We start from the raw sequence: 115,343 nt of genomic DNA, 5'->3' as shown, positions 1-115,343 counted from the left end.
ATGAACAATTGATGCTGCGCAGTCTCGACTGGCGCGCCATGATTCAATATGGTGTCAGCTTCTTCCTGTTGGAAAAACTGGGGGCCGTAGTGGGCGTATCTAACCTGCACATTTACTCGGCGATGCGCGGTGAAACGCTGGAGGAGTTCCAGAAAACGCGTAATCAGCAGGTTCTTTATTCAGTATCAGGAAAAGCCAAGGCATGAGCATTTTCGACCAGCCGAAGATCGACACACATCACCACGTTTTTGATCCGCTTAACTTTCCGTATATCCCGGAGACCGCTTATCGCCCCGAGGGGCATGAGATTGCCACGGTGGACTATTACCAAGCCGTGATGCAGGCCTATAACATTCGCCACTCGTTGATTGTTGGGCCAACCTCCGGTTACAACACCGACAGTCGCTGTCTGTTGGATGCGCTTGAAAAAGGTCACGGGCATTTTCGGGGGATAGCCGTAGTGCCTTTCGAGTGCAGCCTTGCGCGGCTGGCAGAACTGAAACAGGCCGGAGTAGTCGGTATCGCGCTCAACGTGGCGATGCTCGGCGTTGCCCCTTTTCTCGAGTTTGACGCCATGATGGGCAAACTGGCGGAGCTGGACATGTTTGCCGCCATTCAGGTGCAGAATGAGCAACTGCTGGCGCTAATGCCCATGCTCGCGCGCTGCAAAACGAAACTGCTGTTTGACCATTCAGGTCGTCCCGACGTCAGTGCCGGACTGCATCAACCCGCCTTTCAGGCCCTGCTGTCACTGGCGCAGAGCGAGCGCTGCTGGGTCAAACTCTCCGGCCTGTCGAAATTTAGTAAACAGCCTTTTCCCTACCCGGATGGCCATGCCTATCAGCATGCGCTCCTTGAGGCATTTGGCGCAGAGCGCTGTATGTGGGGGTCTGACTGGCCGTTTCTGCGCGCCGAACACCGTATGGATTTAGGCACATTATTAATGCTGGTTGAGCAGCTTTTCCCTGATGAAAAAACGCAGCAAAAAATCATGTGGGAAACGCCAAAATATCTGTTCGGATTTAGGGATTAAGGAAAAATATGCAACGCAAAATTGTGGTACTTAACGGCTGTAATCTCAACCTGCTGGGCACGCGTGAGCCGGAAACGTACGGCCGCGACACCCTCGCCGACGTGGAAGCGTTATGCCATAAAACCGGTAAAGAGTGCAACGTCGAGATCGCGTTTTTCCAGACCAATCATGAAGGAGAAATGATCGAGAGAATTCAGTCATGCCGTGGTGATGCCAGCGCACTGGTGCTCAATGCTGCCGCGTGGACACATACCTCAGTGGCAATACGTGACGCTGTCACAGCGATAAATGTGCCGTTATATGAGGTACATATCACCAACGTTCACCGACGTGACGCCTTCCGTCATCATTCATTCCTGTCTGATATTTCCGTGGGAGTAATTTGTGGATTTGGCATTCAGGGTTATGAATATGCGATTAGAAAAGCAGCACTTAGCCTGTAAACTTGGTTTAGATCAATAAACTGTTCATCTCTGTTAACAACATTTGAACAATTTTAACGAGGAGCGTAAACCTGAACTGAGCTCACGCAACGGCAACGAGCACACCAGCCCTATGCCTTGCGCGCAGCACCTGAAAAAAGACTCAACACATTAAGGGGATAGTGGTATGTCTAACAATGGAAAAGTGGCTTTAGTAACAGGTGCCGGTCAGGGTATCGGTCGTGCAATTGCACTGCGTTTGGCAAAGGAGGGTTTTGCCATCGCGGTTGTGGACTTTAACGCCGAGACGGCAAAAAAAGTGGCGGAAGAAATTAATCACGCGGGCGGTAAAGCTATCGCCCAAGTCGCGGATGTTTCTAACCGCGAACAGATATTCTCTGCCGTTGAGGCTGCGACCAAACAGCTCGGCGGATTCGACGTCATCGTTAACAACGCCGGTATTGCCCCTACAACGCTCATTGAAGACATTACGCCTGAAATAGTTGATAAAGTTTATAACATCAACGTCAAAGGCGTTATTTGGGGTATTCAGGCGGCGGTCAAAGCCTTCAAATCTCTCGGCCACGGCGGCAAAATAATTAATGCCTGCTCTCAGGCGGGCCACGTGGGTAACCCTGAGTTGGCCATTTACAGCTCCAGTAAATTTGCCGTTCGCGGTTTGACGCAAACTGCGGCGCGCGACCTGGCGCCACTAGGGATCACGGTCAATGGTTACTGCCCTGGGATTGTTAAAACGCCAATGTGGGAAGAGATCGACCGTCAAGTTTCTGCAGCAGCGGGTAAACCTGTAGGTTACGGCACCCAGGAATTCGCTAAAAACATCACGCTGAAACGCCTTTCGGAGCCGGAAGATGTGGCTGGCTGCGTTGCTTATCTGGCGAGCGCCGACTCAGACTACATGACCGGCCAGTCGCTGCTGATTGACGGTGGCATGGTGTTCAACTAATTACCTTTGGCTTATCCTTAGCCCAACGGGCCTGTATGCCGCAAGGGGTGTGCAGGTCCTCTTCACAGTAATCCGCGCGTTAACACTCTGCTGATGTCTCTACTAAACGAGAATAAGCATATACTTTTTGATTCGTTGCCATTTTTTTAGCCATCATAAAAACTCCGCTTATTCCAAGAACTGCAATCCTAAACTTTCAAGTCAATAAGGCGCGGCAATGACAGCTCACACTCTCCCCCAACCCGAGTACAGCCGCAATATGCGACTGATTGGTCACAGCAATCAGGGCGGTAAACCCGACGGCGTGCAGGTGATGGTCCATCGCGGTTATGCCTACATAGGGCACATGGTGTCGCAGGGATTTTCTATCGTTGACGTGCGAGACCCAAAAAATCCACGCGATGCCGGTTTTGTTGCTGCCCCTGCGGGAACCTGGAACGTGCATTTACAGGCGCATGACGATCTGCTGCTGGTGATAAATGCCCGCGATCTGTTTGCCGACGTGCGCTTTGCCGATGAAAAAGTCTATTACACCCGTTCAGTAAGCGAGACCGTACAGGGCAGCAACGCTCGCGGCTGGAGTGCCGGGGTGCGCATTTTCGACATTTCAACCCCCGACAAGCCAAGAGAAATAAGCTTTTTATCCCTTGACGGTATTGGCGTTCACCGTATTTGGTACGTAGGCGGACGCTGGGCCTATGTTTCAGCACTGCTGGACGGTTACAGTGACTACATATTTTTGACCCTGGATCTCGCAGACCCGTGTAATCCCCAGATTGCAGGCCGTTGGTGGCTGCCGGGAATGCACACCGCCGGTGGCGAAACGCCAAGCTGGCCAGAAGGTAAACGGTATGCGCTGCATCACGCCATTATCAGCGGCGATACGGCCTACGCCAGTTGGCGCGACGGTGGCCTTACACTTCTGGATATTAAAGACAAAAATGCACCGCAGTTAATTTCTCATCGTAACTGGAGTCCACCTTTTGGCGGTGGCACGCATACTGCACTCCCACTGCCGGATCGCGACCTGCTGGTAGTGCTTGATGAGGCAGTTCTTGATAATCAGGAAGATGGCGAAAAATTAATTTGGTTATTCGACATCCGTGAACCAGCAAATCCGGTGAGCATTGCCACCTTCCCGCAGCCAAATGAAAGAGATTACGTTAGCAAAGGTGCCCACTTTGGTCCGCACAATCTGCATGAAAATCGGCCGGGTAGTTTTGTTAGCTCAACGCTAATTTTCGCCACCTATCAAAATGCGGGTGTGCGGGCCTATGACATTAGCAATCCCTTTCAGCCAAAAGAGACCGGTGCACTGGTTCCCGCTGCGCCGACGGTAATGATGGACACGCGTCCAGGCCGTCCACAGATCATTCAATCCTGCGACGTTTTCGTTGATCCACAGGGCATTATTTACAGTACCGACTATAATGGCGGTCTTTCCATTATCGAATATCTTGGTTAATTAATTTAGCGGAGTGATAGTACGACGGTGGGAATTTTACGGGCATTTTTCCGTCGTCTATTTACCGTATCAATCGTTCTTCTCCCCCGCTCATTTGCCATCATTAAGAAAACATGACATTTCGTCTAGGTATCTGATTTAACAAAGTTGAACCTTGAAAAAGTGAGCACAATGAGGCTACACTGCCAAAGACAATTTTGTGACGGGGATCCTCTATTGCCCGCGATGACTGAAAGGACGAAACAGTCTCGTTTAGCGCTCTTGAGCCTAAGACAAATTTTTAGCAGGTTCTCATTTATTCGACAGGCGGGTAAGGTTATGAACAAGGAAAATGCAATGACCTGGCACTACGGCATAATGACCCAATTATTTTGGGAGTACCTCTTTAGTGAATAAAACCATGGTCAAAAATATATTGTCGCTCTTTATGATTCAGGGAGCTGGATATATTTTACCCCTTATCACGCTCCCTTATCTGGTCAGAGTGCTCGGCCCCAGCGAATACGGCGTATTAGGATTTTCACTGGCGTTCGTGCAATATTTTACCCTCCTCGTTCAGTACGGTTTTGACCTTTCAGCCACCAACAAAATAGCCATTCATAAAGACAATAAGACCTTGGTTAGTCAGGTTTTTTGGGGCGTGCTATTTTGTAAAACAATCTTGGTTGTGCTGGGTGCGCTAGTGATGATGGCAATAATATTGCTGGTTCCCAGTCTCAAAGAGTATTCGACCGTTATTATCGTCTCCTATACTTCCGTAATCGGTGCTGCTTACGTCCCTTCCTGGCTTTTCCAGGGAAAAGAAAAAATGGGCTGGATGGCGATATCCAATATTTTGGCCAAAATAGTCACTATCCCGTTTATTTTTATTCTGGTGAGTTCTCCCGCTGACACTTGGATTGTGGCACTGATTACCGGCATAGGATTTATTCTCGGTTCGCTGTTTAGCTTCTACATGATTTATCGTGAAAAGTGGATTGAATGGAGCCGTCCAAGTCTGGAACAGGTAAAAGAACTGATTCAGGACGGGAGATACATCTTCTTATCCAATATTGCGGGCAGCCTTTACGTAAACAGTATTCCGGTATTTCTCGGCCTTGCTGCCGGGCCGGTCACCGTGGGTTTTTACGTCGCCGCAGACCGCATCAGGCAAGCCATACAGGGACTGATGAGTCCGGTAACTAGCGTATTTTATCCGCGTATTAGCGCATTAATGTCGACCGATAAAGTGAAAGGCCTAAAAATGATCAGGATGCTACTGGTCGGGCAAAACGCGGTGGCATTGTTTATGACACTGTTCTTAATGATATTTTCATCCCAAATCATTCATCTTTTTTACGGCGAAACCTATCAGGAATCGGTATCCATTTTAGCGCTCCTCGCCCCGCTTATTTTCTTTATTAGCGTGAGTACGGTCTTGGGCGTGCAGGGGATGCTGATTATTGGGATGAGAAAAGAATTTAGCCAAATTCTCTGGCTTGGCGCTATTCTCAATACCGCGATCATCTTCCCGTTGATAGGGTTAGCCGGTGCCGATGGTGCAGCTATTTCAGTGCTGTTTACCGAGGCTCTTGTCGCTATTTTGATTGTTGCCAAAACCAAATCCATATGGAGACGTTCTTAAATGTCGATTGAACAAAATAACGATAAATCGACCCCTTTTGCAGGGGTTGTGGTTTGGTACAATCCGACGGAAAAAGAAGTCGAAAACATAAAAAGCTATCTCGGCTTTGTGAAAAAGCTCTATGTTGTCGATAATTCGGCTGGAAATAATTTGTCGTTATTGAGTGAGCTAACCCGTGATGACGACAAGGTAGAATATATCCCGAACCTTGATAATCTGGGTATTGCGACCGCCTTGAATAAAGGGTGCGAGCGTGCGCTGGAACAAGGCTATAACTGGATATTAACCATGGATCAAGACTCGAGTTTTGACCGTGCAGAGATGACTAAATTTATCGATGCCTTCGAAACCAAAAAACTCGAAGATCCGACGATTGCCGTGTTTACCCCGCTGACTAATGAATATCAGCCAGAAGGCTATGCCTCACGCGTTATCACTTCTGGCAATCTTCTGAGCCTGACAGCCTATAAACAAATCGGCGGTTTCGACGATACCTTATTCATTGACGAGGTAGATCACGACCTGTGTTACAAGCTAACTCAGCGTAACTACACTATTTACACCTTTAGCAACGTGCATATGGAACACAAAATTGGTGACGGAAAATCCCATCCATTCTTGTATCCACGCAGGCTATACGTTATGCATCACGGTGCGATAAGAAAATATTACATTATCCGAAACCGCTTCCTGATCCGCGACAGGTTCCCTTCTTTCACTCACGATTACGCTAAATTCAATTTTATCTTGCTGCTAGGCGTAATTTTTTTTGAAAAACAAAAATTGCTGAAACTGCGCTACATGCTGCGCGGCTACTGCGATTACAAAAAGAACCGCCTCGGTCGAATGAGATAATGCAGATATCAATACCGATTCAAGCCTGCACTTTGCGGCCTGAATCGGTGTAGTCACGCCCTATTCTAGCCCCGGTGAAACCATATTGAGCAGATGTTTGGCCGATTTACCCTGCGAAGTTCGTCGCCAAGCTAGCGCAACCTGGGTGGTGATTGTCTGACCGGCAATAGGCAAACAGCGAACGTTGTCGGCATTAATTTTACTCAACGATGCGGGCAACAGCGCGTAACCAAAACCGGTCGCAACCATACTTAGCGATGAGGCAATTTGCGGACACTGTTGTCCCAATTTCGGGGTAAATCCCGCCTCGACGCAGGCGGCAATCACCGCATCATATAAACCGGGCGACAGCTCGCGCGGGAAAGTAATTAACGTTTCATTGCGCAGCTCAGAAAGCGCAACGCTCTCCCCCCGACTCAGTGGATGCATCTTCGGCAGCGCAATCACCATCTCCTCGTTATCAATCACCCGCACGTTAAAGTCTTTACTGCGCTCGCAGGGTAATCGAATAAACGCTAAATCAATCACCCCCTCACTGAGGGCTGTCATCAATCCCGACATATCTTTTTCCTGCGGCTCAAGCTTCACGCCGGGATATTTGTCGCGGTAGTGATGCAACAGAGAAAATACCTGCGGATTAAATGCCGAAGAACTGGCAAAACCAATGCGTAAAAAACCGTTCATACCCCGCGCCACGCTGCGAGTACGCTCAAGAGCAGCATCCGACAACTTCAAGATAATCAGCGCATCTTCGTAAAGTACCTTACCCGCTTCGGTGAGCTCAACGCCGCGCGTCAGGCGCTTTAGCAGCGTGGTGCCCACTTCATGTTCAAGTCGTTGAATTTGCTGACTGAGCGGTGGCTGGGAAATACCGAGCCGTTCGGCGGCTCGGGTGAAGTTAGTTGTCTCTGCTACGGCAACAAAATAACGCAGATGACGAAGTTCCATATTAAAAACGTCTCAAAGTAAACACTTCTTCATATTGGAACTTCGGGCCGAATGGAGTCAACCTTTAGTTAATCTTGTTAATGAATTCCCGGAGCATCAGTATGAAAGACTTGGCAATTTCTCGTCCTAACGTCCTTTATCAGGCATCCCTGATGAGTGCCCTGCTCAGCGGCGTTTATGAAGGTGACGTCACCATGGCGCAGCTGCGCGAACACGGTGATTTTGGCCTCGGAACGTTTAATAAACTCGACGGTGAGCTAATAGCCTTTGACGGCAACATCTTTCAGCTGCGCGGCGACGGCACGGCACGACGCGCCAGTCCCGAGCAAAAAACCCCGTTTGCCACCATGACATTCTTTAACCCGACTAATGAATACCCCATTACCCGCCCTCACAGCCGTGAAGAGATTCATCAGGTGATTGACGAGGTCGTCGCCAGTCAAAACGCGTTCTGCGCCATGCGTATCGATGGCGATTTTAGCCGCGTAGATACCCGTACCGTTCCGGAGCAGCATCGTCCTTATAAACCGATGCTCGAGGCAGTGAAAGAGCAGCCGACGTTTCATATCAAGAACAGCCACGGGGTGCTGATTGGCTTTTTAACCCCTGAATATATGCAAGGGATTAATGTGGCGGGTTACCACGAGCACTTCATTGACCAGGCGCGCCACAGCGGCGGACACGTTCTGGATTATCAGGTTGAGCGCGGCACGCTGACCTTCGGGACCGTCGAAAAACTCACCATTGATTTCCCGCACGATAAAGATTTCCTCAACGCTAATTTGTCTCCTGAAAATTTGCAGGAAGCCATCCGTTCAGTAGAAAGCTAACAGCCGCAGCGAAAGGAGTTATACGATGAGTAATACAGACAATAAAGAAGAGTGGAAATGCGGCGCAGACTTGGTGGTCGCCCAGCTTGAGGCGCAGGGTGTCAAACACGTTTTTGGTATCCCCGGCGCCAAAATAGACCGCGTTTTTGACTCGCTGGTCGACTCAAAAATCGAAACCGTGGTGGTCCGTCACGAGGCCAATGCGGCATTCATGGCCGGTGCCGTGGGACGACTGACCGGTAAAGCAGGGGTCGCGCTGGTGACTTCCGGTCCGGGCTGTTCCAACCTTATTACCGGTGTGGCGACAGCCAACTCAGAAGGTGACCCAATGGTGGCATTGGGCGGTGCCGTGAAACGTGCCGACCATGCAAAACAGGTGCATCAGACCATGGACACGGTCTCGATGTTTCGTCCCGTGACTAAATACTCCGCCGAAGTGACGTCCTCTTCGGCGCTGGCGGAAGTGGTCTCAAACGGCTTCCGCGCCGCCGAATTTGGCCGTCCGGGTGCGTCATTTATCAGCCTGCCCATGGACCTTATCAATAAACCCACGCGCGGAAAACTGCTCACCTCCTATTCCCCCACCCTGGGCAGCGCCCCGCACGGTGCGATTGTCGAGGTAAGCCGTTTGCTCAAGCAGGCCAAGAATCCGGTGCTGCTGCTCGGCCTGATGGCCAGCCAACCGCGCAACGCCGAGGCCATTCGCCGCCTGCTGCATAAAAGCGATTTACCGGTAACCAGCACCTATCAGGCCGCAGGCGTCATCGATCAAAGCGCGTTCCACCGCTTCGCTGGACGCGTCGGCCTGTTCAACAATCAGGCCGGTGACAAACTGCTGCGCAATGCCGACTTGGTTATCACCATCGGCTACAGTCCGGTGGAATATGAGCCAGCACAGTGGAGCAACGGCTCTGCGCGACTGGTGCACATTGATGTCACGCCCGCCGAGCCTGACAGTGAATATCAGCCTGAGGTCGAATTGGTGGGCGATATTGCCGACACTATTGACTTGCTGACTCATGAGATACCGCAGCAGATAGCACTCAGCCCGCTGGCGGTGGATATTCTCGAGGAGCGCCGTCTACAGCGCCAGTTGCTCGACCAAAAAGGCCGCAGCCTGAATCAGTTTTCTATTCACCCTCTGCGGCTGGTGCGCGCGATGCAGGACATCGTCAACAGCGACGTCACACTGTGCGTTGACATGGGCAGTTTTCATATCTGGATTGCCCGCTATCTGTACAGCTTTCGCGCCCGTCAGGTGTTGATTTCCAACGGTCAACAGACGATGGGCGTTGCACTACCCTGGGCGATTGGCGCCGCGCTGGTCGATCCGGGCCGCAAAGTCGTCTCGGTTTCAGGCGATGGCGGCTTTATGCAGTCGAGCATGGAGCTGGAAACGGCGGTACGGTTGGGTGTAAACCTGCTGCACATCATCTGGGTCGATCAGGCCTATAATATGGTGGCAATTCAGGAAGAGAAAAAATATCAACGCACCTCCGGTATCCAGTTCGGCCCGATTGATTTTAAAGCCTATGCCGATTCGTTCGGTGCCAAGGGCTTCGCCGTGACCTCCGCCGATTCGCTGGAAAAAACGCTGCATGCGGCGATGGACGTCCAAGGTCCTGCCGTGGTGGCCATTCCCGTGGACTACAGCGACAACGCGCTGTTAATGAGTCAATTGAACATGGGTGAGATCTTCTAGGAAACGCCACCCTGTAGGCGTATCGCGTCAACCATTGCGCTGGCAGCCGGTGAGAGCAGGCTGCCAGCGCGCAGGGTGATACCAATTGCGCGTCGCGTGTCGGCTAGCTCGACGTTGAGACTGACCAACTCGCCGTTGTCCAACTCGTGCTGCAACTGTCTGGCGGATACCGCCGCCAGCATATCTGAATTGAGCAATAACCCCCGCACCATCGCCAGATCGCCACTTTCTACGACCGCATCCGGCGCAGGAATATTCATCGCCATAAAACTGCTTTCTAATAGACCGCGTGCTGGCGTTTCGGCGCGTGGCAATACCCAGCGTGCGCTGCGCAAAGCTTCAGGACTGAGTGCGGCTTGGCTCAGCGGATGACCGCGGCGTGCCACAATCACCATCTCTTCGATAAACAAGGTTTCAGTCACCATGTCTGCCGCATAGTCGCTGGTGCGCAGTGCACCGACGATAAAATCGATCTCTCCCGAACGCAGCTCCGAGGCCAAGGCGGCAAAGGCGCTTTCATTGGTAATAATTTTGATACCGCCATAGCGCGCAGTCACGGCCAGAATTGCCTGCGGCAGCAGTCGCGTGCGGCTCAGCGGCAGCGCCCCAATCTGTACCGTCCCCACCAGCACCCCTTGACGGGCGGCGATATCGGCGGGAATGTGCCGCAGTTCGTTCAACGCTCGTCGAATATTGGGCACAATTTCCTGACCAGCAAGGCTCGGTATCATTCCCTGCGGCGTTCGCTCCAGCAGCGAGGTGTTTGCGCCATTTTCGAGTACTTTAAGCGCAGCCGACACGGCAGGTTGACTCAGTCCGAGTAGCGTCGCAACGGTTTGCATATGCCGCGTTTTGCACAGGGACACAAAAATCTGCAATCGCCGTACGTTGAACAAATACAGCGGCTCGGTCGGCGCACGGCCCTGCGCCGTTTTACCCTGCAAACGCGCCAGTAGGTCGGCCGTTTCATGCAGCTCGGCAATGGCCCGACGCGCGCGCGGCAAAATACATTTGCCGAAATCGGTCAGCCGCATGCCGTTGGCGTGGCGCTCAAACAGCGGCACGGATAAATGCTCCTCTAGGTCACGAATGGCGCGGGTAATTGCCGACTGGGTGCGAAAAAGCTCGTCGGCGGCCCGCGAGACACTGCCTTGATCGACAACCTGACAAAATGCGCGGATCTGCATCAGGCTACATAACTCTTTCTCGTGCTTCATCCCCTTCTCCTGCCAAGGTTTTTTGCGTGAACTCAACCAGCAATATAAATAAAACGCATACCTGCTGCAATCAAATGAATTACCTCAAACACGCGGCGACTGACAGCATAGAAACCAGACCACGCGATGCGTTCGGTACCCTCAAACAGTGAAAAATAAGGATTATACACATGACTAACGTCACTCAGGATCAGGCCAACGGCAGCGCCAAAAGTGCCTTGGTTGTCAGCGCCCACTCGGCCGATTTTGTATGGCGTGCGGGCGGCGCTATCGCCCAGCACACCCAGCTGGGCTACAACGTGCACATCGTTTGCCTGTCGTTTGGCGAGCGCGGTGAGTCTGCAAAACTGTGGCGTAAAGGCGAAATGAGTGAAGAAAAAGTCAAAGCTTCGCGACGTGAAGAAGCCATGGCGGCAGCTGAAATCCTCGGTGCCAGCATCGAGTTTTTTGATATGGGTGACTATCCGCTGCGCGCCACGAAGGACGACCTATTTCGTTTGGCAGACGTCTACCGCCGTGTGCAGCCGCATTTTGTGCTGACTCATTCATTGAAAGATCCCTACAACTATGACCACCCGATGGCAACGCATCTGGCGCAGGAGGCGCGCATCATTGCTCAGGCTGAAGGCTATAAACCGGGCGAACCTATCGTGGCTGCGCCACCGGTTTACTGCTTTGAGCCACACCAGCCAGAGCAGTGCGACTGGAAACCTGACGTGCTGCTAGACATCACCGACGTCTGGGACAAGAAGTATCAGGCCATTCAGTGCATGGCCGGTCAGGAACACCTGTGGGAGTATTATACGCGCGTCGCGCAGCAGCGCGGTGTGCAGGCGAAACGCAACGTCGGCATCACCAGCGGCAAAAATATTGAATACGGCGAAGGCTATCAGAGCATCTTCCCACGCGTAACAGGAGAGCTGGCATGAACAGCAATGAAGGGGGGATTCTCGGCAAAAAAGGGGTCGTGGTGCGCAATATTCCACGCGCCGAACCGTTTCATGTGGCAGCGCTGGCCAACTTTGGCGTGGCGACCGTGCACGAAGCTCAGGGCCGTAAGGGACTACTTGATTCGGCTCTGCGCCCCATTTTACAAAATGTGGCGATTTCTGGCAGTGCCGTCACCGTATTGGTCGCGCCAGGCGATAACTGGATGTTTCACGTCGCGGTCGAGCAGTGTCAACCCGGTGATATTCTGGTGGTTGCCCCCACCTCGCCGTGCACGGATGGTTACTTTGGTGACCTGCTGGCCACCTCACTCAAGGCGCGCGGCGTGATAGGCCTGGTGGCAGACGTGGGCGTGCGCGACACCCGCACCCTGCGCGAGATGGGTTTTGCGGTTTGGTCCCGTGCCGTTTATGCCCAAGGCACGGTAAAAGAGACGCTGGGCTCGGTGAACATTCCTATCCTCTGTGCGGGTCAGATTATTTATCCCGGTGATGCCATTGTGGCCGACGATGACGGCATTGTGGTTGTCCGCCGTGAAGAGGTGCCCAAAGTGGCAGAGGCCAGCCGCCAACGCGAAGCGCTGGAAGAGAGTAAACGTGCGCGAATGGCCGAGGGCGAGCTGGGGCTGGATATTTATAATATGCGTCCGACCCTTGAACAAAAGGGCTTGACCTACTTTGACGACGCTGACGCGCTCAACAAATCACTGTAAGCCTGAGGAGGTTCGATGTTGCAAACCCGAATTCCCTGCATGTTAATGCGCGGCGGTACCTCGAAAGGCGCGTTCTTCTTGGCCGATGATTTACCGACAGACCCCACACTGCGCGACAGCGTGCTGCTGGCGGTGATGGGATCTCCGGACCCACGACAAATTGACGGCGTAGGCGGCGCGGATCCTTTAACCAGCAAAGTGGCCATTATTCGTCGCTCACAGCGTGATGACGCCGACATTGACTACCTCTTTGCCCAAGTCAACGTGGACAAGGCCGTGGTCGACTTCGGGCAAAACTGCGGCAATATTCTGGCCGCCGTCGGCCCTTATGCCATTGAGCAAGGTCTGATTGAGCCGCTGGATAAGCTCACACCGGTGAGAATTTTTATGGAAAATACCGGCCAAATAGCTATCGCTCACGTGCCCACGCCGCAGGGATATGTGGAATATGAGGGCAGTCTGCGTATCGACGGCGTTCCGAGAACAGCCGCTGAAATCCTGATTGAATTCGCCGATATTGCTGGGTCAAACTGCGGATCGCTGTTGCCAACCGGCAACGTCATCGACAGATTTGACGGCATTGAGGTGACCTGCATCGACAACGGTATGCCGGTGGTGCTGTTGCGCGCTGCCAGCCTCGGCCGAACGGGCTATGAAACCCGCCAGCAGCTTGATAACGATGCAGAGCTTAAAGCCAGACTGGAATCGATTCGCCTGCAGGCGGGCCCTAAAATGAACCTTGGGGATGTCGCGCAGCGAACTGTGCCGAAAATGACGCTTATTGCCGAGCCGCGTAACGGTGGTGCGCTGACCAGCCGGACTTTTATCCCTCACCGCTGCCATGCCTCAATCGGCGTTTTGGGCGCGGTGAGCGTTGCCACCGCCTGCCTGCTGCCAGAATCGGTAACGCAGGGGCTGGCCACGGTGCCACAAGGATTACATCCGCGCATCAGCGTTGAGCATCCGAGCGGTGAATTCAGCGTCGAACTTCAGATAAACCCCGCCGCCGTTGGCGAAGAAAGTGTGATCGGATGCGGGCTACTGCGCACTGCACGCCTGCTGTTTTCCGGCTACGTCGCGATCCCTGGCAGTCTTTGGGACGGACCTCATGCTGTTGTCGAGAAAGAGAAACGCTAAAGCCTAATCGCTGAATACCGCCTCCCCCATCGTTTTACCCTACATTCGCTGCATTAAAATATGCAGCGAATGTTTGGCGTATTCATCCCCCCCTTATTTCCCTTGCTTGACCCTACCCGACAAATCCTACAGCGGAAAAATTAGCGCCCGGCTTAGTCGCGGTAGTCATCAGGCACAGACAGAGATTGCCCAGACCACGGGCAACACCATAAATGATTTATTAAGCGAAGGTGAGGATTTAGCCTTGGAAAAATAGGCTTATTAACCGGCTACAGGTTAAGGCCGAATTAAGCCGTCTGCCCCTCTGGCACTTTTTCTTGCAACAGCGCTAAAGCACTTTCGGCAAGCTTGGCGAAATAGTTCGCCGCAGGGGCGATGAGCGCCTCATCGGGATTAAATCCTTCATGATGTAGCCCAAACTCGCTGGCACTGCCGATACTGACAAAGGCACCCGGCACGTTTTGCAGATAGATGGCAAAATCTTCTCCGCCGAGATGTAAATCGGCCGTGCGAACTTTGTAACCCTGTTCTTTAGCAACGCCGGCGCTGAACGTCGCCCAATTTTCGTCGTTGACCAGCACTGGAGGTCCGGCAGTCCAGTTTACGTCTGCCTTTGCGCCGCTGGCCTCGACCAGACTTTTAACCAAGTGAATAACGCGTTGCTGCACCTGCGCACGCACGTTAACGTCGTGCGTGCGCAGCGTGCCGCCAAACATCACCTCTTCAGGCAACACGTTCCACGTTTTACCGGCATCAATACGCGTGACGCTAAGCACTAAGCTGTCGAGCGTATTAAAGCTGCGACTGGTCAAAGCCTGCAATGCCTGAATGACCTGACTGGCGAGCACAATAGTGTCATTACCCTGCTCAGGATGCGCCGCGTGCGCGCCTTTGCCACGAATTTTAATGATAAAACGGTCAGCGTTGGCATAAAACGCGCCACCGCGCGTGGCAAAAGTGCCCACCGGAAGACCGGGTTCATTGTGCATACCAAAAATTGCCTGCACGTCCTGCAACGCACCGGCCTTGATAAACTGTTTGGCACCGGTGCAGTTCTCTTCACCCGGTTGAAACAACAAACGAACTCTGCCCGGCAAAGAGGCTTCGCGCGCTTTTAACAACAAAGCCGCACCGAGAATAACCGAGGTGTGAATATCATGGCCGCAGGCGTGCATTACGCCGTCATTCTGCGAGGCATAGGCTAACTGTGTCTGCTCATGAATGGGCAACGCGTCAATATCGGCCCGCAGCGCAATCAGTGATTCGCCCTGCCCTATTTCAGCAATCACGCCGGTTTGAATTGGATAATTAAGAATGCGGATATCGGCCGACTTCAGCCAGTCGCGAATGCGTGAGGTGGTCGCCTGCTCCTGATTTGATAGCTCAGGCCACGTGTGTAAGGTCCTGCGCCAGTTAATCAGCTGTGCAGCAAAATTTTCGCTCATGCGTTTCTCCCTCCTTTATGTCTGCCTCATAGTGCAAGCACAACCGGTGTGAGTAAAAGAACAATTCTGCGCAAGGGAATGATAATTCTGGCAATAGGCATAGCACTTTTATGGAAAAGCTTATCGCAAATCCTTGGTTCACGCGCTTGTCACAACTTTGGATGATGGAGACCTGTCCGCTGAGGCGGTGAATCTGCGCCATCCCCCTGAAATTCCGCTCAGTCTTTTTATCTCGTTCAAACCCTGAGGATTTTATGACGGACTCATTAATCGAACAGCTGGTTTCCTGGCGGCGCGAGCTGCATCAGCATCCTGAACTCTCCAATCATGAATTTGCGACCACTGAGCGCATCACTGCATGGCTAAAAGAAGCCGATATTCGCGTTCTGCCGCTCAGGCTTAAAACGGGCGTGGTGGTTGAGATAGGTCAGGGTGAGCCGCTGATCGCCCTGCGTGCCGACATCGATGCATTGCCAATTGAAGAAGCCACGCATCGGCCTTTCGCCTCAAAAAATGCCGGCGTAATGCACGCCTGCGGCCACGACATTCATACTTCTGTCATGCTCGGAGTCGCCTATCGCCTGAAAGCGCAGGAAAAACAGCTAAAAGGCCGTGTGCGTATACTGTTTCAACCGGCGGAAGAAACGTTTAACGGCGCTCAGCAGCTTATCGACGCCGGTGCGCTTGAGGGTGTGCAGGCTATTTTCGGCATGCACAATGCGCCGGACTTACCGCTCGGCACTTTGAAAACACGCGGCGGTGCGTTTTATGCCAACGTTGATAGATTTTCAATCACTATCAACGGTAAAGGCGCGCATGCCGCACGTCCTCATGAAGGGATCGATTCCGTGGTCATTGGCAGTCAGATTGTGACCACGCTGCAAACTTTGGCCAGCCGTATTTATAGTGCGCAGGAATCGGTGGTCGTCAGCGTAACGCGCTTCACCGCTGGCAATACCTGGAATGTGCTGCCGCAAACGGTTGAACTGGAGGGGACGGTGCGCACGCATAATGACACTATTCGCGAAGCGATCCCTCAGCGTATTCGCTCACTGGTGGAGGGTATCGCCGGTGGTTTTGGTGCACGAGCAACGCTTGACTGGCAGCCGGGTCCTCCGGCACTGATTAACACGCCGCAGTGGGCAGACTTTGCCCTGTCGATTGCCAAAGAGAGCGGCTATAACGTTGAGGTGGCCACGCCGCAGATGGGCGGTGAAGACTTTGCTTTTTATCTGCACCACGTCCCCGGCGCTTTTGTCAGTATCGGCAGCGCCAGCGCCTTTGGCCTGCATCATCCAGAGTTTGACCCCAATGAAGCAGTAATCGAGCCCGCGGTAAACTATTTTACCGCGCTTGCCCAACGCGCGCTGCACACAGTGGCGGAGTAACAGTCGTCGGTTACTTTTGCTAACGGAAAACAGCGGGCAAATAGCCCGCCTTGACTGGAGCTGAGAGGCAGGATTTGCCACTATGGTTTAGTTAATAATTATCATTTAAGGGGATAGATCATGACGACGAACAAACCATTAAACGCTGCCCCGCTGCTCTGGGGTCACGGAAAAAACGTATTCGACGTTTTCCTGGAACCCACCTGCCCTTACTCTGTCCGTGCCTTTAATAAATTTGACGCACTGCTGGCCGAGGTAGGCGAAGATAATATGACGCTGAAAATCCACCTTCAGTCTCAGCCGTGGCATATGTATTCCGGCTTAATCGTGCGCTACATCCTTGCTGCCTCAACCCTGCCCGAGGGAAAAGAAGCGGCTAAAGCAGTGCTTAAAGCCGTCGGTGACCATCGTGAAGAGTTCGAATTTACCGATCACTGCACAGGCCCGAATCTGGACGCCACGCCTAACGACATTATCAACCGCCTTGAGCAATACAGCGGCATCAACGCACGTGAAGCCTTTGCCCGGCCGGACTTACAAAACGTCATTAAGTGGCACAGCAAATACTCACGCCAAAACGGGATTCACGTCTCACCTACTTTTATGGTTAACGGACTCGTTCAGGCTGATATCGGCAGCGGCGACGAGATTTCCTCCTGGGCCAAACGTATTCAGAGTTAACGCCTCTGTTGTCGTTTTATCCAGTTATGGGCGATAAACGCCGGTTTTGCCGATTTCTTCAACACTTAGACGACCTTATGAAGAAAGAGCTTTGACAAGCACGGCTCCCCCCGTTAATATTCGCCCCGTTCACACGATTCCTCTGTAGTTCAGTCGGTAGAACGGCGGACTGTTAATCCGTATGTCACTGGTTCGAGTCCAGTCAGAGGAGCCAAATTTAGAAAAGCCCGCACAAGGAAACTTGCGCGGGCTTTTTGCTTTTCAGCTCCCCATGCCTATCGAGAAGAAGGGTGGGTCTGATTGGGGGTCATTGAGGTCGATTAGGGTGTGTGCCGTCTTCTTTCCTGGCGATAGCGCAACCACTTATCGTCAACGAGTGCTAAAGGTGTAACGGCGGATTTTCTCTAAAATATTGCACTAAAAAATCAATGCATACCTTTAATCTGGCCGACCCGGATGGACGCGTCGAATAGACAGCTGAAATATTCGCATTTTGATACCACTGCGGTAGAACATGGATTAGCTCACCGGATGCAAGATGCTTTTGCACATCCCAGAGAGAACGCAGTGCAATCCCGTGCCCTTTCAATGCCCAGTTAAGCACCACGCCCCCGCTATTTGAGGACAGCTTGTTTTTCACGTGGACCTGCATAATATCGCTGCCGTTGGTTAATGACCAAAGCCCAAACGACGCGTTGCGCTCCTGAATAAAAAGACAGCGATGTTTATGTAAATCACTTATCGTTTCCGGCATACCGTAGGTAGCAATATACGCAGGTGACGCACAGACTATCCGTTTGTTTTCAAATAACAACTTAGCTATATAGAGATCCTTTATATCCTCCCCGATACGAATTTCTATATCAACATCCTCTTCTACCAAATCAACCTCACGATCTGACAGTGTCAGTTTAATATTTAATGCTGGATATATTTTTGACAATTCAGAAACTGCGTCAGAAATGTGAGACAATCCGAAACCGAAAGAGCAGCTTATGTTTATTGATCCGATAATAGAATCACGCCACTCTGCTAAATCAGAGACAAACTTATCCATGCTGCTGATGACACTCATCGCACCGGATAGTGCTTTTTCACCATCTGGCGTTAAACGCATCGTTCTATTATTTCTGAAAAACAGTCGTGTATCTAAATGTTTCTCCAGTATATTGATTCTTTTACTGATATAAGAAGGCGAAAGTCCGAGTTCAGATGCCGCGCGAGAAAAACTCTTATTTCTAGCGATAGTTAAAAAAACATGCAGATCTTCAATTAACGGCCAGTGGGTTATTTTATTTTCTTGCGCGCTCATAGTATTACTCATCTTATATCAAACCATGCTCGATTGATTTCAACGGAAAACCAGGATCAACGAGCGTCAGGCATTCAAAAACGGCAGGAGTGCGTCTAACATTTTATCAGGTATCTCTTCGTGCGGCGAATGCCCACAGGGTAAAGCCATTCCCTGGACGTTGTCAGCTTTGTCTTGCCAGGTACTTATTACGTCATACAGCTGCCCTACTGTCCCTTTTTGCCCCCATAACACTTGCAACGGACAGGAAATCCTCAGTTCACTGTCACTTGCGTCATCTTCCAGATCGATGGTTGCGGCTGCACGGTAATCTTCACATACCGCATGTAACATGGCCGGGTTGCTATAGCATCGTAAATACTCTGCCCTGATATGGGGTTCAGTGGCATCCGGTGTTTTAAGTTGGCCATCAAGATGCTTATAAAGGAAGAGTTTCGGGTCATATCCGATCATCGTTTCAGGCAGTGGCGCAGGCTGTATCAGAAAAAACCACCAAAAATATTGGGTCGCAAAGGTCTTTTCTGTCATGGCATACATTGTAGCCGTCGGCGCAATATCAATAAACACGCAACGATTGACCCGTTCAGGATAGTCCAGAGCCAAACGGTGACCCACGCGCCCGCCGCGATCGTGCCCGACAAATGAAAACGTATCAAAACCTAATATATCCATTAACAAAGCAATATCTTGGGCCATTACTTTCTTCGAGTAATTACGATGAATCTCATCTCCCGCCGGTTTATCACTGTCGCCATAGCCCCGCAGATCGGGAAGTATTACGGTGAAATCTTTTGCCAGCGTCGGGGCTATTTTTCTCCAGGTCACATGATTTTGAGGATGCCCATGCAGTAAAATCAACGGCGCCCCTTTTCCGCCAACTGCAACGCGTAGCACGATACCATTAGGTAATGTTACGTCTTGCAGAACAAAATCTGCAATAAATGGAGAGTTATCGACGATAACGATATTTTCTGATTTGTTCATAGGAATATTAATACCCTGTTCTCTCTTCGATGATAACTCATCAGGCGACTGTTTTAACTTCATCTATCAGTCTGACTTCACTGACCGTATTCGTTAACCTACCAATGCACTCAATTTCAACCTCAATGACGTCACCCGGCTGGAGAAATAATGGCGGTACGTGTTTTTTACCCACACCGCCGGGGGAACCGGTAAGAATTACGTCTCCGGCAGAAAGTGGGGTGAAGGTACTGATGTAAGCAATCAAATCCGCAACCCGATGGATCATGTTTGCCGTATTATCACTCTGCACAACGCGCCCATTAAGTAAAGTACGCAAATTGAGAACCTGAGGATCTGGGATTTCATCACACGTTGTCAGATTGGGGCCAAAAGCACCTGTCGAAGGCCAGTTTTTGCCTGCGGTATACCACGAATGTTGCCAGTCGCGTACCGAGCCATCCATATAACAGCTATAACCTGCGACATAATTTAGCGCATCGGCGGCACTGACGTGAAAACAGGGTCTACCCATAATAACCGCGAGTTCACCTTCATAATCAAACTCAGCAGTATTCTCAGGCTTTAAGACAGGATTATTATGCCCAGTCTGGCTATCAGCAAATCTTACAAAGAGCGTCGGTGCAGGATTTGACTCATTAAACTCAATGCGCTTATCCGCATAATTCATTCCCGCACAGATAATTTTTTTCGGGTTATTAATGACCGGAAGATAAATAATCTGATCCAAAGAAATATCAGTAGCATTATTTTGATAGTCCCGAGCAATTGAAAGCGCATTTCCTTGCAACAATGACAGTAAACTTGGGTATTCATCACCCATTAATTTTTTGAGATCAATAACGCCCGTAGGTTTTAAAATCCCATACTTTTCACTATTCTGATGGAGGAAATTAATTAGTTTCATTTCTTGACCTTAATCATGGCAATGAACAGTCAGCAGACTAGCCAAGGATTGTCAGACAGATGCTGGTGTTCAAAACTACGAATATCATTTTGATACTGCAACGTGTAATCAATGAAATCCAGCCCCTCTAATAGCATTTTTCTCTTTAATTCATCTATATTGAACTGAATTTCACTTGCTGCGCTAATAATACGCTGTTGTTCTAGATCTATCGTCAAACTGTTCTTTTGTGGGTCGACGGCAATCGCTTCAAGCTGACTGATGGAAGACACATCAAGTTCGATAGTGAGCACACCGTTTCTTTGGCAGTTATCGTTGAAAATACCGGCAAAGCTACTGCCGATTAATGCACGGACTCCCAACTGCTTAAGCCCCCACACCGCATGTTCACGACTGGAGCCGCAGCCAAAATTAGGCCCAACCAGTAGAAATGAGGCATTTTTCCACCCCATTTTATTCAATACAAAATTATTATCAGGTTCGCCGTCGGCTTTGAAACGCAGGTCAAAGAACACACCTCTGTCTAGACCCTGCCTGTCGATACCTTTCAGAAATTGTTTGGGCATGATGACATCGGTATCGATATTCGCGGACATCATGGGGGCAACCAGCCCATTGACGATTTTAAACGGTTCCATAATTAACACCCCTCTTTAATCAGCAGGCGAACGTCGGCAAGGTGGCCAGTGATAGCCGCTGCGGCCACCATTGCGGGGCTCATCAAGTGTGTTCTCGCGCCTGCGCCCTGACGCCCGGCAAAGTTGCGGTTGGTACTGGATGCACAACGATCGCCCAGGCTTAATACATCCTCATTCATAGCCAGACACATTGAACAACCAGACTGCCGCCATTCAAATCCTGCCTCAATAAAGATTTTCGCTAATCCTTCCTGCTCGGCTCTTTCCCGCACCTGAGTTGAACCAGGTACAATAATTCCCTGCACGTGTTCAGAAATTTTCTTATTCTTTAGCACATTCGCAACTTCACGAAGATCTTCAATGCGGCCATTGGTGCAGGAGCCGATAAAAGCATGAGTGATAGGAATTTGAGTAAATGGCGTCCCAGGTTTTAGGTCCATGTAGCGTAGCGCCATTTCCATATCACGCTTTTTAGACAGGTTCTTTTCATCTGCCGGATTGGGCACACGGTCTGTAATACTTCCCGCCTGGTCTGGACTAATTCCCCACGTCACCTTCGGCGCCATATCGGCACAGTTCAGCGTAATTTCTTTATCAAATATCGCGTCGTCGTCACTGCGTAGCTGCCGCCAGTGATCCACTGCCTGTTCCCATAGCGCGCCTTTTGGCACACGCGGCGCATCCTGAATATAGCTAAATACTTTCTCGTCTGGCGCCATAAACGCCCCTCTGGCACCGGCCTCCACCGCCATGTTGCATATCGTCATGCGTCCTTCAACGCTAAGATCGGCGATAGTCTGGCCAGAAAATTCAATCGCGTAACCTGTGGCACCATCGGCTCCAATCTGCTCAATCAACAACATGATGATATCTTTTGCTACGGTCGCGGCAGGCAGTTTTCCCTGAACCAACACGCGCATCGCTTTAAGCTTTTTATATACCAAGGTCTGTGTGGCCAGCATGTGCTCAATTTCAGACGTCCCAATGCCGAATCCCAGAGCGCCAAAAGCGCCGTAGGTTGTCGTATGACTATCTCCTGCGGCGATCACCATGCCCGGCATAACCAGTCCCTGTTCATGAGCAACAACATGTTCAATTCCCTGGCGTTTATCCATAACGTCGAAGAGTTCCATCTCAAAATCACGACTGTTTTCTTCAAAATATCTCACCTGAAGCTCCCCGCCGGGATCGGTCATTTCAGGCGTTCTTTCAGGCCGTGTGGGATTGACGTGATCAACGTTCAAAAGCGTAGCCGAAGGTTTCCATACCTTTCTGTTGGCTTCACGGAGTCCGCTAAAAGCCTGCGGACTGGTATATTCATTGAGGATCGAACGGTCGATATAAAGGAGGACACTCCCTTCATCATCCAACCGACGAACAATGTGGGAATCGACAATTTTATCGTAAAGCGTTTTAGCAGACATTGAAATTCACCTTGGTGCCGGTTTAAAGGGAAAGCACCTTGGCAGAGTGCTTTATTTTTAATAATACTCATGCTTTAAGAAAATGAAATATAAACCGTGGTGCACATACGTGGTTATAACAAACACGAATCGTGCATACTGCATCTCCATAGATAATAAGGCTTTTATTTTTAACTTTATTTACCTCCGCTTTTATTAAGATAAATGTGACTAACCTCTCTTGCCTTAATTATAATAATTCATGCAACCCCTGTTGTGATTGAAATTAACTGCACGGATCGTAATTCATTTAAACACGCATTAAATACAGACGTAAAAAAATATGTGATGAATATCAATAATAAAAAAATGGTTTTTTAATAGGCTTTGAAGATGTCAGGTTAAACCTCAGTGATTACCTTTATCATTAATCCTGAAACCCACGGGAGAAGTAAATGAACAAGTACTTAGCTAATAATAGCCTTTGGCGCTATATCCCATTACTGCTGATTTTACCCTTATCCGGCTTGGCAGAACTTGCTTCACTCTATTCCATTCAGGCTTTATTACCAAAATTGAGTGAAGTGTATAATATTCCTTTAAACCAAGTAGGTTTAATCTTATCGGCAGAAGTGGGTTTCCTGGCTTTCGCCATGCTGTTTAGCGGCAGTTTATCAGACCGTTTTGGACGGAAAAAGATCATTGTTTTTTCACTGCTCGCTGGGGGTATTCTGACGTTACTTTGCGCGACGACGTCATCATGGCACGTATTGGTATTTTATCGTGCTTTGTTGGGCATTGCCGTCAGTGGCATTACCGCTGCCGTTACAGTTTACATTACAGAAGAGGTTTCACCTGCATTAGCGGGGGTCGTCACCGGTTACTTCATCTTTGGAAATTCACTGGGAAGTATGTCTGGGCGTGTATTGGCAACGCTGATGATGGAGCATATTTCTGTAGGAAGTATTTTCTGCTTCTTCAGCGCTGTTTTGCTTCTGATGGCGTTGTTAGTATTTATCTTTCTCCCCGCATCCAAAAATTTTACCGCATCGCCTTCTCTTAACCTGACACAGATGTTAAAGGGTGGACGGGAACATTTTACTAATATTAAAATATCTGCCTGCTTTATTATTGGATTTATTATTTTTGGGTCTTTCACCTCTGCATTCAACTTTCTGGCCTTCCATCTTCATGGCAAACCTTACCACTTGCCTTATTCACTGATCGCTCTTATTCCGATCAGTTTTTCACTCACTTTTTTTGCGGCCCCCTTCTCAGCGAAAATGGCCATGCGTTATGGTTCAATGAATACATTAAGCCTGTTGTTGATAATGATGTTATGCGGCGCGTTGATGACGTTTATTTCCCCCACCCTGCCAATATTTATTTTAGGTATTATCTGCTTCTCTGTGGCCTTTTTCTCATCACATTCCACATTATTGACCTGGGTCAGCTCTCATGCTCCGCATGCTAAAGGGCAAGCCACCGCATTTTATCTCCTGTGTTACTACGCGGGTGGGGCAATTATAGGTTATCTGAATGGCTATGTTTTTGCTTCAATCGGCTGGAACGCTGTGGCGATTTCTATTATGGGCCTGCTGGTTATAGGTCTGTTATTAAGTCGCTACCTACATATTACCGAGAGGAAAGAGACCGAAGTGGGCATCATGGATATGTCATGATGGCTTGTATTCTCCCTCGTCGTTATAAACAGCTTAGGCAGCGCAGAGCGTCCCTTTTCGAGTGACGTCTTTTTAGCCGCGCAAGGAAACTTGCGCGGGCTTTTTACTTTCAACCGGTCGGATTTAATTGGCGCTAACGATCACTTCAATCAAATTTGGCCGTCCGCTGGCAATTGCCGCCTCAATAGCCGGCGCAATATCACCAGCGTGACGGATCTGCTGGGCCGGCAATCCCATAGACTGGGCCAAAGCCAAATAATCAATGCACGGGTTAACGATATCCATCGCGATAAAAGTATTGGTCTGCGCCGAAGAGTAGTGCGCCTGGTTGCGCATAAAATTTTTCAGAATATTGTATTCCTGATTATTCATGACCACGTAGGTAATCGGCAAATTCTCGTGCGCCGCCGTCCACATTGCCTGCGGAGAGTACAGAGCCGCGCCGTCTCCTACCAGGCAAACAACCGGCTGCTTGCCAAGCCCTAAAGAATAACCAATAGCAGCGGGCATGCCCCAACCCAATGCTCCACCGCGCATAAAGGCATACTGCCCTGAATTGTGGCTGGTTAAAAACTTACGTACCAGCGGTGAAACACACAGCGCTTCATCAACAATCGCCACATCGGGCCCAATCGCCCTCACCACCTCATGCGCGGCAACAATTGGCGCGATGGTCGGTAAAGAGAATTTTTCAGCCACGCTGATTTCCAACTGTTCGCGAGCATATTTTCGCTCATCCGCTGCCTGGCTGATTAAGGCGCGATACCGTTGACGATGGGCATCAGTCGCTTCTTTCAACGCTGGCAAAAAGGCAGTCAGCGAGGCCTTGATATCGCCAACGATGGAAAGCTTGGTGGCATACGATCGCCCTAAATCGTTCACATCGGCAGAAAGCTGGTAAACGCTGCAACCCTCCGGAACTGCTGGGCCTTCGCTATACAAAATCGTGATCAATGACTTGCCACCCAGCGCGAAAATTGCCTCGTAGTTCTTGAGGATCTCGGCTATTCCGGCCGCCGTGGTCGGCATATTGCCGCGCCAAAGCGCATGTGATGTGGGATAGGGAATGCGTGAGGGCCAGGATGACCCATAGACGTGGGCACCCAGCAGTTCGGCAACTTCGATAGTTTCAGCCGTCGCGTGGCTGGTGTGAATTTCATCTCCGGCGATAATCGCCAACTTGCCGGGCGTACACTGTGCTAAAACCTGAGCCAGCCGCGGTAAAGAACCGCCGATCGCTCGCCTGTCAATGTCAGAACCTTCGCCGATGCTGACGTCGGTCAGTTGATCCATAATATCCATCGGCAACGAGAGAAATACCGGGCCACTCGGTGCCGCGTTGGCATCGTGAAAAGCGCGGCGTAACAGCACTGGCAGCTGCGAGGCGTTTGAAACATCCTGCGCCCATTTTACCGCCGGTGAAGCAATGCTTATCAGATCATCATACAGCAGCGGATCACTGATTGAATGCCGCGTGTCCTGCTGCCCCGCCGTGACCACCAGCGGCGTTTGCGACACTTTGGCATTAAGCAAATTACCCATACCGTGCCCCAGGCCACCTGCGGTATGCAGATTCAAAAAGCCCGGTTTTCCCGAGGCTTGCGCGTAGCCATCCGCCATGGCAACGGCGCTTGCCTCTTGCAGTGCCAGAATATATTTCAGCGCTGGATTGCGTAAAAGCGCATCCATCAACGGCAGCTCCGTCGTGCCGGGATTGCCGAAAATGTACTCTACGCCCTCGCTGTGCAGCGTTTCTAAAAGAACGTCTGCACCCCGTCGATGACTCACGTTTGATGATTTATTCACTATCACGGTAAGTAGACTCCAATCAAGTGTTCTGCACTCATTTTGCAGCCGATGGTGCCTGCTTTAGACGCGGAAAATGGAAAATACGCCGACATCGACTACACTTAAACCTCAGGGTATTCACATTCAGGTTGTTGTTTTTATTTTAAAAAAATAAGTCGTTAGCGTGCTATTAACAGATTTATCTGACAGATATTTAATTAAAAGCCGCTGTATATTTTTAACCTATTTTTGCGGTGATTGCCGTCAGAATTTATTATTTCTTTGCTATTGGCTGTGGCGATGGTGAACGAGCCCCCCGTGATATTTCTTTCAGCAACCTGACTTGACGCGCCCTGAATGCTACTGCGGCCAACGCTCGCAGAAATTACTCACGTAACACGATTCGTTTTACGTAAACCATGCAGGCAGGAGAACTATTTTGACCACTGTTACACAGGATAATACGGCAGAAACACCGCCCCTTCCCGCGTTAGAAGGTGGCCGATATGCCTTCTTTTTTGATGTCGATGGCACTCTGGCAGAGTTGATACCGGAGCCTGACGATGTGACCATTCCTTCTCACGTACTTGATAACATGCAGACACTGTCCACAGCCTGTGAGGGTGCGGTGGCGCTGGTTTCTGGGCGTTCGATCGAACAGCTGGACCAGTTGGCTTCGCCGCTGTCACTGCCAATGGCGGGCGTTCACGGCGCCGAGATGCGCGATGCTCAAGGCCATCTTCAACGCACCACGTTGCCGGCTGAAATTGCTACCCCACTTCTGGCTATGCTGGAAAAGGAGATGTCCGCGATGCCCGGCACACTGCTGGAGGCAAAAGGTATGGCCTTTGCCCTGCACTATCGCCAGGCAATGGCCTATCAGCATCAGGTGTTAGCCCTGGCAGAATCTGCCATTGCACAGTTTCCTCAACTTACCCTCCAACCCGGTAAGTGTGTGGTTGAGATAAAACCGCTGGGAGCGGACAAAGGCGCGGCGATTAAGACATTTATGCAGCAGTCGCCGTTTATTGGCCGTACGCCCGTTTTTATAGGTGATGACCTCACCGATGAGAAAGGCTTTCAGGCTGTTAACGCAATGCAGGGAATTTCAGTGAAGGTTGGCGTAGGCAAGAGCCATGCCCGTTATCGCCTTAAACAGGTTGCGGATGTTTACACGTGGCTGGATGAAATATTGTCGTTACTTAAACAAAACATTGAACAAAGTACTAAGCAAAATACCGTGGGTAAGGGGTCAAGGTTATGAGTCGTTTAGTTGTAGTGTCTAACCGTATTGCCATTCCTAACAAGTCCAAAGCCAGCGCAGGCGGGCTTGCCGTAGGTATTCTAGATGCATTGAAAAATACGTCCGGCGTGTGGTTTGGCTGGAGCGGAGAGATAAGCGAAATCTCCGGTGAGGAAGAAGACGAACTGAGTCTGGTAGAAAACGATGGCATCACCTACGCCACCGTTCCCCTTAATCAGAACGATTATGATCTTTATTATCTACAGTTTTCCAACGCCGTTATCTGGCCCGCTTTCCATTATCGCATTGACCTGGTGCAGTTTCAGCGCGAGGCGTGGGACGGGTATTGCAGAGTCAACGACCTGTTTGCCAAACAGCTGCAGGCGCTGATTAAACCTGATGATATTCTGTGGATCCACGACTATCACCTGCTGCCGTTTGCGGCGGCGTTGCGTAAACTGGGCGTGACCAATCGTATCGGTTTCTTCCTGCATATTCCTTTCCCTACGCCAGAAATCTTTACTGCACTGCCCACGCACGAAGAGCTGTTAAAAATGATGTGCGAATATGATTTGCTTGGTTTCCAAACGGAAAGCGATCGCAGCGCATTTCTTGAAAACGTCAGCCAGCTCAGTGAGGTCGCGCAAACTGCCGGGCAGATCCATCAGGCCTTTGGCAATACTTTCAGGACCGAGGTCTATCCAATAGGCATTGCGCCCGACAGTATTAAAGAGATGGCCGAAGGGCCGCTGCCGCCTAAAATGGCCGAAATGAAGCGCGAGTTGGGTGACGTGCAAAATATTATCTCCTGCGAGCGGCTGGACTACACCAAGGGCTTGCCTGAGCGCTTTCTCGCATTCGAAGCCTTGCTCGAAAACTTTCCGCAGCATCGCGGCAAAGTTCGCTATTCGCAAATCGCCCCCACCTCGCGCGGTGACGTACTGGCCTATCAGGACCTGCGCCATCAGCTCGAAATGGAAGTTGGGCGCATTAACGGCAAATATGGCTCACTGAACAGCACGCCGTTGTTCTATCTCAATCAGCATTTCGACCGCCGTCTGTTGATGAAACTGTTCCGCTTGACCGATGTTGGCCTGGTCACGCCACTGCGCGACGGTATGAACCTGGTTGCGAAGGAGTACGTTGCGGCTCAGGACCCGGCCGATCCGGGCGTGCTCGTGCTGTCGCGCTTCGCCGGTGCAGCCAATGAGTTATCCGCCGCGCTTATCGTCAATCCTTACGACAGAGATGAAGTGGCGGCAGCGCTGGATCAGGCGCTAACCATGCCGCTTGAGGAACGCATTTCGCGCTATAACGAAATGATGGCGCTGCTGCGTGAAAATGACATTGAGCAGTGGGGTAAAAATTATGTCGATGATTTGCAGGCCATTGTGTTGAACAGTAAAGGTCATGATGCCTTAACGCACGAAGCATCCTGATAAAATTACCCCCCTAAAAATAGCCCGTTAACCCGGGCTATTAATAACTGGTTGCAAACCAAACGGATTTAAATAGAGTGCGGAAATTGATTGTAGTTAGCGCATTTTACCTATTACAAAGAGTAAGTTACCGAATTACCGAAATTTAGTACCGATGTAAACTCGTGTAAAAAACGTGACGTACAGCACGCTTTTGGCGTAATTGACGACGCAATTGTCTACAATTAAGGGATATAAGCACGGAATTCACTCCGTAAATTTAGAATACAATAAAGAGGTTTGTCGCTAATGCACAACTCTAAATTACTTGTTATTGAGCCAGTGGAATTTGAAATAGACCCAAACCACCCTGTCGATTTAGAGCCGCTTGAGCTGATTTTAGAAAGAATGATGGATGCAGAGCCTGAGCCAGAAATGATTGAAGGCCTGCCCAATTCGGATGCGTTAACGCCCGCAGACCGTTATTTAGAACTTTTTGAGGACGTACAGTCCGCACACATTTTTGAAGACAGCAAAACCTTTCCCGACTGCGCGCCCAAAATGGACCCGCTCGACATCCTTGTTCGCTATCGTAAGGTTAAAAAGCATCCCGGCTTTAGTCTGAAAAACTTCGTGGCGCAGCACTTTTGGCTGACTGCACACCGCAGCAGCGATTACGTCTCAAATCCTGGGGACACGCTGAAGGAACATATCGATAATCTCTGGCCTGTACTGACGCGAGAACCAGAAGATCATATTCCGTGGTCCTCACTGCTTACGCTGCCGCAGGCCTACGTGGTCCCCGGCGGACGTTTTGGTGAAACGTATTATTGGGATTCCTACTTCACCATGCTCGGTCTGGCCGAAAGCGGCAGGCACGACCTGTTACGAACCATGGCTGACAATTTCGCGTGGATGATCGAGATTTATGGACATATCCCTAACGGCAATCGTACCTACTACCTGAGCCGATCCCAGCCGCCCGTGTTTGCCCTTATGGTCGAGCTTTTTGAAGAAGACGGCGGACGCGGCGCGCACAGATATTATGATCATCTGATAAAAGAATACGAATTCTGGATGGATGGTTCTGAATCATTGGCACCCAATCAGGCCTATCGCCACGTGGTGAGAATGCCCGATGGGGCGTTTTTGAATCGCTACTGGGATGACAGGGATACGCCGCGTGATGAATCTTGGCGTGAAGACGTCGAGACGGCGAAACATTCTAGCCGTCCGGCAAATCAAGTCTATCGCGACCTGCGGGCTGGGGCTGCATCAGGATGGGACTATTCGTCTCGCTGGCTGCGCGATGCAGGTCGTCTTGCCAGCATCCGTACGACCAACTTTATACCCGTTGACCTCAACGCCTTCCTTTATAAACTTGAAAGTACCATTGCTAATATTGCGGCTCCGAAAGGCGAAAAAGACACTGAGGCACTGTTCCGTCAGCGAGCCGAGGCGAGAAGAATTGCAATGAACAGCTATCTTTGGGACGAAGATCAAGGCTGTTTCCGCGACTATGACTGGTATCGCCAGCGTATGGCGCTGTTTTCAGCGGCCAGTGTGGTGCCGCTTTACGTCGGCCTCGCGACGCACAGTCAGGCGGAAAGATTGGCCGACGCAGTGCGCACCCGCCTGCTTACGCCGGGTGGCGTGATGGCCACCGAATATGAGACAGGCGAACAGTGGGATAAACCTAACGGCTGGGCGCCCTTGCAATGGATGGCGATTCAGGGCTTTAAAATGTATGGCAATGACGCGCTGGGCGACCAGATTGCCCGCAGCTGGTTAAAAACGGTAAATCAGTTTTATCAGAAGCATAATAAGCTTATCGAGAAATACCACATTTTAGGCGATAACTCGCGCGCCGGTGGCGGCGGTGAATACCCGCTGCAGGACGGCTTTGGCTGGACCAACGGCGTTGTGCGAAGATTGATAGGACTGTACGGCGAGAATTTCGACTGATGTCGTCGATGAGGGGGAACGGAGTCCCCCTCTTTGAGCGTTTAAATCTCACCGGTCACAAACTGCGGCGGCTGGAAGGCTGTCACCTGCGGCAGTTCTTCACTCCACGCCGCAATTTCTACCCAACAGCTTTGTGCGCTGCACCCCTGCCCTAATCGCGAACTGCCGCTGTCTTCAGTCAATACGTTCGGATTACCGTGCTTGTCGAGGGAGCCATTTTTTTGCGGATCCTGGGGGTCATACCAGGCGCCGGTCGCCATCTGCACCACGCCCGGCCTGACGTCTTCACTTAGGTGGACACCCGCTAAAATAGCGCCACGGTGGTTAAACACCTTCACTACGCTGCCTTCGATAATGCCCCGCGCGGCGGCATCGTGCGGATGAAGCCACAGCGGCTCGCGATCCTGTACTTTACTGCTGCGACTCACGCTGCCGTGATCGTATTGACTATGCAAGCGGGTGCGCGGCTGGCTTGAAAGAAGATGCAAAGGCCAGTTGGCGGTGATTTCGCGCTGCTTTGCTTCCTCTTTTTCATACCAAAATGGGTGTCCCGGGCACTCCTCATAGCCAAAATCGGCCACTGTTTGCGAGAAGATTTCGATTTTTCCGGACGGTGTCGTCAGCGGCGAGGCCTCGGGGTTGTCACGAAACGCTTTCAGGAAAATCTGCGGCTCATCCGGCAAGGCGTATTCGAGTTTGCCGCGCTGCCAGAACTCGTCAAACGGCGGCAGCTCAATACCGTCGGCCTGCGCGCGCGGCATGGAACCTTCATACAGGTGGCGTATCCAGGCGGCAGCGTCGCGCCCCTCGGTAAAGCTTTCGCCAAAGCCGAGTCGCTCGGCCAGCGCGCTAAAAATGGCGTAGTCATCACGAGACTCCCCCTGCGGCGCAATGTGCTGGCGCATCGCTATCATGAAACCATCGTTGCTGGCGCTGCCGATGTCTTCGCGCTCAAGCGAGGTGGTCGCTGGAAACACGATATCGGCAAACTTCGCCTGCGAGGTCCAATACTGCTCATGAACAATAACCGTGTCAGGCTGACGCCACGCGTCAACCAGGCGATTTAAATCCTGATGATGATGAAAGGCATTACCGCCGGCCCAGTAAACCACGCGAATGTCTGGATAACGGCAATCCTGTCCGTCAAACTGGTAGTCACCGCCGGGGTTGAGCAGCATGTCGGACAGCCGTGCTACTGGGATTTTATCACTTATCGCATTGTGCCCCGCGGGGAAACGCGGGCCGGAGAAAGTACGTCGCTGAGCCCCCGCCAAATTGGTTGAAGCATAGGCAAACCCCAGACCGCCGCCATGCGTACCTATCTGGCCAATCAGCGCCGCCAGCGCAACCGTTGCCCAAAACGTCTGCTCACCCTGTCTTGCGCGCTGCAACGACCAGGCGATATTGATCATCGTGCGTTTGGTCGTCATTTTACGCGCCAATTGGCGAATAGTGTCTTCATCAACGCCGGTCAACGCCGCCGCCCACGCAGGCGTTTTTGCCACGCCGTCTTGTTGACCCAATAAGTAGGCTTTAAACGGGGAAAATCCTACGGTATGACTGTTCACAAAGGCGTCGTTGTACAGCGATTCTTCAATCAGCACATAGCTCAACGCCAGCAGCAGTGCCGTATCGCTGCCGGGTTTCAAAGAGAGCCATTCTGCATTCGTCACGCCAGAGAGGTCATTCTTGACCGGGCTGACGTTAATGAATTGGGTGCCATTTTGCTGCATCTGACCAAGCCAGTGCTTGAGCGAATGGTCGTTGGCACCGCCGCCGTTGACCTGCGCATTACGCAGCGGCAGCCCGCCAATCGCGACAAACAGCTCACAGTGTTCCGCCAATACTGGCCAGTGAGTATGCTGTTTTTGCAACACGTCAAGGTCGCCAATAATGTGCGGCAAAAGGCGCTCTGCGGCGGCCAGACTGTAAGTATTGGTGCTGCCGGTGTAGCCGCCCAGTTGGTTAAAGAAGCGATGCAGTTGACTCTGAGCATGGTGAAATCTACCCGCGCTTGACCACCCGTAGGACCCAGCATAAAACGCTTCATTGCCGTGGGCTTTCTTCACTCGCGTCAGCTCATCGGCAACCAGTTTAAGCGCGGTATCCCAGCTCACTTCAACAAACGGCTCTTTGCCGCGCCCATGACGCGAGTCGCGGCCGTGCTGCAAATATCCGAGACGTACGGCGGGGCGACGAATACGACTTGGCCCGTCAACTGCGCCAACCAGCGATTTACCAATGGCCGACGGATTGCGGTCCCACTCAACCGGGTCGATTGCGGTCAACGCCCCTTCAGTGGTAGTTACGCGATAGGTGCCCCAGTGCATCACGGCGAGATTGTGGTTTGTTGTCATGGCGATGGATTCTGAAATTTTTATGAATCACTGAGTTTACCGCAGTTGGCCACGTTACTTGTTCATCTATTTTTATAACGTTATTCACTCAGGAGAAATACGAAAAAACCGGTCGTTTTCAGGCGACCGGTTTAGGCGTTAAGACAAATTTTTAGAGAATAAAACCTCAGGCGTGGCGTTTATCGACCTTTGCCACGATGCGGTCACCAATCCACTGAATACCACAGACCATGATAATCAGCACCACAATAACCTGCACCATTACCGATGTTTCAAAGCGTTGATAACCATAGCGAATAGCCAAATCACCCAACCCACCGGCACCGATGGCTCCAGCCATCGCCGAGGCACCAATCAGCGCCACCAGAGTGACGACAAAACCGGATAAAATGCCCGGCAGCGCCTCGGGAATCAGCACGTCCCAGACGATGCGCAGCTTGCTGGCACCCATCGCGCGTACGGCATCAATCAGCCCGCGGTCAACGTCACGCAATGAAACCTCGGCCACGCGCGCAAAATAGGGCGTAGCGGTGATAGAAAGTGGCACCATCGCCGCCCAAGTGCCTAATGAGGTGCCAACCAGAAAACGGGTAACGGGGATCAATGCCACCAGCAAAATAATAAACGGCAACGAGCGAAAGCCGTTAATCACCAGCCCCAATGAACGGTTTATTAGACTATTTTCAGAAATTCCGCCGGGCGCGGTCATCACCAGAATCAGACCCAGCGGTAAACCAGCCACCAATGAAAATAGACCGGAAACTGCCGTCATCAACAGCGTTTCTTCAATCGCATTAATCAGTAAATCAAGCATTACGGGTGACATAGCCTATTAGCTCCACTTGCGCCTGGTGCTGCTGCAGCCAGTGTAAAATAGTCTGCTCTGCGTCGGTATTGTCTACCGGCACCGCAATGAAAAAACGCACTACGGCGTAGTGCTGAATATGGTCGACCCCGCCCTGAATCAGACGAAAATGACCAGCAAGCTCGGAGGCGAAACGGGTCAGGATCTCGCCCTGCTGCTCCTGTCCTGCACTGTCCTGAGCGGCATAATGCACACTATAAATGGCCTCGCCCGCGCGAGACTGCGTCAGGCGTTCGGACAGTGCTTCCGGCAGTTGCGGCAGCAGTCCGCTCAGCAACGTTCGGGTCAGTTCGGCCTGTGGGTGGGCAAAAACCTGCCACACCGGCCCCTGCTCGATGATTTCTCCCGCGTTAATCACCGCTACACGATGCGCGACCTTTTTAATGACTTCCATTTCATGAGTGATCAGTAAAACGGTGATACCGAGTTTCTGATTGAGGGACTGCAATAGCGCCAAAATCGAACGTGTTGTTTCTGGATCCAGTGCGGAAGTCGCTTCATCACACAGCAGCAGCGCAGGACTCGCCGCCAGCGCGCGAGCAATCCCTACGCGCTGCTTTTGTCCACCGGACAAGGCCGCAGGATAACTTTGTGCTTTATCCTCTAGACCGACCAGCGCCAGCAGCTCTGCCACTCGCGCCCGGCGTTTTGCCTTGTCATAACCGGCGATTTTTAGCGGCAGTGCCACGTTTTGCTCGACAGTTTTGGCCGATAACAGATTGAAATGCTGAAAAACCATGCCGACGCGACTGCGCACCGACTGCAGCTCTTTTTCATTCAGGCCCGTTATCGGACTGCCTTCAATTTCAATAGTGCCGTCGTCTGGACGTTCAAGTCCATTCAGGCAGCGGATCAGAGTCGATTTCCCTGCGCCGCTGCGGCCAATAATGCCGACTATCTCACCGCGTTTAACGGTCAATGACACATCCTTGAGTGCCTGCGTATTGCCAAACCGACGATTGACACGCAGCAGGCGTACCACGTCTTCGGACTCTGCGGATGAGGGCTCTCGGGCCACGCTACCGGCGCGGTGAGGTGCCGCCCCTGTTGAGAGTTTCTTATCCGAAGAGTTGGCGGTGAAATGCACCCCGGTCTCAGAGATTACTGTCATAGCTTTATTCCTTCACGGCCTTTAGTTGCCTACCACGTCGTTACGCCAGTGCCTTTATAGACATTGTTAAATACGACCTTCACCTTGTCGTTCTGATAGGCACCGACCAGCGTTTTCACCCAAGCCGCGTTCACATTCTCTTTCTTGACCGCAATAAAGTTGGTGTATGGGTTGTTCTTCACCGGCTCTTGCGCAATACGATCCTTGACGGTCAAACCGCTTTTCAGTGCCCAGTCGGTGTTAACAACCGCAGCATCAAGGTCAGGAACCGAGCGACCGATAATGCCCGAATCCAGCTCTTTGATTTTGAGATGACGCGGATTGTCGATAATGTCAGCCGTGGTAGCCGCAATACCGGCCCCTGGTTTGAGCTTGATAAGCCCTACTTCCTGGAGCAGAACTAGCCCACGCGCTTCGTTAGAGGGATCGTTTGGCACACCAATCACCGCACCGTCTTTGAAGTCTTTCGCCGATTTCACTTTCTTCGAATACAGGCCAATCGGCCACACGGCGGTGTCACCGACTCGTACGATGTCGTAGTGATTGACCTTAATTTGATTATTCAGGAACGGCTGGTGCTGGAAGGCATTGGCGTCAATTTCACCCTCCTGCAGGGCTTCATTTGGCTGGTTGTAATCGTTAAAGACCACGGTTTTTACTGTCAGGCCCTTGTCCGCCGCGATTTTAACCACTTCACGCCAGATGTCTTCGTCTTCCCCACTCATGATGCCAACTTTGATTGAGGTTTTATCCGCCGCATGTGCAACCGACAGAGGAGCCAGCGCGCCGCTGGTAATAAGTACGGCCGTGGTTGCCGCCAGCAGGAAAGCGCGATTCAAGTTTGTTTTGGTTTTTTTAATCATTTTGCGCATCGATGAACCCTTCAATAGGATGAAAACAAACAGTGTGTGGTGACTCTTATCGGCAGTATACCGATGCGCTTATGTCTTTATAATTTCATTTATTGGATATATATATCTTTTATGAATATATAACGCCAAAACAGGCAATGCTGCGCGATAAATTGGTGCAATTTATGAATGGCGCACCTTATTAATGAAATAATTTCTAACATTTACTCACGAAATTAATGATAATGCTTCCCATTAGCAGTAGATAATGATAATTATTACCACTCAAAATCAGCCCTCTGTCTAACAGACAGGGTTTCCATTCGGCCGACTTGTACGTCCAGAGAAACTCGAGACAGTTAGGGAAGCTTATTATTTTATGGAGAAAATGATGTCATCTCGTTTTGCACCGGCGAAAGCAGGAATCACCTCAGCACTGCTGCTGACCTCACTCCTTTTCTCATCCTCACTGCTGGCGAACAGTCAGATTTCAGTGGAGAGAAAAGCGGTCGGTAAAGGCGTTTATGAATTGGCCTACAGCGCCAGCCAAAATGCCCTGTTTGTCGCTTCTTCGCAGGGTCGCCAAGAGAAAGCCGGCGTGGTTTACCGCCTTGACCCCGTAAGTCTGGCGGTAAACCAGTCGATTACGACCACCTTAAAGCCCTTCGGCATGGCGCTAAATAACACAACCAATACCGTATTCTTGGGCAATACCACCAGCAGCGCGGTGACGTCGATTGATGCTAAAACCAATCAGGTCAAAAAAGAGTTAGTGCTGGATAGCCGTCCACGTACAGAGAAAGAGCGCCCTCTGGCGCCGCGCGAGCTGGTTGTTGATGAAGCGACGAATACGCTCTACGTCGGCGGTTTGGGCAAAGAAAGCGTGATTTGGGTGGTTGACGGTGAAAACCTGACCCTGCGCCACACCATTGAAGGCGTCGGCAAAATGGCCACCGGTCTGGCCATTGATACCAAAGCATCGCGACTTTACGTCACCAACGGCGATGGCGAATTCATCACTCTCGACACTAAAACCAATAAAGTAATATCGCGCGTCAAAATCGACAATCCGGGTGAGCACTTCTATCTAAACCTCAGCCTTGATACGGCCAAACATCGCGCATTTGTCACTGACTCTCAAGAAGCCAATGTTTTGGTGCTTGATACGCAAAGCGGCAAAGTGCTGCATAAAATCGCCGTGCCCGGATCCTTGGCGGTGCTGTTTAACCCCGCACGCAATGAAGTGTATGTGACCCATCGCGATGCAGGAAAAGTCAGCGTAATCGATGCCGAGAGCTACAAGGTACTGGAGACGCTGGATATGCCGACCCATCCGCAGAGCCTGGCCATTTCACCCGACGGCCAAACACTGTACGTCAGCGTGAAGCAGGAATCGAGCCGCAAGAAAGAGGCAACAAGCCCAGACGACGTAGTTCGCGTTACCTTTAAATAAGCATACCCCGTTCCCGCCAGCCAGCGAGTCAGCGCCGTTGGCGGGGCAACACGTTAGTGATTTGAAAATGTGAGCCCGCAATTATCCTCTTTATTGAGGAGAAATCGCTTCGCGCTGTAAAGGACCTGTCCCTATTAAGGCCAGCCGACGCAATAAATAATAATTATTAAAATTTTAAAAATGAGTTTTTTATTTTCAATCGGATAATTAAATGAATACCTCAATGGATCATAAAAAAACTGCCCTTGCTATTTTACTCATGGGCTTTATAAGCAGCACCAGCGCCGCCAATATAAATGAAGACAAAGATCGTGAAAAAGAGGGTGAAGACATCCTCGTTATTCGCGAGACCGCCGAGCAGGAGCTTAAACAACAGGCCGGTGCGTCAATTATTACCGCCGAGGATATAAAACGCACCCCGCCGGTTAACGATCTTTCGGATATCATCCGCAAAATGCCAGGCGTCAACCTCACCGGCAACAGCGCATCAGGCAGTCGTGGCAACAACCGCCAGATTGATATTCGTGGTATGGGTCCGGAAAATACGTTGATTCTGATCGACGGCAATCCGGTCAGGTCACGAGACAGCGTGCGTTACAGCTGGCGCGGCGAGCGCGACACCCGTGGCGATACTAACTGGGTGCCGCCTGAAATGGTTGAACGCATTGAAGTGCTGCGCGGCCCCGCTGCCGCTCACTACGGTTCAGGTGCGGCGGGCGGCGTGGTGAACATTATAACCAAACGTCCAACTAACGACTGGACCGGCTCTCTGTCGCTCTTTACCAACCAACCTGAAAGCGACAAAGAAGGTGCCACTAAACGAGCCAACTTTAGCCTCAGTGGCCCGCTGAGTGATGACGACAGCCTGACCATGCGTCTATACGGCAATATTAATAAAACCGATTCTGACAGCTGGAATATCAACACCGTTGAGAACGGATCGCAGGCGGCGGGACGCGAAGGCGTGCGCAACCGCGACATCAACAGCGTATTTTCCTGGAAAATGACCCCCAATCAAATCATCGATTTCGAAGCGGGCTACAGCCGGCAGGGCAATATTTATGCCGGGGACACGCAGTACAGCACCAGCAGCGCCACCACCAGCAATTTGGCTCAATCGGGTGCAGAAACCAACCGATTATATCGTCAAAACTACGGCATCACCCACAACGGTATTTGGGACTGGGGTCAGTCAAAGCTTAATTTCTCGTACGAGAAAACCAATAATACCCGTCTTGATGAAGGTATGGCGGGCAGCGGCGAGGGGCGTATTACCGATGCACAAAACTACTCCACCAGTCGACTGCAAAATTATCGCGCCAACGGTGAAGTGTATATTCCGTTCGATTTCTACGCCGATAATATGCTGACGCTCGGCACCGAGTGGACGCGTGAAGAGCTGGAGGATCCGGCGTCGACCAGCTTTACTACCTCCTCCGATACCCACGTCGGCGGGGTTTCCACCAAAGGTTCTGAACGCAAAAGTAAAAATAGCGCCAGCCTGGGCGCGCTCTATTTTGAAGACAACATGGACTTCGCAGGAGGAGCAACCAAGCTTATTCCAGGCCTGCGCTTTGACCACCATACCCAATTTGGCAACAACTTTAGCCCGAGTCTGAATATTCAGCAGGACCTGGGCGACAAGTTCAAACTGAAAGCTGGTATCGCCCGCGTATTTAAAGCGCCCAATCTCTATCAGTCAAATCCTAGCTACATGATGCAGACGCGCGGCAACGGCTGCCCGCTGTCAGTGCCTACGGGAAGCTGCTATCTGTTGGGTAATCAAGACTTGGACGCTGAAGTCAGCGTTAACAAAGAGGTTGGCATTCAGTTTAGCGACAGCGGCGTCAATGCGGGCCTGACCTATTTCCGCAATGATTATAAAAATAAAATCATCTCAGGCGAGAATGTGATAGGTAAAACGGCATCGGGTGCGAACGTGTTGCAGTGGCAAAATGGCGGCAAAGCGCTGATCGACGGGTTGGAAGCCAACGTGAAAATTCCGGTGGTGGAAGACCTGCTGACCTGGAATACCAACGCGACCTACATGTTCCGTTCCAAGCAAAAATCGACCGGCAACCCGCTGTCTATTATCCCTAAATACACCATCAATACCTCATTGGACTGGCAGGTTACCGACAAGTTGGCGCTCAATACCAACATGACGACCTACGGACGCCAGAAACCGCGAGGAACGCCTGAAAGTAGAACCGAAGCCGGTGGTTTGTCGAAAACCGTGGTCGGGGGATACTCGATTGTCGGCATTGGTGCCAACTACACCATCAATAAAAATCTGCGCATTAGCGGCGGTATCAACAACCTGTTCGACCGCTCGATTTATCGTGCAGATGACGGCGCATCAACCTACAACGAACCGGGCCGAGCCTACTACGCTGGCGTCACCACTTCGTTCTAACAGCATCACTCTACCCGCAAGCCCGCCTCAGTAATGAGCGGGCTTTAAACCAGAGGCGATGTTCAGGCGTGTTGTTTAGAAAACTCAACCTCCAGAGTTTTAATCACGGCTCGAATTCTGGCCGAGCGTTTCAGGTCCGGATGTAAAACCAGCCATATATCGACCCAGTCCCTGCTTTGCGGAAACACTCTAATGAGCTTAGGATCCTTATCTGCCATAAATGAAGACAGCAAACCAATGCCCAAACCGTGAGCCGTTGCCGAGCGCAGAAGTATTTGCGAATTTGACTGGAGCACCACATTAGGGCTAACGAGACTTTCTCCACAAAAATTGTCCCAATGCCTTGGAACTAAATCTCTGGGAAACATCAATAAATCATGCCCCTGAAGTTGAGTACCCTCAATAGGCATGCCTTTTTTTTGAATGTACTCCTCGGTGGTGTACAGCCCCATCTCAATGGTAGCTAATCGCTTGATAATCAGCGTTTTCTCTTCAGGCCTTGCGCCACGAATCGCCATATCTGCGCTTCGGTATGAAATATCCGAGATATTTACCGAGGTTAACAATGTCACGGTGATTTCAGGATACTGCTCTCGAAGTTTTTTCAACGCCGGGATAACGAAAACCTCAGCCATGCTGTCCGTCGTGGCGATGCTGACATTCCCGCCCATGCTGTCGTCGCCGTTGGAAGCTTTGCGACTAATGGCAAGCATCGCGTTTTCCATTTTAATCACATCGGGGAGTAATTCGTCACCTAAGGGGCTGAGGGAAAAATTCTTGGGCGTACGAATAAAAAGTTTCGACCCCAGAGTCTCCTCTAATGCAGTAATTCGTCGGCCAACCGTGGCTTGATCGACAAGTAACTGACCTGCCGCTTTACGCAAGGTGCCACATCGCGCAAGTGCAAGGAAAAAACGAGCGTCGTCCCAATTCATTTTTGAATGTCCTTTTCGAGAGCATTGATAAGGTTATTTATTGATAAGGCGCGCGTATCAACCCTGGCAAGCAAATTTTCGGCGTTATGATAGTGGGTTTGCTGTCAGGATGTAAAACCCTAATTGATGCAAAAATGCATCAATGTGATGCGATCATGCATCTTCATGCATTGGAACATTTTGTGGTTAGATATTCCGCACATTAGATTCAGAGATGCGTTATTTGCGCGTTTCTATCATGACGGGCATCTATGTCCGCTTTTGTTATTGATAATTTTTGATTTTTTATTTTGGAAATAAATCATGAAGACTCACGCAGAAAAACCGCTCTCTTCCGTTGCATTGTCTGCAGCTGAAAATGACAGTAATGCAATTATATTTATCGAACACCCCAAACCTGAAAGCAACAATTCTGAAGTTATTATTCAGGAATTGGTGTCACATAATATAAAGCACATATTTTTAGTGCCGGGCAAACTTATTTATCCGTTTATTAACGCGATTGATAGCTCTGAAATAAAAGGTATCGTTGGTGCACATGAAACGGCCTGCGGATTTATGGCCGATGGCTATGCGCGAGCCAGCCGAAAATTTGGCGTTTGTCTGGCAATCTCAGGTCCGGGAACCATGAACTTTATTCCCGCCATGGCCGCCGCACAGGCAGACCGAATCCCAGTCCTCTATCTGGCAGGCGGCATCTCAACCTATCATGAAGCGCAGGGAGCCTTTCAGGACGGAAGCAACAGTGGTTTAGACGAATTAACCATCGTGAAGCCCCTCTTGAACTCCGCAGTTGAGATCAAGAATGGCAGCACGCTTAAATATGAGTTAAGGCGCAGCTTAATAAGCTTAAATACTCAGCGTAAAGGCCGAGCGTATTTAAGTATGCCGGTAGATATTCAAAAAAAGAAAATGACCGAGCATCCCCAGCTAAAGCCGCTGAAACCCACTGACAGCTATGAATCTCCTATAGATATTAAAGCATTAGAGAAAGTCTTAAAGCTGCATATTCTAGGTAAATCTAAAGTCGCTATCTTAGCCGGTCACCGCGTAAACAACCGTAGCGATGCCATACTGCTGCATCACCTTGCCGAAAAATATCAAATCCCCGTCGCCACTACGCTGTCGGGAAAAGGTGCGTTCTCTGAAGAACACACCCTGTCATTGGGCGTTTATGGCTTCGCGGGACATACGCGTGCGGTAGAAACGATTAACGGTGAAGATGTCGACGTTCTGATCGTCTTTGGCTGTGATTTAAGCCAGCGGGACAGTCTAAACTGGACGCCAAAGCTGCATGGCAATAAAAGACTGATATTAATAGATGAAGACTTTGAAAAGTCCTGTTTGCACTATCAGCCGGATGTACAGGTTTTTTCGAATCTCAACGGTGCGCTGCAACACCTAGTGAACGCGGTTGATGAGCACGACACACGGCTGGAAGAGGTAAAAGAATGGCGTAAGGAATGGCTGCAAAAAATAAATAACTTGCCGCTTATCCTCAAGCGCAGCGAACTTCCCTCACAAAATATCAACGAGAAACAGTATATTTATCCAGGTGATGCGATTAAACACCTGCGTCAGCATATGTCGAGTAACACCAACGTTGTGGTCGATTCCGGCGCTCACCGAATTTTCATGGCGCATTATTGGCAGTCTAACGGCTGTGGCGACTATCATACGTCTAGCTCATTGGCGCCAATGGGTTGGGCGGTGTGCGCGGGTATTGGCATAAAATTGGCCGCGCCGGAAAACGACTGCCTGGTCGTCACCGGTGACGGCTGTATGCTGATGCACGGCATGGAGATTCAAACCGCAGCTCGCTATGGGATTAAGGTCATTTTTGTGGTGATGAACAACAGCGCCCACGGGGCAATGTATATTGATACTTTACACAACCGTGGCATATCCTCCGGCTATACGGCGCTTCCTAATCATGACTGGGTGGCTTTTGCCCACAGCCTTGGCGTGACGGCAGCACGAGCGTCCACGTTGGAAGATTTAGATGCGGCTCTCGACGTTGCCCACGACCACGACGGGCCTTTCCTGATTGAAATAGAAGTTGGAAACGATACGCCACCCAATAGATACTATGCCGACAGTACTTTTGAATTCGAACAACGAATTTCAAATTTATAAACCAGTCGCTATTTCATTGAGAATAAGCCCGAACTTCTGAACGGGCTTTTAATAAAAAACATAATAAGGGTAATGATAGCATGTACAAAATCGCGTCATTTTTAATTGCCTGCCTAATAATAGCGAATACTGCCACGGCGGCAGAGAACCATAATCAAGATATCACTAAAGAAACGCTGCTAAAAACGGACAGTTCGTGGGAAGGAACAAAATACGCCCCCTATCCCGTCGGGACGCCACAAATAACCATGCTGAGGGTGACAGTAAAACCCAATACTGTCCTGAAATGGCACACTCATCCGTGTATTAGTGCCGTTTACATGACTGAAGGAAACGTAACACTGGTATTAAAAAAGACAGGACAGAGAAAAACCTTCAATAAAGGTGATTCTTTCACTGATACCGTTGATATTGAGCATCAGGGGCAGTCTGGAACATCAGGTGCCGAGATGTTGGTATTCTTTGCCTGTGCAGATAAATTACCGTTAACCGTTAATTCAGCTCACTAAGCAGTCTACATGGAGTCACTATGTTTGCGTTTTGGATGCTGATTGCAAGCGCGTTCTTTGCCCTCATGGGCGTGAGCGTAAAGCTGGTTGCCAATCAGGTCGGCTTTATTGATATCATTTTTTATCGGTCTTTTATCAACATGCTGATTGTTTTATTCTTCATTAAAATAAATAGGTTAGGATTTAAAACTAACCACTTCAAACTTCATATGAAGCGCGCAGTCATTGGCAATTTCGCCATGTACAGTGGCTTCTATGCACTGATACATTTGCCGATTGCTACCGCCACGACGCTGGGCTATACCAATCCGATATTTCAGTCCATTATCACCTTTATCACCAATAAAAAGCAGCTCAGTATAAAATTATTACTTTCGGTATTTATCGGGTTTGCAGGCATCTTGGTTCTCCTGCATCCCGACACGTCAAATAATGAAACCAGTGCCGCCGCAGTGGGATTACTTTCAGGACTATTAACGGCATTAGCCTATTTTAATGTCGGTAAATTAGTGCGTGCAGGTGAGCCTGAGCTGCGAGTGGTGTTCTACTTCTCTCTGGTGGGTAGCGTCATTGGTGGCATATTGTTGCTCATTCACGGCTATTCGCCTTTAAATATAAAGACGTTTATAAATGTTTGTGCGATTGGTGTTTTTGGCAGTCTTGGACAAATTTCGATGACACGCGCCTACGGCAGAGGCAGTGCAATCATTGTCAGTATTCTTTCCTACAGCACAATTATTTTCTCTACCGGATTGGGTTATTTCCTATTCGGCGAACTTCTGACTTCTACATCAATCTTGGGTATTTTACTCATTGTCCTCTCCGGCATCATCGCTATCGTAAGGCGCTCACCCGCTCCTGTAGTGGAAGTGACGCAAGAGAAAATCATTGCCCGCCAGGATGCGGCATCTTGATGCGATAAATTTGCATCAACAATGAACAATGAATGCATTTTTGAACCACTGCAATGCAGTTTTATCGATTTTTACCGCTGCGGCAAACGGCTATGATAGCGCCAGTTCTGATAATCAACGGACTGGCCGAATGAGATTTATTAATAAAATGATTAAGGTGAAAACCGAGTATTCTGGAGAAAAAGATGTCTGATAGTCTTGCTATTAATGAAGCTCCTGCACGCACATCGCATTTTGCAATTTTGCTTTTTCTTGCTTTGGCCTTAATGGCTGCGTTGTTGAACAGCAGTGCCCCCACGCCTTTGTATCCGCTCTATCAACATGAGTTAGGACTTACGGCGGTAAGTTTGACCATTATTTATGGCGCCTATGCTGCGGGTGTTCTTATATCGCTCTTTGGCGTAGGAAACATGGCGGGCAAAGTCCAGGACTTACGCAGTATGATTGTCCCGGCGTTATTTATGGTCTTTTGCGGTGCGCTGCTATTTGCAAAAGCAGATTCATTTACTCTGCTATTAATTGCCCGTTTATTGGCCGGGATTGGTACCGGTGCCTTAACCGGTGCAGCAAATATTGCTCTGGTTCGTTTTGGGCCCAAGGACAGCGGTAAAGTGGCGGCACTGATTGCCACGCTATCCTTTACGTCAGGCTTGGCATTGGGGCCGATATTTAGCGGCATTGCTTTACAAACTGGATTCCACACGACGTCACTGCCCTTCATGTTTATCATGGCCATTGCATTTATTGCCGCATTGGGGGTAATACTCAAGTGGCCGTCTTCGCCAGCAATTATTGTGCAGACTAAAACGGAAGATCAAGCAGACACTAAAAACAGCAGCCTGCTGTCTGGTTTGCAGGCTACGGGTAAAAACTTCTTCTTGTGTTCCGTTGCCCTGTTTACCTGTTGGGCAGTTGCGGCGAGTATTCTTGCCGTAGGTCCTAGCGTTTCGGAAACACTATTGGGTATTCACAGCCGTGGCGTTTATGGTTATGTTATTGCGGCTTATCTTACTATTGCAGGCATCAGCCAGATTCTAAGTCGTAAAGTTAACGCTCGCCATTCACTGATGTACGGATGTTTAGCACAAACATTGTCTGTATTAGTGTTTGCCGGCGCTATTGAGCTGCACTCGGTAATTCTGGCCTGCGTAGGGATGATTATTGGCGGATATGCTTATGGCGCCATTTTTGTCGGTAGCGCGACGCTGGTGAATATGATTTCACCTAAGGCCAGCCACGCACGTTTAATATCTTTATTCTATGTTATAGCCTATATTTCCAACTGGATCCCTATTTTACTCGGCGTGGTTATTGATCATGCTAGCCTGTTACTTGCCGTTAATTTATTGTTTATTACTAGTGCAACAGTATGTATTATATTAAGTCTACTGGTTGCACGGGCCAAGTTTACAAAGTAAACATATAGCAAATAAGACGTAACGATTTCCCTGGTGTTGGTGCGTTAATTTCCAGCGTGTTCGCACGCTGGCTTTTTTTTAAGTTTCGACCATGCATTAAACCCACACAAATTAATACCCCCCTTTTTCTTACTCACTTTTTCGACCCCCTTTCTATGAAAAAGACCCCAAAAAAGCCGTATGTTATTCAACATACGGCTTTTTGCATGGGCTCCTCTTAGAGTATATCGGCCAAGGCGGCGTGGTGTTTAAGCGGGACGAATTCGGTTATATGATAAGTCGCCAGATCATGAGACTTAAAGGGATCTTCTGCGAGTAAAACGTCCAATTCTTCACGCGTTATTTTACTATTGGCTATTATCAATCCGCCTTCGCGTGGGACTTGTGGTCCAGAAGCAATAAAAATGCCTTTATCGTATTGTGCATCAAGAAATTGACGATGCGCTTCTAAATGCGCGTTAATTTCGTCTATTGGGCTATGGTATTTCACATTAATGATAAACACGCTTGTATCCTCTGGGGTTATTAACATCAAAGAAAGATATTAATCCGTAAAAAGTCATTACGCCATAAATATCTATACCAACCTCTCCTACAGAACTCATAAATATATTTCAAAATATACCACTGTTACATAAGTGCATAATCTAGACATAAATAATAAATTACACATTTCTATTTGGCATTTATAGACGAAGGCTGTCAGATTGTTAGAGCTTAGGGGAACAGCGTGTTTGATGGCGCTGATCCCCACACCCACCCGCAAATACGCCCTGAGGTGCACATGCAACCGTCAAGCCGACGCGTTTTCCTTGCCGGACTGATTCGTACTCTTGTCGTTGTTCCGTTGCTGGATAGTCGACTGGCGCTTGCCGCTGAAACATTTATCCCCTTACGCAAGCTTGCAACGCAAAAAGGGGTTCAGTTTGGCTTCGCCATTGACCCAAAAATGCTGACTACAAATGCCACCTATCGTGACGTGGTGGCACGTCAGGCAAGTATTTTGGTGCCCGAGAATGCGCTTAAATGGCAGACGGTACATCCCGAGGCAGAGCGTTACGATTTTGGTCCAGCCGATACTATCGCCAACTTTGCTCATGAACATAAGCAGCAGATGCGCGGTCACACATTCTGTTGGCATCGCTCCCTGCCAGAATGGGTTCACAAAACGGTGAATTCCGCCAACGCCGAGGACGTGCTGACGGCGCATATTGCTACCGTTGCCGGCCACTACCGGGGGAAAATAAGTTCCTGGGACGTGGTTAATGAGGCTATTCAGCCCAGCGACGGTCAACCGGGTGGGCTACGTAATTCCTTTTGGTATCAGGTCCTCGGGCCGCAATATCTCGACATCGCGTTTCACGCCGCGCACAAAGCTGACCCCAATGCCGTGCTTTGCTATAACGACTATGGCCTGGAAACGGACACGCCTTATGGTGAAGGTAGACGAACGGCGGTATTGGCTCTGTTACAGGGGCTTAAGCAGCGAGGCGTGCCCGTGCACGGACTGGGGATCCAGTCTCATTTACGCGCAGGAGACAACGTTGGCCCAGGGCTGACGAATTTTATTCTTGCCGTACACCGTCTGGGAATGGCGGTGTATGTTACCGAGCTGGACGTCGATGACAGTCACCTCACCGGTTCTGTCGCGGCGCGTGACGATATCGTCGCGGCAACCTACAAACGTTATCTTGAAGCCGTCCTCGCCACCAAGGCAGTGTCAACCGTCATTACCTGGGGCGTTTGGGACAGGCCGCATCTTGTGGGTGCTACCACAACACAAGCAAGGTTGGCACAGCGACCGCTGGTTTTTGGCCCTCAGGGAGAAATCAAGCCGGTGAGCTGGGTGGTTGAACACTGTTTTGAAAAGTTGTAGTACTGAGTAAAAAAACCCGCCGGATTGACTCCGTGCGGGCCTTTTTAAGCTTTATGACCTCGCTTAAAAGTCGATAGACCCTTGAACATAAAACGTTCTTGGCTCACCGACGTACTTGCCGAAGTTGTTGTCGTTGGAGCGAGTAAAGTAGCGTTGGTCAAACAGGTTTTTGATACCTGCGCCAACCGTCAGATTCGAGAATTCCTTGCCAAAATGGTATTCACCACGGGCGTTCCACACCATGTAACCCATGATATTACCGTATTGGCCGTCGGCGCTTTCATCAGTAATATATTGCGTTCCAGTGCCCGGTGAAGACTGTTTCGACTGCGCATAGCTGTCCACATTCCACACCCAGTTACCGGTTTCATAACGTGTTCCTGCGGTGAACACCTGACGAGAATAGAACGGCAAATCTTTGCCTGCAAAGGCCCCGTCCTGGGTTTCCGCTTTGGTATAGGTGTAGCTGGTATAGACGCTCACGCCGTCTAATTTATGACTCAGACCGCTTAAGTCATAGCTGAACGCCGTCTCAATACCTTTATGCTTGGTGGCACCGAGATTAGTCCAGCCAACGGTGTTATCAATGTACTGCAGCTGATTGTCGAAGTTGATGTAAAACGCAGTCAACTCGGCTTTAATAATCGTATCGTCATAGCGCGTACCGACTTCATAGGTGTGCGCTTTTTCCGGCGTCAGGCCCGGAGCAGGCTGATTACCACTCCCGCCTTTGGTCAACTGGAAATACTGCATACTGCCAAACGAGGTGTTGGCGTTGGCAAATAGATTCCACGAATCGGTCAAATGATACATCACGTTGAGCGATGGCAGCGGCTGGCTGTACTGCTTCTCACGACTGATATTGGCAAACGAGTCGTTAACGTGCGTTTTGATACTTTCGTAGCGAATACCTGGCGTTATTGTCCAGTTACCGACGTTTATTGCATCATCAATGTAAAACGCATTGGCCGCCGTGCCACCCGAGGTATGTTGGTAATAGCGTTCGCCAGAGTCTGGAACCGAAAAAGTGGTTGCGGGATCATACCAGCCGGACTGGAAAGCTTTTTCATCCATCGTTTCATTCAGGTAGCGGTATCCCACTGTCACTTCATGCGCCATATCCCAGAAACGGAACAGCTGCGAGTAGCTAGGTTCGATGGCATAGGTCGTGTAGTGACGCGGATAGGCGGCTAAACGATTCTGTCCGACGTTTTTGCCCGTCCCCACCGATTCGATGCTGCTGCCGCGGAAGCTATCGGTGAAATAAGTCAACAGCTCAAACTGTTTATCATCTTCCTGATGCTTGTATTTAAACGACATATCTTTGCGGCGACCTTCAAATTGGTCCCACGGGCGCGTCGACTGGAAAGGGTTTTGGGCATACTGCTTAGCAGACAAACCGCCAGGCATTCCCGACGTGGCGTCGTAGTAATGGAAATTGGCCAGCAGCTCGTCATGGTCGGTAATCGCATAACGCGTTTTCAGCATAAAATCGTCGATATCGGTGTTGTCGTTATTTTCGCGATATCCCTGACCGTGCAAGCCAGAATAGAGGATCTCTGCACCAAAGCCGTTATCCGCCGTGCCACCCAGTGAAAAACTGTTAAGCGTTTTCAATCCACCGTGACTGGCACCCTGCGTTTGCGCGCTGACCGACCCTCCAAAATCTTTTGGAATATCTTTGGTGACGAAGTTGATCACACCCCCCACGTTTTGTGGCCCGTAACGTACCGCCCCACCGCCGCGAATGACGTCAACCGATTGCAGGTTACCGACGCCCAAAGGGGCCATCGATAGCTGAGGCTGTCCGTAAGGGGCAACGGCTAATGGAACGCCGTCCATAAGGATTGTTGAACGTGGTGACAAACGCGAGGTTAAACCACGAACGCCGACGTTGAGTGATATATCACTGCCTCCGGTGCCGTTGCTGTCACGAACTTGAACGCCGGGTACGCCACGCAGCGTATCCGCAACGGTCTGATCGCCCTGCTCATGAATTTGCTTTTGGGTCACGATGGAACGTGCACCAGCGTGGTTGAGTAATACTGTGCTGGTGTCAGGATTGTCCAACCAGTTCCCGACGACTGAAATAGTATCACCTGGTTTATCATTTTGAGTTTTGGTGTCTTCAGCATGCACAGGAAGAGCCAGCGCAACAGAGGCCGCCAGCAAAGATACCCGATAAAACGGAGGCATTAAGATTTCCTAAAGAAAGTAAACAGGAGTTATTATGAGAAGTGGAATCATAATGATAACCATTTCAACTGTAAACATAAGTCAGGATATTGTGAGCATAAAAGCACGAAAAAATGACAAATATGAATGGAATGAAACAAGTGGGGCAAGCGATGGCAATATTGTCAGACAGGGTGGAAGCTCCCACCCTGTCTGTTGGGTGCACTATTGAGGGATCGCCCAGAACACTCCGCTGTAGTCAATTGAGGTAAATTTCTGATGCAACATCTTCATGTCTGACAGCGGATCGATGTCTTTAAACAGGTCCGGGTGCAGAAACTTGGCAATTTCTTCCACTGCGATAATGTTGAAAGGCATATCGTAGAACTGGTGGTAAAGCGCCAATACACGCTTTTCTTTCACCGCGCTGAGTACGCTTAACTCTTTACGCTGAGTCAGGTGGGCCAGGCTTTTCTGCACGGTAGCCTCATCGGTGGTGTAACCCAGCGGCACTGCCAGTGAAGATTTGCCGCCCCGTTTCCAATCGGCACCCGTCATAAGGTAAAAATCAGGGTTGCTGGCAATCAACTGCTCGGTGTTGATGTCCCCGCCCATCATGCCGTTGAACAACTTGCTGCCGATATTATTGCCTCCGGCAACGTTGATAAACTCACCAAAGCTGCCAGTGCCAAACGTTGAACAGCAGTCATCCCCCGTCAAACCGGCGTGACGTTCGATAAAGACGCTTGGACGCTGCTCAGGTTTTAGCGTGGCGATGCGCTGGCGGATGGTTTCTAGCCTCTGCTGATAAAAATCAATGAAACTTTGCGCGTTTTTCTCTTCGCCAAACACTTTACCCAGCAGCATCATACTCGGCACAGTATTAGCCAGTGGTTTTTGGCGAAAATCGATGAACAGCACGGGGATCTTGACTTTCTCAAGCAAACTCAGCGTGCCGCTATCCTGCAGTTTACCCAGCAAGCCGATATCGAAAATAATCAGATCCGGCTTCACCGTGACTGCATTTTCAACGCTAAAGTCTGTGGTGTAAGGGTTATCGAAGGTCGGTATTTTATTAATTTCAGGGAATTTTTTTTCGTAGGCTTGCTTGATATCGGTTGATTTTTTGGTCAGCCAGTTGTCCCAGGCAACAATATCTTTTAATGGATTTTTAGGATGGATGATATTCAGTGCCAGCAAGGCCCGCGAATCCGCCAGCATCACCCGCTGGGCGGGGTGCTCCAGCGTAACCTGACGGCCAGCGACATCAGTAACAACAATGGGGGCGGCCTGTGCGAACGCCGACATGAATAATACGCTGGCGGCAATGAATCCGCGTAGATAACCAACTAAACCAGCAAACATGGAGCATTCCTTGAGTGAGTAAATGGCAGAGCGAAAAGATGATAATGAGTTACAGGTTATCCTTCAAGATGCCGCCGTGCTGCGGTCAGTATCAGCAGACAGAATTTGAAAGCCAATGGCGTCTGCTACCGAAGTCTTTCCTGCTGTTGATTGTTGCATGATTTTCTTCTGAATATTTATGATGCTGTTGAGACGCCTATTTAGGCAAAGAGTTTCATCATCCATAATATTAAAATATATTAAGTCATCATTTTATTAGCGATAAGCTTGCACCCATAGCCTTGTACTAAAATGGCAACATATTGGCCCAACAAATATTTTATTACCCTTATAAAAGAATAGGTTTTAAAGGGGGTTTCGACGAAAAAATAATCGAGTAAAAATAACAGTATTCGCTTATTAATAATGTGTTTTAATTTTAACCATTAAAATAGCGTACTTTTTATGTCGGCAAATGAGTATCCAATACTCTTTGCTCCCCCACCCTCTCTGCTAAGAGTCTGCGGCCCTTCGAAGCATTAACGACTCACACCAGCGACCTTCACTGCGGGCGTTTACCCGCTGATTGCTGGAGAAAATCGCCCAACCTCACAAAATGAGAAGATAACGCCGCCGCGTCATTGCGCCATGTATCAGATACCCTATAAGTTACATAATGTTTCCATTATGTTACCAAGGGTTAAAATACATGTTAAAAAAATTCAAAGTATCTCTGGTTGCCTTGTCGGTTGTTGTTTCAACTCCGGCCTTTGCCGAGTTTCCAAAAGAGTATCCGGCTGATTATCAAAAAACCGTAGATGCGGCCAAAAAAGAGGGCAAGGTGGTGGTGTATTCGACCACAGACACCAAGGCGGCGGGTCCGTTGATTCAAGGCTTTGAGGCCACTTATCCTGGCGTTAAAGTCGAATACAACGACATGAACAGCACCGAGCTTTATAACCGCTACATCAGCGAACAGGCGGCAGGGGGCACCAGCGGTGATGTGGTGTGGAGTTCATCAATGGATACCGCCCTTAAACTTGCCACCGATTATGCCGAGGAATACGCGTCGCCAGAGCAGAGCCAACTGCCAAAATGGGCGGTGTGGAAAGAAAAAGCCTATGGCACCACCTACGAACCGGTGGTCTTTATCTATAACAAACGCCTGATCCCAGCCGCCGATGTTCCGGACTCCCACGCGGCATTGGCAAAACTGATTGCCAGCCAGACCGACAAATTCAAACGCAAAGTCACCACCTACGATATCGAAAAATCTGGACTGGGCTTTATGCTCTCGGTTCAGGATTTCAAAGCCGATCCTGAGTACTTCAAACGTCTGGCAGATATTGCTAAAGGTGGCCTGACGGTTCAGTCCTCCACGGGTACGATGATGGAAAGGGTCTCATCCGGTGAGAACCTCATCGGCTTCAATATCCTCGGATCCTACGCCGAGGCGCGGGCCAAAACGGACCCAACGCTTGGCATTTCCTATCCGAAAGACTATACGCTGGTGCTGTCTCGAGTGAGCTTTATCACCAAAGACACGACCAACGGCAACGCAGCCAAGCTGTGGCTGGACTACGTATTGTCGGAAAAAGGCCAGAGCATTTTGGCGAATCAGGCGGATATTCCCTCTATTCGCAACGATATCGAAGGTAAAAACGATATCGAGGGCCTGACTAAAATACTGGGCAATGCGCTGAAACCCATTCCGGTAGATGAAAGCCTGCTGGAATATTTGCAGCAGAAAAAACGCCTGGACTACATCAAGCAGTGGCGTGAAGCTGCGGCGAAATAAGGATTTTGCTCCCCGTCCTCCCCTTCTCCCGTTTCTGGGCGAAGGGTTTAACTGGCTGATTTTCTAGCGGATATAGGGTTCGTTATGAGCAGTTTTAGCAGGAAGTGGCAAAGCTTGCCGCGTGGCATTGTGGTGGTAATCACGGCGCTGGCTATTTATGTCCCGCTGTCGTTTATCGTGATTCAGAGTTTCCTTTCCGCACCGTTTTTTTCGCCTTCTAAAGCGTTCAGTCTGGAGTCGTTTGCCTTTATTTTTACCGACCCTGACTTTTACAAGGCACTGAAAAGTGGATTTATTCTGGCTTTCGGACTGGTGATTATTGCCGTACCGCTGGGCGGGATCCTGGCATTTCTGATGGTCCGAACCGATCTCCCCGGACGACGTTTTATCGAACCGCTGATTCTGGTGCCCATTTTCGTCTCGCCAATGGTGCTAGGTTTTGGTTACGTGGTTGCCGCCGGACCGGTAGGCTTCTTCTCGCTTTGGGCCGAATCACTGCTGGGCTTCGTGCCTTGGAACATCTATTCGATGTCCAGCATCGTCGTGATTGCCGGGTTAACCCACGTGCCACACGCCTACCTTTATATCTCTTCAGCCTTGCGCAGCGTAGGTTCTGACGTGGAAGAGGCAGCGAGAACTGCCGGTGCTTCTCCTCTTCAGGTGATGACCGCAGTCAGTCTGCCGATGGTGCGCCCTTCCATTCTGTATGCGGGCGTGCTGCTGTTCTTCCTCGGGCTGGAAGTGTTTGGGTTGATGCTGGTATTGGGCGACCCGGAAGGCAACATGGTGCTGGCCACCTATCTGTATCAGCTCACTAATAAGCTCGGCACACCTTCGTATCATCTGATGGCGGCGGTGGCGGTGGTGCTTATTTGCATCACTATTCCACTGGTGATGCTACAGCGCAGATTGATGCGCACGGCTAACCGTTTTGTGACCATGAAAGGCAAAGCGTCGCAGGCACGCGCCCTGCCATTGGGTAAATGGCGCTGGGTAGCGGGTGCGGTGGTCGTGTTTTGGTTAACGGTGACCATCGGTGTACCGTTGGTTGGCGTCGTGCTGCGCGCCTTTATCTCTAACTGGGGCGTAGGGGTTTCTCTATGGGACGAGCTGTCGCTCAACACCTTCCGCACTATCTGGCAGCAGCCAAACCTGCTGCGGGCCATCGTCAACTCAATGGCCATCGGGGTGATCGGCGGCGCGCTGGCTGTGGTGTGTTACCTGTTTATTGGTATCGCCATGCACCGTAAACCCGACAGCTCCACACGTTTCCTCGACTACAGTGTGCTGGTTCCGCGCGCGGTGCCGGGGCTGCTGGCCGGTCTGGCGTTTTTATGGGTGTTCCTTTTCGTCCCGATGTGGCTCGACAAATCGCTCAAAGACGGCTGGTTTTCAGTGCTGCCGATGGCCGACTGGCTGCGCGAACACTTTATTGTCTGGCTCCGTTCCCTGCGCAGCACCATATTTAGCGTCTGGCTGGCGTATACCGTGGTGTGGATGGCCTATGGCCTGCGGCTTATTTCTTCTACCTTGCTGCAAGTGGCGCCAGAGCTTGAGGAAGCGGCACGCAGCACCGGTGCAACGCGCGGTCAAATTACGCGCCACGTGACTATTCCCCTCTCTCGCTATGGGTTAATTGGCTCCTGGCTACTGATGTTCTTGATTTTCGAGCGCGAATATTCCACTGGGGTTTATCTCCTGTCGCCGGGTACGGAAACCATCGGATCGATGCTGGTGTCCCTGTGGGCTGCGGGTGCAATTGATATCGTCGCGGCACTTTCGTTTATCAATATTTTGTTGGTGGTGCTCGGTCTGGGGATTGCCTTACGTTTTGGAGTTAAATTACATGATTGAAATGAAGGTAGAAAACCTGCATTTAACCTACGGCGACAATCCGGTGCTTAAAGGGGTATCGATGGAGCTGAGGCGCGGTGAAGTGGTCTCGCTGCTCGGCCCTTCCGGCAGTGGCAAAACGACGCTATTACGCGCAGTAGCCGGACTGGAAAAGCCCACGCAGGGGAAAATTATTATCGGTCAGAATACGGTATATGCCGGTACCGCGCGCAGTGAAATTCCAGCCGAGGAGCGCAATCTGGGTCTGGTATTTCAGTCTTACGCACTGTGGCCGCACAAAACTGTGTTTGAAAACGTGGCCTATCCGCTGAAATTGCGTAAAACCTCCTCAAGCGAGACCAATCAACGCGTGCAAAGCGTGCTCGACCAGCTCGGTTTGGGGCATTTAGGCAAACGCCATCCGCATCAGTTGTCCGGAGGTCAGCAACAGCGCGTGGCGATTGGCCGCGCTCTGGTTTACAACCCGCCGGTTATTCTGCTCGATGAACCGCTGTCGAACCTTGATGCCAAGCTGCGTGAAGAAGCGCGCGTGTTCCTGCGCGAGCTAATCATCAAGCTGGGACTGTCGGCACTGATGGTGACCCATGACCAGAATGAGGCGATGGCGATTTCCGACCGAATTTTGCTGCTTAACAACGGCAAAATCGAGCAGGAAGGCACGCCGCAGTCAATGTACGGCTCTCCTACTAGCCTGTTCACTGCCGAGTTTATGGGCAGCAACAACCGCCTGCACGGTAAAGTCACCGAAGTGCGTGACGGCCAGGCGCGAATCGAAGGCAAAGACTGGGTGCTGTGGGGTAAGGCTGGCGAAGGCGTCCAGGCCGGGGCCGAGGGTACGGCAGTTATTCGCGTCGAGCGGGTGCGGTTGGCCGACGGCCCAGAAGATAATCAGCTACAGCTTGCACTGCTGACCAGCATGTATCTCGGCGACCGCTGGGAGTATCTGTTCCGTACTCAGGCCGATGACTTTGTGATTCGCGCCTATGGCACAGACGTGCGTGACGCCGCGCTGTGCCGCCTGACGCTGCCGGCCAAGGACGTGTGGATTTTCCCGAAAGCTTAATACTCACTCTCATTCAGGCCCGTTTATACGGGCCTGAATGATGGGTGACAGGCGGGCAATTTTGGGTAATTCCAACAAACCAGCATCTTATCTTTGCTAATGGGTTCAAAGCCGTGTTCCTGCATACATTGCTGCGTTTTGGCCGCGGCGGAGATAGTGGGCGACTGTTCTCTGCTGCCTAACGGTTGGGGATATCCGCACTGGTACATCACCGGTAAAGCAAGCCTTTTATTTTCAATGATATGGCTAAAATCCTGCGATGCGCCTTTTTTACGCCAAGTGACAAAATCATATTCGGTCAACCCGGAGTTAGCCGGAGCAGGATGAAATCCTCTGTCCTCATTGAACGGTAACCCTCCCAGCTGAGCCAAACTCACCGGATGCCCCTGTTTTTTAGCCACACAGGCCGGATAGTCTTCCATCCACTGACAAAGATTGCCCTCCGAGCCGAAAGCAAAGCCCTTTCCCTGCATACATTGGAACCGCAGAATTTCATCATTGCGGCTAATAATATGCGCGCCAATATTCTGCGGATAGCCACAGTTGGCCATTTCGGTATTAATAGTCTCCTGATCCGCGCCTGAGCGTTTCCACATTTGATTATCTGGCGGTGCGGGGCAACCGGCCAGCACCAACACTGCCGCCGAGAGCAGCAGTCTTTTTTGCAATCTGTGCATAACATTCCCTGTGTCGTGAGATTATCTATTCCTTACATCAATAAGATAACGTTAAAGATTAGGTAAAGAATAGTTTTATGCAAACCATTATCAAGGCACATTGTCATACAATGTGACAATTATTGGCTACGGCTCGACTTTCACACTCACGCGGGCGCTGCTATAACTTTATGGATTTTAATTTATTGAACGCTCGTCTCAACCTCAGGGAAAAGATCATGACTTTACGCTGCGTTATTCTCGATGATTATCAAAATGTCGCTTTGTCTCAGGCCGACTGGTCGGTGCTGGCACCAGAGGTTGACACGGTGGCGTTACATAATCCTATTCAGAATCAGGACCGCTTGGTTGAGGCCTTGATGGATGCCGATATTATGGTGATTATGCGCGAACGTACGCCAATTACCGCACAGCTATTGTCGCGACTGCCGAAACTCAAGCTGCTGATCACTTCAGGAATGCGTAATGCATCGATTGATTTGGCAGCTGCAACGGCGCAGGGAATTACCGTTTGCGGCACCGGCAGCGGCTCGGATGCGCCGGTGGAGCTGACTTGGGCGCTTATTCTGGGGTTGGCGCGCCATCTTACCGTTGAAAACCGCTCAATACGCAACAGCGGCCCGTGGCAGAGTACGCTCGGCGTTGGCCTGCGCGGTAAAACGTTAGGGTTGGTTGGACTGGGTAAAATTGGCGAGAAAATGGCCTTAATAGGTCAGGCTTTTGGCATGAACGTTGTTGCCTGGAGTCAGAATCTTACCGCTGAGCGTGCGGCCCAGTTGAAGGTAACCTTGGCAGAATCGAAGCAGGCATTATTGAAAAACAGCGATTTTGTTTCGTTGCATCTGGTATTGAGCGAGCGCAGTCGCGGTATAATCGACGCCGACGATCTGGCCTGTATGCATCCCGGCGCGTTTCTAATTAACACGTCCCGCGCCGCGCTAGTTGACCCGTCAGCCCTGCTTGACGCGCTGACTAAGCAAAAGATTGCCGGCGCCGGTCTGGACGTTTTCGACCTTGAGCCACTGCCCGACAATCATCCCTACCGTCACCTGCCCAACGTGCTCGCCACGCCGCATCTGGGCTATGTCACTGACGATAACTATCGTATTTACTTTAATGAAGCCATCGAAGATATCCAGGCGTTTATCGCCGGTGAACCGGTTCGGCGGCTACAGTAACGTCTGCAACTGTTTACAGCTGACTCAAACGCCGAACGATGCTTTCGCGAACGTTATCAATATGTTTTGCCGCCGCAGCGCGTGCTCCGTCGGCATCACCGCTGCGCAGGGCGGCGATAATTTCCAGATGTTCATGGTGTCCGCTCACAAAGCGCTCAGGAACCTGACGCAGGTTGAACATCCGCGTTTTAAGACGCAGGCTTTCAATGTACTGCATCAGCAACATATTGCCGCTGTAGTGTGCCAGCGCGCTGTGCAGGCGACTGTCAATCTCCCAATCCTCCTGCGGGCTTGGGGTACTATCGGCCAACAGCTTACGAATTCCGGCCTCAATGGCGTCCAGTTCGGCAGAGGGAACTCGCCCTGCAGCCAGACTGGCCGCTTCCGATTCCAGCGTGCGGCGCACGTGCAGCGTTTCTACCAGCTCACGAATTGAAAACTCTTTAACCACCGGTGTACGACCGCCGGTGCGAATAATAAACCCTTCGTTTTCCAACCGATTAAGCGCATCGCGCACCGGCGTACGTGAAATATTGAGCAGCTCCGCCAGCCGCCGCTCCTGCAGCACGGTATTGACCGGTAACTCCCGATTAATCAGCATATTCAGCAGCACTTCGTAGGCTTTGGTGCTGAGGTTCTGCTCACGCTCACCAATCAAATCAGAGGCTCTTTTGATAGAATCCATGGTGTCATTTCACATTAACAAGACTGATAAAAAAGGCAGGCACGGATGCCTGCCATGCTTTTACTCGCGCCCGACAAGTCTCTGAAAATGAACTCTTTCAGAGTGAACATCAGACTGTGTCCCGCCATGGCTGATAACACAGTTACTGAGGAAGCGTGCGTACCGGATCTTTAGGTGCCGGATCGAAGCCCACAATAGGGGTGACGAGTTTAGCATAGGTGCCATCGGCCTTCATATCCGCCAGCGCCTTGTTTACCGCCGCAACCAAATTGGGTTTGCCCTTTTTAAAGGCAAAACCTTTCTGAATAACGCTAACGTAGTCAGGCGTTTGCGTCAGCGGCAAATGCATATCCTTAATCAGATAGGCATTGCCTATAGAGTCGTTGATGACGCCGTCAATGTTGCCGTTAGCCAAGTCCTGCACCGCCGCTGTCACGTCGATATAGTTCTTGAGCGTTGCGCCGTGGTCTACTGCCAACTGGGCATAGGTTGAAGAAACCTGTGCACCAATGCGTTTACCCTGTAGATCTTTGGCTGATTTTATATCAGATTTCAAAGGAATGATGATGCGACCGCCTGACTCAATCCAGCCATCGGAGAAAACAATTGCCTTCTGACGCGCAGGCGTGATGTCCATAGCGGCGCTGCTCATATCAAACTGGTTGGCCTGCAGCCCCACGAGAATCGAGTCCCATTTGGTAATCACCGGCGTGTATTCCAGATGCAGGCGACGCGCCACCTCTTTCATGACCCGGATCTCCAGGCCATCGAGCTGACCATTAGGGTCGCGCATGCTGAACGGAGGATCGGTCCCTTCGGTCGCCACGCTCAGCTTGCCCGGAGTGAGCAGTTCCAATTTTCCGGCACCGTCGGCGGCCGTTGCAAACCAAGGTGTAGCCATCGCAGCGAGAACGGTGGCAATGCTAAGAAAACGCTTAATTTTCATAATGTCACTCTCAATTTATAGATGGGAAGAAGATCGCCTGTGTTGAAAATAGTGTCAAAAACACCGTTAAAATCCTGTCGAAAACTGCATCTAAAACGGTCCAAAACCTTTCTTATACAACTCGTTTATACTGACTACGCACTTATGCCGCGCGTTCACTGGCCAATAATGCCAACAGCTCGGCCATTACCGTCGCACCGAGCAAAGAGGTAATTTGCCCTGGTCCGTCGTACATCGGGCTGATTTCGGTTACGTCACAGCCCACCATGTTGATGCCTTTCAAGGCGCGCAGCAGCAGCAGCGCTTCACGCGCGCTGGGGCCACCAGCCTCAGGGGTTTGCACACCGGGCGCAAAGGCGGGATCGACAAAATCCATATCAAAGGTAATAAAGGTAGGACGACCAGCGGTGCGCTCGGCGATGCGCTGCGCCATCTCTTTTATCCCCAGCTCAAACATCTGATCGGTGGTAAACACCTCATAACCGAGGTCGATAGACTGGGTAATGTCAGAGGTACGAAATAGTGAACCGCGCAGCCCGACCTGAATAGAACAGGACGGGTCAACCAGCTGCTCTTCTACCGCGCGGCGAAACGGCGTGCCGGCGCTGTAACGCTTGTCGGCAAAATATTTGTCCCAGGTATCGCTGTGCGAGTCGAACTGCACCAGCGCCAGCGGACCATGCACCTTGGCTACGGCGCGCAGCTCGGCCAAGGTAATAGAGTGGTCTCCGCCGATACCGCAGGGAACCACCCCCGCACTCGATAATGCATAAACCGCCTGCTCAATGCGCGCCAGGCACTCCTCTTCATAGCCTGGAACGACGGCTGCATCACCGGCGTCGGCACAGCGCAGCGTATCAAACACATTGATATCATTACGATAAGGGTTTATCGGGCGCAGCATAATTGACATCGCGCGCACTGCATTCGGCCCAAAGCGTGCGCCGGTGCGAAACGGCGCACCCGAGTCAGAAGGCAGTCCGATAATCGCCGCATCCAATTGGCTGAGATCGCTGGCCATCGGCAGGCGCATAAAGGTCGGTACGCCGCAAAAGCGGGGAGTTTCAAGTGAATCTGTCGGTAAAACGCTCATAAAAAACCTCGTAGTAATCAGCTAAAGCGCGCCTGACGACGTTCGAGCCAGTCGGAAAGCTCGGTAAGCAGCGTGGTCAGCAGCAGATAAATCAGCGCCGCCGCAATATAAAACTGGAACGGGCGGAAGGTGGCAGAAATGATGGTTTGTGCGTACAGCGTGATATCGACAACGGTAATGGTCGACAGCAGCGAAGTATTTTTCAGCGTTGAGATGGCTTCGTTGGTCAGTGGCGGCAGCACGATGCGAAACACCTGCGGCAGCACGATGCGGCGCATGATTTCACCTTTGCTCATGCCCAGCGCCGAAGCGGACTCCATCTGGCTGCGCGGAATGGCTTTCAGGCCTGAACGGATTATTTCGGCCACGTATGCGCCGCTGTTCATCGCCAGCGCAAGCACGCCCGCCACAAAAGGCGACAGGTGAATGCCAATCTGTGGAAAACCAAAATAGACCACGAAGACCTGAATCAGCGCCGGTGTTCCACGAATAAACCAAATGTAGAAGCGGCCGATACCGCGAAACAGCTTCACCGATGAGGTTTTGGCACTGACTGCCATGAAACCAAATACCCAACTCAGCACGATGGTACAAATCGTGATGAGCAAAACGGTCCAGGACGCTTCCAGAAACCCCATGCCGTAGGTGTTGATGTCACTCCAGAGTTGATTCATGGCTGGCTCCCCGGCAGACTTCTGCTCTCATCGTGTAAAATGTCTTCATGCAAAATGCGGCTAAGAAACTGCCGCAGGCGCGGACTCTCTGGATTGTGCAACACCTGTTTTGGCGGCCCGTCTTCGGCCATCACTCCTTGATCGAAGAACACCACGCGAGACGAAACGTCGCGGGCAAAGGCAATCTCGTGCGTCACCAACAGCATGGTCATCCCTTCGTCGGCCAAGGAAGCCATCAGAGACAGCACCTCCCCCACCAGCTCGGGGTCTAGCGCCGACGTCACTTCATCAAACAGCATCAGCTGCGGTTTCATCGCCAGCGCGCGGGCAATCGCGACGCGCTGTTGCTGGCCGCCGGAAAGCTTGGCAGGATATTGGTGGCGTTTTTCATACAGCCCGACTCGGCTGAGCAGGCTTTCGGCCAGCTCAATCGCCAGCTTGCGCGGCATTTTTTTTACCCGCAACGGCGCTTCAATGACGTTTTCCAACACGGTCATGTGCGGCCACAGGTTATAGCTTTGAAACACCATGCCAATGCGTGCACGCAGCAGGCGCAGCTGCTCGACGGTCGGCTGGTCGCGAGCACCCTCACGAAAATCAAAGGAGAACTCGTCGAAATTCATAAATCCGCTTTGCGGCATTTCCATTACATTGAGACAGCGTAAAAAGGTGCTTTTGCCCGAACCGCTGGCGCCGATAATCGACACGACCTCACCTTTATGTACGTCAAGCGCGACGTTTTTCAGCACGTGCAGGTCGCCGTAACTTTTGTTCAACTCTTTAATGGTCAGCAGCGGGGAATTTGTTTCCATCATTTGACCTCCTCCGGCACGCTTTTCGCATTGTCGTTAGAGATGCCAAGCCCAATGTCGGCAGGCTGGCGCAGTGCGCCATTGATTGGGGTGATGTCCTGCGGGCAGGCCGAAAGCACCACGTAGATATCGGCTTCCGCGCGCAGTTGCAGAACATCACCGGCTACCGATCGCGGCGGAACACGGTCCAGCTCACCGGCTTCTGTAATAGGCACATTCATAAACAGATTCAGTGAGGCGGGCGTAAAGGGCAGCGTGATGCCCTGCTCTTTTAAGGCCTCGTGAAAATTATCGGTACAACTGCGGTGATATTCCGTACAACCCAACTCGCGATAGATAGCGGCATTGCACGGACAGAGCAACGTGTCGTGACGGCCCGGCGTGGTGTCACCCACCAGTGTAAACATCGCACGGCGGTAAACACTGACCACCGGCATCTGCAACTGATAGAACAGATTGCTGTTAACTGAGCGTGTGTGTTCCATGGACGAATATTCAAAAGGGTCAGACTGCATCACAGCCCAAGCATCAACAACTTGATTTCCCTGGAGATTGGTAATGCTTAACACCTGGCCCTTGCGTAATGCTACGGCGGTACCGCGTGTTGCATCCAATACAAAATTGGACAGAGATGAGTCGTTTATGGCGGTCATACAATTCCTCTCGCTATAAAAAAACAGTGCTGTTACTTTTTGGCATCCAAAGTTGGAATTCCTTTGGTATACACAAGAAATGCAATTAAAATGCCAAGCACACTTTTTAGGCGAAATGATTTAAAAACCTCCATTAAAAAGAATGAAAAATATTCCTGAGAAAAGAGCGAAAAAATGAACAAACTTTGTCTTATCCCCCAGCCGATCCACGTCAGCGGCTTGCAAACACTAAGGGAATATGGCGTCGAACCGTGGGTTGGTGAGGAGGCCTGCAACAGCGCAGTGGCAGAGAATGTGGTCGCGGCGATATACCGCAGTGGTCAATTTTCGCGCACCAGAATGGTGCAGCTGCCTAACCTTCGGGCAATTGGCGTTCACGGCGTGGGTATCGACGGTATTGACCTCACGGCCGCCACGGATTTAGGCATTGCGGTGTTCAACACCCCTGGAACCAACAACCGATCGGTGGCAGAACATGCTATAGGCCTGATGTTCGCGCTGACCAAACGCCTGCCTGCGGCGGACAGTGCGGTGCGTAAAGGGGCATTTTCTTTTCGCTTTGAGGGTGGCCTACGGGAGCTTTTCGGCGCGACGCTAGGGGTGGTCGGATTTGGCGCAATTGGTCAACTGACCGCCAAACTCGCGCTCAGTCTAGGAATGCGAGTACAGGTATTGTCGCGAAGCAGTGCCCAAGAGCTGGCCGCGCTGGGGCTGGAAAAAGCCGCCAGCCTCGAAATGCTCCTCACCACCAGCGATATCGTGTCTCTGCATGCGCCTTCGCTGCCCGAGACGCAGAAGATGATTGGTTCGATACAGCTTGCCATGATGAAACCTTCGGCTTATCTGATCAATACCAGTCGCGGCGCGCTAATAGACGAAGAGGCGCTGATTGCGGCCCTGCAAAACGGCGAAATTGCCGGTGCCGGTCTTGACGTTTTTGCGGTTGAACCCCTGTCCGCATCGAGCCCGCTCACTCAATTGCCCAACGTGGTGCTAACCCCGCATGCCGCAGCGTCAACGGAACAGGCCTTGATGCGCATGGCCAGTGCCGCGGTTGCTGGGGTGCTTGACGTCATCAATGACCGCGCTCCGCTGTCGCTGCTTAATCCACAGATTTGGGAAACGCGGCGGCGCTAGCCTGCTCAGGCGATAACCTTCGCCATCGGCGCCAACGTCAGGCCGTTACTTTCCAGCAATGACCGCAGTTGGCGCGCCATGTCTACCGCGCCGGGGGTATCGCCGTGCACACAAATACTGTCAATGCGCGTCGGTAACTTTTTGCCATCAAGGGTGATAATTGCTTGGCTCTCGAGCATTGTCATCACCCTTTCCGCCGCTTGGTGTGCATCGTGGATGACTGCGCCAGCAAGCTTACGTGAAACCAGCGCCCCGCTCTCGGTGTAGGCGCGATCGGCATAGATCTCGCGCACGACTTTTAGCCCCAATTTCTCGGCGGCCTTTTCGGTTTCCATGCCGGGCATCACCACCATAATCAGCTCCCTGTCGACGGCATAAATCGCCCGCGCCACCGCCATGGCAAGCTGAGGGTCTTCCGCCGCCATGTTGCCCATCGCGCCGTGGGTTTTCACATGCTGTAGCGGATAGCCCATACTTTCAGCCAAGGCTTTCAGGGCACCAATCTGATAAATAATCTGCCGCTCAATCTGTGCGGGCGTTTCACCTAAAATCTGCCGACGGCCAAACCCTTGAATATCTAAAAAACTTGGGTGCGCTCCAGCGCCAACGCCGTTGGCCTTTGCTTCGCCAAGGGTGTTGAACATGACGTCAGGATCGCCCGCGTGAAAGCCGCAGGCGATATTGGCGGACGTGACAATGCCGAGCATTTCACTGTCTTCGCCCATTTTCCAGGCACCAAAGCTTTCGCCCATATCGCTATTGAGGTCGATTAACATTTTCTTTCTCCGGCTGATAAAAGTGTTGGCACTGTTCTTGCCTGTCATAGTTGATGAAATGTAGTCGATGCAAGGTGTTCGATAAAACTCGGCTGATGAGATGATGCAAGAGTACGGCCACATTGTGGATGTATTGACAGCACACCATTGGTATGCCAAAAGTATTCCATATTAAAAGTGTTTTAAAAAGTACTAAACAGGAGAAAGGCGAAGTGAACGAAATCCCGTGGCGAATTCTGCCGATTGCCGATCAGGCGGTCACCGTAGACTTTGGTGATGTGATTGATGAGGTGATTAATGCCCGCGTGACTGCGCTGGCATCGCGCGTTCGTCAAGGCGCTGTGGCTGGCGTCACGTCGCTGGTTCCCACCTATCGGGCACTCACCGTGGGATACGATTCCACCAAAACGCAGCAGTCTGCGCTGGTTGCAACCCTCAACGTCCTGCTATCGCAACCCGATGGCGAAGCAGATCCGGTAAAAATCTGGACTATTCCGGTTAACTACGGCGGCGCACAGGGCGTGGACCTCGAATGGCTTGCGCAAACGCACCGGGTAAGTCCGCAAGAGGTGGTGGAGCGTCACGTGGCGGGTTCGTATCGCGTTTACATGATTGGCTTCATGCCTGGCTTTGCCTACCTCGGCGGTCTCGATCCGCTGCTGCACACCTCGCGCCGCGAATCACCGCGGCTTAAAGTTCCGGCCGGAAGCATCAGTATTGGTGGCATGCAAACCGCCGTCGGCTCCGTTGAAGCCCCCAGCGGCTGGCACCTGATTGGCCGCACGCCGGTGCGCAGCTTTGCCCCTGAGCGCGCAGAGCCTTTTCTTTTCAGCGCCGGTGACCGCATTTGCTTCACCGCCATTGGCGTTGAGGAGTACACGCATTTACAGGCCAAAACTGACTATTTACCCGAATGGACGTGGCAATGAACAACGGTTTTGAGGTGTTATCCCCCGGTTTATTTACCAGCCTGCAGGATTTGGGTCGTTTTGGCTTTGAAGCGTGCGGCGTACCGCCTTCGGGTGCAATGGACGAGATGAGCTTTGCCATCGCCAATGCGCTGGTCGGCAATGACGCTAACACCGGCGCACTGGAGTTTACATTGACGGGTGCTACGCTGCGGCTAATCGGCTCCAGCCCGTGCATTTTTGCCGTCACGGGGGACATGGCGCTTACCGTTGACGACATCGCCGTCGCGCCCTATCACCGCCTAACACTACTGCCCGGCAGCACGCTGCGGATAACGCGCGCACTGAGCGGCGCCAGAGGCTATTTGGCCGTGGCGGGCGGGTTTAAGGTTCAACCGGTGATGGGCAGCGTCTCCACCCTGATGCGTGCCGGACTGGGGGGGTTCAACGGCCGTCAGTTGCAAAAAGGCGACTGGCTGGCGTTAAACTTATCCTCTTCATTTACGCCAGACCGGTGCAGTAAACCCCAACAGCGCCCGATGCCACAGCGCGAACGGCGTCCGATCCGCGTGATAGCCGGTCCGCAAGACGACCACTTTGACGCGCAGGCCCTAGGTCAATTTCTGAGTAATGAGTATCGTGTTAGCGAACAAAGCGATCGGATGGGATATCGACTGACCGGCGACCCGCTTGCCCACAGTAAAGGTTTTAATATCATTTCCGATGCTATCGCGCGTGGCAGTATTCAGATCCCCGGCAATGGGCAACCGATCGTTGCCATGAATGACCGACAAACCACTGGCGGTTACCCGAAAATTGCCACTGTGATCCGTGCGGATCTCGCTCGACTTGGGCAGGCTAAACCTGGCGACAGGCTGCGGTTTGAAACGGTCAGCGTGGAGAAAGCCGAATCACTGTGGGCCGGTCGCCAGGCACTGCTTGATGCCTGGTTGAACACGCTGCGTGAGGCTGCTCAGCCAGCTTGATGCTGCTTCTGATACAGTAATACTGCTAGCCAGGGGCCGCCCAGCAGGGTCGCCATCAGTCCAGCGGGGATTTGCCGAGGATAGAGAAGATTGCGCCCCATCCAGTCGGCAATCACCATGAGAACGGCGGCAATCACTACGGCCAGTAACAGCTGAGCCAGCGGTTTTCTGCCGCCGAGTCGGCGGGCGATATGCGGCCCCAGCAGACCAACAAAAGACAGCGGCCCAACGATGAGTGTGGCAACGCCGGTCATAGCCGCCGCGAGAATCAATACTAAAATACGCGCTTTCGACACGCCAAGACCCAGTGAGGACGCCACCTCGTTCAGCGGCAACAGTAATAAGTAACGCCGTACTAACGGGGTCATCGACAGCAACAGCACGCCAAGCAGCATCGCAGCAACGGCAGCAATGGTGCTGACATAATAGGTCGAGCCGGTCATTAGCTGGCGCAGCATATTGCCTGCCAGTCCATTATTGGCCATCACCACGCCAGCCACCGATTGAAAAATTGCCGTAATTGCCAATCCGCTGAGCATTACTCGCTGCGGATTAAAACTGCCCTGACGGCCTATCCACAGCGTGATAAGTAACGTCACAAAGGCACCGATACTGCTGCTGAGCATCATGCCGAAAATCCCGCTGAGCGGCGCGAGCAGCAGCATCAACGTCACGCCAAGCGAGGCCCCCGCACCTATCCCGAGCAACTCAGGACTGGCCATCGGATTGGCGGTCAAACGCTGCATAAGCACTCCTGCTCCGGCAAGCAGCACACCGGCTGCCAGTGCTGCTATCATGCGCGGCAGGCGAAAAGGCAATAATGGCAGCAGTTGGTGCCAACTTGCCCAGTACCAGCCCTGTAAACTGCGCCCCAAATCCAGTGACACAAACAGGCCTGCCAGCAGTAATATCAGCGCCAGTCCGTAGCGAGGATGTCCAGTTGCCGGCTGTAACATGCCCGACTTTTCGCGCAGCACCTGCACTGAAAGATTACGCACGCGCGGCAAAAAAAACAGTAACAGCGGGCCGCCTGCCAGCGCGGTCATCATGCCGGTCGGCAGCAGCATACCGTTGATGCCACTCATGCGACTCACCAGTTGATCAGTTAGCCACAGCAGGCCGCCCCCCAGGGCGGGTGACCAAACTACACGCTGGCGCAGGCTTTTCGCCCCCGCCATACTCGCCAAATGTGGCGCAGCCAAACCAATAAATCCAATGACGCCGACGCTGCTGATAATCAGGCTGCTCATGGCCAATACCGCCACCAACACGATGCCGCGCACCCGTCCCGGCGACATGCCAAGCGATCGTGTCACCTGCTCGTTTAAGGTCATAAGCCTTAGCGGCCGCAGCAGCAACATGACAGGAGCGAGGCACACCAGCAGCCTCGGCAGCAGCCACAGCAGCTCATCGGTATTCTGCTGCACCAGCGAACCACCGCCCCAAATATAAATAGCCGCCAGCGAACGGTCATAAATTACCGACAATAATAAGGTGACCGAACCGCAATAAAGGTTGACCAGCATCCCCGCCAGAATGAGCGCCAGTGGTGAAAAGGCCTGCCGCGACGAGAGCATAAATACCGTCGCCATCGCCACCAGCGATCCCACCAGAGCAATCCACTCTCGGGCAGCCACCCACAAGGCTGGGGCAAGAATGCTGGCTAGCGTGAGAGTCAGCGTGGCACCCGAGGCCACACCCAGCGTCATCGGATCCGCCAGCGGATTTCGCAATACCTGCTGCATCACCACGCCGGTGAACGCCAGAACGACACCGCACAGCAACGCCATGAGCTGACGAGGCAGCCACATGTCGTGAACAATAACCTCTTGAACGCTGGCCAACAGTGGCTGATTGAAAAATACAACACGCCACAGTGCGATGGGCAGCAGGTCAATAAGCTGCTGCAGGCATAAAATAAATGCGGTCGAATACAGTACTGCGCATAAACTCGCAGGCGTTATCCAACCCGTTGGCTCTTTCATCTACGTGTTTCCTTCGCCAGTTTGACGAGCCCCTTCACCAAAAATTCGGCAAAGCGTACAGCGGTTTGTACGCCACCAGAGGGGTCGAGTCCTGTCGGCATGTGCACAATATTGCTGGCGTGCAACATGCCGAGACTTTGCCACAGCCGTGAGTTGAGCACCTCGCGGTCATCAACCTGCGGATAGGACGGCAGCAACACCACGGTGCCCGGCTTGGCGGTCGCCAGCTTGTCGAGCGTGGTCAGCACCGCGCCTTCGGGTCCTCCCTTCATGGTGCAGGCGTTGCTCAACCCCAGGCGCTGTAGCACAGCGTCAAACAAACTGCCGTGGCTGAACAGCGCAACGTGCAGCACGTCAACGGCGTGAACCAAATAGACTGCGGTGTCTTTATACGGCGCGACAGTCTGGCTGAGCTGCTCGAAACGCGCATTGGCCTGGTCAATCAGCCGCTGACTGCGCTCTGGCCGACCCAGCGCTGCCGCCATTTGCTGTAGGTTTTTCATCGCCTGTACAAGCGGCGTTTTGCTGTTGTTGTCAAGGGTTAGCAGGGGTGAAATAGTCGCAAGCTGCGCACGAGCCATGCCGTGAGCTGGGGTAATAATCATTAGCGTAGGGTGCAAATCGCGCAAGGTTTCGAAATTAGGCTGATAAAGCAGCCCGACATCGGTGACCTGCGCAGGCAACGCGGGCGCAGCATAGAGCCGCCGATACCATGCGGGCGCAGAAACCCCCACCGGCACTATCCCGAGGGACAGCGCCATTTCAGTAAATCCCCAATTCATGACAATCCAGCGCGGTGCGGCGGTCTGTCCGGCGCTGGCCCACCCAGAGCGCAGGGAGAGTGCCGCGCTCAGGGTCAGGGCCTGGTGCAAAAAATGACGACGATTCATTCTTACCATTGATAGCTAAGGGTAGTCAGATATTGGCGACGCAGGCCGTAGTGACAGCCGTTATCCTGACAGGTGTTGACATACACCTTGTCCGTCAGGTTCTGAACGTTGAACGCGATTTGCCAGGCTTTCCAGCGATAGCGCGCCATTGCGTCATACACCGTTGCGGCCGGTACTTTCAGCGTATTTTCGCTGTTAGCATAGGCGGTGCCAACATAGCGCGCCCCGCCGCCCACTGTTAAGCCTTCAAGCAGGCCATGCAGCGAATACTGCGTCCACAGCGTGCCGGTATGGCGCGGAATGCTCACCGCCACTTTGCCTTCGTTACCGTCGTTAGAGGAGGTAACGACCGGGGAGGTGTAGGCGTAGTTGGCGCTGACAAGCCAGTCCGGCGTAATATTGACTTTCCCATCCAGCTCCAGACCTTTTGATCGCACTTCACCGGTCTGAAGGGTGTAGTTGACGTGGTCCGGATCTGCGGTTGCCACATTGGTTTGCGTCAGGTTAAACAGTGAGGCAGTAAACAGCGCATCGATAGATTTCGGCTGATATTTAAGCCCAATCTCGGACTGTTTTCCCTTCGTCGGTTTAAACGCATTGCCTGCGAAAGTCGTGCCAACCAGAGGTTCAAACGAGGTAGCATAGCTGACGTAAGGCGCAAAACCGCTGTCGAACTGGTACATCAAACCGGTGCGGCCTGTGGTGGCGTAGTTGTTAAGCTCCCTGCGGCTGCCGGTTTCGTAGGTGGTGGTGCGTGTTTGTGCCTGATCATAACGACCGGCAACGTTAAAGATCCACTTCTGCCACTTCATTTGATCTTGGGCGTAAAAACCGGTCTGTGTCATGAACAGCCGTTGATGTGCGGTATAGTCTGGTCGAGCAACCGGCGCGCTGTAGTCAGGATTAAGATAATCAATCGGTGACGCCACGCCCGAACCGCTGTTTTCACGCAGGTCGTCATGCACATAGTCCACGCCAAACAGCAGGGTGTGGTTAACAGGACCGGTATCAAATTTCGCCTGCGCCTGAGTATCCACATCAAAGGCTTTCAGGCTCTCCTGATCGAGAAACGTGTAGCGATCAACGTAGGAACTGTTTGCCACGTTGCCAAACGGATACGTCATGGTGTAATCACTGCTGCTAGCCAAATAGCGCAGGTTCTGGCGCACGGTCCAGACATCGTCAAAATGATGTTCAAACTGATAGCCGATACTGGCCTGTTTGCGAGTATAGCTGTCGAGTCCCGGCTGGCCGCCGTAGAAACCGGTGGGTATTTTGCCATTCGGGCTGCTAACCAGCGTTCCAACGACCGGCAGTTGGTTGAAGAATCCGGCATCAGGATCGCGACGGAACTGGCTGAGGAACGTTAACGAGGTATTGTCGTTGGGCTTCCAGGTCAGAGAGGGCGCAATGTCGTAGTGCTCATATTGAGTGTAATCGACCTGCGTGTCACTTTTAGAGCCGCTGGCGGTGAGGCGACCTAGCCAATGCTCGTCATTGTCCAAGGCTCCAGAAAGATCGATGCCCGCTTCACGGTCGTTGTGATTACCTAACGTGACATAAACCTCGTGTATTGGATCCGCGGTCGGTCGCTTACTGACTAAATTGACCACCCCGCCCGGATTACTCTGCCCGTACAGCACTGAGCTTGGCCCTTTGAGCACTTCAATACGGTCCAGCATGTAGGCATCGAAATTGGGACGCGCCCAGTAGGTCACTGTCGGCAGGCGCAGCCCGTCAAGATACTCATCGGCCTGGAAACCGCGAATATAGACGGTGTCAAAACGGTAATCGGCACCGCCCACCTCCGAAAGAACGCCCGCATTGTAGCGCAGTGCCTGAGAGACATTTTTGGCTCCCTGCGCATTAATTTGCGCCTGAGTAATCACTGAAACGCTCTGGGTGGTTTGCATGAGCGGAATAGCGAGCTTGGTAGCAGCCGTCGCGTCTTTGGCAACATAGTTGTACAGATCGCTGGTTTGATCGTCAGGCGCAACATTATTGGTTGCATTGATTTGAATAGTATCGCCTGAAGCATTTTGTGCTACTGCATGGGCACTCGGCGCTGCAAAATTTGAAGAAATAAACAACAAAGACAGCATTGCATTTAAAGGCTTAAGTCTGAACCCACGATGACCCTGCATAGTCGAAAACCCCGGAATAGACAAATGATTCAATAAAATTAGAATACAAATGATAATCATTAAGTTTATATTTAATAGAGGCCGACGAGCAGGAAAACGACAGTAGGTGTTGAAATAGCTTAAAACGGACAAAAAACGGCAAATAACCCTTAATTGGCGAGCGATTGTTGAAAATGGACAAAATCTGGCGAAAAGGCTATGGCCTTGAATACCCCGTCAGCAGCCCGATTATGCGGGTGCGGGTGCAGCCCTATGCAACGAATACGCGCGAAAGTTGGCACGCGCACGAAGCGGCCCAGCTGTTGTACTGCACCACCGGAGTGCTGCGTGTGTTAACGCCGGAAGCGTCGTGGACGCTTGGCCCCTATCGCGCTATCTGGATTGCGCCAGACATTGCGCACGAGTTTCATGCGTTGGGGCATACGCACACCTTTAGCCTGTATCTGGACCCGCATACCGCGCGGCAGTTCGGCCCAGTTTGCCGCAGCATGAAAGTCAGCATATTGCAGCATGAGCTGATTTTATCGTTGCAACAGGCGTTAGAGTGCACGCCGTCAAACGCTGCACGCTTCGCACTGATCGCCCCGCTGTTGCTCGATGAATTTAAAAACCCGCCGCCCAGCTCGGTGTGCAGTCTGCCGCTGCCTACCGACAGAAGATTGCGCAACATCTGCGAACTGATGCTGGTAGCACCGGATAATAACGCTACGCTCGAAGCGTGGGGAACGCAGGTAGGGGCCAGTTCCCGCACTCTGGCGCGCCTGTTCCGCGACCAAACCGGCATGACGTTTGCCAAATGGCGTCAGCAGCTACGGCTTGCAGAAGCGGTTTCTCAGCTGGCACAAGGTTCAAACGTCATAAAGATAGCCGAGCAGCTCGGTTATCAAAGTCCAAGCGCGTTTATTTCGATGTTTAAGAAGTCGTTGGGCGAAACGCCGCAGAGATATTTAAGAAATTAGAGATATTTGAGGAACTAAGGCGAGGAATTAACCAGGCCTTCCCCGCGATAAAGCGCTGGGGAAGGAATGTAGTGCAGATTACTTGACTTCGTTGGCTTTGATTTCGCCCATCGCTTTCAGTTTTTTCGACATTTCACGACGTTCTTTCGACAGGTCAGCGTTTTTGATGATGTAGTCATCAACGCGATCTTCATAGTCGCCACGCATGTTGGCAATAATACCCTGCACGTCGTCGATGCTCATACCTTGCTTGATGTAGTCACTCAGGTTGTCGAGCAGTAATACACGTTTCTGGTTATCGCGGATTTTCTTTTCGTTATCGACAATTTCACGTTGAAGTTTGTTTTTACGACGAAAAATACGCACAAACTCCAGAACGTCCTGGAAACTCGGCTTAGTAGTATTATCCATTTTTACACCTTCGATTAAGTTACACAGATTCATTTACTGACTGCCCGCAATGGCGGACAGATTATCAGGATTCGGGCTGCGCGACCACAACCGGCTCATGCTTATCCATCGCCATAGTGATTAAATCGCCTAACGATTTAAGCTGTTCGGTCACCTGCATGCTGAGCCAGACGTAGCCGTAGATTTGCGCTTCGTTGTTCTTGCCGCGATTCATTGACTGCATCAGGTCTTGCAGTTCCTGTGCAGATTCGGTCAACTGATTACTGATAGTCAGCTCATCGCCAATCGAGCCATTGCGCAGTAGAAGGCTGAGCTTCTCGAGACAATCAAGTATCGAGCGTTGCGTATGACGCAGGGTGCGGGCGTTAAGCATAATAAAATGACTTTCTCGCGAGCTCCAATAGGCATCAGCCAATAACTCTAGCGTACACAGCAGGTTACGGCAAAGTGTTTGCGTAGCATCAAACACTTCGCGCTGAATACGTGACTCTTTACTTGATGCCGCGTGCAGTGCGCGCATTTTTATCATCTGCGTCATCGCCAGCTTGAGCTTTTTTTGTAAACGTGGACGCTCGAGCATGTTGGGCGAAAGCCAAGCGCTGTGCAGTTTATTGAGCGACATCAGATAGTCAGACATTTGCATGCGCCAATGAATAAACGCGCGCTGCGGGTAAATGCTGGAAAAAAGCAGCGCCAGCACCGAGCCGATGAGCACGTCACCGCTTCGCCACAGCGCGGTTTCCATTTCACCGGGTCCTGCACCGATTATGACCGCCAGCGTCACACCCAGCAGCAGCCCCGCATAAGAGCGTTTGCCTAGCGCCAGATAACCACTGGCGAATACCACCAGCCCACACCAGGCAAGCATTACCGGCAACGAGTACAGCTCCAGCCACAGCGCAATCATACCGGCAATTGACCCACCTACGGTGCCGATAATCCTTTCGGAAACACGCTGTACCACGTTTCCCCAAAATGAAATCGGGCCCATCACGACCACGAGGGTAATTAACGGCCAGGTCGCCTCGGGAAGATGCGTCAGACGGACTATCATAAAGGTGAGAACAAACGCCAGCCCCATTCGCAACCCGTGGGTAATGCGATAATTGGAGTAGATGAGGTTATCTAGCGAGGAAATTTTCTTGTCTAAACGCACAACCGGTACCGCCTGGTTCAACCCGGATAAATAGTAGAGCATTATTTTATCCGAGTTGAACCCGCCGATCACCCCGCTTTTATCAAGGAATCCTCTGGTTTTATCAAGAAATTAACGCGTTTTCAGATAAAACGTTCAGAATGAGTCTTGAGGGCCTCGAGGCATCGACAAAGACTTGATTGGTCGCCACCTGTTTCAGTCTTGCCTGCCCCTGTGGCTCACCGCTGTTGGGATTGCTGTCGAAACGCGGAAAGTTACTGCTGGCGATATCCAATCGAATACGGTGACCCTTTTTAAACAGGTTGCAGGTGGCAAAAGGCTCCACGGTGACTTCAACCATTTCGTCGGTGGTCAGCATTTGCGCCCGATCCCAGCCGTGACGATAGCGACAGCGAATAATGCCGTCGGTAATATTCATCGCATAACCCTGCGGGTAATCTTCGGACGGTGGGTAAACGTCTACCAGCTTCGCGGTAAAGTCGGTGTCAGGTGCCGTACTGGAAATCCACAGTTTGATGGTCACCTCGCCCGCGACCAGCAGGTCCTCCTCCAACTCCGGCGTTTGAAAAACCAGCACGTCGGCGCGGGCGCTGAGGGGCAAATTATCACCACGAGTGCCAAAAAATTCGGGACTCTCGCGCTGGTCAAACGCCCCGCCCTGAAATACCGGCATACCTGACGTAACAGAACCGCCGACGGTGGGCACCGGATTGTGCGGATCAGCCAAATAGCGCAGCGGTGCAGCCTGTGTTTGCCCTGGGACAGAGGAAAGTTGGCCGTCGTGGTGCAAATAGAAGGTGACTTTGCGACTGCCTTTAAGCGGCCACTGTTCGCCGCTGTGCCATTTACCGCCGTGCAGCAAACGCCCTGCCTCGTTCTTCGCGCCGCCGCCGCCGCCCATGACAAATACGCTCACCTGATGATCCGCTTGCTCAATTTGCACGCTGCTTTTCAACCAGCGATCGAACCAGTCAAGGCGACAGGTCAGCCAGTCTTCAGCCACGTTGCCGTCAAAGGCGGCGGCGGTGCCAAATTCGGCGTTACCGCTGAAGGTAACGTTACGATCGCCGTGCAGCCAAGGCCCCATGATCAGGCGCTGCGGCGAGGTTTTTTTCTCACAAAACGCGGCGAAGTTTTCGAGCGTCGAGCTGACATAAGCGTCGTACCAACTGGACATAAACAGCACCGGCACATCAGGGATAAGCGCAAAACTGTCTGCGGCGTAGAGGCCATTTTGTTGCCAATACTCGCCAAATTCACCCTGCGACCACTGCTCAAAAAGGTAGTTTTCAAACTCGGGAACGTGGCGCAGCGGGGAATGTCCGGGGAACCACGGCATGTTGGCAAACCAGCTTACAATATCCTCTTCCTTGAGTGCCTGCCGCACTACTGGGTTCTGCTGGGCCAGCGGGCTTTCCTGCGACCATTTATAGGCCCACGTGGCCTGTTTAAGCTCAAATGCGCCGCCCTGACGAATGCCGCACTGAAACGCATTATGGAAACCCCCAGAGTCGAGCACCATGGTTTTCAGACCCGGCGGATTAAGGCAGGCCATCGCCAACTGAGTATGTGCCGCGTAGGAAAGGCCCATGCTACCGATGTCGCCGTTGCACCAGGGTTGTTCAATAATCCAGCTCAGGGTGTCAACGCCGTCGACTCCTTCAGAGGTGTATTTGGTGAACACGCCTTCAGAGCCATAGCAGCCGCGACAGTCTTGAAACACCACCGCATAGCCGCGATTAACCAGAGCCTGAGCCATCTCAAGACGAGAAATCATCGTCCCGTCATAATTAACCTCGGAGCGAGACTGGCCGCGCTTGTTGTACGGCGTACGCTCAATCACTACGGGAAAAACACTGTCGGGAGCTGACTCCGGCAAGTAGACGTCGGTGGCAAGACGCACACCGTCGCGCAGGCAGACCATCACATCCTCAAGTAGGATCATTTTTCTTAAAATTTGCATAAAATCTTCCAAAAAACAGGGGTATTAATAGCCAATCGCCACCGCAAAGGTCAGCATCGCAATGGCCAGGGCGGCAAAAATCAGAAACAGCGGTAACACAAATTTGGCCCACTGCGTCCATCCCACCTGCGCGGATGCCAAGAAAATAAGCAGCCCGCTGGAGGTCGGCGTGATCATGTTGGTTAGCCCGTTGCCCATTAAAAAGGCAAAAACAGTCGTCTGCGGTGCCACGCCGGTAAGCTGACCCAGCGGGCCAAGAATAGGCATCGTGACGGCCGCCTGCCCCGAGGTCGAAGGGATAACAACGTCGAGCAACAACTGACAAATAAACATGCCGTAGGCTGAGATGTAGGGACCGTGCTGCCCCACCAACTTCACCAGCGCGTTGATCATCGTGTCCATCACTCGGCCCTGAGTCAGCACGATTTCAACCGCCGTAGCCAGACCAATCAGCAGACCGGCAATCAGCACTTTTTTCATACCGCTGACAAACGCATCCGCTGAGGCACTGGCCCCCATTCCGCTCATCAGTGCAAAAATCATGCTTAAAAACAGGTAGTAAGCTGAAAGTTGTGTGTTTTTCCAATGCCACTGATTGGCGGCGAATACCATAAACGCAATGCCCACCAGCAGCGCTGTCATCATCAGACTGTGGCGCAGTGACAGAGGTTTTACCGAAAAACTGACCTCGACGTCCTGATTAAGCTTGCCGTGACGGCGTATCGCCCACAACACAAACGCGATGCCCACGAGCATAAAAAGCGCATAGGCGGTTAACCTAAGACTCAGACCGCTGAAAATTTGTACCCCGACCAGCGGTTGGGCAATCGACAGTGCATAAGGATTAGTCACCGACGCCAAATATCCGACCTTGACGGCGATCGCGACTACGGCCAACCCAAGAATGTTCGGCAGGCCAAGACGATTCATAAGCGCCACCACCAATGGGATCACCAGCAGGTACTCCTTGGCAAGCCCCATAAACGTGCTTCCTGCTGAAAAAACTAGCATTAGCGTCGGCACTAAAAAATAAACATTGCCTTTGGTGACGCCCAGCAAACGCTCCAGCGAGGACTCAATGGCCCCAGACTGATTAAGCACGCCAAACATACCGCCGATAAACAGCACCATGACGATAAGCCCAGCCTGTTTTACAATGCCGGCAGGTATCGCCATTATGCCGTCAATAATGCCAACGGGTGCAGCCTGGCCCGCCGGTGGCGCTTCACCCAGACCTATCATCTGCGACAGTGAAAAATGTTTTTCAATCTGCTGATAGGTGCCAGGGATCACTTTTTGCCCCTGATGCTGAAACTCTCCGGCGCTGAGTATCCAGGTCATCACCACCGCAATCACGACAATAAACAGCAAAACTAGCGTCGGGTTCATTTGCTTTGCAGGAGTGAAGCTCTTGCCGGTCTTTAAGCCGGATTCCGTCATGGTGTTGCCCTCTGGTTGAGATTAAACAGCCGTTAAAATGTTGAGTTTGACGGACAGCCGAGCTGGCTCGAAATTTCTGCCGCCGCCTGAGTGAGTTGCGCAATAATATTGTCCGCGTTAATTTCAGCGCGCTGCACCGGGGCGCTGAGGCTCAGCGAAGCAATGCAACGACGCTGGCTGTCGAAAATAGGCACGGCAAACGCCCAAACCCCGGGAGTAAGTTCACCTGCGGATCGCGCCAGCCGTTGTTGACGAATGTTCAGCCATTGCGCGGAAAGTTGAGTGGGATTGTCTGACTGCTGCAGGTATTTGTCCTGTAGGTCGTGTGCAGCATAGGCCAGCAGCAGTTTGCCCGAAGGCCCTTCGCCCAATCGACGGCGATTGCCTACCAGGCTTCGCACCTGAAGGGTTTGCCTGGAGGTTCTTGCCGCTATCTGCACCACTTCCTCGCCCTCGCAGAGCCTTATCTGCAAATTTTCATTGAGGCTGTCACTCAGCCTGTCGAGCAGGGGTTCTGCGGCCTGCAGCAGCAGGTTTTGACTGCGTGCTCCCACACCAAGCACCAAAATTTGATGCCCAAGGCGGTAGGTCACCGGGTCTGCACTTTTTTGCACATAAAAACGTGCTTCCAACGTGCACAGCAGGCGATAAACGCGGGACTTATTGATACCACTCAGACGCGCAATCTCGCTCAGCCCCACGCCGGGTTTGTCTGCCAGCAAGTTCAAAAGCTGTAGTGCGCTGTCAACGCTGGCGACGCCCAAATCGCTCATAATAATTCCTTTGATATCAATCGGTTCACCTATCAAACCGGTGTTTTATTTTTGATGAAATTAAACATTACACGATTCATGAATGATGACAAGGGTGTCCAAATCACAACTGCGCCTCTGCTCACAGTGTTTTATTCTGCTTAAAATGCGTTCGCTGAAGCGTCAATGAATTTATCGGGGCAACGGGATAAGTTTTGGTCTGCGGGAGGGGATATTGCTGGTGTAAGACAGTACGGTGAATTTTTTTGTGGGCGTTTCTAAAAGGATGCAATTTTCCACAAATGTTAATATTCTGTGTTACTGTTTAAATTAAGTAACTTTGCGTTAAATAATGTTACTAATATATTTGTGGCCACTGATCTTAATCAGAATTCGCGCTGATTCTGAATCGATCGCATTTTGGACTTTCAAATCTAGTAGAGGTGTATTTATGAAGTTTGATAATGAAGATGCTTTCAAACTTGCTTCTAAATTTATGGACAGCAACGCCGAAAAATTGACTGAGGTGACCTACTTTGTGAAATTTTTGGAATCCTACACAAAATTTGATGAATGGCTAAAATCGGAGCACCCGATTGAGTCTGCAAAAAATGCCAAGAAGACGTTAAAGTTCACGTCCTGACAGCCGCCTGAAAGGCGTGCACACTGAATTTAAAAACCCGCCAGTGCGGGTTTTTCATTTTATCTAAAGTGGATTTTATCAGCTGTTTTAGCACGGCACTAACTGGCGGGCTTGCAGTCGGAGTACACGTAACCTTCTTTGGCATTACGCATAACATAACTGTCGCCAAACTTGGCAAACACCATTCCATCAATCGTTTTAGCGGTAAAGATCTTGCCACCGTCGGGCGTCTTAACCGTTTTAAGCTCTGGGCTGGTAACGATCCCTTTGCCTTCAGGACTGATCGAGAACGTGCTGCCACTGTCGGTCAATTCACCATTGGCGCTGATCCGCTCTGAATGAACCGTACCATCATCACCTTCTGTATTGTGCGTAACGCTGCATTGAAAATTCTGTGCCGCAGAGGCCGTTAACGGCAAAGCCAATAAGATGATGATTGATATTAATGATTTTTTTAGCATGCCATCCCCCAACATAATGATATGTACAGAGAATAGCATCGGTGATGCACTGCGGAAAACCCCAATCAGAAAGGATTTAGTCGTCTAGCGCTGATAAATCCGCGTTTCATAGGGGCGCAGTCTTTGCAACTCACCTTCATCGTGATAATTACCCAGCAGTAATTGCCAGCCTTCCAGCGCCAACTGTTGCACATTGACGTCCTGATCCTGGGGACTGAAATTACCGATAACCACCGCCTGGCTGTCGTTCAGCGTCCGGGTGTAGGCATAAATATTCGGGTCAGTGGGCAGCAGCAGTGCATAACTTCCCTCGATAAGCACTGGCATCTGCTGACGCAGAGCAATGAGTGCACGATAAAAATTCAGTATCGAACCGCTGTCTTCGCGTTGACGCGCCACGTTGATTTCACGGTAATTTCCGTTCGCCGGATACCACGGCGTTGCCGCACTAAAACCGCCGTTGGCACAGTCATCCCACTGCATTGGCGTACGTGAGTTATCGCGCCCGCTGCGGCTTAGAAATGCCAGAATATCCGCTTCGTCTCTGCCCTGGCGTCGCATTTCAACCGCGCGTTTTTTAGCGGCCACGTCATCAAAATCATCCAGACTGGCAAAGTGGGTGTTGGTCATGCCCAATTCCTGTCCCTGATAAATAAACGGCGTACCTTTCATCAGGAAATACATCGCGGCAATGGCCGTTGCACTTTCGTGATGGTAATGCTCAACGTCGCCCCAGCCAGATACCACGCGAGGCAGGTCATGATTCTCGACGTATAGCGCATTCCAGCCTTTGTTTTCCAACAAGGTCTGCCAACGGGTAAAGATATTTTTTAACCCTATCAGGTCGAGCCCGGCATCCGGTCTGTCGCGTTGGCCGTCCTGCCACAACTTCACGTGCTCAAACTGAAAGATCATGTTCAGCCTGCCGTGCTGCTCCCCTACCCACGCTTCGCCTTGCTCGGCGGAAGCCCCGTTCATTTCGCCGACGGTGACAATGTCGTAACGATTGAACACTTGCTCGCACATGTCATCGACGTAATCGAGCAGCCCGTCATAGTTCAAATGGCGTTCGAACGACGGCACAAAAGGCAGCCCCAATGGATTGGGCATATCACTCAGAGCCGACTCTTTTTTCATGTGGCAGATGGCGTCGATGCGGAAACCGTCGATGCCTTTGTCGAGCCACCAGCGCATCATCGTGTACACCGCCTCGCGCACTTCTGGGTTCTCCCAGTTGAGGTCCGGCTGTCTTTCTGAGAATAAATGCAGAAAGTACTGCCCGCTGGTGGCGCTGTATTTCCAGGCAGAACCGTTGAAAATACTTTCCCAGTTATTGGGCTCGGCCCCTTTTTTGCCGTCGCGCCAGATGTACCAGTCGCGCTTTGGATTATTACGCGAGGCGCTCGACTCCAAAAACCACGGATGTTCGTCGGAGGTATGGTTTACCACCAAATCAATAATCAGGCGCATACCGCGTGCATGAACTTGCTCAAGCAGGCGGTCAAAATCGGCCATTGTGCCAAACTCTGCCATGATTTGCTGATAATCACTGATGTCATAACCGTTATCATCATTGGGCGATTTGTACATCGGGCAGATCCAAATAAGAGTGATCCCCAAGTCTTGAAGATAATCGAGCTTGTCAGTGATGCCATTCAGGTCACCGATGCCGTCGTCGTTGCTGTCTTTAAAGCTGCGCGGGTAAATCTGGTACGCCACAGCCTCTTTCCACCAGTTTGCCATCATGACCTCTCAAAAATTATTGCAAAAGATTCATAGGGTTGCAGTTCCAGTTGTGCGTCAAGCTGCTCACGCGGCGCACAGTTACTGATAAGACAGCGGCCCTGCAACGACTGCAAATTTTTTGGCACGTCGAGCGTAAGATGCTCGCGCGTGAAGTTATTGATAACCAGCAGCGTCTGCTTCTCTAGGGTGCGCAACCAGGCAAACACTTTCGTATGCTCGGCAAAAACTTGCTGAAAATCGCCGTGCACTAAAAGTGGCAACTGTTTGCGCAAGGCGATCAGTTGCTGATAGTGATAAAAAACAGAGTTGGGATCGGCAAGCGCCGCCGCCACGTTCACTTGCTCATAGTTCGGATTCAATGCAATCCACGGCTGACCGTCGGTAAAACCGGCATTCGCGCTGCTGTCCCACTGCATCGGCGTGCGCGCATTGTCACGTCCGTTGGCGTGTATGCCGCCTATCATCTGCGCGTGGCTTACCCCTTCGGCAATCCGTTCCTGATAAAGATTCAGGCTTTCGATATCGCGATAATCTTCAATATGGGCAAAATGCACGTTGGTCATGCCAATCTCCTCGCCCTGATATATATAGGGCGTCCCCTTTAAGCAGTGGAGTGCGGTGGCGAGCATTTTCGCTGACACCACGCGATACTGGCCATCATCACCAAACTTGGAAACTGCGCGCGGCAAATCGTGATTGCTCCAAAACAGCGAATTCCAGCCGCGATGCGCCAGTGCCGTCTGCCACTTGTTTATAACCGCTTTAAAACGCAGCAGGTCGAAAGGTTGGTTGCACCATTTGCCTTGATGCGGGTCCCAGAAAAGCTTGATGTGCTCAAACTGAAAGACCATCGTCAGCTCTTTGCGCTCCTCGGCGCTGTAAAGCAGGGCATCTTCCGGCGTGGCGCTCCACGTTTCACCCACCGTAATACTGTTGCGCTTACCAAAGGTTGCTCGGTTCATCTGTTGAAGATACAGATGAAGATTTTTCCCGTTGGCCATAATTTGTTGATCGACCTCTTTGCCAATCAGGTCAATAACGTCCATTCGAAATCCGCCGATACCCTTATCCAACCAGCGATTCATCATGGCGTGAACCTCGTCGCGAACGCGAGGATTATCCCAATTTAGATCCGGCTGGCGGGTCGAAAACTGATGCAGATAGTATTCGCCGCTCGGCTTATCTAACGTCCAGGCGCTGCCTCCAAAGTTGGAGCGCAAGTTGTTGGGCGGGCCGCCGTCGGTGGCAGGTTTTCGCCAGACGTAGAAATCACGGTAAGTGCTGTTTGTTGAGCTAATTGCGTCGACAAACCAGGGATGTTCATCGGAGGTGTGGTTGACGACCAGGTCCATCAAAATATGGATATCACGCGCCTTGGCCTCGGTAATAAGACGCTCCATGTCGGCCATTGAGCCAAAGATTTCCGCAATGTCCTCGTAGTCGGAGATGTCGTAGCCGTTGTCATCCATGGGCGAGCGGTAAACCGGCGACAACCACAGCAGATTGATGCCAAGCTGCTGCAGGTAATCCAGTTTGCTGATAATACCGCCAAGGTCGCCGGTGCCGTCACCGTTGCTGTCCATAAAACTGCGCGGATAAACCTGATAAACCACCGCGTCTTTCCACCCTCGTGCACTGTGCGTATCACTCATCTCTAAATCTTCCCCAAGACCCACTAATGTCTTTTTGCCAGAATGCGCTGGAATGCACAGCCCTTGCTGTCGAACAGGTAGCAGCGCTCCACCGGCAGGCGTACGCCGACGGTTTCACCGACGTTAATTGCGGAACGCTCGGCGTGCCTGACCACCCAAGGTTCGCCTGCGTTGCCGTTGTCCAGATACAGCAGCGTTTCATTGCCCATTTGTTCGACAAACATCACTTCTCCCTGGTATTCGCACTGTTCCCTATCGCCACTTCTAATATGCTCAGGACGAATGCCGATATTCACGCTGCGGCCCTCAGCCGTGGCCGGCGTCGCGATGGGTAACGTCAGCGTTTTGCCATTGTCCAGTTCGACCACGCTCTGCTGTTCACCCGAGTGGCGCAAAATGGCCGGGATCAAATTCATCTTCGGCGAGCCGATAAACTGGGCAACGAACTCATTGGCCGGATGGTCATACAGCTCAAGCGGGGTCCCCACCTGTTCGATATTTCCCTGATTGAGCACCACAATACGGTCGGCCAGCGTCATGGCTTCGACCTGATCGTGGGTCACATAAATAATGGTGACGCCCAAACGCTTATGCAGGGCCGCGACCTCCATGCGCATCTGCACGCGCAGTGAGGCGTCAAGGTTGGAAAGCGGCTCGTCAAAAAGGAACAGTCTGGGTTCACGCACAATGGCGCGACCAATCGCCACACGCTGACGCTGACCGCCGGACAAGTCTTTCGGCCGCCGCTCAAGTAAAGGTTCCAGCTGTAAAATGCGCGCGCATTCTCGCACCCGCTGGTCAATCTCCGACGTCGAATGACGCGCCAACTCCAGCGCAAACGCCATGTTCTGATACACGCTCATGTGCGGATAGAGCGCGTAGGACTGAAATACCATGCCGATGCCGCGCTCGGCGGGACTGTCGTCGTTAACATAGTCCCCGTCGATATACATACCGCCGCCGCTTATCTCTTCAAGCCCGGCAATCATGCGCAGCAGCGTTGACTTGCCGCAGCCCGAAGGCCCAACGATCACCACAAACTCCCCGCTTTTAATCTGCAAGTCCAGCGAGCTAATCACCTGCGTCTTGGCACCGTAGCGTTTTTGAATGTTATCCAGCGTCAGTTGCGCCATATCACTCTCCGAATTCAGGTTGAAGTCATGCCGGCTGTGCGCCGGCATGGGTGAAGTCTGCTGCTATTTCAGATAATTGAGCCACGGGCTCTGACGAGAGATCATCACATCGACTAACTCAGGGATCGCCCGGCATTTGTTATTCACCGAATCCACCAGCAGCGCCTGAATAACCAGGTCACGTGAACCCGTAAGGATCGCCTCGGCGGTCAAGTCATGAATGGCAATCTGATTGCTCAGCAGCCCGCCTATCCCCGCCGGAACGGTGACGTTAATGCCGTGTACGCCCTTGCGGTCAATGATGGCTGGCACCTCTACGGCAATAAACTCTGGCAGCTGCTTGATAAACCCGCGATTGGGAATATTGACCGCTGACTCCTCGTAACCTGAATCGGTCAATATTCCTTCCATAATCGGCACCACTCTCTCTTTCAACTTAAGTTCTATTTTCGGCTGCGCCTCGCCGAGGTAATTGCGATAGAAAGTATAGAAGTCGAGAATGCCGCGATGGTCACTGACCTCGCCTGCCCAACTGATGTATTCGCCAAAGTGACTATCGCCGGTGATCGGCAGATGGTGGAATTTTTCGAGGATCTCTTTGAATAGCGTGCGGTCCGCCCACGGATAACGGCTATCTTTGCCGCCCAGCGCGTGGCGCTCGGTGCTGCCCTCGGTCTCTACCAGTTTGCCGTGGATACGCGTGTAGGCCAGGATATCGCTGTAGCCGGGCAGGGTTGAGAAGTAATCCGGCGCTTTGGCACGTACGTCGGCATAGGCATCTTTACCACTGTCTTTGTAACTTGCCTCAAGCAGTACGCTAAAGTGGTTGAGCCCACCGGCGCGCAGGTTCAGGTTATCGAATGAGGTGCCGAGCATTTCTGGCAGGTAGCGCTCCAGCGAGGCGATTTCGTGGCACATGCCCACAAAGTTCAGCTCAGGGAAGCGGCGATGCACGGTGGTGCAAATGCGGCTCATCGGGTTTGAATAGTTGAACACCCACGCATTAGGGCAAATATCGGCCACGTCGGCACAGATATCCAGAATAGGCGGAATGATGCGCAGTGAATGGAATAACCCCCCTGGTCCGCCGTTTTCACCATAAACCTGCGCAATGCCGTACTGCTGCGGGATTTGCCAGTCCAGGTCCCACAGGGCAAAACGGTCCCCGACTTCTATCGAAATGATGACAAACTCCGCCCCGCGTAAAGCGGTACGGCGATCGGTGGTCGCACTGATGATAAACGGCAGGTCTTCTTTTGCCAGAAAATCGCGGGCCGTCTTTTCAGTGACCGCCAGCGCAGCGGGATTAATATCCAGCAGCACGATTTCACTGCCGTACAGTGTCTTGCTCTGGAAAATATCACCCAGCGTGCCGTAGCCAAACTGTGCGCTGCCTGCGCCCACTAATACGATTTTTGTAGCCATATTGGTTCTGTCTCCTGACGGTTGTTTTCTGGGCATCAGCCTTTGACTGCGCCATTGGTTAATCCACTGACGATGCGTCGCTGGAAAATCAGCACCACCGCCACAATGGGAAGCGTGACAATCACCGAGGAGGCCATGATGGCTCCCCACGGAAGTTCATATTGAGATGAGCCTTGCAGCATGCCGATAGCCACCGGCACAGTGCGTTTATCGCTGGAAATAACAAACGTCAGGGCGAACATGAATTCATTCCATGCGCCGATAAACGCCAGCAGTCCGGTGGTTACCAACGACGGCCCCATGATCGGCGCAAAAATGCGGCTGATAATGGTCCAGGTGCTTGCGCCGTCGACGATGGCCGCCTCTTCAAGCTCCTTCGGGATTGCCTTCATGAAGGTGGTCAGGACCCAGATGGTGAACGGCAGCGAAAAAGTGGTGTAAGACAGCACCAGCGCACCAAGCGAGTCATAAAGCCCCATAAAACGTACCAGTTCAAACATGCCGGACAGCACCGCCACTTGTGGGAACATCGACACGCAAAGAATGGTGAACAGCAGATATTTTCGGCCTTTAAAGCGAATGCGTGACAAGGCAAAAGCGGCGGTGATCGACACCAATAGGCACAGACCGACGGTCAGCGTGGCCACCACGGCAGAGTTGAACAGGCTACGGGCGATGCCGTTGTCCATCAGCGCCGTGACGTAGTTACTCCAGTTCAATTCATTGGGCAGCCAGACCACGTTGAACAGGTTTTGTCCCGAGCGCAGCGAGGTGATAATCGCGTAATAAAACGGGAATAGGCAGATCAAACAGGCCAGCGAGGCTCCTGCTAGCAGGAGTGAACGATGGGCAAGCTGTTGCTGTTGACGGTTCAGTCTCATTATTTTTCCTCTGAATTACGGCGGCGGCCCAGCATCAGGAAGCAGGCTGCAATACCTGCGACCATCATGAATACCAGCACCGATGCGGCGGAACCGGAGCCCATTTCCTGATAACTCACCAGCAAGTCTCGCGCATAGCCGGAAACAGAAACGGTAGCTTCACTGTTCGACGTCAGGATATAAATCAGGTCAAAGACGCGCAGCGCATCCATGACGCGGAAAATCAGCGCCACGACCATTGCAGGCATGATTAACGGCAGAGTGATACGACGAAAACGTTGCCAGGCATTGGCTCCGTCAATTCTTGCCGCTTCGTATAAATCGCGCGGGATAAGCTGTAGCGCAGCCAAGAGCATCAGCGCCATAAACGGGGTGGTTTTCCAGACGTCAACGATGATCACCGCCCACATTGAAAGCCCAGGATCAGCCACCCAGGCCAGCGGCGTATTGATGACGCCTATTTTGAGCAGCAGGTCATTTACCACGCCGTACTGGTCGTGGAACATCCAGCTCCACATTCTGGCAGACACAATCGTCGGGATAGCCCACGGCACGAGAATGGCGGTGCGCACCAACCCTTGACCGCGAAATTTCTGATTCATCAGCAGCGCCAGCAGCATGCCGAACACCAGCTCAAGCGAGACCGATATCAGACTAAAGCGCAGCGTGTTGCCCACTGCCAGCCACCAAAGTGGGTCGGCCAGCACGCCGTAATGATGGCCCCCTTCAGCCAGGTCAAAGTAGTTGGCGAATCCGACAAAGTGGTAGTCCTCGGGTGCGTCCAGCATCGCGTCGGTAAAGCTGTAAAACAGCGTGCGAAACAGCGGCCAGCCTGCAACGGCGGCCAGCAACAGAACAGAGGGTGCGACCAATAGCCAGGCAACACGACTGCGGCGTAGCTGATAACTCGGCTTGGTGCGTTTTTGCGCACGGCTGCCGAGGTTATCGTCAGAAAGGGATAAAGAGCGTGTTTCTTGCTTCATGCATCAATCTCCGGACCGTTAATGGGGCGCAGCGCTTAGCGCCATCCTCTGGCTTTAATTCTCTCGAGCCGCTGCTGTAACTCCGCAACCGCCGTCGCGCCGTCGCTGTCACCGCGCAGCACGTTATACGTGGCGTTGTAAATAGCTTTGGAGACCTGAGCGTATTGACGCTTGGTCTGGGTGGCTGGACGAGGTTTGGCATGAATAAAGACTTCTTTGAAATCGGCAAGATAAGGCGCCTGCGCCAATACCTCGGGGTCGTCATACAGCGCGGTGCGTGATGGCGCCCAGCCGGTCAAGGCCAATGCTTTCTTCTGCGATTCGGCGCTGCTGACAATTTTGAGCAAGGCGATAGCCGCCTTTGGATTCTTGGTATAGGCGCTAATGGCCCAGTGCCAGCCGCCCATGGTGCTGACAGACGTGCCGTCTTCACTTTTTGGTAAAGGCATCACGCCGACTTTGCCACGGATGGCGCTGCTGCGGTCTTCGGCCAGCATGTAGGCATAGGGCCAGTTGCGCATAAACAGCGCATCGCCGTTCTGGAACACCGAGCGGGATTCTTCCTCCATGTAGCCCAATGAGCCAGGTGGCACGATTTTCCCCACCCAGGCGGCGGCCATATCTAACGCCTGCGCTGCCCGCGAATTGTTGATGGTGATATTGCCCTGCGCGTCAATAAAGCTGCCGCCCTTCTGCGACTCAACCCATTCCAGCGCGTTACAGGTCAGGCCTTCATAGGCTTTGCCCTGAAACACCAGTCCCCAAAAATTCTTGTGCCCCGCCTCGCGCTCGCCCTGCTGAACACGCGTGGCGATACGGGTCAAGTCTGTCCAGGTCACGGGCGGTTTTTCACCGTATTTTTCTAATAAATCTTTTCGATAAAAAAGCGCACCGGCGTCCATATAGGCAGGGATAGCCTTGACGCGCCCGTTGACGATGTCGTTTTGCAACGAGGTGGGGAAAAAGTCGTTACGGATGTCAGCAACGCTGTCGGTCAAATCCAGAAGATGTTTGTCCAACACGCCAATCCACACGGTATCGGCCTGAAACAAGTCAATGGCCCCCGAATCTTTGGCGGCAAACAGCTGTTGAAATAAAGAAAGTTTTTCATTCGAGGCGGGAGGAAGACTGATAAAGGCCAAAGTATGGCCGGTTTGCGCTTCGAACTGCTGCTTGATAAAGCTACAGAACTGGCGACCTTCCTTGCTCGGTGGGCACTCCATACGCAGGGTATCAGCCCGTGCCAGACCCGACGTGAGGGCCAACACGGCAGCAATCAATCCTGGAATCACTCTTCTCATGGCTTGCTCTCAGATGGTGGCGGGAATACCGTCATGCATGAAAAATAGCGAAGCGGAGACATTGGCGGAAATTGATTTTCACCGCTACGATATAGAAATTCTCTATATCACCAATGGAATATGTGATCTTGGATAAAATTCTACGGCAGTTTATCGAAGTAGCGATGTTCAAAAATGTGAGTCATGCTGCAAACAAACTTTGCCTTAGCCAGCCGACACTTACGCATAATATGAAGAAGCTGGAAGAGAATCTTGGCGTACAGTTGCTGGAGCGGACGTCGACAGGTGTGAAAACCACGGAGTATGGCGATCTTCTGCTTGAACAGGCGCAGATGATGCAGCGTATTTATGAAAATACGCTCACCAAACTGGCATTTATCAAAGCACGTCAGGTGCAGAGTCTGCGAATGGGGACTGGGCACGCCTGGTGGTACATGTTTGTGCGCGACAGTTTTAACGCCTACAGAACGTTGCACCCCACCGTGAATATCCATGTTGATCAGGGAAATCACCTGCGGCTGATGGATCTGCTGCTGGGCGGTGATATCGATTTATTTATAGGTCACGAAATACAGGGACTAAATTCGAAAGCAGGCATCAACTTTACGCCGCTGTTTAGCGTTTCCGACAGTCTATTTGTTCGCCGTGGTCATCCGCTGTGTAATAAGGTTATCGAACCCGTTGAACTGCAGGACTACCCGTGCGTAGAACTGACGCCGGACGAAGGACGTTTTCAACATATAGTGGAAGATATGCAGCCCAAAAGGCTGGCGCGAAACCTGATGCATCTGGAAGAACGAGTGATCTGGTCGACTAACTCGATGATGGCGGCGGTAGACATGATTAACGACTCCGACGCGGTAATGATCAGTTATCCAAGATGCATGACGGAATATTTTGCCCGCTACAACATTGTGCCGCTGCAAAGCAGGCAAAAAAGCCCGCGTTACAACGTGGGCTTTTATATGATGCGTGAAAAGATGGACACAGCGCACGTGGTGCAGATGCAGGAGTTGATGCAGCAACACCTTGAGCCAATCCGCCACCTGCTGGTTTAGCTATTTTTAGGCATTAACGCCGTCAGTGCCTCGTAAAGCGACCGGGTATTTCCCGGTCCTACCACCAGATGATACTCCGTGCAGTGCTGCGCCGTGTCGACGTCCAGCACTGACTTAATGTCATCCAATGACTCCAGTCCTCGCCTATCGAGCCGCGAGGTGTCGCGTATTTTTACTCTGATTCTACTGGCACAGTAGCTCATCTTGACGAGGTTTTCCGCCCCCCCCATTGCCTTTAGCACTAGCACCGCCAGCTGTTGCTTATCCATGTTGCCTCCTGAAAGCCCCTTTGCATTTTCCGCAGCAGCATAAAACCGATATCGGGCGATGTGAAATTGATTTAAACCCGAGCGATATAGAGTTTATCTATATCGCTCGGGTTACGTGGGCAAGGTTTGTGAGTAAGTCAGAACAGGTATTTAAACCGCACGCGTGCGCCATAGCGAGGTTGGTGATTGGAGTCACCTTCTGCAGAGGAATTTAACCACGACGTGTAGGCCCCGAGATAAATATTGAAGTTAGGCATATCCATAATGTTCGGTAATTGCCAGGAGGTGTGAAGGGTATGAATATCATAATTACCCGGTGCCAAAATAGCGCAGTCGGTAATGCACTCGCTATCGATACCGGAAATATTAAACTCGGAAATCTTATTATGGGCATAAATGTAACCCACCTCCACCCGATGCCAAAGGGCATTAACTCCGGCACTGAAGTCTTTTTCTTTTTTTGCATTCATCATGGCGGTATTCAGGTTGATGACGGTGCCGTCCTGCGGGTTATTTTTTAGCGTATTCCACGTCATGGTTAATCCGTAGCCCGTGCGCCCCGACTGGTCGTTCCATTTCCCGTTATTATCGGTATAGCCATAGGCATTATTGACCAGATTGCTTTCCATCGCCGCCGCAACGGAATAGTCACCAGACTGCCATGCAATGACTGGCCGGACATACACGGCATTTTTCTGATTTTCCAACGCCATTCCGTGATAACGCTGGTCGACATACAGCGAGCTGCCATCTTCTACCAGATTGTTGACTTCAAAATACCAGTGACCGACATTTTTGCTTAATTGAAGGTTGCCTCCGCTGTTGCTGCGCCCACGCCCCTCTTTCATCATGTAAATATAACCGTAGCCGTCGCTGTAAAGATTGTTCGCGGTATTGCCGGAATACTCGACAAACGTATCCTGATTAAGCGGGAACATATCATAGGCTTCAAAGCGCCCAACTTTCACCTGCCAGTCATTCTGTTGGCCGAAAAAGAAGGCGGCATCGTCGAGGTTCATTTTGCCATTCATATCCGCCAGCGGCTGTACGTTGAAACCGGCATATTGGCCGTTGGTCGATGTTTGCATGCCCTCCACACCCAATAAAATCCGGCCATTAATGTCCCATCGCTCTTTATTGCCGGGTGCCCAGTTTTTATTAGCGCTGGTTTTTAAAGACGTCAGACTTCCTGTACGGCTGGCTCCGTCGAGATTAAATTCAACGTCACCATAAAATTTAAGCGAGGCGTCTTTATTTAATTTAATCACCGGCTCGTGCTCACTCTTATTGGCGGCCACGTCGCGATTTTCAACCGCCATTGGCCGCTGTTTTAATTTTACTATTTCCGCCTCGGCCTTATCGGCACGCATTTCGGCGGACTGTAGGCGTTGCTCGAGTAATGCAAAACGCTGATCTACCGTTAAAGATGATTGTGAATAAGCAGGCCCAGAGAATACACTGACGCACAGCATCAGTCCGATTTTTTTATTCATCGAATTAATCCTTGCTTGTTAATATAGAAAATAAAGGTGCACAAAGCCTGCCCCAATATTTAGGGCAGTGCTCTTTTATATAATTATTTTAAATTCCAGCTGCCACACTCTTTTATAATCGCGGTCCCAGACCAGGCAAAAAGCATTAACTGATGCTGCTGCGGATAAATACGGCTGCTGAGACAGGCCTCCCCGTCATTAACGAAGACTTCAACCGAAGAGCGGTCAAAAAACAGCCTCAGATTTAGCTCTGTCGTTCGCGGCAGCGGCACGCTCCGTTGTCCACAAAGCCCCAGTTGCGGATAATTGCGCTCAAGAACCAGACGTTGCGACTGACTATCGATATAAAGCCGCATGCCATCTTGCAAGGCAATGCCATACTGCTCGGCGTCGCTGCCGGCAAGATCCCAGTGGAGAACAACTTCCGCAGTTTCACAGTGCTCCATCACGCACAGCGCTTTATTGTGCAGCGTACTGACCGACCAGCGGGAAAAGTCTTGCCGAAGTGCTTCCACCTCCCTCGCAGGCCGCATTTGCACGCGGTTATCTTCGGTTACTGTCAGCTCACGAGGGAGCGAAAGCATGCCAGCCCATCCGTCTTGCTGCTCGGGCAAGGGAGATTCCCACATGTCCATCCAACCGATAACGATGCGACGACCGTCCGGCGTTAAGAAACTTTGCGGCGCATAAAAATCGTGACCGTGGTCAAGCTCGTGAAATATAGTTTCTTGCACAAAGGCCTCGCCCGGCTGCCAGTGACCGACAATATAGCCACTCTGGAATAAATTCCGATTCGCATAGCCCTGCGCCGCGATGCCCTGCGGGGAAAACATCAGCACCTGCTTCCCCTGTAGCGTAAAGAAGTCCGGGCATTCCCACATAAAGCCCATGCCCTGCGGCGCCTCAGCCAAAATGCCTTCATCGTGCCAGTGATGCAGGTCCTCTGAACGGTATAGCCTGACCATGCCGGTATCTTCAACGCGCGCGCCCACCACCATGTACCACATCCCGTTCTCGCGCCACACCTTAGGGTCACGGAAGTGATGCAGTCCCACGGGGGTATCGAGCACCTGCCCCTCACGCGTAAAGTGAACGCCGTCCCGGCTGGTGGCCAGACATTGCACCTGGTAAAGATTCTCGTCGCAGGTGTTATCGCCGTGAAACTTGTGGCCGGTGTAAATCAGCGCCAACTCCTCACCGTTGACCACCGCCGAGCCTGAGAAACAGCCGTCTTTATCTTCCGGCCCTTCCGGCGCGAGTGCGACGGGCAGATGCTCCCAGTGCAGCAAGTCGCGACTGCGGGCGTGTCCCCAGTGCATTGGCCCCCACTCGGTGGAATAGGGATGATGTTGATAAAATGCGTGATACCAACCGTCGAACCATACCAGCCCGTTGGGATCATTCATCCAGCCAGCGCGGGCTGCAAGATGATAATCGGGATACCAGCGCATCGTTAGCTGGTCGCGTTTAGCGGTCAGTGCGTGTTCAGCTTTTTCAATCAATAAGGTCATAATTATTCACTCTTAATTCATTCAAACGGACGAGGGGTGGGGCATGACATCTTCGGGTGCGAGTTTGTGACTGCTGAGAAGAAAAATTGAGATAAAGGTGGTGCAGAAGACCATCAGCCCCATGATTAAATAGGACTGGGCGAAACCATATTTTTCATAGCTGTAGCCCGCCAGTGGCGAAAGAAAGGTGGCGATAATGGAGCTGGTGCAGGCAAAGCCGACGAGATAAAGCGTGGAGGAGAGCCGCTTGTCGAAGTTCAGACTGTTATATTTGAAGACCGAGACCAACAGAATAGGCAGTTCGACCGCGTGCAGCAGCTTGGTAATGGAAATAAGCACCGGCCCTTCTACCAGCCCTGACGACATCATGCGCAACGCCATCACCATGCCAGCAAAGATCAGCCCATTTTTAGCGCCAATGCGATTTACCAGCCACGGCGCACAGAACATGCCCGCCGCCTCCAGGAATACCTGGAAAGAGTTCAGGTAACCATACATCGCATTCCCCTCCCGCAGGGTCGCAAACTGCGAAGAGAAATAGACCGGAAACTGCTGATCGTAAACGCCATAAATGCAGGTTCCGACCACGAAAAATACTAACGCCCAGAAGCGCGGCAGCGTGAACAAACGCAGCGCATCTTCTAACGTCACCTTTTCTGCGCCCTGCTCCACTTTTTCCAAACTGGCAGGGGTACTCACTTTAAGCCGCGCCAACAGGGCAAAAAACACCAGCCCCGAACATGACGCGAGCACAAAGTTGAGTTTTGGATTGATATTGAACAGAAGACCGGCAAAAAAGGTCGCCACGGCCCAACCGAGTGACCCCCACATTCGGGCTTTACCGAATTCAAAGGTGCTCTGACGTGACACTCTTTCGGTGTAAGACTCAAGAACGCCAATGCCGCCGTTAAAAGTCAGGCCGATAAACACACCGCCGAAGACACTGCCCAACAGAATGTTGATACTGAGAAGATAGCCAAAAATCACATACGCTGGGCCGGAAAGAATAAGCAGCCCCGTGATGTACCACAGCAGGTTCTTGCGTAAGCCGAGCCGGTCCTGAATAAAGCCGTAACATACCTGTGCACAAAGTGCCGAAACGGACAGCACGGAAAAGATCACGCCAGTATCCATCGCTTTTAATCCAACCTCTTGATGAAGCCAGATGGAAAGCAGAGAACTGGACGATGACCAGCTCACGAAAAAGAAGAACAGCAACGCACTTAACAACGGATAATTTTGAGAATGATGTTTTTTCATCATGGCAGTCTCAGTGAGGAAGATGATGAAATGGTAACGTTAACATCACACCCGCCTCACGCAATTTAAAGTGAACTTATGATGTTAATCACACAAGTTAACGTTAACATACCAGTTATGAGAGCACGATCATGATTTAATGACAATTCTCCTGCGGCATCGCGAATTACGGAGAACAAAAAATATCGCCCATCCTTTTACTTCACAATCGGAGTTGTATAGCCTTGTAGATCCGCAGGCATGGACCGAGATTTCATCAAATCAGGACAGAGACTTATGGCGTCATTAAAAGATGTGGCAAAGCTGGCGAACGTGTCGTTAATGACGGTATCGCGCGCCTTGAACAGCCCAGAAAGGCTTAAACCTGACACGCTTGCCGGTGTGCAGGCCGCCATTAGTGAATTAAATTACGTGCCAGACCTGTCAGCCAAAAAGGTGCGCGGAGCGCGGGCAACGCCGAACACCGTCGGCGTGCTGGCGCTTGATACGGTAACCACCCCTTTTTCCGTAGAGATCACTTTGTCGATTGAGGAAACGGCACGCGCCCACGGATGGAACAGTTTTGTGGTCAATATGTTCTCCGACGACAGTCCTGAAACCATGGTTGACCTACTGCTCTCGCATCGGCCAAGCGGCATTATTTACACGACAATGGGGCTGCGACAGGTGCCGGTTCCGCCTAAACTGCTGTCTCTTCCGTGCGTATTGGCCAACTGTGAAAGCCTGCATGAGCCGGTTGCCAGCTATATTCCTGACGATGAACAGGGTCAGTACGAGGGGGTGAAAGCGTTGCTACAGGCGGGCTATCGCCGACCATTGTGTCTGCATCTGCCGGCCCAGCATCTGGCAACGATTCGTCGCCGCAAGGGGCTGTCGCGCGCCTGTCGTGAAGCCGGTATTGACCCCGATACTCTGCTACACCGCTATATGGACTTCGGCGACGAGCACTATCGGGATATTCCGGCGATGATGGCAGCGCACATGCCACAGGGTAAGCCGACGTTTGATTGCGTGGTGTGTGGTAACGATCGCGTTGCTTTCATGGTCTATCAAATTCTTCTGGCGCAAGGTCTGCGCATTCCGCAGGACGTCGGCGTGCTGGGCTACGACAATATGGTGGGCATTGGCGACCTGTTTTTGCCCCCGCTGTCGACGGTGCAATTGCCCCACTACGAAATTGGCCGCCTGAGCGCGCTGCACATTATTAACGGCGATCGCCATCGTGAAACCGTTCGCGTTGAAAGCCCGTGGCTTCAACGCGAATCGATGTGAAGCAAGAGGCAGAAAACTTAAATTACATACAAATCCAGATACTCATTCACCGCCATCTGCTCGAGTTTCTCCCGATCCAGCGAGGCGTTGAGGATACGCTGCTGCTGTTTTTCAGGGAACTGGCGGGCCAAATTAATTTTGAATTTCTCAATCAACAGCGGAATACCTTCCTGACGGCGGCGGGCGTGGCCAATCGGATATTCCACCAGCACCTCGTCGAGTTGGCTACCGTCGTTAAATTCGACACTAATACCATTACCGATCGCCCGTTTTTGCGGATCATGGTAGTCCTGAGTCAATCTCAGGTCCTCAACACAGGTTATTTTTTCCCGCAGCGCGTCGATACGCGAATCAGCGGCAACAGCGTCCTCATAATCTCCGGCGGTCAAACGCCCGAATATCAGCGGAACGGCCACCATATATTGAATACAGTGGTCGCGATCGGCCGGATTATTCAATGGCCCCTGTTTGTCGATAATACGAATGCAGGCCTGGTGGGTGCGAATAGTGATGGCCTTAATGTCGTCAACGCCCTTCCCCGCCCGCAGCAATTTTTTTTGCACCGTGATAGCCGCTTCAACCGCCGTCTGAGCATGGAACTCGGCAGGGAATGAGATCTTGAACAGCACGTTTTCCATCACATAACTGCCATAGGGCCGCTGAAACTGGAACGGTTTGCCGTTAAACAGCACATCATAGAAGCCCCAAGTTTGGGCGGTTAACGCCGAGGGATACCCCATCTCACCGGTTTTGGCCATCAGGGCCAAACGCACGGCCCGTGAAGTCGCATCGCCCGCCGCCCAAGACTTACGTGAGCCTGCATTTGGCGCATGGCGATAGGTGCGCAGCGATTGCCCGTCTATCCAGGCATTGGATACGGCACTCAAAATTTCTTCACGCGCCAAGCCGAGCATCTCGGCCACTACTGCCGTTGAGGCCACCTTAACCAGCAGGACGTGGTCCAGCCCGACCCGATTAAAGGCATTTTCCAATGCCAGACAGCCTTGGATCTCATGCGCCTTAATCATACCGGTCAATACGTGATGCAGGGTTAACGGTGCTTTGCCCGCTGCCACGGCGGTGCGTGAAAGCCAGTCGGCGGTAGCCAACACGCCGCCGAGATTATCGGAAGGATGGCCCCACTCGGCCGCCAGCCAGGTGTCATTAAAATCCAGCCAGCGGATCATCGTGCCGATATTAAACGCCGCCTGCACCGGGTCAAGCTGAAACTGCGTGCCGGGCACTCTCGCCCCGTGCGGCACCACTGTGCCGGGTACTATCGGCCCCAACAGCTTTTTACACGCCGGATATTCCAGCGCTTCCAGCCCGCAACCCAGCGTATCAAGCAGGCAATAATGTGCGGTTTCGTAAGCTTTTTGAGAGCTGATTTTATACTGCATGACGTAATCGACAATATCCACTATCGCGGCGTCATACGGCTGTCGGGCCAACACGTTGTGTGAAGAAGACATAAAGTTCCTTAACGTTTATCCAGTGGAATAAAAGGCAAATCATCGGGACCGATATAATGCGCCGCCGGTCGGATGATTTTATTGTCTTTACGCTGTTCGATAATATGTGCCGCCCATCCGCTGGTGCGGGCCATTACAAAAAGTGGCGTAAACATCGCGGTTGGTATGCCCATTTGGTGATAAGCCACGGCAGAGAACCAGTCCAAGTTGGGGAACATCTTTTTCTCATCCCACATCACCGTTTCTAGACGGCTGGCAATATCAAAGATTTTCCCGTCACCCGCCTGCTGTGAAAGCGCTTGGGCAACCTGTTTGATCACGCTATGGCGCGGGTCGGCCAAGGTATAGACTGGATGCCCGAAGCCAATCACCACTTCTTTATTGGCCAGTCGGTTTTTAATGTCGCTTTCAGCTTCATCGGGAGAGAGGTAACGCTGCTGAATTTCCAGCGCGACTTCGTTGGCACCGCCGTGTTTTTTACCGCGCAAGGCCCCGATAGCGCCGGTAATCGCCGAGTAAATATCGGATCCGGTACCGGCAATAACCCGCGCAGTAAAGGTAGATGCGTTAAATTCATGCTCGGCATAAAGGATAAGCGAAGTGTGCATCGCCTTAATCCACCGTTCGTCGGGCGCCTCACCGTGCAGCAAATGCAGGAAATGCCCGCCAATGGATTCATCGTCGGTTTCGACCTGAATACGGTTACCGTGATGGCTGTAGTGGTACCAATACAGCAGCATCGAACCGAGTGCGGCCAGCAGGCTGTCGGCGATATCACAGGCACCCGCGAAAGAATGGTCATCTTTTTCAGGCAGCGTACAGCCCAGCGCAGACACGCCAGTGCGCATCACGTCCATCGGGTGCGAGGCAGCGGGTAAGGCTTCCAATACGGTTTTAACCGACGCAGGCAAACCGCGGCGCGAGCGGAGCTTATGCATGTAGGCCGCGAGTTCTGCCGCGTTGGGCAATTTGCCATAAATCAGCAAATACGCCACTTCTTCAAACTTGCAGTAGCGGGCTAAATCGACAATATCATAGCCAAGATAGTGCAGATCGTTACCGCTGCGACCTACGGTGCACAGGGCGGTATTACCCGCCACCACGCCCGACAGTGCGACGGATTTTTTAGGGGTGAAGGTTGACGTAGTCACTTTATCTCCTTTCTTTCTGAGCAAAGAGTTGATCCAGTTTTTGTTCAAAATCGTAGTAGTTAATGCTTTGATACAGTTCCGCACGGGTCTGCATGGTATCAACCAGATGCTTCTGCGTGCCTTCCTGCCGCAATCCGCGATAAAGCCGCTCGGCTGCCTTATTCATCGCGCGAAAAGCAGAAAGTGGATACAGCGCCATAGCGACATCGACGGTTTTCAGTTCGTCCAGCGTAAACAAGGGCGTTACGCCAAACTCGGTCAGATTAGCCAGAATCGGCACGCCTGACGTTTTAGCAAAAACGGCATACATCTCCAGCTCGGTGACCGCCTCCGGAAATACCATATCGGCGCCCGCTTCGACGTAGGCCTGAACGCGGGCAAGTGCTGCATCAAGCCCTTCAGCGGCTAGCGCATCGGTACGGGCCATAATGACGAAATTCTCATCAGTACGCGCATCGACTGCCGCTTTGATGCGATCGACCATTTCTTGCGTGCTGACGATTTCTTTATTTGGGCGATGACCGCAGCGTTTCGCGCCGACCTGATCTTCAATATGCAGCGCCGCCGCACCGGCTTTGCTTATCTGTCTCACGGTGCGGGCGATATTAAACGCCGAAGAGCCGAAACCGGTATCGGCATCAACCAACAGCGGTAAATCACACACGTCGGTAATACGACGCACGTCTGTTAACACGTCATCCAGGTTAGAAATACCTAAATCGGGCAGCCCGAGAGAACCCGCTGCCACCCCACCCCCTGAAAGGTAAATAGCTTGGTAACCGGCCTGTTTCGCCAGCAAGGCGTGGTTAGCATTAATGGTTCCAACGATCTGTAGAGGGGATTCTTGGGTCAGGGCCGCGCGGAAGGTGCGACCAGGGGAATATAAGCTCATCGTTACCTGCCTGTTAATCGAGGATTAAGGTCTCCATTAAACATAGCAAGAGGGGTGCCAACGGGTAGGTGCATGGCTCTCAATTCAGACACAAATAAAATTAATCAATAATATCAATAAATTAAACAGCATCACTGTCATCATTAATATTTACCCTGCCGATATTGTCGTCCGCCGTCTTTCACGCTATGTTTCACTTAGGGTTCACGTAGGTTTCATTTGCAGATTAATGAAACAATGATGAAACAGGCTTGAAACTACAACAGTGAATAAAGGGAAACGGATGGCGAACTCTTCGCGTTACAACACCGAGGCGGGTAATAAGCCGGTGATTTGGACGGTGTCTATCTCTCGTCTTGCCGATCTTTTCCGAGATATCAGCCTGGAATTTGACGATAGCGCCATCATCACACCGGTCCCCTACGGTTTTGAAAAGGCCGTCCAGTTCATTAGGAAAAAGCTGGCCACCGAGCACTGTGACGTCATTATTTCCTCCGGCTCGAACGGGGCTTACCTCAAAAGTCGCGTCTCGGTACCGGTGATTACCGCTAGGGCCAGCGGTTTTGACGTGATGCAGGCATTGGCTAACGCGCGAAAAATCAGTGCGAAAATCGGGATCATTACTTACCAGCACACCTTACCTCAGCTGACTGAATTTCAGCAGGTGTTCGATTTGCCGATTGAACAACGCAGCTATGCTACAGAAGAGGATGCCCGCGCTCAGATTAATGAGTTAAAAGCCAAGGGTATCGAGGTAATAATCGGTCAGGGCATGGTCACCGATTTGACCACTGAAGCCGGACTTATCGGCGTGTTTGTCTATTCCGCCAATTCAGTAAGGCAGGCGTTCCATGATGCGCTGGACCTCTCTCGCTCAACCCGTACGGGGATCCATCAGAGCCAGGCCTTTGCATCACCAAATTTACTGCACACGCGCCATAACATCAGCGACTTACAGGGTGAATCACCCGCGATGGAGCAGGTTCGCCAAACAGTCCTGCTCTACGCCCGCTCCCCCGCTGCCGTGCTAATCCAGGGTGAAACCGGTACCGGTAAAGAGTGGGTGGCGCAGGCGCTGCATCGTGAATATATCGCCCTCCGGCACCCTCGTCAGGAGAAGACAATTGCGCCTTTTATTGCCATTAACTGCGGGGCTATCACTGAATCGCTGCTCGAGGCGGAGCTATTTGGCTATGAGGATGGTGCGTTCACCGGCTCTCGTCGAGGCGGAAGGCCGGGACTGTTTGAGGCGGCAAACGGCGGTACGCTTTTTCTTGACGAGATAGGAGAAATGCCACTCGCGATGCAAACGCGTTTATTACGCGTGCTTGAAGAGCGCAGAGTCGTGCGGGTCGGCGGTCAGCGGCCGATTAATATTAATGTGCGGGTCATTAGCGCCACGCATTGTGACCTCGATGCCTGGCAGCAACAGGGGCGCTTTCGTTCCGACCTGTTTTATCGCCTCAGCGTATTGCGCCTGCCTCTGCCCGCGCTCAGAGAGCGGCAAGAAGATGTCATTCTATTGGCGAAGTGGTATTTACAACAATCGCTGGCGGCCCTCAATGCCCCCGTGCAGGAGAAGATGCTTAACGCCATCAATCACTGTCGAGAACTGCTGCTTGATTATCACTGGCCGGGAAATATCCGCGAATTACGTAATCTCATGGAGCGCGTGGCGCTGTTTCTCAGCGCCTCACCTGAAGGGTTATTAACTAAAGAATTTATGCTGAGGCTATTACCGGAATTAGCGCAATCACCGCTAAATGCAGATATCACGCCTGCAACACAACCAGCGCCGACGCCCTTGCTTACGGCCGAGCAGGCGCTGAAAAAATGTTCCGGTAATCATTCTGCAACGGCTGATTATTTAGGTATTAGCCGCACCACGCTATGGCGAAGGTTGCGCAAAGAGCGGGAATAAATACCGGCCCCAACAAGCCGGGTTATACGCCTTTTATGGCTCAATCATTCCGGTTTCTACTTCAAAGCAACGCGTTTCACCCGGTTCAAGATTTAACAATGTATCGGCCTGTTTCGCGGCGAGAAAACCTTCCGGACGGCAGGTGGCCGGCAGCACGAAAGCGGCCACCTGCTGATCGGCATTGTTCAATATCCAGCGCGTGGCGTGGCTAAACTGTCGGGTATCAAACTGGGTACTGAATCCGTAGCCCTCGGGTGAAGTCACACTGAAGCTGACTTTCTCGCCGTACTGCGACAGATTATCGGCAAAAAAGACGATTTCTGGGTCACACATTTCAGGTCGGTTCAGGCCGTCAAAACTTGACGGTGCAGACGCCAACTGACGCGTGTAATCCAGCCAGATCGGCGTCGGATGCACGTGAGCAGGTATCGAGGTTCTAAGCACAAAAGCGTCATCAGGAATGCTTTGGCTGAAAACGCCATTCGCTACCCAGGCATAGTTCATGTGGCACATGTACTGCAGCGGCATGTTTTTACCGGCAAGGTTGGTCACCGCCATTGAAATCCGCAACCGTGGACGTTCGGCCAGCAGCGTAACCGCTGGGGTAGCACGATAATGGTGGCCAAATCCCTTGATATATTCCACCTCGCCCCTGAGGGTAAGGCTCTCGTCGTCCAGCTCTAGCCATGCGCTGTCCATTTTGGCACACGACATTTCACCGTGCAGCGGATGGTCGTCTTCCGGTGCAGGGCAACCGTTTGCCAGCAGGCCAGAATGGAAGGCAAAGCAGCCATAGGTGTCGATGATGTCCTTGCCGGGCAACGGCTGTTTGAAACCGTTGCCCATCGTCAATGTGCGCCCGTCGAAACTTGCGTCCCAAATCATTTGGCCATAGTAAGGCAGGACGATAACCGCCCCGCGCTCATTTTCAAGCCTTACCGCCTCAATGCCTGAAGCGTAGCGGAACAGCGTAACCTTGAACCGTGAGTGGGTGAGTAAAACCCGAGGCGTTTCCGTAAACATTGATGAGGTCAGTGGCAGCGTGGTTTTCATTGTGCATTCTCCGCTAAACGTCCTGTGGTGGTGGGATGCTTTTTATGACGTAGCTCGCCCCAGAAATAAAAACCAACCCAGGCAAAGCACAGCAATGAAACGCCAAACGCCAGCTGCATCGAGCCCGTATGGTCAGAGACCAGACCTTGCAGCGCCGGAATGAAGGCGGCACCGACGATGGCCATCACGATAAACGCACCGGCGACTTCAGTATATTTATTGTCCACGGTAGAAAGTGTACCGGCATAAATGGTTGCCCAGCAGGGTCCGAACAACACGCTGACGAACACTGCCGCATACACCGCCGTGAAGTTCGGGACCAGCATCACATAAAGCAGCGTGGCAACACCCACGATGGAGTAGGCAATCAGCACTTTTTCGGCACGAAAGCGAGTCATCAGGAAGTTGGCGACAAACTTGCCGATAAAGAAGCAGATAAAACTGTAAATCATAAAGTTGGAGGCGTGACGCTCATTGGCCGCACCTAAGTTTAGCGCCAGGCGGATAGTAAAGGACCAGACAGCCACCTGCATACCGACATAAATGAACTGGGTAATAATGCCGCGCTTAAAGTGGCGATTTTTCGCCAGATAGCTGAACGTCTCACTCAGGCTTGGCAGCTTTTTATCTACGGTTTCAGGCTTGCAGCGTGGATAGCGCGTTAGCAGGAACAGCACCATAACAACGACTAATACCATCACCAGATATTTATAAGGCTCCAGCGTATGTTCCAACATATTCAGTTTGAACTGATGCAGTTGGTCAGCATTGAGACCGGCCATTTGGCGATGCAGGCTTTCACCGTCCTGAAATACCAGGTATTTACCCAACACGATGCCCATCAGCGCGCCAACCGGATAAAAAGTCTGGCTGATATTAAGACGCAGCGTGGCGTAGTCGCGATGGCCAATCATCGAACTGTAGGTATTCGCTGCCGTTTCAAGGAAGCTCAGACCAATAGCAATGGCAAAAATGGCCGCCAGAAACATGGTGTATGTGGCCATATGCGACGCGGGATAAAACAGTACGCACCCGACGATGTACAGCGCGAGCCCGAGCAAAATGGCTATTTTGTAGCTGCTGCTGCGAATAACCAAAGACGCGGGAATGGCAATCAGGAAATAGCCGCCGTAAAAAGCACTTTGTACCAGCGCACTGGCGAAGTCGCTCAGCTCAAACACGCTTTTGAACTGGGTGATCAAAATATCGTTTAGACTGGCGGCGCAGCCCCACAGCGGGAACAGGCATGACAGCAAAATAAACTGCAACAGTGGGGTTTTATTTAAGTATCCGTCGGGCTGCTGAATAATGTTCGAGTGCATGGTGAATCCTCAATTAAGCGGTGAGAAAACGCTGAAAAGTCTCGGCATCTGGGTAGGAGCGCTGGGTGCCCCGCTGGGTGACACTGCAAGCGGCATAGGCGGATGCAGACTGCATGGCCTTGGCAATGTCGCCATGTTGAACCCAATAGTGGGCGAAGCAGCCGATGAAAGCATCGCCGGCACCGCTGGTATCAACGGCCTGCACCACCGTGGGGTCAATCCGGTGCACGGTATCGCCCTGCATCCATACGGAACCGCGATTGCCTAAAGTAATGATTAAGTTTTTCAGCCCACGTCCCAGCAGCATTTGTCCGGCGCGCAGCACTTCTTCGTCGGTGCTGGTCGGTAAGCCGGTGAGAATTTCCAATTCGGTTTCGTTGGGCATAAAGAATTCGCACTGGCAGGCGTAGTCGATATCCAGACCTGCAACAGCGGGTGCGGGATTAAGGATCACTTTGATGCCATGTTGGCGAGCAAAATCGATGGCGTAATATACGGTTGGCAGCGGTATTTCGAGCTGTAAAACGATCAGGCTACAGGCTTTTAACTGTTCGGCGGCGGCATCGATATCAGCAGCAGAAAGCTTGGCATTTGCACCTTTGATAATCAGAATGCGGTTTTGCGACTGGTCATCGACAAAAATGGGCGCTACGCCGCTGGACGTACCAGGCGCAACGGTGACGTGTCGAGCATCAACGCCGTATTGCTGCAAGTTCTTCACCGTATTTTCGGCAAAGATATCTTCCCCCACTTTGCTCACCATCATGACCTTCGCACCCAGTTTGGCGGCAGCTACGGCCTGGTTAGCTCCCTTGCCGCCGCAGCCGAGTGCAAAATCAGGTGCCTCTAGGGTTTCACCGGCTTTAGGCATCGTATTCGTGTAAGTAATAAGGTCGACCATATTCGAACCAATGACGGCAATGTCCATCACTTCTCCCCTGAAAAATTAAAAATCATTAAATGTTGTAGAAATAACAATAGCAGCCAATTCATGTTAAATACGTGACATTAATCGCACTCTTTTAATCCCAACAAGTGCGAATTTACTGAGAATAAACCGCAACAAGAAATGTTACTATTTTAACAATTGAATTTTCCCACCGAGCAATAAGTGCGCTTTTTAGGCGATTTAAGCGGATGACCGGCATACCTGAAAAGAAATTTCTGGAGGGCTATTGAGAGATACGAGGCTTCGAAAGCATTTGCAGGCAGTCAACATCTGCCCTATGTTGCCTTAACAATAGACAGGAAAATATCAGCAAGAAGGGAGATAATAGTGAACTGCATCCCCCTGCAAGCACGAACAACGGGAGCACGCTATGTTGATAAAACTAGAGGATATTAATGCGTCGGCCTGGGCAAAGCTTGAAACAGCGACCCGCACTCCGAATGCAAGTTTTAGGTTCCTGAATCTCTGTTCAGTCGATGGCGAGGGCAGACCTCAGGCACGCACGGTCGTTTTACGACGCGCTGACCGATTAACGTGCGTGCTGGAGTTTCATACCGATGTACGCAGTCCAAAATGGCTGGAGATATCTGCTAATTCACAGGTGACTGCGCTTGGCTACTGCGGCGAGACGCGGTTGCAGCTGCGTCTTCAGGGAATGGCGGAACTGCATGGTTTTGGAAGTCCTGTGGCGATAACCGCATGGAGCAAAATACCTGCCCATACGCGCCGTACCTACGCGGGTGGACCTCCCGGTAACGAACAGCCTGCTGATACTGCCGATGAGCAGGCGTCGTTAATATCGACTGATGAAGCTGAGGGGAAGGTCCATTTCGGCGTGATAATACTGCGAGTCAGCGTGCTGGACTGGTACCAGTTGCAAAGAGAGAACAACCGCCGAGCACGACTGACCTATAACGATAAGGGGATAACCACCAGCCACCGGTGGATTAATCCGTAATCTTCGGCCGTAAAGGCCTAGAAATTAACCATCACCAAATCGCGATGCTTATCTTGACCGACATAGAAAGACGTCTCTCCCACCGGGCTAAATCCCTGGCGAGTGTAAAATTTGATCGCGCGATCGTTCTCGTCATTCACCAGCAGTCTTACCCCACCGGAAATACTTTGCAGCGTAGCGCTGACCAGCTTTTGTGCATACCCTGCACCATGAAACTCCGCCAGGACATAACAACGCGTAAGCTCTGCTATTCCATCAGCCTTCGGGATCCCAACCGGTTCAGGTGCAAGACTCAACATACTGTAACCAATGATCCGACCCTCAAATTCCAGAACGTGAAGTTTCTTTTGGGATGACTGAAGAAGATTTTCAAAGCATTCAACTTGCAGATTATTTTCAATATAGCTTTTTATATCTTCCGCAGGCGTGCTTGCAGGACAAGCCATGTGGAAGGTAGTAATTGCCAACGTACTGATTGCCTTGGCATCTTCCAGCGTGGCCAGACGAATAAGTGAACTCATCAAAATCTCCCTGTTTAATTATTTATGGCTGAACTTTTCCCAACTGATTAAATGCTAACGGCTCTTTTTTAACAAGCGGGAAACGGGAGGTAACGTAAGTGATTATTGCAGCGGAGGCAGGGGTTGTTTCTCTACGTTATCCGCCGCCATCGTTAACAAAGCGCGCTGAAACGAGACGTTGAACATTTCACCGTGGCTGAGTCCAGGATAAGCCCAAAATGTGGCGGCAAGACCTTCATGGTTTAGAGAGGAAAGTGTGCTGCGTACTTGGTTAAGTACGGCAGAAGCTTCTTCACCGTCAGCTTTTTTTCTGGGTGCTGCGCTTCCCTCCATAAAATAGAGCTGCTTATGAGGGAAGTGGGCTGTATTTATCTTTTCTAACCTGCTGAGTAACACAATATAATCACTGTTCAGTGAAGGGCTGGCAGAATAGTAGCCGTTAAAAAACGTAGAGTTTACAAAAGAGTCCAAAACAAACAGCCCGCCATAGGAATGCCCCCATATCGCCCTTTTATGGGCATCGATTGAAAGACCTTTTTCTGCTTTGGGTGCAATGGTCTCTTCAAGCAGGCGACGGAAGTAAGGGCTACCACCGCTTTTTCGCCCCTGTATTTCTCCATGACCTACCTCACCGTCGTTTTCTCTTAGCGGCGGAGTGTAATCATAGGTTCTGGCAGTCAGCTCAAAAGGTTTAACGGTTTGATACCCGATGACAATAAGTACGGGTGGCGTTTCCAACGTTAGTTTATTTAAAAATGCATCAGAAAGCCGATCCATAACCGCGTTTCCGTCCAGCATATAAAGCACCGCATAGCCTGACGCAGGGGGGTGTTTATTGGGTACACCGGTCCACACCTTGTAGTGCCTTTTACCGTCCTCAGAATCGAAGGTACTTACCGAGAAATGGTAAAAAGAAGACCCTTTATCGGCGATATTGGGTCCTAAAGGCGTCATATCGGGTCTGCAATAACCGTTTGCAGCGTAAAAGAGGGGGAATATAAATGCGGCCAGGCGTATCGCCTTCCGTTGATTATTCCAACAATAGGCCCAGTGATTCATCGATAATTTCTTAAGAGAAGTATCATCTACCATGATAATTAACACCTCCTGTGTTAACGAATAGAAATGAAAAGGCAAACTATAATGAGAATAATAATTAATTACAAACTGAATGCTCTTATTGATAGCCTAAATTGTATCCCCTCCTGCGCTGAGGGGATTTTTGCCTTTAAAAAGTATTCACCAACACCCGATGTCCCGGTGACACTTCGCGATAATGTGAGACTTCCTGTCGGTGATTTTTAGGATAGACCGGCGTCGCAAGCTGAGTGGCTTTTGGCGAGACGGTTCGCCGTCGAGCGGGGTCTGCTTCAGGAACCGCCGCCAATAATGCCTGAGTATACGGATGTTGCGGGGACGCAAAAATATTCTCGCGCGGACCTATCTCGACAATTCTTCCCCGGCACATCACCGCGACGCGGTGGCTAATGCGCTCAACCACCGCCATGTCATGAGAGATGAACAGATAAGAAAGTCCCAGATCGCGCTGTAACTCTATCATCAGGTTAATTACTTGGGCCTGAATGGAGACATCAAGCGCGGAAACCGGCTCATCGGCAATAATGATTTTGGGTGCCAGCGTCAGGGCGCGGGCGATACACAGTCGCTGGCGCTGGCCCCCCGACATTTCGTGGGGATAGCGGGTAAGAAATTCTGCCGGCAGTTCAACCCTCGCCAAAAGGGCATGAAGCCGTGCAGGCAGCTCGCTTTCTTTAACCATGCCGTGGATGCGGAGAGGTTCTGCCAACTGGTCGAAAACTCGCAAGCGGGGATCCAACGCAGCGTAAGGGTCCTGAAAAATAATCTGCATATCACGGCGACGCGCCTGCAGACGGCCTCCGCTCAACGTGCGTAACTCCTGTCCTTCCAGCTCCACGCTGCCGCTTTGTGCCTGAATCAACTGTAGAACGGCTCGGCCGGTGGTGGACTTTCCACTGCCTGACTCCCCCACCAGCGCCAGCGTTTCACCCGCTGAGATGGAAAATGAGACGTCCTCAACGGCGTGAACGTTCGCAACGTGGCGCTGTAGCAGCCCTTTATGTACCGGGAATCGGGCACTTAAATGACGGACATCAAGTAAAGGACGCAGCGAAGACTGAATGACCTTGCTGCTGGGCGCGAACTCGCCAAAACCCCGCGGTGAGGCCATGCCCCGCATATCGCCCAGTCGCGGTACGGCGTCCAACAATTGGCGAGTGTAGGCCGCCTGTGGATGGCTAAATAAGCTGGCAACCGGCTGTTCTTCCACCTTTTCACCGTGACGCATGACGATAACCCGATCGGCCACCTGCGCGACTACGCCCATATCGTGCGTGATAAACAGCACCGCCATCTGCGACTCTCGTGCAATATCCTGAATCAGATCAAGAATTTGTGCCTGAACCGTCACATCCAGTGCGGTTGTGGGTTCATCGGCGATCAGCAGCCGAGGGGCACAGGCCAGCGCCATGGCAATCGCCACACGTTGACGCATCCCTCCCGATATTTCGTGCGGATACTGAGCATAGCGCGTTTCAGCCTGCGGGATGCGCACGCGTTCCAACAGTGTAATAGCCTGCGCTTTAGCCTGCTTATTGCTTATTCCACGATGTTGTCTCAACACCTCGGCAATCTGCTCACCCACGGTAAACAGCGGATTCAGGCTGGTCATCGGCTCCTGAAAAATCATCGCTATCTGATCACCCCGCAGATTTTCCCACTGACGTTCCGACTGTTGCAACAAACTGACACTCACGCCGTCACGACGCTGAAACGTAATCTGGCCCTGCTCCACCTGCCCGCCGTTAAAGAGCGTCAGGCCGAGCAAAGTCATCGCCGTCACCGACTTACCTGAACCGGACTCCCCCACCAGGGCGACACATTCCCCGATAGACAAGGAAAAACTGAGGTCTTTCACTGCGACAGTTTTGCCGCGTTTCGCCGAGAAGCTGACTCGCAGATCCTTTACCGTCAACAGTGCGTTATCGTTCATTTTCTTACCTCAATACGGGCACGTGTTGCCACAGTTAGACCGACGGCGACGGCAATGCGCCAGCGCGGAAGTCGAGAACGTAAGGAATGTGCCCCGGCAATGGCTTCCAGTCGAGATTTTTGCGCATACCGTAAGACTCGTAAGGCTGGTAGAGAGGAATAAACGGTGCCTCTTCTTTGACGTAATCCATCATCTCTTTGTAAGCCTGTTTACGCACTGCGACGTCAGTGGAATAACGGAAGCGCTCCCACATCTGGTCATAGGCCGGGGTGGTCGACCAGGTCGATTCGGTGCCTGCGCCGTGTGGCGCCCACATGATGCCAAATGAACCGGCAGGGTCAGCAAAATACATCGGGTTTGACCAGTTGCGGGACTGCATATCGGCGTCATCCGCGGTCCATTTTTCGGTAATATTCAGGTTCATTTTGACACCTACCGCCGCCCACATCTCTTTGATTGCCTGTGCTGCCAATAAACCATTGGTGTAATAAGCGGCATCGGTATCATAGCGAATAGGTTCTCCGTTATAACCCGCAGCTTTCAGCAACGCTTTTGCCTTTTCCGGATTGTATTCAAAGGTTTTCAACTCAGGCATATAAAGCGGGCCGTACTGCGGGAAAGTATGGGTGGAAGGCACCACCGCTTTGCCCTGCCACAAGGCTTCATTGAGCAGGTTACGATCGATTGCCAGACTCAGCGCTTGGCGGATGCGCTTGTCCTTCAATGCCGGATTGTGGGTATTAAAGAAAACGATATGGAACAGCGGTGTCACGGCTCCGACGGTTTTGAGGTTTGGATTGGCGCTAATCCCGGCCAACTGATCGGGGGCCACGTTGGTCACCAGATCGACCTCGTTATTGGCCAATGCCGCCATGCGAGTGGCCGTCTCAGGAATACTGCGCACGGTAATTTTATCGTAAGGTGCGGGCGTGCCGTAAAAACCCTTAAATTTAACCCACGTCAAACTTTGACCTGGATGGAAGTCGGTTATTTGATAAGGCCCGGTGCCAATCGGCTTAAGCGCGAAGGCGTCAAAATCACTGCTTTCGAGCTTGTTGTGGTCACCACTCAGTCCCATGATGTATTTTTTTGGCACAATAGAGGACTCAGAGGTATTGAGCAGTGTTTCAAACAGCGGCTCCGGTTTAAAGGTCGTAAACCGCACTGTGTCAGCATCAATCGCCTCTACTTTGCTGAAATTACTGAAAAACTGCTTATGAATACCGGCGAATTCTGGCGTCATGTCCTGCAAAATACGTTCGAAGGTGAAAACGACGTCGTCTACCGTCATCGGATCGCCGTTTTGGAATTTAACGCCCTGACGGATTTTGACTTCATACACCGTCGGCGAAATGGTTTTCCAACTGATGGCAAGGCCTGGCTTAAAGCTTGCCGTCGATTTGCTGTAATCCTTTTCTATCAACGGATCGAAGCTGTTGTAGTAAATCTGCGATCCGGTATTGCCAAAGTCTTTGCCGGGATCGAGGAACGGCGGCAGCGTCATCGTTGCCACATGTAATTGTGCAGCAAAGGTCGGTAAAGAGAACAGCAGAGCAGAAAAACTCAACAACAGTGGCCTGATGGACATAATATTTTCCTGATAGTGAGATGTAGTGATCCGAGGAGCCGTGACGGCCCCTTACAATATTTGAATAAAAAGTCTGATTTAACGCAGCCTGACGTCCATTTGGTCACGCAGCCCTTCGCCAACCAATAAGACCAGCAGCGAGAGCGCCATAATCACCAGCGACGGCACCAGCGCAATCCACGGGCTGGAGGCGAGATAATCACGGCCAAAGCCGACCATCGACCCCAGCGTTGCCGTTGGCGGCTGGACGCCTAATCCAAGAAAAGAGAGTGAGGACTCCAGTAAAATCAGCGCTGGGAAAGTCATGGTCCAGACAACCACGATTTGTGATGAGACGTTCGGCAGAACATGGCGCAGCAGAATACGCAGCGGTGAGGCCCCGGCCGCGCGAGCCGCTTCAATAAAAGGCTGTCGGCAAACGATCAGTACCTGCGCTCTGACAACTCGGGCATACACTTCCCAACCAGAGAGTCCAATCACCGTGACGATAACCGGAAGGCTGCTGCCCAATAGCGCAACGGTAAGCAAAGCCACCAGAGTAAACGGCACGGCCATCTGAAAATCCATCGCCGCCACGAGCAACACACCGGTCCGTCCGGCAAAAAATCCGGCAATAACGCCGCAGACTACGCCAACAATCAGACTTAACGTGCTGCCCACCAGCGCAATCAGTAAAGTAAACTGCAAGCCGTACAAGGTACGCGACAGCACGTCTCTTCCCAGTTCATCGGTGCCGAGCGGATGTGTAGCCAGCGCGTGGTCAAAGCCCATCGGCGGACGCAGGCGGGATAACAACGACTGCGCATCAGGGTCAAAGGGAGCAATCACCTGAGCCAGTAATGCCAGCAGCAGCAGACAAAACAACGCCAACAGATAGAGGCGAAATCTCCACGACATACGCTGCCAAAAAGCGCGCAAGGCATTCACTGGCACCGGTTTGACGGTGGATTGAGCACGCACCCGTTGCGGGGTATCAGACATTGTTGAATCACTCATGATTGTGTCACCTTTATCCGCGGGTCAATTAATGCATAAAGCAGATCCACCAGCACCGACATCACCAGGACGATAGTCGCCATCACAATTACGCCAAATTGCAGCACCGGATAGTCGCGGGCAATCGCGGCTTTGACAATTAAATCGCCGATGCCTTTCGTCGCAAAAATGGCTTCAACCAGCACGCAGCGCCCTACCAGCCCGGCAATTTGCAGGCTAATCACGGTGATCACTGGAATAGCGGCATTGCGTAACGCATGACGGGTCACGACCTTCCATGCGGGTATCCCTTTAGCCCGCGCGGTGCGGATATAATCCTGCGAAAGCACGTCCAGCATCGCGTTGCGCATAAAGCGCAGTATTTCTGCAACCATGAGTGCCGACAGCACCAACGCAGGCATGACAAAGTGCAACGCGCTGGACGATCCCGAACTCGGCAGCCAATGCAATTTCAACGAAAACAGCAGGATCATCAGAATGGCGAGAACAAAGTTTGGCGTGGCATAGCCTAAAAATGCACAGCCCATAATCAATGAAGCCAAGGCTTTCCCTCGCGTCATTGCCGCCACAATCCCCAGCGCACCACCGACCACCACTGAAAATATTAAGGCGATAGCGAACAAGATCAGCGTATTGGGAAGACGCTCGGCGAAAATATCCGTCACCGGGCGACGTTCAACAAAACTGATGCCAAAATTTCCCTGCACTAAACCTGACAGGTATTTTTGAAACTGCACCCCAGCGGAGTGGTCAAGGCCAAACTGCTGACTCATGGCAACACGCGATGCCGCATCCATGCCCGGCGGTAAAACATAATCCGCCGCATTTCCTGACAGGCGGGTGGCGAAAAACACCACCGTCACGATGATGCACAGCGTGAGGAAACCACCGGAAAGCCGCCGGGCAAGGTATTCAAGCATCTTCCTGCTCCTGACCGGTGACAAAATCGGCAAAATCGGCCGCTGTCCAGGTATGAGTCGGTGTTATCCAAGGTTTATCGCCTGAACGGTTGAAAGGGAGACGGACATAAAATGGATCATTACCGCGCACCTCAAGACTCAGTTCGTTATCCGTCAACGTCAGCAGTGCCCAGCTTTCCGCCGTTTTTGGAAAAGTGGTAAAACGCTCACTGAGTGACTGAATCGTGATATGCGGCAGGTTGTTAATCTGCGTCACCGTATTCCAATGCACGTGCCCGGAGAGCCACAGCGCCGCTTTGCCGGTGGCTTCTACTGCTTGACGCACACGCTGATGGTCGGGATAGCTGGCATACTTGGGGTTGTTTTCGAAATAGTAATTACCCGTCTGCGAGTGGCCTGAAAGCGGCACGTGGGTGGCAATAATTGCCGGACGCTCATCGGCGTTCAGCGCGGCAACCAGCCAGGCAAGACTCGGTTCTGCCGCCGGTAATCCAATGCCCATGGTTATCTCTACGCGGGGTTGCCACACAATCAGCCGACAGACGCCTAGATCGACCACGCGGCTTTGCATCGACTCGCCATAAATGGCCTCGTTATCCGCCACGTCTAGATTGGCAACATCATGATTACCCATGACATGTACGCGTTGGCCTGGAAAGGTTTTGAACACCTCAGCCACTTCGGTAGCGACAATATAATCTGCCTCTGTGCTGGTGTCAGAGATGTGGTCACCTAGGTCAAGCAACAGATCAACCTGCTCTTCCATGGCACAGTCAATGACTTTACGCAGCGCATCCAGGCTGTTCCACCCGGCTTCTTTATTGTGTGAGGTCGGGCCGTGGTGGATATCGGTAACAATGGCAATTTTCAAAATAGGCTCCTGATGTCTCTGTCATTCGGGGTATGGATTAATTTCTAAACCACGGATGTGACAATTTTATGAAACAATCTCATTTTATTTTAGATTGACACTGAGACTTCCTCAGTACAGGCTAAGCGCTATCAGAACTGACTGACGAGAACCCACTTTAGATGAATGCCAAAGGTTATCTTATTGATTTAGATGGAACGTTAATAAGCGGCAACCAACTACTGCCCGATGCACTATGGTTGCTTGAACAGGTCAAAGGTCGGTATATGCTGGTGTCAAATAATGCTGAACACACGCCACAGCAGCTTTCACGCCGCTTGAAGAGGCTGGGTCTGAAAGTGGATGCAGACAATATTGTATTGGCGGGAACCACGGCAATTGACAGGTTGGCCATTGACTTCCCAGGGGCGACGTTGCTCCTGATTGGCAGCCCGGCCCTGCAACGCTACGCGCGCAATAAAGGCCTGGTGCTGGAAAGCCATCGGCCTGATTTGGTGTTAGTGACGCGCGATCGTCAGTTTTCATACGCTAAAATTGCGTTAGCCGCCAACGCCATACGCCAGGGTGCTGCTCTTTATGTCGCCGCACCTGATGTTAGCCATCCGGGTCCCAACGGTGAACCCGTGCCCGAAACCGGCGCACTGGCCGCGGCGATCATTAGCTGCGCCGGACATTGCCAGGCTACGGTGATTGGCAAGCCCGAGCCGGTGCTGTTTCAAATGGCCTGCGCCAAACTCAACGTCCTGCCTGAACAGGCGGTAATGATTGGTGATAATCTTCAAACTGATGGGCTGGGTGCGAAGCGATTAAACATGGCGTTCAGGCATGTGGTTAATGGACAAATCCGCGAGCCTGCGGCCCTGACGCAAGGAAAATAGGAAACAGTATGTCGGAAGAAAAAATTAAGAACGGCAAAGCCGGAGAGTTTTCCAATGTTCTGGACAGGCTCGGGGCAGTGCGTAAAGACCTTCCTCCCACCGCCGGTCGCATTGCTGATTTTATCAGCCAGCACGCCGCGGACGTGATGCATATGTCAATTACCGAACTGGCAGAACGTACCGGTTCAAGTGAGGGCAGCGTGATTGGGTTGTGTCAAACCATTGGGGCACGTGGCTTTCAGCAGGTGAAACTCTCTCTTGCCAGAGAGCTGGTTCAGCCCGTCCATTTTATTCATGAAGATCTCACGCCCAGCGATAACACGGCGCAGGTGATTGATAAAATTTTCCAATCGGATATGCAGGCGCTGAGAGATACACAAAGCGCCCTGAGTGTGGAAGCGCTTGCCGAGGCCGTCAAGGCTATTCGCCAAGCGAAGAGGGTAGAAGTTTTTGGTATAGGCAGCGCAGCCACCATTGCAGAGGATACCCATTATCGCCTGCTGCGCATTGGTATTCCGTCGCGCGTCAGCGTGGACAGCCACGTGCAGGCCATTGCTGCGTCGCTCGCGGATGCCCAAACGGCAGTGATTACTATTTCCCACTCCGGCAGCACGGTTGAAACGCTTACCGCAACGCAGTTAGCCAAAGAAGCGGGTGCCACAACGATTGCCGTCACCAACTTTGGCCGCTCTCCCCTGTTGGCTTACAGTGATATAGTGCTCAATACTCTGGCGCGCGAAACACAGTTTCGCTCAGAGGCGATGACCAGCCGCATTGCGCAACTGGCGGTCATTGATGCACTGATCGCCTGCCTGGCGCTGAGCGATTACGACCGCTCGGTGCAGACATTGGCAAAAACGTTTGACGTTCTGGGAAGTAAACGAATTTAACCCTCACTGACTCAGCTGTGTGGATGTTTTGCCAGCCACTGCTCGGCAGTCGTGGTGTTAATTCTCTGCCGGGCGTTGAAGGTATTCGCTTTATTCCACGCCACGCCGTCGGGACGCGCAAAGGCCAGGCGATACTTTGCGGCCACGTCATCGGGGCAATGGTGCACATCATCAAGCAGCTTCGCCTTATCCAGCAATATCCGCTCAATGGCAGTGCCCCAATGGGCCTGCATTAAGTCGGCAATCTCACTGTAGGTCAGCGTATCGCCCGCGATATAAACCACCTGATTACATAGAGCAGGCCGATAGAAAAATATTTCCGCCGTCAACGTGCCGATATCCTCAGGCGTAGTCAGGGTTACCGCGTACTGCCAGTCACCGAGTCCATAGACGGCTTTATTATCTTTATCGACCACGCCGAAGCTGGGCTCGAACAGATAGCTGGTAAAAATTCCGGTAGAAACAATAGTCCACTCCGTCTCGCCCTGCCCGCGCAAACGTTGGCGCACCTCGAGCTGTTCATCCCATACCTGCTGGCCGCTGCCTTTTCCCACTACGTCGTAGTCCACGCCAAACTGCCAAGGGAAATAGCGGGGTACGCCAGCGTTAAGTACTGCCTGGGTAATTTTGATTTGCGTGCCCGGCCCACCGACAAAACCGCTACAGTTAATCACCGCATTAAAAGGACGAAAAAGTGCACTTAGCTGCTCAATGGAGTGCAGATTTAGGTCACCCTCAACCACTGAAACGCCCATCGCCGTAAGCTCCTCTCGCCTTTTCTTCTGTGCAATGGAAACTCCATGAGCGGCATCCTCTCTGAGCAATACG

99 protein-coding genes and 1 tRNA gene (2 of these 100 cut by a window edge) are annotated in these 115,343 nt (G+C 51.7%); 41 read left to right on the top strand and 59 right to left on the bottom strand.

Features of this window, described 5'->3' with window-relative positions:
• The 7 genes from BS639_RS01850 to BS639_RS01815 all read left to right on the top strand — a co-directional run.
• Positions 1-206: the 3' end of a gallate dioxygenase gene (locus tag BS639_RS01850; protein WP_055783660.1), read on the top strand. It extends 1,060 nt beyond the left edge of the window; the window shows 206 of its 1,266 coding nt (coding positions 1,061-1,266); its start codon lies beyond the left edge, outside the window; it ends in the stop codon at positions 204-206.
• Positions 203-1,033, top strand: a complete 831-nt coding sequence (locus BS639_RS01845) for an amidohydrolase family protein (RefSeq protein ID WP_055783658.1) — start codon at positions 203-205, stop codon at positions 1,031-1,033. The genes BS639_RS01850 and BS639_RS01845 overlap by 4 nt, the downstream gene beginning before the upstream one ends.
• Before the next feature lie 8 nt (positions 1,034-1,041).
• Positions 1,042-1,476, top strand: a complete 435-nt coding sequence (gene aroQ / locus BS639_RS01840) for a type II 3-dehydroquinate dehydratase (protein ID WP_084982096.1) — start codon at positions 1,042-1,044, stop codon at positions 1,474-1,476.
• A 166-nt stretch (positions 1,477-1,642) separates the two neighbouring features.
• On the top strand, positions 1,643-2,422 hold the full coding sequence (locus tag BS639_RS01835) for a (S)-acetoin forming diacetyl reductase (RefSeq protein WP_084982095.1): 780 nt from the start codon (positions 1,643-1,645) through the stop codon (positions 2,420-2,422).
• A gap of 217 nt (positions 2,423-2,639) precedes the next feature.
• Positions 2,640-3,887: an LVIVD repeat-containing protein gene (locus BS639_RS01830; RefSeq protein ID WP_084982094.1), complete on the top strand. Its 1,248-nt coding sequence runs from the start codon at positions 2,640-2,642 to the stop codon at positions 3,885-3,887.
• A 388-nt stretch (positions 3,888-4,275) separates the two neighbouring features.
• A complete protein-coding gene (locus tag BS639_RS01820; protein ID WP_082457444.1) occupies positions 4,276-5,511 on the top strand; it encodes a flippase in 1,236 nt (411 codons plus the stop codon).
• Positions 5,512-6,366 (top strand): glycosyltransferase, encoded by an 855-nt coding sequence (locus BS639_RS01815; protein ID WP_084982092.1) that lies wholly within the window; start codon positions 5,512-5,514, stop codon positions 6,364-6,366.
• Positions 6,367-6,426: 60 nt separating this feature from the next.
• Here the strand turns inward: BS639_RS01815 and BS639_RS01810 are convergent, their stop codons facing one another.
• Positions 6,427-7,314 (bottom strand): LysR family transcriptional regulator, encoded by an 888-nt coding sequence (locus BS639_RS01810; protein ID WP_055783646.1) that lies wholly within the window; start codon positions 7,312-7,314, stop codon positions 6,427-6,429.
• A 101-nt stretch (positions 7,315-7,415) separates the two neighbouring features.
• On the opposite strand from BS639_RS01810, the gene budA reads away from it, so the two are divergent.
• On the top strand, positions 7,416-8,144 hold the full coding sequence (gene budA, locus BS639_RS01805; protein ID WP_055783642.1) for an acetolactate decarboxylase: 729 nt from the start codon (positions 7,416-7,418) through the stop codon (positions 8,142-8,144).
• Between the two features lie 25 nt (positions 8,145-8,169).
• Positions 8,170-9,846, top strand: a complete 1,677-nt coding sequence (alsS, locus tag BS639_RS01800) for an acetolactate synthase AlsS (protein ID WP_084982091.1) — start codon at positions 8,170-8,172, stop codon at positions 9,844-9,846.
• Here the strand turns inward: alsS and BS639_RS01795 are convergent.
• Positions 9,843-11,063, bottom strand: a complete 1,221-nt coding sequence (locus tag BS639_RS01795) for a LysR family transcriptional regulator (RefSeq protein ID WP_084982090.1) — start codon at positions 11,061-11,063, stop codon at positions 9,843-9,845. The genes alsS and BS639_RS01795 overlap by 4 nt on opposite strands.
• A 170-nt stretch (positions 11,064-11,233) precedes the next feature.
• Here BS639_RS01795 and galB point away from each other — a divergent pair, with 170 nt between their 5' ends.
• Genes galB through BS639_RS01780 form a run of 3 tightly spaced genes read left to right on the top strand, consistent with a single transcriptional unit; the run spans position 11,234 to position 13,860 of the window.
• On the top strand, positions 11,234-11,992 hold the full coding sequence (gene galB / locus BS639_RS01790; protein ID WP_055783637.1) for a 4-oxalmesaconate hydratase: 759 nt from the start codon (positions 11,234-11,236) through the stop codon (positions 11,990-11,992).
• Complete coding sequence (locus tag BS639_RS01785; protein WP_084982089.1) at positions 11,989-12,723, top strand: 4-carboxy-4-hydroxy-2-oxoadipate aldolase/oxaloacetate decarboxylase; 735 nt, start codon at positions 11,989-11,991, stop codon at positions 12,721-12,723. Before galB ends, BS639_RS01785 begins: the two co-directional genes overlap by 4 nt.
• A gap of 15 nt (positions 12,724-12,738) precedes the next feature.
• Entirely contained in the window at positions 12,739-13,860 is a 1,122-nt protein-coding gene (locus BS639_RS01780) for a 4-oxalomesaconate tautomerase (RefSeq protein WP_084982088.1), read from the top strand.
• A gap of 287 nt (positions 13,861-14,147) precedes the next feature.
• Here BS639_RS01780 and BS639_RS01775 read toward each other — a convergent pair whose 3' ends face one another.
• A complete protein-coding gene (locus BS639_RS01775; RefSeq protein ID WP_084982087.1) occupies positions 14,148-15,305 on the bottom strand; it encodes an amidohydrolase in 1,158 nt (385 codons plus the stop codon).
• Between the two features lie 254 nt (positions 15,306-15,559).
• Between BS639_RS01775 and BS639_RS01770 the strand changes: the two genes are divergently transcribed.
• From BS639_RS01770 to BS639_RS01760, 3 genes are all read left to right on the top strand, one after another.
• Entirely contained in the window at positions 15,560-16,693 is a 1,134-nt protein-coding gene (locus BS639_RS01770) for an amidohydrolase (RefSeq protein WP_084982086.1), read from the top strand.
• Positions 16,694-16,813: 120 nt separating this feature from the next.
• On the top strand, positions 16,814-17,374 hold the full coding sequence (locus BS639_RS01765) for a DsbA family protein (protein WP_084982085.1): 561 nt from the start codon (positions 16,814-16,816) through the stop codon (positions 17,372-17,374).
• A 138-nt stretch (positions 17,375-17,512) separates the two neighbouring features.
• A tRNA-Asn gene (locus BS639_RS01760) sits at positions 17,513-17,588 on the top strand.
• Between the two features lie 165 nt (positions 17,589-17,753).
• Here BS639_RS01760 and BS639_RS01755 read toward each other — a convergent pair.
• The 5 genes from BS639_RS01755 to leuC form a co-directional block, all read right to left on the bottom strand.
• Positions 17,754-18,686 carry a LysR substrate-binding domain-containing protein gene (locus tag BS639_RS01755; RefSeq protein ID WP_139804026.1) on the bottom strand — a complete coding sequence of 311 codons (933 nt, stop codon included), beginning with the start codon at positions 18,684-18,686 and terminating at the stop codon, positions 17,754-17,756.
• 66 nt (positions 18,687-18,752) lie between these two features.
• On the bottom strand, positions 18,753-19,670 hold the full coding sequence (locus BS639_RS01750) for an alpha/beta fold hydrolase (RefSeq protein ID WP_084982084.1): 918 nt from the start codon (positions 19,668-19,670) through the stop codon (positions 18,753-18,755).
• Between the two features lie 40 nt (positions 19,671-19,710).
• Positions 19,711-20,577: a fumarylacetoacetate hydrolase family protein gene (locus BS639_RS01745; protein WP_084982083.1), complete on the bottom strand. Its 867-nt coding sequence runs from the start codon at positions 20,575-20,577 to the stop codon at positions 19,711-19,713.
• A 29-nt stretch (positions 20,578-20,606) separates the two neighbouring features.
• Positions 20,607-21,215 (bottom strand): 3-isopropylmalate dehydratase small subunit, encoded by a 609-nt coding sequence (gene leuD, locus BS639_RS01740; protein WP_084982082.1) that lies wholly within the window; start codon positions 21,213-21,215, stop codon positions 20,607-20,609.
• A gap of 2 nt (positions 21,216-21,217) precedes the next feature.
• Positions 21,218-22,639 (bottom strand): 3-isopropylmalate dehydratase large subunit, encoded by a 1,422-nt coding sequence (leuC, locus tag BS639_RS01735; protein ID WP_084982081.1) that lies wholly within the window; start codon positions 22,637-22,639, stop codon positions 21,218-21,220.
• Positions 22,640-23,073: 434 nt separating this feature from the next.
• Here leuC and BS639_RS01730 point away from each other — a divergent pair, with 434 nt between their 5' ends.
• A complete protein-coding gene (locus BS639_RS01730; RefSeq protein ID WP_084982080.1) occupies positions 23,074-24,300 on the top strand; it encodes an MFS transporter in 1,227 nt (408 codons plus the stop codon).
• A gap of 123 nt (positions 24,301-24,423) precedes the next feature.
• On the opposite strand, the gene BS639_RS01725 is transcribed toward BS639_RS01730, so the two are convergent.
• Positions 24,424-26,112 carry a thiamine pyrophosphate-binding protein gene (locus BS639_RS01725; RefSeq protein WP_084982079.1) on the bottom strand — a complete coding sequence of 563 codons (1,689 nt, stop codon included), beginning with the start codon at positions 26,110-26,112 and terminating at the stop codon, positions 24,424-24,426.
• Positions 26,113-26,527: 415 nt separating this feature from the next.
• Between BS639_RS01725 and otsB the strand changes: the two genes are divergently transcribed.
• From otsB to BS639_RS01710, 3 genes are all read left to right on the top strand, one after another.
• Positions 26,528-27,352: a trehalose-phosphatase gene (gene otsB / locus BS639_RS01720; protein WP_084982078.1), complete on the top strand. Its 825-nt coding sequence runs from the start codon at positions 26,528-26,530 to the stop codon at positions 27,350-27,352.
• On the top strand, positions 27,349-28,770 hold the full coding sequence (otsA, locus tag BS639_RS01715; RefSeq protein ID WP_084982077.1) for an alpha,alpha-trehalose-phosphate synthase: 1,422 nt from the start codon (positions 27,349-27,351) through the stop codon (positions 28,768-28,770). Before otsB ends, otsA begins: the two co-directional genes overlap by 4 nt.
• A 288-nt stretch (positions 28,771-29,058) precedes the next feature.
• Positions 29,059-30,714 (top strand): alpha,alpha-trehalase, encoded by a 1,656-nt coding sequence (locus tag BS639_RS01710; protein ID WP_084982076.1) that lies wholly within the window; start codon positions 29,059-29,061, stop codon positions 30,712-30,714.
• A gap of 41 nt (positions 30,715-30,755) precedes the next feature.
• Here BS639_RS01710 and BS639_RS01705 read toward each other — a convergent pair whose 3' ends face one another.
• From BS639_RS01705 to BS639_RS01690, 4 genes are all read right to left on the bottom strand, one after another.
• Entirely contained in the window at positions 30,756-33,071 is a 2,316-nt protein-coding gene (locus tag BS639_RS01705; RefSeq protein WP_084982075.1) for a molybdopterin-dependent oxidoreductase, read from the bottom strand.
• Positions 33,072-33,237: 166 nt separating this feature from the next.
• Positions 33,238-33,897, bottom strand: a complete 660-nt coding sequence (locus BS639_RS01700; RefSeq protein ID WP_055783556.1) for a methionine ABC transporter permease — start codon at positions 33,895-33,897, stop codon at positions 33,238-33,240.
• Positions 33,878-35,047, bottom strand: coding sequence for a methionine ABC transporter ATP-binding protein (locus tag BS639_RS01695; RefSeq protein WP_084982074.1), 1,170 nt, complete (start codon positions 35,045-35,047; stop codon positions 33,878-33,880). Before BS639_RS01695 ends, BS639_RS01700 begins: the two co-directional genes overlap by 20 nt.
• Before the next feature lie 29 nt (positions 35,048-35,076).
• Positions 35,077-35,919: a MetQ/NlpA family ABC transporter substrate-binding protein gene (locus BS639_RS01690; RefSeq protein ID WP_055783554.1), complete on the bottom strand. Its 843-nt coding sequence runs from the start codon at positions 35,917-35,919 to the stop codon at positions 35,077-35,079.
• Positions 35,920-36,289: 370 nt separating this feature from the next.
• Between BS639_RS01690 and yncE the strand changes: the two genes are divergently transcribed.
• Both yncE and BS639_RS01680 read left to right on the top strand, forming a co-directional pair.
• Positions 36,290-37,351, top strand: coding sequence for a 7-bladed beta-propeller protein YncE (yncE, locus tag BS639_RS01685; protein ID WP_173882059.1), 1,062 nt, complete (start codon positions 36,290-36,292; stop codon positions 37,349-37,351).
• A gap of 211 nt (positions 37,352-37,562) precedes the next feature.
• Entirely contained in the window at positions 37,563-39,767 is a 2,205-nt protein-coding gene (locus BS639_RS01680; RefSeq protein ID WP_084982072.1) for a TonB-dependent siderophore receptor, read from the top strand.
• A gap of 62 nt (positions 39,768-39,829) precedes the next feature.
• Here the strand turns inward: BS639_RS01680 and BS639_RS01675 are convergent, their stop codons facing one another.
• Entirely contained in the window at positions 39,830-40,702 is an 873-nt protein-coding gene (locus tag BS639_RS01675; RefSeq protein WP_055783547.1) for a LysR family transcriptional regulator, read from the bottom strand.
• Positions 40,703-41,005: 303 nt separating this feature from the next.
• Here BS639_RS01675 and BS639_RS01670 point away from each other — a divergent pair, with 303 nt between their 5' ends.
• The 4 genes from BS639_RS01670 (at position 41,006) to BS639_RS01655 (ending at position 45,679) form a co-directional block, all read left to right on the top strand.
• The gene (locus BS639_RS01670; RefSeq protein ID WP_084982071.1) at positions 41,006-42,838 is read left to right on the top strand and encodes a thiamine pyrophosphate-binding protein; all 1,833 of its coding nucleotides are present in this window, start codon (positions 41,006-41,008) and stop codon (positions 42,836-42,838) included.
• 80 nt (positions 42,839-42,918) lie between these two features.
• A complete protein-coding gene (locus tag BS639_RS01665; RefSeq protein ID WP_055783542.1) occupies positions 42,919-43,347 on the top strand; it encodes a cupin domain-containing protein in 429 nt (142 codons plus the stop codon).
• Positions 43,348-43,367: 20 nt separating this feature from the next.
• Complete coding sequence (locus BS639_RS01660) at positions 43,368-44,261, top strand: DMT family transporter (RefSeq protein ID WP_084982070.1); 894 nt, start codon at positions 43,368-43,370, stop codon at positions 44,259-44,261.
• A gap of 185 nt (positions 44,262-44,446) precedes the next feature.
• Positions 44,447-45,679, top strand: coding sequence for an MFS transporter (locus tag BS639_RS01655; RefSeq protein ID WP_084982069.1), 1,233 nt, complete (start codon positions 44,447-44,449; stop codon positions 45,677-45,679).
• Between the two features lie 217 nt (positions 45,680-45,896).
• Here BS639_RS01655 and BS639_RS01650 read toward each other — a convergent pair whose 3' ends face one another.
• Positions 45,897-46,184, bottom strand: a complete 288-nt coding sequence (locus BS639_RS01650) for a YciI family protein (protein ID WP_055783536.1) — start codon at positions 46,182-46,184, stop codon at positions 45,897-45,899.
• A 225-nt stretch (positions 46,185-46,409) separates the two neighbouring features.
• On the opposite strand from BS639_RS01650, the gene BS639_RS01645 reads away from it, so the two are divergent.
• On the top strand, positions 46,410-47,555 hold the full coding sequence (locus BS639_RS01645) for an endo-1,4-beta-xylanase (protein ID WP_233427608.1): 1,146 nt from the start codon (positions 46,410-46,412) through the stop codon (positions 47,553-47,555).
• Between the two features lie 63 nt (positions 47,556-47,618).
• Here the strand turns inward: BS639_RS01645 and BS639_RS01640 are convergent, their stop codons facing one another.
• A complete protein-coding gene (locus BS639_RS01640) occupies positions 47,619-49,751 on the bottom strand; it encodes a TonB-dependent receptor family protein (RefSeq protein ID WP_084982067.1) in 2,133 nt (710 codons plus the stop codon).
• A 204-nt stretch (positions 49,752-49,955) separates the two neighbouring features.
• Positions 49,956-51,038, bottom strand: coding sequence for an ABC transporter substrate-binding protein (locus BS639_RS01635; RefSeq protein ID WP_407690297.1), 1,083 nt, complete (start codon positions 51,036-51,038; stop codon positions 49,956-49,958).
• Positions 51,039-51,783: 745 nt separating this feature from the next.
• Here BS639_RS01635 and BS639_RS01630 point away from each other — a divergent pair.
• The 3 genes from BS639_RS01630 (at position 51,784) to BS639_RS01620 (ending at position 55,789) form a co-directional block, all read left to right on the top strand.
• On the top strand, positions 51,784-52,872 hold the full coding sequence (locus BS639_RS01630) for an ABC transporter substrate-binding protein (protein ID WP_084982066.1): 1,089 nt from the start codon (positions 51,784-51,786) through the stop codon (positions 52,870-52,872).
• Positions 52,873-52,956: 84 nt separating this feature from the next.
• A complete protein-coding gene (locus BS639_RS01625; RefSeq protein WP_055783525.1) occupies positions 52,957-54,726 on the top strand; it encodes an ABC transporter permease in 1,770 nt (589 codons plus the stop codon).
• Positions 54,719-55,789 carry an ABC transporter ATP-binding protein gene (locus BS639_RS01620; protein WP_055783522.1) on the top strand — a complete coding sequence of 357 codons (1,071 nt, stop codon included), beginning with the start codon at positions 54,719-54,721 and terminating at the stop codon, positions 55,787-55,789. Before BS639_RS01625 ends, BS639_RS01620 begins: the two co-directional genes overlap by 8 nt.
• Positions 55,790-55,812: 23 nt before the next feature.
• On the opposite strand, the gene BS639_RS01615 is transcribed toward BS639_RS01620, so the two are convergent.
• Entirely contained in the window at positions 55,813-56,466 is a 654-nt protein-coding gene (locus tag BS639_RS01615) for a hypothetical protein (protein ID WP_084982065.1), read from the bottom strand.
• A 218-nt stretch (positions 56,467-56,684) separates the two neighbouring features.
• Here BS639_RS01615 and BS639_RS01610 point away from each other — a divergent pair, with 218 nt between their 5' ends.
• Positions 56,685-57,644 (top strand): D-2-hydroxyacid dehydrogenase family protein, encoded by a 960-nt coding sequence (locus BS639_RS01610; protein ID WP_084982064.1) that lies wholly within the window; start codon positions 56,685-56,687, stop codon positions 57,642-57,644.
• 13 nt (positions 57,645-57,657) lie between these two features.
• Here BS639_RS01610 and BS639_RS01605 read toward each other — a convergent pair whose 3' ends face one another.
• The 6 genes from BS639_RS01605 to BS639_RS01580 form a co-directional block, all read right to left on the bottom strand.
• Entirely contained in the window at positions 57,658-58,329 is a 672-nt protein-coding gene (locus BS639_RS01605; protein WP_055783516.1) for a GntR family transcriptional regulator, read from the bottom strand.
• A 142-nt stretch (positions 58,330-58,471) separates the two neighbouring features.
• Entirely contained in the window at positions 58,472-59,275 is an 804-nt protein-coding gene (locus BS639_RS01600) for a transporter substrate-binding domain-containing protein (RefSeq protein ID WP_084982063.1), read from the bottom strand.
• A 142-nt stretch (positions 59,276-59,417) separates the two neighbouring features.
• Positions 59,418-60,368: an agmatinase gene (speB, locus tag BS639_RS01595; protein ID WP_084982062.1), complete on the bottom strand. Its 951-nt coding sequence runs from the start codon at positions 60,366-60,368 to the stop codon at positions 59,418-59,420.
• Between the two features lie 17 nt (positions 60,369-60,385).
• Entirely contained in the window at positions 60,386-61,042 is a 657-nt protein-coding gene (locus BS639_RS01590; RefSeq protein WP_055783508.1) for an amino acid ABC transporter permease, read from the bottom strand.
• Entirely contained in the window at positions 61,039-61,857 is an 819-nt protein-coding gene (locus BS639_RS01585; RefSeq protein WP_139804024.1) for an amino acid ABC transporter ATP-binding protein, read from the bottom strand. The genes BS639_RS01590 and BS639_RS01585 overlap by 4 nt, the downstream gene beginning before the upstream one ends.
• Entirely contained in the window at positions 61,854-62,507 is a 654-nt protein-coding gene (locus BS639_RS01580) for a DUF1989 domain-containing protein (RefSeq protein WP_055783503.1), read from the bottom strand. The genes BS639_RS01585 and BS639_RS01580 overlap by 4 nt, the downstream gene beginning before the upstream one ends.
• 174 nt (positions 62,508-62,681) lie before the next feature.
• Here BS639_RS01580 and BS639_RS01575 point away from each other — a divergent pair, with 174 nt between their 5' ends.
• A complete protein-coding gene (locus BS639_RS01575; protein ID WP_084982061.1) occupies positions 62,682-63,644 on the top strand; it encodes a hydroxyacid dehydrogenase in 963 nt (320 codons plus the stop codon).
• A 5-nt stretch (positions 63,645-63,649) separates the two neighbouring features.
• Here BS639_RS01575 and BS639_RS01570 read toward each other — a convergent pair whose 3' ends face one another.
• Entirely contained in the window at positions 63,650-64,420 is a 771-nt protein-coding gene (locus tag BS639_RS01570; protein ID WP_084982060.1) for a LamB/YcsF family protein, read from the bottom strand.
• A gap of 212 nt (positions 64,421-64,632) precedes the next feature.
• Here BS639_RS01570 and pxpB point away from each other — a divergent pair, with 212 nt between their 5' ends.
• A complete protein-coding gene (gene pxpB, locus BS639_RS01565) occupies positions 64,633-65,349 on the top strand; it encodes a 5-oxoprolinase subunit PxpB (protein WP_233427607.1) in 717 nt (238 codons plus the stop codon).
• On the top strand, positions 65,346-66,314 hold the full coding sequence (locus BS639_RS01560; protein ID WP_084982058.1) for a 5-oxoprolinase subunit C family protein: 969 nt from the start codon (positions 65,346-65,348) through the stop codon (positions 66,312-66,314). Before pxpB ends, BS639_RS01560 begins: the two co-directional genes overlap by 4 nt.
• On the opposite strand, the gene fhuB is transcribed toward BS639_RS01560, so the two are convergent.
• The 3 genes from fhuB to BS639_RS01545 are packed head-to-tail and all read right to left on the bottom strand — an operon-like array spanning position 66,302 to position 71,333.
• Positions 66,302-68,299, bottom strand: coding sequence for a Fe(3+)-hydroxamate ABC transporter permease FhuB (gene fhuB, locus BS639_RS01555; protein ID WP_084982057.1), 1,998 nt, complete (start codon positions 68,297-68,299; stop codon positions 66,302-66,304). The genes BS639_RS01560 and fhuB overlap by 13 nt on opposite strands.
• Positions 68,296-69,189: an ABC transporter substrate-binding protein gene (locus BS639_RS01550; RefSeq protein ID WP_158086914.1), complete on the bottom strand. Its 894-nt coding sequence runs from the start codon at positions 69,187-69,189 to the stop codon at positions 68,296-68,298. The genes fhuB and BS639_RS01550 overlap by 4 nt, the downstream gene beginning before the upstream one ends.
• Before the next feature lie 2 nt (positions 69,190-69,191).
• Positions 69,192-71,333, bottom strand: a complete 2,142-nt coding sequence (locus BS639_RS01545; RefSeq protein ID WP_084982055.1) for a TonB-dependent siderophore receptor — start codon at positions 71,331-71,333, stop codon at positions 69,192-69,194.
• A 173-nt stretch (positions 71,334-71,506) separates the two neighbouring features.
• Between BS639_RS01545 and BS639_RS01540 the strand changes: the two genes are divergently transcribed.
• A complete protein-coding gene (locus BS639_RS01540) occupies positions 71,507-72,292 on the top strand; it encodes an AraC family transcriptional regulator (protein WP_055783485.1) in 786 nt (261 codons plus the stop codon).
• Positions 72,293-72,370: 78 nt separating this feature from the next.
• Here BS639_RS01540 and tmaR read toward each other — a convergent pair whose 3' ends face one another.
• The 5 genes from tmaR to BS639_RS01515 form a co-directional block, all read right to left on the bottom strand.
• Complete coding sequence (tmaR, locus tag BS639_RS01535; RefSeq protein WP_055783482.1) at positions 72,371-72,703, bottom strand: PTS system regulator TmaR; 333 nt, start codon at positions 72,701-72,703, stop codon at positions 72,371-72,373.
• A gap of 64 nt (positions 72,704-72,767) precedes the next feature.
• Positions 72,768-73,859, bottom strand: coding sequence for an FUSC family protein (locus BS639_RS01530; protein ID WP_055783774.1), 1,092 nt, complete (start codon positions 73,857-73,859; stop codon positions 72,768-72,770).
• Positions 73,860-73,962: 103 nt separating this feature from the next.
• Positions 73,963-75,822, bottom strand: a complete 1,860-nt coding sequence (locus BS639_RS01525; protein WP_206601143.1) for a CocE/NonD family hydrolase — start codon at positions 75,820-75,822, stop codon at positions 73,963-73,965.
• 24 nt (positions 75,823-75,846) lie between these two features.
• Positions 75,847-77,262 carry a YfcC family protein gene (locus tag BS639_RS01520; RefSeq protein ID WP_084982054.1) on the bottom strand — a complete coding sequence of 472 codons (1,416 nt, stop codon included), beginning with the start codon at positions 77,260-77,262 and terminating at the stop codon, positions 75,847-75,849.
• Between the two features lie 32 nt (positions 77,263-77,294).
• Positions 77,295-78,035 (bottom strand): IclR family transcriptional regulator, encoded by a 741-nt coding sequence (locus BS639_RS01515; protein WP_055783474.1) that lies wholly within the window; start codon positions 78,033-78,035, stop codon positions 77,295-77,297.
• 430 nt (positions 78,036-78,465) lie between these two features.
• On the opposite strand from BS639_RS01515, the gene BS639_RS01510 reads away from it, so the two are divergent.
• On the top strand, positions 78,466-78,657 hold the full coding sequence (locus BS639_RS01510) for a hypothetical protein (RefSeq protein ID WP_055783471.1): 192 nt from the start codon (positions 78,466-78,468) through the stop codon (positions 78,655-78,657).
• Positions 78,658-78,755: 98 nt separating this feature from the next.
• Here BS639_RS01510 and BS639_RS01505 read toward each other — a convergent pair whose 3' ends face one another.
• From BS639_RS01505 to BS639_RS01470, 8 genes are all read right to left on the bottom strand, one after another.
• Entirely contained in the window at positions 78,756-79,118 is a 363-nt protein-coding gene (locus BS639_RS01505) for a hypothetical protein (protein WP_055783466.1), read from the bottom strand.
• Between the two features lie 84 nt (positions 79,119-79,202).
• Positions 79,203-80,861 (bottom strand): glycoside hydrolase family 13 protein, encoded by a 1,659-nt coding sequence (locus tag BS639_RS01500; RefSeq protein WP_084982103.1) that lies wholly within the window; start codon positions 80,859-80,861, stop codon positions 79,203-79,205.
• Complete coding sequence (locus BS639_RS01495; protein ID WP_084982053.1) at positions 80,861-82,516, bottom strand: glycoside hydrolase family 13 protein; 1,656 nt, start codon at positions 82,514-82,516, stop codon at positions 80,861-80,863. The genes BS639_RS01500 and BS639_RS01495 overlap by 1 nt, the downstream gene beginning before the upstream one ends.
• Before the next feature lie 23 nt (positions 82,517-82,539).
• Entirely contained in the window at positions 82,540-83,649 is a 1,110-nt protein-coding gene (locus BS639_RS01490; RefSeq protein ID WP_084982052.1) for an ABC transporter ATP-binding protein, read from the bottom strand.
• A 63-nt stretch (positions 83,650-83,712) separates the two neighbouring features.
• Positions 83,713-85,074 (bottom strand): family 4 glycosyl hydrolase, encoded by a 1,362-nt coding sequence (locus tag BS639_RS01485; protein WP_055783455.1) that lies wholly within the window; start codon positions 85,072-85,074, stop codon positions 83,713-83,715.
• A 35-nt stretch (positions 85,075-85,109) separates the two neighbouring features.
• Positions 85,110-85,955: a carbohydrate ABC transporter permease gene (locus BS639_RS01480; protein ID WP_084982051.1), complete on the bottom strand. Its 846-nt coding sequence runs from the start codon at positions 85,953-85,955 to the stop codon at positions 85,110-85,112.
• On the bottom strand, positions 85,955-86,938 hold the full coding sequence (locus BS639_RS01475) for a carbohydrate ABC transporter permease (protein WP_055783448.1): 984 nt from the start codon (positions 86,936-86,938) through the stop codon (positions 85,955-85,957). The genes BS639_RS01480 and BS639_RS01475 overlap by 1 nt, the downstream gene beginning before the upstream one ends.
• A 35-nt stretch (positions 86,939-86,973) precedes the next feature.
• A complete protein-coding gene (locus tag BS639_RS01470) occupies positions 86,974-88,239 on the bottom strand; it encodes an ABC transporter substrate-binding protein (protein WP_055783445.1) in 1,266 nt (421 codons plus the stop codon).
• 122 nt (positions 88,240-88,361) lie between these two features.
• On the opposite strand from BS639_RS01470, the gene BS639_RS01465 reads away from it, so the two are divergent.
• A complete protein-coding gene (locus BS639_RS01465) occupies positions 88,362-89,297 on the top strand; it encodes a LysR family transcriptional regulator (RefSeq protein ID WP_055783771.1) in 936 nt (311 codons plus the stop codon).
• Here the strand turns inward: BS639_RS01465 and BS639_RS01460 are convergent.
• The 4 genes from BS639_RS01460 to BS639_RS01445 all read right to left on the bottom strand — a co-directional run bounded on the left by BS639_RS01460 (position 89,294) and on the right by BS639_RS01445 (position 93,833).
• Positions 89,294-89,566 (bottom strand): PTS transporter subunit EIIB, encoded by a 273-nt coding sequence (locus BS639_RS01460; protein WP_084982050.1) that lies wholly within the window; start codon positions 89,564-89,566, stop codon positions 89,294-89,296. The two genes, BS639_RS01465 and BS639_RS01460, sit on opposite strands and share 4 nt — an antisense overlap.
• A 137-nt stretch (positions 89,567-89,703) precedes the next feature.
• Positions 89,704-91,059: a carbohydrate porin gene (locus tag BS639_RS01455; protein WP_084982049.1), complete on the bottom strand. Its 1,356-nt coding sequence runs from the start codon at positions 91,057-91,059 to the stop codon at positions 89,704-89,706.
• 83 nt (positions 91,060-91,142) lie between these two features.
• Entirely contained in the window at positions 91,143-92,570 is a 1,428-nt protein-coding gene (locus tag BS639_RS01450; protein ID WP_084982048.1) for a glycoside hydrolase family 32 protein, read from the bottom strand.
• A gap of 21 nt (positions 92,571-92,591) precedes the next feature.
• Positions 92,592-93,833, bottom strand: coding sequence for an MFS transporter (locus tag BS639_RS01445; protein WP_084982047.1), 1,242 nt, complete (start codon positions 93,831-93,833; stop codon positions 92,592-92,594).
• Between the two features lie 273 nt (positions 93,834-94,106).
• On the opposite strand from BS639_RS01445, the gene BS639_RS01440 reads away from it, so the two are divergent.
• The gene (locus tag BS639_RS01440) at positions 94,107-95,102 is read left to right on the top strand and encodes a LacI family DNA-binding transcriptional regulator (RefSeq protein ID WP_084982046.1); all 996 of its coding nucleotides are present in this window, start codon (positions 94,107-94,109) and stop codon (positions 95,100-95,102) included.
• Positions 95,103-95,119: 17 nt separating this feature from the next.
• Here the strand turns inward: BS639_RS01440 and BS639_RS01435 are convergent, their stop codons facing one another.
• Genes BS639_RS01435 through prpB form a run of 3 tightly spaced genes read right to left on the bottom strand, consistent with a single transcriptional unit; the run spans position 95,120 to position 98,617 of the window.
• Positions 95,120-96,574 carry a bifunctional 2-methylcitrate dehydratase/aconitate hydratase gene (locus BS639_RS01435; protein WP_084982045.1) on the bottom strand — a complete coding sequence of 485 codons (1,455 nt, stop codon included), beginning with the start codon at positions 96,572-96,574 and terminating at the stop codon, positions 95,120-95,122.
• 8 nt (positions 96,575-96,582) lie between these two features.
• The gene (gene prpC, locus BS639_RS01430) at positions 96,583-97,725 is read right to left on the bottom strand and encodes a bifunctional 2-methylcitrate synthase/citrate synthase (RefSeq protein WP_055783426.1); all 1,143 of its coding nucleotides are present in this window, start codon (positions 97,723-97,725) and stop codon (positions 96,583-96,585) included.
• A gap of 1 nt (position 97,726) precedes the next feature.
• Entirely contained in the window at positions 97,727-98,617 is an 891-nt protein-coding gene (prpB, locus tag BS639_RS01425; protein ID WP_084982044.1) for a methylisocitrate lyase, read from the bottom strand.
• Positions 98,618-98,900: 283 nt separating this feature from the next.
• Between prpB and prpR the strand changes: the two genes are divergently transcribed.
• Positions 98,901-100,538, top strand: a complete 1,638-nt coding sequence (gene prpR / locus BS639_RS01420) for a propionate catabolism operon regulatory protein PrpR (RefSeq protein WP_084982043.1) — start codon at positions 98,901-98,903, stop codon at positions 100,536-100,538.
• 33 nt (positions 100,539-100,571) lie between these two features.
• Here the strand turns inward: prpR and BS639_RS01415 are convergent, their stop codons facing one another.
• The 3 genes from BS639_RS01415 to rbsK are packed head-to-tail and all read right to left on the bottom strand — an operon-like array spanning position 100,572 to position 103,841.
• Complete coding sequence (locus BS639_RS01415) at positions 100,572-101,591, bottom strand: aldose 1-epimerase family protein (protein ID WP_084982042.1); 1,020 nt, start codon at positions 101,589-101,591, stop codon at positions 100,572-100,574.
• Complete coding sequence (gene fucP / locus BS639_RS01410) at positions 101,588-102,913, bottom strand: L-fucose:H+ symporter permease (protein WP_055783414.1); 1,326 nt, start codon at positions 102,911-102,913, stop codon at positions 101,588-101,590. The genes BS639_RS01415 and fucP overlap by 4 nt, the downstream gene beginning before the upstream one ends.
• 13 nt (positions 102,914-102,926) lie before the next feature.
• Entirely contained in the window at positions 102,927-103,841 is a 915-nt protein-coding gene (rbsK, locus tag BS639_RS01405; RefSeq protein ID WP_055783411.1) for a ribokinase, read from the bottom strand.
• Between the two features lie 391 nt (positions 103,842-104,232).
• Here rbsK and BS639_RS01400 point away from each other — a divergent pair, with 391 nt between their 5' ends.
• Positions 104,233-104,820: a PNPOx family protein gene (locus tag BS639_RS01400; RefSeq protein ID WP_206601141.1), complete on the top strand. Its 588-nt coding sequence runs from the start codon at positions 104,233-104,235 to the stop codon at positions 104,818-104,820.
• A 17-nt stretch (positions 104,821-104,837) separates the two neighbouring features.
• Here the strand turns inward: BS639_RS01400 and BS639_RS01395 are convergent, their stop codons facing one another.
• From BS639_RS01395 to BS639_RS01365, 7 genes are all read right to left on the bottom strand, one after another.
• On the bottom strand, positions 104,838-105,341 hold the full coding sequence (locus tag BS639_RS01395; RefSeq protein ID WP_055783408.1) for a GNAT family N-acetyltransferase: 504 nt from the start codon (positions 105,339-105,341) through the stop codon (positions 104,838-104,840).
• A 102-nt stretch (positions 105,342-105,443) separates the two neighbouring features.
• Positions 105,444-106,400, bottom strand: a complete 957-nt coding sequence (locus tag BS639_RS01390; protein ID WP_084982101.1) for an alpha/beta hydrolase — start codon at positions 106,398-106,400, stop codon at positions 105,444-105,446.
• Between the two features lie 169 nt (positions 106,401-106,569).
• Entirely contained in the window at positions 106,570-108,372 is a 1,803-nt protein-coding gene (locus BS639_RS01385; protein WP_084982041.1) for an ABC transporter ATP-binding protein, read from the bottom strand.
• A 34-nt stretch (positions 108,373-108,406) separates the two neighbouring features.
• Positions 108,407-109,960 carry an ABC transporter substrate-binding protein gene (locus BS639_RS01380; RefSeq protein ID WP_055783393.1) on the bottom strand — a complete coding sequence of 518 codons (1,554 nt, stop codon included), beginning with the start codon at positions 109,958-109,960 and terminating at the stop codon, positions 108,407-108,409.
• Between the two features lie 78 nt (positions 109,961-110,038).
• Complete coding sequence (locus BS639_RS01375; protein WP_084982040.1) at positions 110,039-110,956, bottom strand: ABC transporter permease; 918 nt, start codon at positions 110,954-110,956, stop codon at positions 110,039-110,041.
• On the bottom strand, positions 110,953-111,876 hold the full coding sequence (locus BS639_RS01370; protein WP_084982039.1) for an ABC transporter permease: 924 nt from the start codon (positions 111,874-111,876) through the stop codon (positions 110,953-110,955). The genes BS639_RS01375 and BS639_RS01370 overlap by 4 nt, the downstream gene beginning before the upstream one ends.
• Positions 111,869-112,747, bottom strand: coding sequence for a metallophosphoesterase family protein (locus BS639_RS01365; protein ID WP_158086913.1), 879 nt, complete (start codon positions 112,745-112,747; stop codon positions 111,869-111,871). Before BS639_RS01365 ends, BS639_RS01370 begins: the two co-directional genes overlap by 8 nt.
• Positions 112,748-112,908: 161 nt before the next feature.
• Here BS639_RS01365 and BS639_RS01360 point away from each other — a divergent pair, with 161 nt between their 5' ends.
• Positions 112,909-113,625 (top strand): HAD-IIA family hydrolase, encoded by a 717-nt coding sequence (locus tag BS639_RS01360; protein WP_084982037.1) that lies wholly within the window; start codon positions 112,909-112,911, stop codon positions 113,623-113,625.
• An 8-nt stretch (positions 113,626-113,633) separates the two neighbouring features.
• Complete coding sequence (locus BS639_RS01355; protein ID WP_084982036.1) at positions 113,634-114,515, top strand: MurR/RpiR family transcriptional regulator; 882 nt, start codon at positions 113,634-113,636, stop codon at positions 114,513-114,515.
• An 11-nt stretch (positions 114,516-114,526) separates the two neighbouring features.
• Here the strand turns inward: BS639_RS01355 and BS639_RS01350 are convergent, their stop codons facing one another.
• A protein-coding gene (locus BS639_RS01350) for an aromatic alcohol reductase (RefSeq protein WP_084982035.1) crosses the window boundary here: on the bottom strand, positions 114,527-115,343 show its 3' portion. The gene runs 122 nt beyond the window's last position; 817 of the gene's 939 nt are visible here — the last part of the coding sequence; its start codon lies beyond the right edge, outside the window; the stop codon is at positions 114,527-114,529.

Source organism: Rouxiella silvae, from assembly GCF_002093625.1.
Classification (GTDB): Bacteria; Pseudomonadota; Gammaproteobacteria; order Enterobacterales; family Enterobacteriaceae; genus Rouxiella; species Rouxiella silvae.
The sequence above is the reverse complement of the archived record's forward strand: the minus strand, read 5'-3'. Positions and strand labels throughout refer to the sequence as shown.

What these genes read in the sequence shown, in the direction of transcription:
- BS639_RS01445 (WP_084982047.1), bottom strand. Translation starts at nt 93,833, where the DNA reads ATGATGAAAAAACATCATTCTCAAAATTATCCGTTGTTAAGTGCGTTG.
- BS639_RS01620 (WP_055783522.1), top strand. Translation starts at nt 54,719, where the DNA reads ATGATTGAAATGAAGGTAGAAAACCTGCATTTAACCTACGGCGACAAT.
- BS639_RS01415 (WP_084982042.1), bottom strand. Translation starts at nt 101,591, where the DNA reads ATGAAAACCACGCTGCCACTGACCTCATCAATGTTTACGGAAACGCCT.
- BS639_RS01700 (WP_055783556.1), bottom strand. Translation starts at nt 33,897, where the DNA reads ATGTCACCCGTAATGCTTGATTTACTGATTAATGCGATTGAAGAAACG.
- speB (WP_084982062.1), bottom strand. Translation starts at nt 60,368, where the DNA reads ATGAGCGTTTTACCGACAGATTCACTTGAAACTCCCCGCTTTTGCGGC.
- BS639_RS01745 (WP_084982083.1), bottom strand. Translation starts at nt 20,577, where the DNA reads ATGAAACTAATTAATTTCCTCCATCAGAATAGTGAAAAGTATGGGATT.
- BS639_RS01355 (WP_084982036.1), top strand. Translation starts at nt 113,634, where the DNA reads ATGTCGGAAGAAAAAATTAAGAACGGCAAAGCCGGAGAGTTTTCCAAT.
- BS639_RS01580 (WP_055783503.1), bottom strand. Translation starts at nt 62,507, where the DNA reads ATGACCGCCATAAACGACTCATCTCTGTCCAATTTTGTATTGGATGCA.
- BS639_RS01750 (WP_084982084.1), bottom strand. Translation starts at nt 19,670, where the DNA reads ATGAACAAATCAGAAAATATCGTTATCGTCGATAACTCTCCATTTATT.
- BS639_RS01765 (WP_084982085.1), top strand. Translation starts at nt 16,814, where the DNA reads ATGACGACGAACAAACCATTAAACGCTGCCCCGCTGCTCTGGGGTCAC.
- BS639_RS01835 (WP_084982095.1), top strand. Translation starts at nt 1,643, where the DNA reads ATGTCTAACAATGGAAAAGTGGCTTTAGTAACAGGTGCCGGTCAGGGT.
- BS639_RS01605 (WP_055783516.1), bottom strand. Translation starts at nt 58,329, where the DNA reads ATGGATTCTATCAAAAGAGCCTCTGATTTGATTGGTGAGCGTGAGCAG.
- rbsK (WP_055783411.1), bottom strand. Translation starts at nt 103,841, where the DNA reads ATGGACATTGCCGTCATTGGTTCGAATATGGTCGACCTTATTACTTAC.
- yncE (WP_173882059.1), top strand. Translation starts at nt 36,290, where the DNA reads ATGTCATCTCGTTTTGCACCGGCGAAAGCAGGAATCACCTCAGCACTG.
- BS639_RS01770 (WP_084982086.1), top strand. Translation starts at nt 15,560, where the DNA reads ATGACGGACTCATTAATCGAACAGCTGGTTTCCTGGCGGCGCGAGCTG.
- BS639_RS01695 (WP_084982074.1), bottom strand. Translation starts at nt 35,047, where the DNA reads ATGACAGTAATCTCTGAGACCGGGGTGCATTTCACCGCCAACTCTTCG.
- BS639_RS01570 (WP_084982060.1), bottom strand. Translation starts at nt 64,420, where the DNA reads ATGTTAATCGACCTCAATAGCGATATGGGCGAAAGCTTTGGTGCCTGG.
- BS639_RS01630 (WP_084982066.1), top strand. Translation starts at nt 51,784, where the DNA reads ATGTTAAAAAAATTCAAAGTATCTCTGGTTGCCTTGTCGGTTGTTGTT.
- prpR (WP_084982043.1), top strand. Translation starts at nt 98,901, where the DNA reads ATGGCGAACTCTTCGCGTTACAACACCGAGGCGGGTAATAAGCCGGTG.
- BS639_RS01600 (WP_084982063.1), bottom strand. Translation starts at nt 59,275, where the DNA reads ATGAAAATTAAGCGTTTTCTTAGCATTGCCACCGTTCTCGCTGCGATG.
- BS639_RS01500 (WP_084982103.1), bottom strand. Translation starts at nt 80,861, where the DNA reads ATGGCAAACTGGTGGAAAGAGGCTGTGGCGTACCAGATTTACCCGCGC.
- BS639_RS01435 (WP_084982045.1), bottom strand. Translation starts at nt 96,574, where the DNA reads ATGTCTTCTTCACACAACGTGTTGGCCCGACAGCCGTATGACGCCGCG.
- BS639_RS01795 (WP_084982090.1), bottom strand. Translation starts at nt 11,063, where the DNA reads ATGAAGCACGAGAAAGAGTTATGTAGCCTGATGCAGATCCGCGCATTT.
- BS639_RS01585 (WP_139804024.1), bottom strand. Translation starts at nt 61,857, where the DNA reads ATGATGGAAACAAATTCCCCGCTGCTGACCATTAAAGAGTTGAACAAA.
- BS639_RS01660 (WP_084982070.1), top strand. Translation starts at nt 43,368, where the DNA reads ATGTTTGCGTTTTGGATGCTGATTGCAAGCGCGTTCTTTGCCCTCATG.
- fhuB (WP_084982057.1), bottom strand. Translation starts at nt 68,299, where the DNA reads ATGAAAGAGCCAACGGGTTGGATAACGCCTGCGAGTTTATGCGCAGTA.
- BS639_RS01640 (WP_084982067.1), bottom strand. Translation starts at nt 49,751, where the DNA reads ATGCCTCCGTTTTATCGGGTATCTTTGCTGGCGGCCTCTGTTGCGCTG.
- BS639_RS01490 (WP_084982052.1), bottom strand. Translation starts at nt 83,649, where the DNA reads ATGGCGCAACTGACGCTGGATAACATTCAAAAACGCTACGGTGCCAAG.
- BS639_RS01665 (WP_055783542.1), top strand. Translation starts at nt 42,919, where the DNA reads ATGTACAAAATCGCGTCATTTTTAATTGCCTGCCTAATAATAGCGAAT.
- galB (WP_055783637.1), top strand. Translation starts at nt 11,234, where the DNA reads ATGACTAACGTCACTCAGGATCAGGCCAACGGCAGCGCCAAAAGTGCC.
- BS639_RS01460 (WP_084982050.1), bottom strand. Translation starts at nt 89,566, where the DNA reads ATGGATAAGCAACAGCTGGCGGTGCTAGTGCTAAAGGCAATGGGGGGG.
- BS639_RS01525 (WP_206601143.1), bottom strand. Translation starts at nt 75,822, where the DNA reads ATGCAAATTTTAAGAAAAATGATCCTACTTGAGGATGTGATGGTCTGC.
- BS639_RS01785 (WP_084982089.1), top strand. Translation starts at nt 11,989, where the DNA reads ATGAACAGCAATGAAGGGGGGATTCTCGGCAAAAAAGGGGTCGTGGTG.
- BS639_RS01380 (WP_055783393.1), bottom strand. Translation starts at nt 109,960, where the DNA reads ATGTCCATCAGGCCACTGTTGTTGAGTTTTTCTGCTCTGCTGTTCTCT.
- BS639_RS01375 (WP_084982040.1), bottom strand. Translation starts at nt 110,956, where the DNA reads ATGAGTGATTCAACAATGTCTGATACCCCGCAACGGGTGCGTGCTCAA.
- BS639_RS01625 (WP_055783525.1), top strand. Translation starts at nt 52,957, where the DNA reads ATGAGCAGTTTTAGCAGGAAGTGGCAAAGCTTGCCGCGTGGCATTGTG.
- alsS (WP_084982091.1), top strand. Translation starts at nt 8,170, where the DNA reads ATGAGTAATACAGACAATAAAGAAGAGTGGAAATGCGGCGCAGACTTG.
- BS639_RS01545 (WP_084982055.1), bottom strand. Translation starts at nt 71,333, where the DNA reads ATGCAGGGTCATCGTGGGTTCAGACTTAAGCCTTTAAATGCAATGCTG.
- BS639_RS01480 (WP_084982051.1), bottom strand. Translation starts at nt 85,955, where the DNA reads ATGAGACTGAACCGTCAACAGCAACAGCTTGCCCATCGTTCACTCCTG.
- BS639_RS01780 (WP_084982088.1), top strand. Translation starts at nt 12,739, where the DNA reads ATGTTGCAAACCCGAATTCCCTGCATGTTAATGCGCGGCGGTACCTCG.
- BS639_RS01360 (WP_084982037.1), top strand. Translation starts at nt 112,909, where the DNA reads ATGAATGCCAAAGGTTATCTTATTGATTTAGATGGAACGTTAATAAGC.
- prpB (WP_084982044.1), bottom strand. Translation starts at nt 98,617, where the DNA reads ATGAGCTTATATTCCCCTGGTCGCACCTTCCGCGCGGCCCTGACCCAA.
- BS639_RS01540 (WP_055783485.1), top strand. Translation starts at nt 71,507, where the DNA reads ATGGACAAAATCTGGCGAAAAGGCTATGGCCTTGAATACCCCGTCAGC.
- BS639_RS01635 (WP_407690297.1), bottom strand. Translation starts at nt 51,038, where the DNA reads ATGTCGGCGTTCGCACAGGCCGCCCCCATTGTTGTTACTGATGTCGCT.
- BS639_RS01560 (WP_084982058.1), top strand. Translation starts at nt 65,346, where the DNA reads ATGAACAACGGTTTTGAGGTGTTATCCCCCGGTTTATTTACCAGCCTG.
- BS639_RS01575 (WP_084982061.1), top strand. Translation starts at nt 62,682, where the DNA reads ATGAACAAACTTTGTCTTATCCCCCAGCCGATCCACGTCAGCGGCTTG.
- BS639_RS01370 (WP_084982039.1), bottom strand. Translation starts at nt 111,876, where the DNA reads ATGCTTGAATACCTTGCCCGGCGGCTTTCCGGTGGTTTCCTCACGCTG.
- BS639_RS01815 (WP_084982092.1), top strand. Translation starts at nt 5,512, where the DNA reads ATGTCGATTGAACAAAATAACGATAAATCGACCCCTTTTGCAGGGGTT.
- BS639_RS01390 (WP_084982101.1), bottom strand. Translation starts at nt 106,400, where the DNA reads ATGAATCACTGGGCCTATTGTTGGAATAATCAACGGAAGGCGATACGC.
- BS639_RS01485 (WP_055783455.1), bottom strand. Translation starts at nt 85,074, where the DNA reads ATGGCTACAAAAATCGTATTAGTGGGCGCAGGCAGCGCACAGTTTGGC.
- BS639_RS01670 (WP_084982071.1), top strand. Translation starts at nt 41,006, where the DNA reads ATGAAGACTCACGCAGAAAAACCGCTCTCTTCCGTTGCATTGTCTGCA.
- BS639_RS01830 (WP_084982094.1), top strand. Translation starts at nt 2,640, where the DNA reads ATGACAGCTCACACTCTCCCCCAACCCGAGTACAGCCGCAATATGCGA.
- fucP (WP_055783414.1), bottom strand. Translation starts at nt 102,913, where the DNA reads ATGCACTCGAACATTATTCAGCAGCCCGACGGATACTTAAATAAAACC.
- BS639_RS01810 (WP_055783646.1), bottom strand. Translation starts at nt 7,314, where the DNA reads ATGGAACTTCGTCATCTGCGTTATTTTGTTGCCGTAGCAGAGACAACT.
- otsA (WP_084982077.1), top strand. Translation starts at nt 27,349, where the DNA reads ATGAGTCGTTTAGTTGTAGTGTCTAACCGTATTGCCATTCCTAACAAG.
- tmaR (WP_055783482.1), bottom strand. Translation starts at nt 72,703, where the DNA reads ATGGATAATACTACTAAGCCGAGTTTCCAGGACGTTCTGGAGTTTGTG.
- BS639_RS01710 (WP_084982076.1), top strand. Translation starts at nt 29,059, where the DNA reads ATGCACAACTCTAAATTACTTGTTATTGAGCCAGTGGAATTTGAAATA.
- BS639_RS01690 (WP_055783554.1), bottom strand. Translation starts at nt 35,919, where the DNA reads ATGCGCAAAATGATTAAAAAAACCAAAACAAACTTGAATCGCGCTTTC.
- BS639_RS01675 (WP_055783547.1), bottom strand. Translation starts at nt 40,702, where the DNA reads ATGAATTGGGACGACGCTCGTTTTTTCCTTGCACTTGCGCGATGTGGC.
- BS639_RS01615 (WP_084982065.1), bottom strand. Translation starts at nt 56,466, where the DNA reads ATGCACAGATTGCAAAAAAGACTGCTGCTCTCGGCGGCAGTGTTGGTG.
- BS639_RS01590 (WP_055783508.1), bottom strand. Translation starts at nt 61,042, where the DNA reads ATGAATCAACTCTGGAGTGACATCAACACCTACGGCATGGGGTTTCTG.
- BS639_RS01450 (WP_084982048.1), bottom strand. Translation starts at nt 92,570, where the DNA reads ATGACCTTATTGATTGAAAAAGCTGAACACGCACTGACCGCTAAACGC.
- BS639_RS01400 (WP_206601141.1), top strand. Translation starts at nt 104,233, where the DNA reads ATGTTGATAAAACTAGAGGATATTAATGCGTCGGCCTGGGCAAAGCTT.
- budA (WP_055783642.1), top strand. Translation starts at nt 7,416, where the DNA reads ATGAAAGACTTGGCAATTTCTCGTCCTAACGTCCTTTATCAGGCATCC.
- aroQ (WP_084982096.1), top strand. Translation starts at nt 1,042, where the DNA reads ATGCAACGCAAAATTGTGGTACTTAACGGCTGTAATCTCAACCTGCTG.
- BS639_RS01440 (WP_084982046.1), top strand. Translation starts at nt 94,107, where the DNA reads ATGGCGTCATTAAAAGATGTGGCAAAGCTGGCGAACGTGTCGTTAATG.
- BS639_RS01755 (WP_139804026.1), bottom strand. Translation starts at nt 18,686, where the DNA reads ATGAGCGCGCAAGAAAATAAAATAACCCACTGGCCGTTAATTGAAGAT.
- BS639_RS01550 (WP_158086914.1), bottom strand. Translation starts at nt 69,189, where the DNA reads ATGAATCGTCGTCATTTTTTGCACCAGGCCCTGACCCTGAGCGCGGCA.
- BS639_RS01470 (WP_055783445.1), bottom strand. Translation starts at nt 88,239, where the DNA reads ATGAGAAGAGTGATTCCAGGATTGATTGCTGCCGTGTTGGCCCTCACG.
- BS639_RS01775 (WP_084982087.1), bottom strand. Translation starts at nt 15,305, where the DNA reads ATGAGCGAAAATTTTGCTGCACAGCTGATTAACTGGCGCAGGACCTTA.
- BS639_RS01475 (WP_055783448.1), bottom strand. Translation starts at nt 86,938, where the DNA reads ATGAAGCAAGAAACACGCTCTTTATCCCTTTCTGACGATAACCTCGGC.
- BS639_RS01395 (WP_055783408.1), bottom strand. Translation starts at nt 105,341, where the DNA reads ATGAGTTCACTTATTCGTCTGGCCACGCTGGAAGATGCCAAGGCAATC.
- BS639_RS01680 (WP_084982072.1), top strand. Translation starts at nt 37,563, where the DNA reads ATGAATACCTCAATGGATCATAAAAAAACTGCCCTTGCTATTTTACTC.
- leuD (WP_084982082.1), bottom strand. Translation starts at nt 21,215, where the DNA reads ATGGAACCGTTTAAAATCGTCAATGGGCTGGTTGCCCCCATGATGTCC.
- BS639_RS01515 (WP_055783474.1), bottom strand. Translation starts at nt 78,035, where the DNA reads ATGAGCGATTTGGGCGTCGCCAGCGTTGACAGCGCACTACAGCTTTTG.
- BS639_RS01505 (WP_055783466.1), bottom strand. Translation starts at nt 79,118, where the DNA reads ATGCTAAAAAAATCATTAATATCAATCATCATCTTATTGGCTTTGCCG.
- BS639_RS01705 (WP_084982075.1), bottom strand. Translation starts at nt 33,071, where the DNA reads ATGACAACAAACCACAATCTCGCCGTGATGCACTGGGGCACCTATCGC.
- BS639_RS01730 (WP_084982080.1), top strand. Translation starts at nt 23,074, where the DNA reads ATGAACAAGTACTTAGCTAATAATAGCCTTTGGCGCTATATCCCATTA.
- BS639_RS01455 (WP_084982049.1), bottom strand. Translation starts at nt 91,059, where the DNA reads ATGAATAAAAAAATCGGACTGATGCTGTGCGTCAGTGTATTCTCTGGG.
- BS639_RS01495 (WP_084982053.1), bottom strand. Translation starts at nt 82,516, where the DNA reads ATGAGTGATACGCACAGTGCACGAGGGTGGAAAGACGCGGTGGTTTAT.
- BS639_RS01385 (WP_084982041.1), bottom strand. Translation starts at nt 108,372, where the DNA reads ATGAACGATAACGCACTGTTGACGGTAAAGGATCTGCGAGTCAGCTTC.
- BS639_RS01845 (WP_055783658.1), top strand. Translation starts at nt 203, where the DNA reads ATGAGCATTTTCGACCAGCCGAAGATCGACACACATCACCACGTTTTT.
- BS639_RS01655 (WP_084982069.1), top strand. Translation starts at nt 44,447, where the DNA reads ATGTCTGATAGTCTTGCTATTAATGAAGCTCCTGCACGCACATCGCAT.
- leuC (WP_084982081.1), bottom strand. Translation starts at nt 22,639, where the DNA reads ATGTCTGCTAAAACGCTTTACGATAAAATTGTCGATTCCCACATTGTT.
- BS639_RS01510 (WP_055783471.1), top strand. Translation starts at nt 78,466, where the DNA reads ATGAAGTTTGATAATGAAGATGCTTTCAAACTTGCTTCTAAATTTATG.
- BS639_RS01610 (WP_084982064.1), top strand. Translation starts at nt 56,685, where the DNA reads ATGACTTTACGCTGCGTTATTCTCGATGATTATCAAAATGTCGCTTTG.
- BS639_RS01520 (WP_084982054.1), bottom strand. Translation starts at nt 77,262, where the DNA reads ATGACGGAATCCGGCTTAAAGACCGGCAAGAGCTTCACTCCTGCAAAG.